Genomic DNA, 113,219 nt, shown 5'->3' with positions numbered 1-113,219 from the left:
CCTTCAAACCGTTGAAAAACGGCGAGCCGGGCGGGCTGCTGGTGGAGATCAAGATCGGTGACGTGGTGCTCTCGGGCGGCGGCTAAACGCAGCCCCTCCCGAATGCGACAACAACAGAACTGGGCAAACCAGCAACGCGGAGACATTTCAATGAAACCAGCACGTACCACCCACACAGCCATGCTCCTCCTGGGCGTGGTCCTCGCGACCTTCGCCGGAATGAGCAGCGCTGCCACGGCATCGAACACCCAAACCGACAGGCACAGCGTGGCCACCCGGCCGGACATCAGTGGCACCTGGGAAAGAACCCCGGACGACTGGTTCGGCGAGAACCCGGACGATCCGGTTCACCCCGGCGGGCCGATGGACCTCAAGGCGTCCTACGCCGCCGAGTACGCCGAACTCAAGAAGAAAGAAGCCGTGGCCAACGCCGCCGGCACGCCGATCGCCACCACCAGTTCCAGGTGCCTGCCCGAGGGCATGCCGACAATGATGGCGGCGCTCTTCCCGATCCAGATCATTCGCGATGACAAGCAAGTGATCATCCTCGGCGAGTATCTGCAGCAAGTGCGGCGGATTCTCTTGAACCAGGCCATGCCGCCCACAGACGAACTCGACCCGAAGTACCAAGGCCATTCACGCGGTCACTGGGAGGGCGACACGCTCGTGGTCGAGACCCAACGCGTGCGAACGGACGTGCGCTTCTACGACGTGCCCCACGGGCCGGCGATGAAGATCACCGAACGCATCCGGCTGCGCGGGCCGGATCACCTGGAAAACCAGGTCCTGATCGAAGACCCGCAGGTACTCAACACCCCCTATCGCTTTACGTTTGAGTACAAGCGCTCCAACTACGCCATCCAAGAGTACGTGTGCGAGAACAACCAGATCGTGATCGACAGCGAGGGCAAGGCATCTCTGAGCCTTGAGTGAATCTGCCCATCCCCCCTGCTGGAGCTTTACGAATGGAACGCCTGACCCCCATCAGCCTCAGCGTCGTGCTGTCGCTGTGCATCGCGTCGAACACCTTCGCCGAGGTGCCGCGCATGCCCACGGCCATCGAGGTACCGCCCTCGGACAAACCGCCGCTGTCGTCGGCAAAACGCCCGGGCACCGAATACAGCGACCTCGACCGGTACGGCTACATTGAGCAAGAGTACTACCTGCAAGGCGTCGCCCCGGCCATTACCGCCGCCGGCAAAACCCTGTTGGAAGCGCCTTACACCACGCGCATTCTGGTGCGTAAACCGGCGGACCCAGCGCACTTCAATGGCACGGTGGTGATCGAGCCATTCAGTTGGTTCGGCGAGCGTGGCGCAGGCTGGATCCTGACCCGCGACTATCTGCTGCGGCGCGGCTACGCATACGTCGGGTACACATTGAATGTGAACAAGCCGGCGGTAGATCCCAAGTTCATCTCCGACACCCCGGCGGCTGAGGCCGAACAGATCGCCCAATACGGACAGATCGTGAACTTCGAGTTCATGCGCCGCTTCGACTTCGCCCGCTACGCACCGCTGGGCACCTATTACGACCCGGCGCACTTTACGCGGGGCGAAGCACCCGACCCGTTTGCGCCCCAGTCACAAGGGATCGGCGCGCAACTGGCGTTGCTGCTTAAAACCAACGGAGCACAGGGCCCGTTGGCGGGTCTGGATGTGCAGCGCGTCTATGTGAATAGCTGGGCCATCACCGCGCAAGTGTGGATGGACTATCTCGACCAGGGCCGTCACCAGCAATGGCGCATGCCCGACGAAACGCCGCTGATCGACGCCTATATGACCGGCCGCATGGCCTATGGAGAAGTGGGCGGCGAGGTGATCCGGGTGCCACGCCAGATGCCCGCAGGCGTGCCGTTCGTGACCGTCTACAGCCAGTCCGAACTGATGCACGACGTGATCGAAGGCATCCCCCTGCCCGCGGACACCGACGCCCCGCAGTTGCGCTACTACGAAGTCACCGGCATGCCCCATCTGCGCCTGGCCGACCTGGGCACGGAGCACACCGAAAAGCTCGCTGCCGACATCGGCAAGGGCGACGACCCGCGCTGCCGGACGCTGTACGACGAACCGGTTGAACTGGTGGTCTCGGCGTTGCTCGATGGCATGGACCAGTGGGTACGCGACGGCAAACCGATGCCCAACGCCCCCCGGGTGGTACGCGACGGCAAGGCCGCTGCCCGCACGCCCGCCACCGGCAACCTGCAAGGCGGCGTGCGCCCGCCGTGGATCCAGGTGCCCAGCGCCAGCTACCTCACCGATCAAGAGAGCGGCTGCGGGCTGATCTACGACACCAAGGTGCCGTACTCCAAAGAAGAGCTGGGCCAGCGCTATGGAGATTTCAGCCGCTACGCACAGAAATTCGAAGACGCCAAAGCCGTTTCGATCCAGCAAGGGTACTTGCTGCCGGAGGATGCGGCGCGATTGCATCCGATCGCAACCCCTCAAGATTTCTAACCCACTGCGGGAGAAAAAGCCGATGTCCTCTTCACTCATCATTGCCTGGATCTACGCGTCACCGTTGAGCACTGCCATCCGCGACATCCTGTGGGTCATCCCCACCGTGCAGAGCATTCATATCATCGCCATCACCGTGCTGTTTGGTTCGGCGATGATTTCCGATCTGCGACTGGCGGGCGTGTTCGCCAGCGATGAGCCCTTGCGCGGCATCGTATGCCGTTACTACCCATGGATGCGCAATGCACTGATCGTGCTGTTGTGCACCGGGTTACTGATGATCATCGCCGAGCCTGATCGGGTGCTCGTCAACTCGACGTTCTGGCTGAAGATGGTCCTGGTGGTGACCGCGTTCAGCTTGACCTGGTTGCTTCGCCGCCCGCTGCTGCGCTCTGCCGGCAGTGACGTCGCGTCGGGTTCCGTCAAGGCGTTTGCGTGGCTGTCGATCGGTTTGTGGTGCGTCGTGATCATCTGCGGCCGCTGGATCGCCTACACGATCTAAGCGTTTTCAACCCAAGTTCTCAGGTATTCGCCATGAATATTCAACCTCTGCTGCAAGCCGTCCAGGACACTCCAGTCGCAACGTTCATTCGCGAGTCAGGCTCGGCGTTCCCGATGCTGGAGTCGGTACATGTGATCGGCATCGCCATCGTCTACGGCAGCATCGCGGTGGTCGACCTGCGTCTGCTGGGCGTGGCCGCCCACCGGCGCGGCGCGCTGAAGCTGACCCAGGATTTGCTGCCGTACACCTGGGTCGCGTTCGTGACCTGTGTCATCACTGGCCTGCTGATGTTCTGCGCCAATGGCACGACCTATGTGCAGAACACCGCGTTCCTTTTCAAGATGGGCCTGTTGATGCTGGCCGGGATCAACATGGCGATTTTCCACCTGGGCGCCTTTCGCCGGATTGCCGAATGGGACACGACGCTGCCGCCTCCCCGTCAGGCGCGTATCGCCGGCTTCAGCTCGTTGCTGTTGTGGGCGGGAGTGGTCTTTCTGGGCCGCTGGATCGCGTTTCTCTGATGGCGCGCCCGACCATTGCCGTCACGCGGGTGCGCCCACGCTCCAGCGGATGGGAGTCGCTGGCGTTGATGCTGGCGACTCTGACCGTCATCGCCGGCGTGGCCGGTTATGTGCTGCTGCGCCCCGAAAGAGTTGGCCCGCCTACCCCGTTGAGCTGGCAGGTGCGTTCCTTCGATGGCTTGGGCGCGGTCGATCAGGCCATCCACAGCGCGTTGTTACCGGCCGGTGAAGAAATCATCTGGACCAACAACGATACCGGCGGCTGGATCACCCTAGAGCGTGCGCAGGAGCTGTTGCTGCCGCCCTTCTACCGGGATGCCTTCTGGAAAGCCAATGGCGAGGTGCACTGGCAATTGATCCTGCCTGGCTCCCACCTGGCTCATAAGGGTGGCGACGACGATGCCACTGCGGCGGACCAGACCGTCAACGCCGTGTCCCAGGCCACCCTGGGGCAAGGTGCAACGGTGTACTACGGCTCTGGCGGCCATGCACCGGGCCAGAGCGCCTATTTGCTGATCATCGGTCACGCCCATGCCGGGGTGATGTGGGCCAACCAAGCGACGATTTGGGTCCACCGAGACCCGAACGCGCCCTACCCCGCCATCGTCAAGCCCGAATCCCTGGTCGGCGAGGGTTGGCGCCAAGTCATCCCTTACGACGGCGCCAGCGAAATCGAACGCGTAAAAGGAACCCAGCAATGACTGTTTCTATGAAACAACGCGCCTTGTGGCACCGTTGTATCGCGCTGTTGGTGCTGATATTCGCCATCACGCTCGCCGGCCCGGCCTTCGCCTCGGCAAAGAAACTCAGGATCGGCATCACCCTGCATCCCTACTACAGCTTCGTGGCCAATATCGTGGGTGATCGGGCAGAGGTCATTGCGCTGATCCCGGCAGAGGCCAACCCGCACAACTACCAGCCGCAGCCCGATGACATCACCCGCGCGATGAATATCGATGTGCTGGTGGTCAACGGCATCGGCCACGATGAATGGGCCTTCCAGATCATCAAGGCCGCCGGCCGCACGCAAACACTGCCGATTATCCAGGCGAATGCCACGGTGGCGCTGATTCCCATCGGTGGCGACCAGAAAGGGGTCAAGGTGGTCAACCCGCACACCTTCGTGTCCACCACGGCGGCGATCCAGCAGGTGTTCGAGATCGCTCGCCGGCTGGGAGAGCTGGACCCGGACAACGCTGCTGCGTATCGAAAAAACGCCCTGGCGTATGCCGGCCGTATCCGCGAGCTACGCGCAGGCTTCATGACGCGCTTCGCCGCGCTGGACCTGTCTTCGTTCCGCTGTGCGACGACCCATGCGGGCTACGACTACATGATGCAGGAGTTCGGCCTGTTCGTAAGCGCCGTGATCGAGCCGCGCCACGGCGTCGCCCCGACAGCACGCCAACTGGCCAACACCATCGAGGCGATCAGGAAGGCCAACGTCAAAGTGCTGTTCGCCGAGAAAAACTTCTCCCTCGACCTGGCCAAACCCATCGAAGCCGCCACCGGCGTGAAGGTGTTCGCCCTGTCCCATATCACCGGCGATACCTACAGCGCCGACGAGTTCGAGGTGGCGATGCGCGAGAACCTCAAAACCCTGGCACAAGCCGTTGAGTACACCCAGCAATGAATGCGCTAAAGGAGGAACACGCGATGCGCGGCCCCGCCATTGTGTTCGACAACGTCTCCCTGCGGCTGGGAGGTACGCAGGTACTCGATCAGGTGAACGTGCACATAGAAGCCGGCGCCTTGCACTGCCTGGTCGGCCCCAACGGCGGCGGCAAGACCTCACTGGTGCGCGCGCTGCTGGGCCAGATGCCGCATTCGGGGACGATCCGCTTCGAGGGTGAATTCACCACGCCCATAGGGTATGTCCCGCAATTGCCGGACTTCGACCGCAACGTGCCGATGACGGTCAACGATCTCATGGCTTTGCTGGGTCAACGCCGGCCCGCATTTCTGGGCGCAAGCCGCGCCGCCAAGGCGGCCAATGCCGAAGCCCTGGCGCGTACCGGCATGGCGGGGATGGGTAAAAAACCCTTTGGCAGCCTGTCCGGCGGCCAGCGTCAGCGCGTGCTGCTGGCCCAGGCGATCAGCCCGATGCCTTCGCTGCTGATCCTCGATGAACCGACCGCAGGGATCGACGAGGCCGGTGTGCGCCTGGTGGAGGCGCTGGTGGCCGAGCTGAACAGCCGTGGGGTGACCATCCTGTGGATCAACCACGACCTCGAACAGGTCAAGCGTATCGCGCAGTCAGTGACCGTTATCAACCAGCGGGTGCTGTTTCACGGCCCCGCCGATCAGCTCGACAGCCGAGTGGAGGCCATTCGATGAATGCCTTGTACGACTTCATTCGCGACCACCTCCAGGCGCTCGCCGCGAGTCATGTGTTACCGCAACCGTTCGAATACGAGTTCGTGATCAATGCGCTGATGTGCTCAGTGCTGATCGGGCCGTTGCTGGGCGTGCTGGGCTCAATGGTGATGATCAAGCGGATGGCGTTCTTCAGCCAGTCCGTGGGCAATGCGGCAATGACCGGCGTGGCCATTGGCGTGCTGCTCGGCGAGTCTTATACCTCGCCGTACTTTTCGATGTTCGGCTTCTGTCTGCTGTTCGCCCTGACCCTCAAATACACCCAGCACCGCACCACTCTGGCCAATGACACGCTGATCGGCGTGTTCCTCTCCATCTCGCTGGCGGTCGGGGCTTCATTGCTGCTGTTCGTGTCAGCGAAAATCAACACGCACGTGATGGAAGGTGTGCTGTTCGGCTCGATCCTGGCCGTCGACCACACCGACATGAACGTACTGCTGGGCGTGACGGTGATTTGCACGCTGATCGGGCTACCCCTGTACAACGGCATGTTGCTCTCCAGCCTCAACCCGAGCCTGGCCCATGCGCGCGGTGTGAAGGTGCGCAGCGTCGAGTACCTGTTCGTGGTGCTGGTCACCCTGGTAACGGTCGCCTGCTTGAAAATCATCGGCGCCGTTCTGGTCGAGGCCTTGTTGCTGATACCGGCAGCCGCGGCCCGCAACATCAGCCGCTCACTCTCGGGCCTGGTCGCGTGGGCGGTCGTGATCGCGGCCTTTTCCTGTGTGGTCGGCATCCTGGCACCGATGCAGTTCCATATTCCAGTCCCCACGGGCGGCGCCATCGTGATCGTCGCGGCCTTGGTGTTTGCGTTAACCACCCTCATCCGCGGCACCGCGCCGCAGTTCAGAGGGGCCAGCGTATGACACGGTTCACCCCATCCATGTCCCCCTGGCTAGCCCTGCTGGTACTGCTGCTGGGCGGCACGCCGTCAGCGTTTGCGGATGCAGGACAGCAACAAGTTCTGGTCGCTCTGCCGGCGCTGTATGCACTCACCTCGGCGCTCGGCGAAGGCACCCACATAGAGGTAGTCCGTGTGCCGCTGGACGCCGAAGTGCCCATGGAAAGCCAGGCCAACGCTCTGTCACGCCTGGAGCCGGCCGTGTTCCAGAAAGCCGCCGCCGTGGTCACCGTGAGCAGCCTGTGGCGCGCAGACCCGCTGTATGCGACGGCCCGGCGCCACAACCTGCGGATCGTCGAGATCGATGCGTCGCACTCATGGGACAGCTTCAAGCCCGGCGTAGCCGTGACCCGCGAACCCTCGAACGATGTTCCCTGGGCTGGCGCCCGCAACGGCGAAGGCGGCCTGTCGCCCTACGCCTGGCTTGGCCCGGTCAATGCCATGCGTATGTCGGCACTGATCGCGGCCGACCTGGCACGCCTGTCCCCGGCCGACGCGCCCCGGATCGAGCGCAACCTCGCCGCACTCGACGGCCGACTGCGCCAACTGAAGGCCGACTACGGTGACCGGCTGCTGAAGGTGCCGGACCTGCGCGTGCTGTCGCTGGCCAGCGAGCCGATCTACCTGTTCGGCGAGTTCGGCGTGTATGTGGACGGTTGGTTTGTGCGTCAGGACATCGACTGGACTGACGCCGACCGCGCCGCCCTGACCCGCTACCTGCGCGAGCGTGATATCCGCGTGGTGGTCCATAAGTGGGCACCTGACGCCAAGACTGCACAGGCCATAGAGGAAGGGGGCGCACGCCTGCTGATCCTGGATATCGGCAACCCTGGCCTGCTCGCCAACAACGCTAACTACGAGGCGCTGCTGAGTTTCAACCTGGACGCCTTGCTGGCGGCCTTCGCGCCGGCCGGTTCCCCTGAGGCTGGCGTTCAAGCAGCAACGCCCCAGTGATCGACTTCGACCATGGAGACTGAAACCAGATGAAATCGCTAGATCTAGTCCACCCGATACTGCTGGCAACTGCACTGCTGTTCTGCCAGGCCGCCTCGGCCCACGGCCCCGTTTTCGACTGCTATATCGAGAACGATGACTGGGTGAAGTGTGAGGCGGGTTACACCGACGGCAGTTCCGCCGCGGGTCGAAAAATCCATGTCCAGGACACCAGCAACAAGGTGTTGCTCGAAGGCACTGTCGACAAAGACAACAGCTTTACGTTCCGAGCCCCGGCTGGCGCCTACTCCGTGGTGTTCCTCGGCGGAGAGAACCATGGCGCCACGATCCAATCCTCCGACATTACAAAGTGAAAATGACCATGGCGATCAAACGACGACTGCTTCAAGCCCTTGCCGCCGTGACCTTCGGTTGCATGGCGTGCGCCGCACAGGCCCATTTCCAGCTGCTGTATGTGGAAGAAACAGCGCTGCCGCGCGCGGACAACCTGGAATTCGCGATGGTGTTCACCCACCCGTTCTCCGCCGGGCCGACGATGGTCATGGGGCACCCCCTCGCCTTCAACCACGTCAGCTCCCATGGCGGGGAGAAAATCGACCTGCGCAAATATCTGCGGCCTGTGCAGTGGCAGAGTCGGGATAACCAGGCGACCGCTTATCGTGCGTCGATCCCGCGGGAATTGGTGCGCTCGCTAGGTGACCATGTCTTCGTACTCGAACCCGAGCCCTACCTGGAAACTGAGGAAGACGTCTACATCCAGCAGTTCACCAAGCTGATCGTCAATGTGGGTGGCGTACCCGGCAACTGGTCGGAACCGCAAGGCGCGCCGGTGGAAATCCAACCCCTGAACAAACCCTATGCCAACTGGACAGGCGGCGTGTTCCGCGCCGTAGTGCTTGCCAACGGCAAACCCGTTCCGTTCGCTGAGGTCGAAATCGAATACCTCAACCATTCCGTCGACATCAAATACAACGCCTTCGGCCAGAAGGACTATGTCACGCCCCCCCAAGCCTCCTTCAAATCCATGAGCACGTATTCGGATGCCCAAGGTATCGTCACCATCGGCCTGCCCCGTGCCGGCTGGTGGGGCATTGCGGCGCTCAACATCGGCACAACGAAAACCTATAAAGGCAAACCCCTGTCGCAAGACGCCGTACTGTGGGTGCAGGCCAGAGATATGAAATGACAACAGGCCATCGGGGGGCTGTGCTGGTCTACGGCAAACCTGCCCCTCGATGAGGCCTGCATTCATTCAGTGACACCGGTTACGGTCACATCATGCTGGCCATTACTCTATATCCGAACGCTGGCAGAAGCTGATTCGTTGCGAGCCGGGCCGAGCGCTGACAACGGGCCAGACAACGAGGACAGCACCAACGCTTGCCGCATCGGAATCGTTTGCGTATGGCAAGCCCACTCCTACACGTTCATCCAGACTTGCTCTTCAGGCCTTGAATTTGGCCTAAATTCTAAAGCAAATGTCCCCCCTGATAATTCCTTAAAGCCCCCCATTGTTCCTATCCTCTATCCCATCCGAGGCCGCCCTATCTACCAGGCGGTTCGACGTTTGAAAGCGGCCGTATTCGATCCAGATTGCCTAAGGATCGGACTGGCGCTCAGCCCATAACAATAATTCGCGGGTGGTGATGTCATAGCCATGAACACCGAAGATATTTTGCCTCTGCTTGATGAAGTAGGTCGTTTCGCAAAAGAACGTGTTTGGGTCTCAGCGGAGCGACCCGAACATCCCGTCTCCACCCAGTGCCTTGAGACGCTGACAAAAGAAGCTGTCGAACTTGGCATTATTTCCCTGTCCACCAGTGAGGATGGATTTGGGATCTGGGATCACACCGATACCGCCGAAACCATGTTCTTCAACATAGGGGGGCTCAGGCATCTGGGCCGCGCCAACCCTGGCATTGCCTTCTCCTGGCATCGCAGTGGCTTGGCCCATGGCTTAGCAAAACAGCTCGGCTTCACGCTCAACCAAGAGCATCTCCTCGCCTCCACACTATCTATCGTCGGACACTACGGCCTTGGTCGCTACAGCCTGGCGCGTTGGATCAAGGGTTCGGTAATGCCGCCGGAAGACCAAAACACACTCAGTGACTGGTTGTGTCGGCAGCGACACGTCAGCCCTATTGTCGCGGCAGAGGGTTGGCAGTCTCTGATTTGGCCCGAGTGGTGTGACGGACAAATCGTCTGGCGCCTGAGTACCAGCGCTGAGGCGGTTGTCACTCGATGTGAGGCTCAACATGGTTTCGACGAGTTATCGAGTTACCTCGTGCAGGGGGGCGCGTATGCGCAAACCCGCAGTCTTGATGCAGCAGGATCCCGAAACATATATGAGCGCCTACTTAAGGCTGAATGCATTGGATTGATGGCAATTGCGGTGGGGGCTTTGGAGCGAGGGCAAACCCTCGCCGTCGAGTATGCCGCCATTCGCAAGCAAGGAAGCAAGCGTATCGATCACCACCCAGCCGTACAGTTCATGCTCGGTGAGGTGGAGATGACGCTCCAGCACGCAGAAGCAGTGCTCAGCATGTTGACGCGCCCGCTCGATGAGCTGGATTTAGGCGTGGTGTTGTCCATGCGAGCGAGGCTGCATGAAAGCCTCTGCCAGGCAGCCAACCATGTCGTACAGGTGCACGGAGGCATTGGATACATGCGCGAGTGTGGGGCAGAAAAGATTGTCCGCGATCTGAACATGCTCAAGTTGCAAAGCGGTGGCACGAGAGAGATCCCCTTATTCCTTGCTGCATGGATGGAGAAGTAACCATGTCCCTGAATATGCACCTTGATGGGCATCTGCCATCCAATCATCAACTCTCGCCACACTGGCAGTATGGCGAGTTTTCAGCCCTCGCTCGACCGTTCACCCACTACGTTCGTGGGGATTTGTGGGAAACCGATACAGCTCGGCTGCCAAAGGCGCTGGCCAAGATTCGTCGCTCCGCGCGCCTCTTCGCCGATCAGCATATTGCTCCCCTGGCCAGCGAAGTGGATTTAGCAGCACACCTGCCGGTCGGTGAATGCCTACCCGTAGTCCAACGACTTCTGGTTGAGGCGGGAAAAGCCGGATGGTTGAGCTACTTTATGCCGGCACCGCTCGGAACCATGCCGTGGGGGGCCGTCACTCAACCGCCGATTTGGCAGTGCGCGCTAGTCGTTGAGGAGTTCAGCCGCGCTTGCGGCGGCCTGATGTTATTGCTGTCAGCGCATCACCTCGGCTGCATGCCATTGCTTCTTTCCGGCAGCCTGGGAACTATCACGCGGCACCTGGCCCCGGTATACCGCAGCTGCCTGAGCGGTGACCCGCATCTGGTGGCATTTGCGATCACCGAACCCGGTGCAGGGTCAGATGCAGAGGAAGGTCATGGCGCAGAAAGCTATCGCCCCGGCGTAATAGCGACGCCGACACAAGGCGGCTTCCTCCTCAATGGCCGAAAGTGCTTCATCAGCGGCGGAGATCTTGCAAAGAGTACAACCGTGTTTGCGGCGCTCGACGGCGAAGGAATGGACTCGTGGACGTGCTTCTACGTCGATGCTGATAGCCCAGGTTACAGCGTTCCACGTATCGAACTTAAGATGGGGATGCGAGCTTCCGGCGCCGCCGAGCTTGAATTTAATGACGTCTTCGTTCCCCACAGCCGGGTCATCGGTGGATTGCGCAAAGGATGGGCACTCAACAGAGCAACCCTCAACGCCTCCCGAATGCCTGTTGCCTCCATGGGTGTTGGCTTAGCGCGTGCAGCCACAGAGATCGCCGTTGACTTCGCACGCACGTACAAGCTTGGCGGTAAAGAACTCATTCACTACCAAGACGTGCAACTGCACCTTGCAACGATGGTGGCGGAAACCCGTGCCATACGCAGCTTGGTTTGGCAGGAGGCAAAGAGCGCCTGGAAACCTCGTCAGTTGCATGCATCCCTTTGCAAGTTCCACGCTACTGACCGGGCGCAGCATGTCGTCGAAATGGCGATGGATCTCTTGGCTGATCATGGTGGTCTTCATGAACAAAAGATCGAAAAGATTTTCCGGGACATACGTCTGACACGGATTTTCGAAGGCACCAACCAGATAAATCGCTTATCGCTCATAGAGGATTGGCAGGAGCAGATTCTGCCGCTCAATCCACATAACCCTATTGTTGGAGTTTGAGTCATGACTACCTTGCTCCAGGATCCATTCTTTCAGTACCCCTTGACGCCGTTCGAAAGCTCGGAAGGTCATGTTGACCTACCCATACTTTATTTCGACAACTCCAATTTCATGGCCATGTTTGAGGTCGAGTTCGAAATCGCAAATGCCTTCCTCAAGGATGCGGGTGTAACTGCCGTTCAATTCGCCAAGGGGAAAGCATTGGTGGTTGTCGGCTTCTACGAATACAGGAAAACAGCAATCTCTGCCTACAACGAGGTCGGTGTAGCCATAGCCTGTGTTCCCAACGGCGTACAGACGCCGCACTGTCCACTGCTTTCGCTTTATAAGTCCTTGGACAAACAACAGATTGGATTCCATGTGATCGATTTGCCCGTCACCACTCAAGCAGCGTGCGCAGCGGGAAAAGAGATCTGGGGATACCCTAAATTCGTTACTCCCATCGGATTTTCGTTGGAGGCGAAGCGCTTTAAAGGAACGGTAAGCGATCCCGAATCCGGGGACACTATGGTGGAGCTATCTGGAGATCTAGGTATAGGCCTGCCAGCCCCGCAGCTGGACTTGGTTCTGTACTCCCACCACAACGGATCGCTGCTGCGCACGCTGATCAACACCCGCGGTGGCGGCAGAAGCTGTCTTCCAGGATCGCTTCGTCTGAAGCTCTCAAACAGTACGCATCCAATGGCGCAGCGGCTTGCCCAACTGGGACTGGCCAATGCTGCGCCAAAAATGGTTTTCCATAGCCATGGGCTGCAACTTCGCCTGAATGCTGGGGCGGACATTACGCATGCTAGAGGCATTCACACGTGAACGTGCGGAGGCTGAGACTGCTAACACATACGCCAGTGCCTTGTTACAAGGACCTTGATTCATGACAGCGGCTCTTATCGAGAAGCGCCAGAGCATTCTCATTACGGGTGCTGCAAGCGGAATCGGCCGAGCAGCCGCGCGATTGTTTGTAGAGCGCGGTTGGTTTGTCGGGCTGGGTGATATTAATAACGCGGCGCTTGCGGAACTGAAAGCTGAGTTAGGTGCACAGAATGTGCTTTCGATGCAATTCGACGTCGCCAGCCCGGAAGAATGGAGTCAAGCCCTTAGTGAGTTCCATCGACGCACGGGGCGACTGGATGTGTTGCTTAACAATGCCGGCATTTTGATTTCAGGCCCTTTTGAGTCCAGTCCGCTTGAACGCCACCACACGGTGATCGATATCAATATCAAGGGACTGCTTAATGGTTGCTATCTGTCCTTGCCGTATTTAATTGGCACCCCAGGCGCTTGTGTTATCAATCTATCTTCGACCGCAGCAATCTATGGCCAGGCGTCATTGGCTACTTACTCAAGCACAAAATTTGCCGTGCGCGGATTAACCGAAGCGTTGAACATTGAATGGCAACGTCATGGGATTCGCGTGATCGACATCATGCCGCCCTTCGTGCAAACCGACATGATAAAGGGTATGAATGCCCGCAGCATTGAGCGTCTTGGTGTTCAATTAACCCCCGAGAATGTTGCCGAATCGATCTGGGCGGCAGCCAATGACCAAGGAGATTTTAGCAAGCCTCATCGTCCGGTTGGTTTCATCGCGGCGTGGCTTTTTCGCTTGACGAACCTGGCGCCGAGCAGACTTCGTCGGTATATCGCAATGAGGATAGCTACCTAGTAACGAATAATCTGGTAGCCATCCAATTAGTTAACAAACTTATCACCACAGAAGTTTTCGCCATCACCACCAATACCAAAACACAACTTCACTAATGCAGTCTTCTGTTTCATGTTTCATCAGGACAGGCTGGTTTGTTATTAATAGCATCCAGTATCATTTCGCACCTGAGACTGTCAGGATGGCATTGACACCGCAATGACAGGACAAGTATTAACGCCATTTAAAGGAATGACACGTAGTGGCAATTGCTTTAGTATTTAGGCCATTACGCTATCTAAAAAAGAGCCTGCCTGATGAGCTTCTGGGACTTCACCCGCGACGTCGGTAGTGTGCGACTTCTCGTCGAGATCGGACATAACCTAGGTATGAGTGCAGCCACATTGTTAAGAGGAACAGGCCTCTCATTCAATCAGCTAAGGGACCCTAACGTGCAGGTATCCGCTTCGGCTGAGCTTCGCGTGATATCCAACTTGTGTCAGTCTTCGTTGTTACCGGAGACGCTGGGATTCCAGGCCGGTTTGCGTTACAGCTTTTCCACCTATGGTCTGTGGGGATTTGGTCTTATCAGCAGCGCGACCTTAGGCGATGCGATGACTCTGGCGTTGCGCTTTTTACCACTGACTTATGCCTTCACGTTGATCTCCTTTCACCGAGATGGAGAGCTCGGTGTACTGAGTTTCGGAGAGCCCGAATTGAAGGATGAGCTTAAGCGCTTTCTGGTAGCGCGAGACATGGCAGCAGCGTATGTACTCATGCGAGAGCTCGCCGGAAGCGGTTTCTTGCTAGAGCGATTAACACTGCGCAACCCTCTTCCCAGGCATGCAAAACTGGAAATCAGTCCAGAGAGCTTCGGAGGGGCTCATCCACGATTTGGAACAGGCATAAATAGCCTCGCGTTCGGATTGAGGTTTCTCGAACATCAGCTCCCTCAAGCCAATCCTGTGACTGCTTTGATGTGTGCTCAACAATGTAGCGAGCTATTGGAAAAACGCCGTGTGAAGGCAGGTACAGCGGGCATTGTCCGTCAGTATCTCAGCATTGCCGGAAGTATGCCGCCGGATCAAGTATCCATGGCCAAACTGATGAACACCAGTGAGAGAACCTTCAAGCGTCGTCTCAGCGAGGAAGGTACTTCATTTCGCTCGTTGCTCATGGAGGTCCGCTATGCAATGGCCAAGGAACTTCTGGAAAGTCACTCGCTATCAATGAGAGATATTGCGGAGCGGTTGGGATTCAGCGACGCCTCAAGCTTTTCTCAGGCATTCAAGCGTTGGCATGGCTGTGCGCCCCAGAATTACCAAAAAAATCGCTGAACTGGGGACGTCTGCGTTGCTTCTGACTACACCTACTCCAATCGAAAGGTTCGGAGCATTTTTCTGGATCAATCGAGCGCCATTTTTTTCAAGCGTGATGCCAAGGTCGTCGGCTTGATCCCCAGCAACTGCGCGGCACCGTCCTTGCCGAACATCTTGCCGCCGCAGGCCGCCATTGCGGCGCTCAAATTATCCCGCTCAAGTGTGCGCAACTCCTGCTCGGTCATGATCCGTACATTGTCCTGCGCCGCGGCCACCTGCGTGGACGTCGCGGTATTGGGCAGGTCGATGTTCAGTTCCGCTCCGGTCGCGGTAATCAACGCGCGCTCGATGACGTTTTGCAGTTCGCGGATATTGCCTGGCCATTCGTAAGCCTGCAGGCGCGCCATGTCGCCCTTGTTCAAGCGATGACCGGGCATGTTCAAGCGGGCACCAATGAGCTGGAGAAAATGCGAGGCCAATAATGGCACATCGGCACGACGCTCACGCAGGCTCGGGGAGTGAACGGGGAATACATTGAGCCGGAAAAACAGGTCTTCGCGAAAGCGCTTGGCCTGCACTTCCGCACGTAAATCGCGGTTGGTGGCGGCAATGATCCGTACATCCACACTGCGGGTTCGTTCCTCACCGACCCGTTCGAACTGCCCTTCCTGCAACACACGCAAGAGTTTGCTCTGCAACTCCAGGGGAATCTCGCCAATCTCATCCAGAAACAAGGTGCCGCCGTTGGCCAGTTCGAAGCGGCCGACACGATCACGTACCGCCCCGGTGAACGCGCCACGCAAATGGCCAAAGAATTCGCTTTCAAACAGCTCTGCCGGAATCGCCGCACAGTTGACCCGGATCAGCGGCTGATCCCGACGCTTGCTGGCCTGGTGAATGGCCCGGGCAATCAGTTCTTTACCTGTGCCTGATTCACCGTGGATCAGTACGTTGGCATCGGTCGGGCCAACCACATCTATCTGCTGGACGATCTTCAGAATCGGCTCGCTCTGCCCGACGATATCGCGGTAATTGTGCTCAATATGAATTTCCTCCTGCAGGTACGCGTTCTGCTCTTCGAGTCGCTGCTTCAGGGTCTTCAATTCAACCAGCGCGTTCTGCAACTGCAACTCGGTGGTGCGCCGCTCGGTGATATCACGAAACACCACCACCGCCCCGATGATGCGGCCGTCACTGATTACCGGCGTGCTGGTGAACTCCACGGCAAACGATGTGCCATCGCGCCGCCAGAACACCTCTTGCCGGCCCTCGTGCACCATGCCGTCATGTACGGCCTTGTAGATCGGACAGTCCTCCACCGGATAGTGGGCGCCATCGGCATGCGTGTGGTGATGGATACGATGGATATTCTTGCCGATCATTTCTTCGGGCGCCCAGCCCAACATGCGGGCGCCGGCTGGATTGACGAAGGTCGCCAGCCCATCGCTGTCGATGCTGTAGATACCATCGCCCACCGAACTGAGCAGTAGTTGCTTGTCACGCTCGGTCTCCTGAAACAGGTTCAGGATATTGCGCCACTCGATAAGGCCACCACGCATGGTGCGCTCGGTTTCAGCCTGATCGCGCTGGTAGCGCTGCTGACTCTTTTCACGCAGCACCAGGATCAGTTGCTGTACGCCCTTGACCAGCAGGCGGGTGGCGGAGATTTCCAGCTCGATCCGCTCGCCACTCTTGCAATTGCAACTGAGTTCATCGGTCCAGCCCCGCCCTTTGTCCATGACCGCCTGGGTAAACACGATCAAGTCCGCCAATTGGTGGCCGAACAGCTTGCTCACGGGAAACTCCAGCAGCTCCTGGCGCGGGTAGCTGAGCAACTGGCAGGCCGCGATGTTCAAGTCCACGAAGCGGTCGTTATAAGGGTCGAGTAACGCAATGGCTTCGGCACAGTGCTCGAACACCATATGACGTGAGGGGTAGGCCAGGTCGGTCCAGCCGTCGAGGGAGTCAGTGTCACGCATGCTACGAAGTCCCGTAATTACCAGGTTTGGCCAACCTCACTTATACGGAATTTCGTAACCCACCGACAGTCCCAGTTCACCCTGAAAAAGCCGGTTCAGACCTCCGTTCAGGCGCGGCCAAAAACTACGAATATTCGTTAAAACCAGTACGAATATTCGTACATCTACGTAATTAAGTAGTGTTCCGCGCAACCTCAATTGATCCTTTTCCCATCGTATAAAAAATAAATATCGATATTTATCAGTTAGATAAGCAATAACTCAGTAGGTCACGCACAACCTGGCACGCCCTTCGCTCTCTGTCTCTCGACGACTCGCCGATTCCGGCCGTCGATGCCAGCCATTCAGCACTGCGGAGTAAGACATGCCAAATGTAGAAATTGCCCACTATCAGGACGGTGACTTTCTGGTCAATTACGAGGAGAAAGTCTTCGAGGACGTCAAAGCCGAACCGGGCGAAAAAGCCTTGCTGACATTCCACACCATTGCCTTTGAAGGCTCCATTGGCCTGGTCAACATGCTGCAAGCCAAACGCCTTCTGCGCAAAGGCTTCGAAACCAAGATCCTGCTCTACGGGCCTGGCGTACAACTGGGCGTGCAACGCGGTTTTCCGACCCTGGGCGCCGAAGCCTTCCCTGGGCATCTGGCCGTCAACAACCAGATCAAGGCATTCATGGCCGAAGGCGGTGAGGTGTACGCCTGCCGCTTCGCCTTGCAGGCCCTGTATGGCCAAACCGAGAAAGCACTGATCGAAGGTATCCGCCCCATCAACCCGCTGGACGTGATGGACCTGCGCCTGCTGATGCGTCGTGAGGGCGCCATGATCATTGATACCTGGACGGCTTAACGCCCCCCTTCTGAAAGGAGCGTGCGGTGGCAACCTTCCGTGCCATCGCCGACACCGAACGCTCAAGGCCATTGAAACGTCGATCATCCCTGACAGGATCCCATCACATGCCAACTATTCGCGCCGCAGCCGTTCAGTTCAGTCCGGTGCTGTATTCCCGTGAAGCCACGGTCGCCAAACTGTGTGACACGCTCCTGGACTTGGGTCGCAAGGACGTTCAGTTCGCGGTGTTCCCGGAAACTGTGGTGCCTTACTACCCTTACTTTTCTTTTGTGCAACCGCCCTTCGCCATGGGCAAGGAGCATCTGCGCCTGCTTGAGCAAGCAGTCATCGTGCCCTCTGATGTCACTCGGCAAATAGGTGCAGCGTGCCGCGAAGCCGGTATCGTGGCCTGCATCGGCGTCAACGAGCGTGATGGTGGCACGCTTTATAACGCCCAGTTGCTGTTCGACGCTGACGGCACGCTGATCCAGCATCGCCGCAAAATCACCCCCACCTACCACGAGCGCATGGTCTGGGGGCAAGGCGATGGCTCGGGGTTGCGCGCCACCGACAGTGCGGTCGGTCGCATCGGCGCGCTGGCCTGCTGGGAACATTACAACCCGCTGGCGCGTTATGCGCTGATGGCCGACGGCGAGCAAATCCATGCTGCGATGTTCCCAGGCTCACTGGTCGGGCAGATCTTCGCAGACCAGATCGAAGTCACCATCCGCCACCATGCGCTGGAGTCCGGTTGTTTCGTGGTCAACGCCACCGCGTGGCTGGACCCCGAGCAACAGGCGCAGATCATGGCCGACACCGGCTGTGCCGTCGAACCGATTTCCGGTGGCTGCTTCACCGCCATTGTCTCGCCAGAAGGGAAATTGCTTGGCGAACCGCTGTGCACTGGCGAAGGCGCGATCATCGCCGACCTCGACTTCGCGCTGATCAACAAACGCAAACGCATGATGGACTCGGTCGGTCATTACAGCCGCCCCGAGCTGCTCAGCCTATTGATTGACCGGCGCGTCACCGCACATGTGCAAGAGCGGCGCGAAAGCGTCGAGGACGCGCTCCATGAATAATCTGACTGCGTCCTCGCCCGACAGCCTGCTGTTGAACGCATTGCAATGCCACGGTGTGCGCTGGCAAGGTGCCGACGGCCTCACGCGCAAAGGCGGCGCAGGCCCTTCGGACCACAAGGCGCTGACCCTGGGCGAACACACCGCGATGGTGCCGATGCTCAACCATGCGTCGCAAAACTCCCCCTACTCCGCCGTGCCTGATGCGTCGGGAGCTCAAGCGCTGATCTTTCGCGAAGGGCTGCAGGTGGGCCAGGTGCAGTTGCCGGGCATCCCCAACTTCTACGCCCTGAACACCGAAGACGGCACGCCCTACTGGAAAATCGCCACCCTGCACAGCAAGGATGTGCTGGCCACGACCGTTCTACAGCACTGCATTCGCATGAACGAGGCCGCCACGGCCTGCCAGTTCTGCGCCATCGGCCATTCCCTGGCATCGGGCAAAACCATCGCCCGCAAACGCCCGGCGCAATTGGCGCAAGTGGCCAAGGCCGCGGTGGAGCTCGATGGCGTCAAGCATATGGTCATGACCACGGGCACGCCGCTGACATCCGATCGCGGCGCCGCCATTCTGTGCGAGTCGGCGGCGGCCGTCACCGCCGCTGTCGACCTGCCGATCCAGGCCCAGTGCGAACCGCCGGATGACGATGCCTGGTTCATGCGGCTCAAGGACAGTGGCGTGGTATCGCTGGGCATGCATCTGGAGGCGGTCACTGATGCCGTGCGCCAACGCATCATGCCGGGCAAGGCCCAAGTGCCGCTGGAGCGCTATTTCAGCGCCTTCGAAGCCGCCGTCAACGTGTTCGGGCGCGGCCAGGTGAGTACCTACATCCTGGCCGGGCTGGGCGACAGCGAAGAGGCGATTGTGCAGATGAGCGAGCGCCTCGCCCACGCCGGCGTTTACCCGTTCGTTGTGCCGTTCGTGCCCATCGACGGTACCCCGCTGGCCCATCACCCCAAGCCCGACAGCGCCTTCATGCAGCGGCTCTACCCGCGCATCGGTGCCAGCCTGCGCAAGCACGGCCTGCACTCGGAGAACATCAACGCCGGCTGCGCCAAATGCGGCGCGTGCTCGGCCCTGAAACATCACGAGTAACGGGAGCCGTCAGCATGCCAACACAGACCTTTGCCCTGATCGACGATACGTTCGCCGACTTCCTCGCCGATGACCTGCTGGTCAAGCCCGCACTGGCCACATGGGAGCGTCAGGACTACTACACATTACGCCGCGCGGTGTTTTCCGACGAGCAGCAATTACTGGCTCAGGACCGCGACGAAAAAGACTTTCAGGCGATTCCGATCGTTGCCGTGGCGCATCACTGCGGCATGCCCGAACGGGTGGTCGGCGCGGTACGCATCTATGAAACCGAACCGGGCGTCTGGTACGGCGGACGTTTGTGCGTGGAGCGCGCTTACCGACGCCACGGCATGATCGGCAAGGCCCTGATCAATGAGGCGGTGTCGCGTGCGATCGACCTGGGCTGCCACACCTTTCTGGCCACCGTGCAACAGGCCAACGAGGGCTACTTCCTGGGCCTGCACTGGCAAACCTTACAAGCAATCGATGTGTTCGGACACGCGCACTGCCTGATGCAGGCCCAACTGGACTGCTACCCCTTCATGCCTCGCAACGTGGCACTGCCGCCACGCAAGGTGGTGCGGCATGGCTGACCCGCAGACCACCCTGCACGATCTGCTCGCGGCACTGCGCAACTCACCGGCCATGCTGGCCAAGCAAGCCATCGGCCAGGCGGCAGCGGCACAGCCGAGCCAGGGCGCCAGCGGCGACGACCTGTACGCGTTGCCCGGTGATGACACTGCGGCTATCCGCTGCGGCGATCAGTACCAACTGCTGGCCATCGAAGGCATGATCCCGGCGTTTGTCGAACAGGCGCCGTGGTTCGCCGGTTGGTCGGCCGTTATGGCCAATGTCAGCGACATCACGGCCATGGGGGGGCGCGCCACTGCCGTGGTCAATGCCTATTGGCACCATGACCAACAGGCCACCGACAGCCTGTTGGCCGGTATCCGTGACGCCTGCGCGGCCTACGGCCTGATCATGGCCGGCGGTCATACCAGCCTGGCGGCCGGCAATCCTGTGGCGCTGGCAGTCGCCATCACGGGCTGGGCGCGCAATCTGCTCTCGACCCTGCACGTCGCGCCAGGCCAACTCATCGTCATGGCGGTGGACCTGGATGGCCAGTGGCACGGTAACGCGCCCTATTGGAAAGCCTTCGAGAACGTGCCCGCCGCTCGTTTGCGCGAGAAACTCGAGGTGATCCCACGCCTGGCCGAAGCCGGCCTGCTGCTGGCGGCCAAGGACATCAGCAACGCCGGGATTCTAGGCACCCTGCTGATGCTGCTCGAACCCACCCACTGCGGGGCGCGGGTTCACCTTGAAGCGCTGCCCATCCCGGTTGACACGCCGATGGAGCGCTGGCTGCAAGCGTTCCCCAGTTACGGCTTCCTGCTCACGCTTGAGCGCGAAAACCTCGCCGCCGTGGAGGCTGCGTTCGCCGCTCAAGGCATTCACTGCGCCTGCATCGGCGAGGTCGATGACAGCGCCCGGCTGCAAGTGATTCAAGGCCAGGAACAGGTCGAGTTCTGGAACTTGGCCAGCCACGCTTTTACCGGATTCAGCTATCGCGAATTCGCTCACCCCGTTTTGTTAAAGGAGCACTGACATGCCCGCCGTGAACATTCGCCTGCGCTGGCCCGATGGCCAGGAAAGCAACACCTATTCACCGTCAACGACCATCTACGAGCACCTCCAGGAAGGTTGCACGTATCCCATGGCCGAATTTTTACAGCGCGCGGAAACCGGTTTGAACGCGGCCTCGGAGCGCGTCAAACAGGTCAAGGGTTTCTACTGCAGTTCGGCAATGGACAGCCTGGGCGGCCTGCGTATGCGGGCGCGCAACTTCGCCGACCCGCACGCTCAGGTCGAGGTCGTGGAAATCAAACATCAGGGCACCGGCACGGTTCATTACTCAGGCTTCGGCGACATCTGACGGCGCTGTTCATTTTTTCAAGAGGACCTCAACATGACTCACTACACCACCATCGTGGTCGGCGGCGGCCAGGCCGGCCTGTCGGCCAGTTACTACCTGCAACAACAGGACATTGATCACGTAGTCCTGGAAAAACATACCCTGACGCACACCTGGCGCAGCCAGCGCTGGGATGCCTTTTGCCTGGTGACGCCGAACTGGCAGTGCGCCCTTCCAGGCCACCCTTATACGGGTGATGCGCCCCATGGTTTCATGACAAAAGATCAGATCATCGATTACCTCGACGGTTTTATCGCCAAGGTCAACGCCCCGACCAAGGAAGGGGTTACGGTACAGCGCATGACCGCACGCCCTGAAGGCGGCTACCTGCTCAATACGTCCAAGGGCGACTTCACCGCCGACCACGTCATTATCGCCAGCGGCGGCTATCACACGCCGATCATTCCGCGCCTGGCCGAACGGTTGCCGGCGCAGATCACGCAGATTCACTCCGAGCAGTATCGCAACCCGCAGGCCTTGCCCGAGGGCGCCGTGCTGGTGGTGGGTTCCGGGCAGTCCGGTGCGCAAATCGCCGAAGACTTGCATCTGGCCGGGCGCAAGGTGTACCTGGCCGTCGGCGATGCGCCGCGTTGCGCGCGCTTCTACCGTGGCAAAGACGTGGTCGACTGGCTGGCGCAGATGGGTTACTACGACATTGGGGTGGACACTCACCCGCTTCGCGAAGGCGTGCGCGACAACACCAACCACTACGTCACAGGGCGTGATGGCGGACGCGATATCGACCTGCGCCGCTTCGCCCACGAAGGCATGCAATTGTTTGGCAGGCTCGAAAGCCTGGAAGGCACCACGCTGAAATTTGCCTGCGACCTGGGCGCCAACCTGGAGGCCGCCGACGCGGTCTACAATCGCATCAACGCCAGCATTGACAAGTACATTGCCGAGAACGCGATCGATGCACCAATCGGCACGCCCTACACGCCGCTGTGGGCGCCGCAAGAAGAGCGAAGCGAACTGGAGCTCACCGCCAACGCCATCACCAGCATCATCTGGTGCATCGGTTTCCAGCCGGATTTCAGCTGGGTCGATGTGCCCGTCTTCAACGGCCGCAGCTATCCCGGCCATACCCGTGGCGTTACCGCTCGGCAGGGCTTGTACTTCCTCGGCTTGCCGTGGCTGCACACCTGGGGCTCCGGGCGGTTTTCCGGGGTGGCACGCGATGCTCAATACGTGGTGCAACACCTGGCAGCGACAGGCCTGTGCCAGGAACGGCAACAGACAGCCGCGCGCTGAAAGCGCTTTGCCCAATTGGCGCAGCAACATGGGCCTTGGGGGTGGCCCATGTCGGTTGAGTTGAAAACCGGCGCGGTTGATTGGCTCGCATACACGTGCTGCGCAAACTCGGCGATGGCGTCGGCCATTGCACGAGGCTGCTCGGGCGCCATGGCGCGTCCGGCGTTGGCGATTGTTTTGTGTTCGACCTGCCGCAAAGCGGCGCCCTGACGCCGGTGCAGAGCAATGCGGCCAATACGCTGCGCGATCTGGCGCGTGCGGTCGCCGGCAGCTGGAACGTGCGCCTGGTCGACAGCCACCCGGATGCGCGCCTGCAGGCCCCGGACACCGATCAGTTCAGCTTCCAGGCGCGGGTCACCGACCGGGGTGGGCCGCAGACCAGTCGCGAAGTCGCCAGTCTCGGCTTGACGGCACTGAGCGCCGGCGTCGGTCCCGACGGGCAATGGCCGCAGGTCTGGGCATTGACCGCAGCGGGCTCGATCCTGGTCCAGCGCAACCAGAAACTGCTGGGGGCCGACGGGCCCTCGACCAATCCGGCGTTCGTGTTCCAGACCGACCGGGCTGGAGCAACGTTGACGCCGCTCAGAGGATGATGTGCGGCGTGACGGCTGCACATCCGAGGGGGCTCTCACCGTCCTGCCGTTTGTCAGCCTTCCCCCCTGCCGACTTGGCAGGGTTGCGGAACGCATGGCGGCAACTGGAGGATGCCGCCGTTCGCTGCTGACTCAAGGCTTCAGGGCCTCAGCAGATTCTCGGCAGTTGTTCGCCCGACAACCAGTCCACCACCCTGCGCCCGCCGAATCGGGTCTGCATCTGCACGAAACCGTGGGCGTCTTCAAGGACCGTACCGATACGCACCGCATGTTCGCCCAACGGGTTGAGGCGCATACAGTCGAGCAGCGGCTGGGCGTCTTCTTCGGCGCAGATTGCGATCAGCTTACCCTCGTTGGCGATGTACAGCGGGTCCAGGCCCAACAGTTCGCAAGCGGCCTCAACCTGCGGCTGCACGGGAATCGCCGCTTCGTCCAACAGCATGCCGACTCCGGACTGACCGGCAATTTCGTTCAGCGTGGTCGCCAAACCGCCTCGGGTCGGGTCGCGCAGTACGCGCAGGCCGGGAGCGACCGCGAGCATCTGCGCCACCAAGCCATGCAGCGCCGCACTGTCAGACAGGATTTCGGTCTCGAACGTCAGCCCTTCTCGCTTGGACATGATCGCCACACCGTGTTCGCCGATGCTGCCGGACACCAAAATCGCATCACCGGGGCGTGCGCGATGCCCGCCCGTGTCGACCCCGTTGGGGATAATGCCGATGCCGGTGGTGCTGATGAACACGCCGTCGCCACTGCCGCGTTCCACGACTTTGGTGTCGCCGGTGATGATCGGCACCCCGGCATCGCGGGAGGCGCGGCCCATCGACTCAACGATGCGCTTGAGGTCAGCGAGGGCAAAGCCCTCCTCGATGATGAAGCTGGCAGAGAGATAAAGCGGCCGCGCGCCGCCCATGGCGACGTCGTTGAGGGTGCCATGCACAGACAAGCTGCCAATGTCGCCACCGGGGAAAAACAGCGGCGACACCACGTGTGCGTCGGTGGCCATGACCATGCGTTCGCCGGGTTTGAGTTCCGGGCTGAAGGCGGCGCCATCGTTGCCCTGGCGCAACCACGGGTTGTCGAAGGCGGCGACAAATAGCTCTTCGATCAACTGCGCCGAAGCGCGCCCGCCAGCACCGTGGCCCATATCGACCACGCCGTCGCGAAAATTGAGGGGGCGTACATAACCGCGTTTTACGGGGGAACGGCCGGTCATACTGCAACAACCTCGATGTCTTTATAGCGCCCGTAGGCGTAATGAGCGGCGCAAGCGCCTTCGTTGGAGACCATGCACGAGCCCATGGGGTTTTCCGGGGTGCATACGCTGCCAAACAGGCGGCAGTCGGTGGGCTTTTTCTGGCCGCGCAGGATCGGCCCGCATTCGCAGGCTTTGTTATCGGCCACGGCGCGGTAATGCAGGTCGAAGCGTTTTTCTGCATCGAAGGCGGCGAACTCTGCGCGAATGCGCAAGGCGCTGAACGGCACCTCGCCAAGCCCGCGCCATTCGAAGCTCTCACGCAGTTCGAAGATCTCGTCCATCAAGGTCTGGGCGGCGCTGTTGCCGTTGCGGCCGACGGCGCGGACGAATTCGTTTTCGACCTCGGCGCGCCCGTCGTTGACCTGGCGCACCAGCATCAAAATCGCCTGTATCACGTCCAGCGGTTCGAAACCGGCAATCACCACCGGCTTGCGGTATCGGCGGGCGAACTCGGCGTAGGGTTCGGAGCCAATGATGATGCTCACATGCGCCGGGCCGACGAAGCCGTCCAGTTCCACCGCCGCCGGATCTTGCCCGGGGGCGGCAAGGATATGCTCGATGGCCGCCGGGGTCAGGACATGGCAGCACAGCACGCTGAAGTTTCTCAGGCCGCGAGCGGCGGCGTCGCGGATCACCAGGGCGGTCGGCGGCGTGGTGGTTTCGAAGCCAATGGCCAGGAACACCACTTCACGCTCGGGGTTGGCCTCGGCGATTTTCAGCGCATCACTGGGCGAGTAGATCATGCGGATATCCGCGCCTTGTGCCTTGGCGCGCAGCAGCGAGAGGCCACCGGACGCCGGCACGCGCAGGGTGTCGCCATAGCTGCAGAGGATCGCTCCGTCCTCCAGCGCCAGCTTCACCGCCAGGTCAATACGCCCAATCGGCAAGACACACACCGGGCAGCCGGGGCCGTGGATCATGCGGACATTGGCGGGCAGCAAATCGCTCACGCCGTAACGCGATATCGCATGGGTGTGGCCGCCACAGAATTCCATGAAGCGGTATTGGCGTTCCGGCCGGACTTCGTCACGGATGCGCTCGGCAATGCGTTGTGCCAGTTCGCCGTCGCGGTATTCATCGATGTACTTCATAGGGCTTCCGGTTGCAGGCGGTCCAGTTCTTCGAACATGGCCAGGGTCCGCTGGGCTTCTTCGGGGTCGATCAGGCCGAGGGCGTAACCGACGTGGACGATCACGTAGTCGTCGACCTGGGCTTGCGGCACCAGCGCCAGGGAGATTTCCTTGCGGATACCGCCCAAGTCGACGAGTGCGTTATCGCCGGCGCGCAATTCGATCACGCGTGCGGGAATGGCTAGGCACATGCTTGGGATTCCTTCAATGGCAAAGCGGGTTGGCGCTGCGGGTCGCGCCAGTGCGCGGCAACCCAGGCTTGACCCAGGGCCAGCCCGGCATCGCCGCAAGACACAGCCTGCGCGCTGAAAACCGCTAAGCCCCTGGCGCTCAATCGTTGCGTGAGCCGGGCACTGAGCAGGCGATTGGCGAAGCATCCGCCCCCGAGCAGCACCGGCAGCGTGGTGGATTGGTGCTCGACCCAGTCGGCGAGAGCGGCGGCCAGCGTCAGGTGAAACAGCGCCGCGCCTTCTGCGCTGCGTGCGCTGTCGGCGAGTTCGAACAGGCGGGTCAGCAGCGGGAGCAGATCGAGCACGCCGTCAGCGCGGAGATGCCACAGGCCGTCGATGGCGGGCTCGGCGTGGGTTGCCAGGTATTCAGCGGCCAGACGCTCCAGGGCAATGGCGGCCTCGGCCTCGAATTGTTGACGCACGCTGATGCCGAGAATCCCCGCAGCGGCATCGAACCAACGGCCGGCGCCACTGCTCGGCGGGCAGTTGAGATTGCGCGCGAGCATCTGCGCGACAGTGTTCGCGCTTTGTTCGCCGACCAGCGGCCCGAGCCGCCTGAGGATTTCATCGTCGCGCCCCAGCAGGTGCAGCGCCGCGGCGGCCAGGCGCCAGGGTTCGCGGGCGGCCACATCGCCACCGGGCAGCGGCAGTGGCAATAGATAACCGAGTCGGCGCCAGGCATCGCTGGCCACCCAGAGCAACTCGCCGCCCCAGGCTGCGCCATCGCTGCCAAGGCCCACGCCGTCCAGCGCCAGGCCGAGTACCGGGCCGTCGAGGCCATGTTCGGCCATCAGCGCGGCAATGTGCGCGTGGTGATGCTGCACGGCTACGGCGGGCACGTTGAGTTTTTCCGCCAGCGTCACCGCCAGTTGCGAGCTATAGAAATCCGGGTGCAAGTCATGGGCGATGGCTTGCGGCGTGACTTCAGCGCACGCCAACAGAACGTCCAACGACGCCGCCAGGTCCAGGCAGCTTTGCGGGTCGCCCAAGTCACCGTGGAGTGGCGACCACAGCACCTGATCGCCCTGCAACAGGCAGGCGGTGTTCTTCAGCCACGCGCCACAGGCCAGCACCGGCGGCCAGACCTGCGCGCCAGGCAGTTTTTCGCTACGCATGCGGGGCCTCCACCTGAGCTTTGAGGCGGGCCAGTTCAGCTTCCAGTTCGGCGATGCGCGCGGCGCGGCGGTCAACCGCGGGGGCGCCGGCCAGCAACCAGTCGAGCCAGGCATCCAGCCCGGTGCCGTCGCGGGCGCTGAGCTGGATGATCTGGATCTGCGGGTTGACCTGTCGCGCATAGTCCAGGCAGCGCTGCACGTCGAAATCCAGGTGCGGCAACAGGTCGATCTTGTTGAGGATCATCAGGCGCGCTGCGGCGAACATGTCCGGGTACTTGAGGGGTTTGTCTTCGCCCTCGGTCACCGACAGGATCGCCACTTTGCCCGCCTCGCCCAGATCCCAGAGCGCGGGGCAGACCAGATTGCCGACGTTCTCGATGAACAGCATGCCGGCCGGCTCACCGCCGTCATGGGCGTGATGGCTGTGTTGATGCTGTTGAGTCTGTACGTGGGCGTGCGGCTGCTGATCAACGTGGCTATGCACAAACGACTGATGCGTGTGACCGGCGGCGTGCAGCGCGTCGTGCAGCGGCAGGCGGCTATAGGCTTCGGTGATCATCCGGGCATCGAGGTGGCAGCCTTTGCCGGTGTTGATCTGGATCGCGGGTACGCCAGTTTCGCGGATGCGCTCGGCGTCGTGACGGGTTTGCTGATCGCCCTCGATCACCGCCAGCGGCAAGTCGGCGCGGCGCTGGCGCAGGGCCATGAGGGTGCTGCACAACAGGGTGGTCTTGCCGGAACCGGGGCTGGACACCAGATTGAGGGCCAGTACGCCGTGGGCGGTGAAGTTTTCCCGGTTACGCGCGGCGTGCCGGTCGTTTTCGCCGAGGATGTCTTGCTCCAGGCGGATGGTGCGGGCCTGGCTCATGCCGGGCACTGAAACCCGCGCCTGACCCGCGCCGTAATGCAGGTCGCCGGTAGCGTCGACCTGCACATCGCTATCGGTGGCCGGAGCTTCGGTCTTGTCGTGTGAATGTCCGGTTCCGCAACCGCAGACGACGCACATGGTGTACCTCCAAAATCAAACGATTAATGATCCTCGACCTTCAGGTCGAGGATGCGCAATTCAGTCCCACCGGTGGGTTGCAGCCAAAAGCCGCCGCATTGCGGGCAGCCGGCGCCGCGCTCGATCAGCGGCACGCTGATGGCGCAATCCAGGCACCAGGCCTGGCCCGGCGGTTGTTCAATATCGATTTGCGCACCGGCCAGCAAGGTGCCGGGTGCCAGTGCTTCAAGGGCGAAACGCAGCGCCTCGATTTCAACGCCGGCCAGCTTGCCGGCCTCCAGGCGCAGGCGGCTGACCCGCACGAACGGATCGCGCCTGGCCGCCGCCTCGACGGCGCTGAGAATGCCGCCCGCCAGACTCACTTCATGCATGAATAATGTCCTCGCTCGGTACGGCTTCAAGCTCAAGGGTGAAGCCGATGCACGGGTCGAAAGCCGCGATCAACAGCTCAGCGCGACGTCGCGTGGCCGGATCGCCGGCTGACATCGTCGCCAAACCCTGGGCCAGCGCGCCGTGGGGATGAAGGTTCCATTCGGTCGGCGCGATGACCTGATAGTCGCGGATCAACACACCGGCATTCATTCGCTCCAGACAGACCCGGTGCAACAACAGGCCGCGCGACGTTTCGCTCCAGGCCAACGCCTCGTCGGGCCCCAGCGCCAATGCGCCGAGTGCCAAGCCAGCGGGCTGTGGCAGCGAGAGCCGCGCCAGTTCGGCGAGGCGCGCGCCCAGACGCAGCCAGACGCTGGCGTAGCGTTGGGGGTCGGCCTCACGCGCGCGGGTCCAACTGCCCGTCTCACAGGGTAGCCCGAAGGCCACCGGATGCAACGCAAAATCGCTGGCCTCTCGCAGTTGGGCGGCCACCACCTGCAGCGCTTGGGTGTTGCCGGCCAGCGACAGGGCATGCACCGGCAGTTGCAGGGCGTGGGCATCCTCGCGGCAATCGGCCAGGGCGTGCGCCAGCCAATGATCGCTGCGCTGGCTCCACTCATCGAGCGCGCTGAACGGCTCGGCGTCCCACCGTTCAAGCCATTGCGCCACCGATTCGCCCAGCCAGGCGGCCATCGCCTGTTGCGGGGCGTGTTCCCAGGCATGCAGTAGGCTGAGATCGGGGCGCACCGACGGGTTACCCAGCAACCGCGGCCATTCGAGCAGCATACGCCGCACATGCTCGCGGCGGGTTTCGGCCTCCAGCATGCGCTGGGTGTTGGGGTCGATGGGGGTTTCGCCATGCAGTGCGGTGTCGACGGCCAACGCTGCGGTCAAGCGGTGCGCTTGCCCGCACAGGCTATAGAGCAACGGCAAGTGGTGCGCGGCGGTCTGTGGCGGCTGGCCGCGCAACAAGGTGGCGGCCAGCGCCGGACGCCCGCCGACAATCGCGGGCTGCTGGCCGGGACGCACCCGCAATGAGCCGCCGAGCCGCGCCAAGCTTGCCATGGCGGTCATTGCGCGCCCCCGGACACGCGTCCGAACAGCAAGCCACGGCGGCTGATGGCCGGGCGTTCGGGTGCGCGTTCGGGCGCGTCCCGCAACAGCGCCAGCACCTGTTCGGCGGTTTGCCGGGCCGCGTCCTGATCGGCAAATTCAAACATCGGTGAAAACAGCGAACAGCTCTCGTAGCCACCGATGTCTTCGCCGTCTGCGCCAATGAAGGTCAGGCACTGCCCGCCAAATTGATGTTCGCCTGACGCCCCCTGAGCCAGGAGTGTGCCGCGGTTCTCCGGCAGCCAGATCAGGTTCATGAACCAAGGGCTGATCAGAACACCCAGCACCCCGGCTGCGGCGTTTTCCCCGGCGATTTGCGCGCTGAAGCCCACCGCCTCGACCGCCAGCTGTTGATTGAGAAACGGCAACCCGCGCATGCGTGTCTCGGCGATGCCCTGGAAGTGCGCGCACAGGGTTTGTGCCTGTTGCGCCGGGCCGTCTTGGCGCTCAGACAGGTTCATCGATCACCATGAACTGCTCGGCATCGCCATCGCAATTCGGGCAACGCCAATGTTCCGGCAATGCGGAGAACGGCGTACCCGGCTCAATCTGCCAGACCGGGTCGCCGTCGCGCGGGTCATACACCCACCAGCAGATTTTGCATTCCAGGCGGGTGGCGTCGCTGATCCGGGCGTTGTCGCCGCCGTAGCTGCCTTCGAAGCCGGTTTTTTCGTTCATCGTGACCTCACTGCCCTTCGAACCACTGGATAACGTCTTCGAAGCGCTCCAGTGAGTCGGCCAGGTCTTCGGGGGCGGCGCAGATCACTTCCGGCAGGTCGGTGATTTCGATGGTGTCGAGGATCTGCGCATCCTGTGAGTTGAAGTACGTGATGCGCCAGCAGTTCTGGATCCGGGTCGCGCTGATCAGGCAATTGCCATAGCCACGGGCCAAGGCGCGCACCGGGCCGGCGGGCAAGTAGGCGTCGAGGAAGGCGATGTCCTGTTCGGACAACGGCAGCAAGGTCAGGTTGATGACATGCACCTGATCGCCGGGTTGCCAGTGTTGGCTGCGGTCTTGTACCTCGGTCAGGATCGCCGGGGCGTTCATGACGCCCAGCGGCAACGCTGACGACAAGTCGAAATCCGCCGGTCGGGCCGCCGCGCGGGCATTGCCGCGCAGTTGCGAAGGCGCGGCGCCCACTTCGACGTGATCGTAGCCCTGGCCGTAGATGCGCCATACGCCGGCGAAGATCGATTCCTGGATACGCAACGACGGCTGCGCGGCAATGATCGCGCTGACCTCGCCTTCGCCCAGCAATTGGTCGAGCAGCTTGCGGTCGCCTGTTTCCAGGCCACTGAGGTCGACACTTTGCGTGGTCAGGCCGTTATTGCAGTCGCGCAGGCATTGCAGCAACGCTTGCAACGCGTGCCGCGCACCGGGCAGCGCCGCAAGCTCTTCAGGTTCGGGCAGCACCGGAATGCTATGGGTATACATGCCCTGAGGCATGCTGATGTATTCGAGCACGTCCTCATCGTCGGGTTGCGAGCCGGGGCCAATATCCACCACGGGGATGTAGTTCAGCGGATCGAACTCCACGGCGTGGCTTTGTGCATCGCGGTGATTGGCATCGTGGTTCATTGGCAACCTCCGGGGGCGCTGACCGGGGCACCGGCAAGCAATGGAATGCGCGCGTTGCTTTGGCTCACGGCAGCTTCCGCCAGGCGCAGGTATTCGTCCCAGTCGAGCATGCCGCTGAAGGTGCTGACGTAACCCGCATCGCGCAGCCACACCAGCGACGGCCAGCGGCGCACGGCAAAGCGCGCGGCGATGGCTTCTTCATCGGCGCGACCGACCACGCCCAGGCGCAGGCTCAATTGGTGGCGGCGCGCGATTTCCACGCGCAGTTCCGGCAACACCACGGCCACGTCCAGGCATTCGGGATGGCGTACCGGGTCACCGCACAGCAGCAACAGGCAGTCGCCCCCTTCGGCAAGCCAGGCATCGAGGTTGTCGGCGTCGATCCAGGTCGCGTCGAATTGCTCCACCAGCCGGCTGATCAAGGCCGGGATGGCGGGTGTCACGGGAATGGGCGCCATGAAAACAGCGGAGTCGCTCATGTGGGGTCCTTGACTGACGGTTGAGGTGGGGTGAGCGCGGCAGGCGCAAGGGGTGGCGACGCGTGGCCCAACAAGGCCGCCAGTTGCTCGGCGTTCATGGCCGAGGGCAGGCTGAAACCCGGCACGCTGTCGGGCTGCGGGGCCGTGCCGAACAGGGCCGCTTCGAGCAGGCGCAGGGTGGAGTCGATTTCGCTGGCGCGTTGGGCGTCGAGGCGTTCACGGGCGGCGTCGAGAAAGATCAACAGCCAGTCGCCGACCGCACACGGGCCGACCAGTGACAGGTCGATACGGCGTTCTTCGCCGTGGCGGTCGCGGCAGCGGGCGAAGCCCAACTCGGCCGCGATCACTTGCATGGGCAATCCGATGCACATATCAGGCGCGCCTGGCGAGGATGCGTTCGTCGCCGATCCGGCAGGCTTGCTGTTCGGACGGGCGTTCGTTTTCGTAGCGTTGCAGCTCGAGGTGCGGCAGGGTCACCGCCTCTTCACCCGCGAGTGGCGAGGCGCGCTTGTGCGGTGCCGCGCCCCAACCCTCGAGCACGCGCAGCGCCTCATCCAGCGCACCTTCCATGGCGGCCCTGACGCTGGGGCGCAGGCTGCCGCCGTAGTCCATCATGTTTTCCGGCTGGCAACCGATCAGCAGCACGCGTGTCGGGTAATGGCCGGTCAGTTGCGCGAGCATCAGCACCTCCTGAAAGCCGGTCTGGTGCAGGCTGAGCTTTTTGATGCCGAGGAATTTGGGGACATCGTCGTCGGCGATGAACTTCAGTTCGCCAGGCGCGAGGTTGTAATCCACGGCGTCGAAAATCAGCAGGTAATCGGCTTGCTGGACATGCTGGATCAAGTACAGGCCTTGCGTGCCGCCATCGATCAGCGCCACGTTGTCGGCGAACTCATAACGCTGTTGCAAGGCTTCGACGCAACGAACGCCGAAGCCTTCGTCGGCCCACAGGAGATTGCCGATGCCCAGCACAGTGATCTGCGGCAGTGTCGGTTGGAGAGGACTCATGGCGGTTTCTACCATTCTGGTCATTTTTTAAAGGTCTTGTAGCCGGAAATCATTGCCCCGACCAAGCTCAGGCGCCCGTTGATTTCTTCGCGCACGGCGGCATAGATGTGGAACATGACGAATAGCACAATCACCCACATGCCCAAGTGATGCAGGACATGCACATTGTTGGATTGCCCCAGCAGCGGCAGTACCCAACCGAAGGTGCGTTCCTGCCAGGAGCCCATTTGCGCGCCTTCGCCATACAGCGCGAAGCCGGTCAGGATCATGAACAGCGAGGACAGCAAGAAGATGAAAAACATCGCGAAACGCGACAGCGGGTTGTGGCCGAACATCGGTTTTGGCGTCGGCCCGATGAACAGGTAGTAGCGCACCCAAGCGAGCATGTCGGTCCAGTAGACCTTGCTGGTCAGCGGCACCGAGAACAGTTCGCGGGCGTGATGATTGCCCACCAGCGCCCAATAGGCGCGCCCGATCATGGCGATGGTGAAAATGTACGCCGCGCTGAAATGCGCAAAGCGGATGTAGCCCATCACGAAATGGTCGCTGGCTTCGCCCGGTTGGGTCGCCAGCGGCGAACCGATCAGGTAGCCGGTGATGGCCAGCACCACAATGCAGGCGGCATTGATCCAGTGCCACAGGCGCACGGGCGCCTCGTACACGTATTCCGACGCGTCGAGGGGGCTTTGAGTAGGTTGGGTCATAGCGTCACCTTTGGATGGGCAGGCGCCGTGGCGCCTGCCGAATGCAGCGTTGAACAATCGATCAACTGACCTTGACTGTGCTCAGCTCCGCGCCGTCCTCGCTCATCACGTGGGTGGCGCAGGCCATGCAAGGGTCGAAGGAATGCAGCGTGCGCAGGATTTCCACGGGCTGATCGGGGACGGCCACCGGCGTGTTCATCAGCGCGGCCTCGAAAGCACCGATCTGACCCTTGGCGTCACGCGGGCTGCCGTTCCAGGTGCTGGGCACGACGCACTGGTAGTTCTCGATCTTGCCGTTCTTGATCCGGATCCAGTGGCCGAGTGCGCCGCGTGGCGCGGCAACGATGCCGACCCCTTTGGCCTCGGCAGGCCAGGTGGACGGGTCCCATTTTTCGACGTTGGCGGTGGTACGGTCGCCGTTGCGGATGTTGGTCATCAACTCGTTCCAGTCGTCGACCATCATTTCTGCGCAGTACTCGGCTTCCAGGGCGCGGGTCAGCGTTCGGCCGATCGTGCTGGGCAACAGTTGCTTGGCACTGAGGTTGGTTTCCGCCAGGCCCAGGGCTTTTGGCAAGTCGAGGTTGACGGCTCGCAGCGAACCTTCCAGTTGTTCCTTGACCCGCTGGCAATGCGGGTTGCCTTTGAGGGCATGGGCATAGCCCAGGATGTAACGCGCCAACGGCCCGACTTCCATGGCGTGGCCGCGCCAGCGCGGCGATTTGACCCACGAATATTTGGCGCTTTCGTCGACTTCTTCGATGTTGGTGCGGGTGCCCTTGGTCTTGGCGCCCAGCTCGTAGTTCGGCTCGGTGATGCCGTCCCACGGGTGCAGGCCCTTGTCGTTGTCCGGGTAGTTGTACCAGGAGTGGGTCACGAACTCTTGCACTTGCTCGGGATCACGCGCGTCGACAGGCAGGATTTCGTCCCAGTTGCCGTTGAGGATCGCCCCGCCCGGCAATTGGTTGGTGCTGTCGTCGTAATTGACCTTGGCGTAGGTGCCGTAATCCATCACGTTGGTCGCCGACAAACCGCCGCCGTGCAGCCAGCCTTTTTGCTTGTAGATAGTGCCAATGGCCAGCACGTCCGGCACATACACGTTGCGGCAGAAGGTCAGCGCTTCGTCGATGCGCGCCCGCACGAAGTTCAGGCGTTCCATATTCAACGGCGCACCGGCGGCCAGGTCGCCATCGATATTGATCGCGCAGGGCACGCCGCCGACCAGGTAGTTGGGGTGCGGGTTCTTGCCACCGAAGATGGTATGGATCTTCACCCACTCTTTCTGCAGGTCGAGGGCTTCAAGGTAATGGGTCACGGCCATCAGGTTGGCTTCAGGCGGCAGTTGGTAAGCCGGGTTGCCCCAGTAACCATTCATGAACGGCCCGAGCTGACCGCTTTCGACGAACTTCTTCAGACGGTTTTGCACGTCGCGGAAATAACCCGGCGAAGACAACGGGTGAGCCGGCGAAACGGTCTGCTGCAATTCCGAGGTGCGCTTGGGGTCAGCCTTGAGCGCAGACACCACGTCCACCCAGTCCAGTGCATGCAGGTGGTAGAAATGCACGGCGTGGTCATGGACTTGCAGGGTCTTGGCCATCATCTCGCGAATCAAGTGCGCGTTCGGCGGGATGCGAATGCCCAGCGCGTCCTCTACCGAGCGCACCGAGGCCAGCGCGTGGCAACCGGTGCAGACGCCGCAGATGCGTTCCACGAATGCCCAGGCGTCACGTGGGTCGCGGCCCTTGAGGATGACTTCGAGGCCGCGCCACATGGTGCCGGTGGAAACGGCGTTGCGGATAACGTTGTTGGCATCGAGGTTGACCTCGACGCGCATGTGGCCTTCGATACGGGTCACAGGGTCGACAACGATACGTCGGCCTGTGTTGTTGAGGTCGAAACCCTGAGTCGAATAGGTGCTCATTGGTGCTTATTCCTGTCTTGTCGCTGGGGCGTCGGGCGAGGTAGTGGGCGCTTTGCCGTTGCTGGCGCGTTTGAGGGCGGTGACGGCAGCGTGGGCAGTGATCGCTGCGCCGACGGTGACGCCGGCAACCAGGCCGATTTCGTCCGCGTTCGCTTCAACGCCAAACTGGTTGATGCCGCTCAAGTGCTGATAGAACGAGCCCTTGTCCCAGAACCCCTCCTCCGAACAACCGATGCAGCCGTGGCCGGACTGAATCGGGAAGCTGGTGCCGCCATTCCAACGCACGGTCGAGCAGGCGTTGTAGGTGGTCGGGCCTTTGCAGCCGACTTTGTAAAGGCAGTAGCCCTTGCGCGCCGCGTCGTCGTCCCAGGACTCGACGAACTGACCGGCGTCGAAGTTCGGACGGCGGTAGCACTTGTCGTGAATGCGCTGGCTGTAGAACATTTTCGGCCGGCCCTGACGGTCCAGCTCAGGAATGCGGTCGAAGGTCAGCATGTAGGTGATCACCCCGGTCATGACTTCGGCGATCGGCGGGCAGCCCGGCACTTTGATGATCGGTTTGTCGGTGATGACCTTGTGAATCGGCACCGCCTGGGTCGGGTTCGGCTTGGCGGCCTGTACGCAGCCCCAACTGGCGCAGGAGCCCCAGGAAATGATCGCCTTGGCATCGCGTGAAACGCGCTTCAACTGCTCGACGAAGGGCTTGCCGCCAATGATGCAACTCATACCGTCCTGGTTCAGTGGCGGGTTGCCCTCGACGGCCAGAATGTAGTTGCCCTTGTACTTGGTCATGACCTCGTCAAGGATCGCCTCGGCCTGATGCCCGGCGGCGGCCATCAAGGTGTCGTCGTAATCCAGGGAGATCATCGACAGCACCACGTCCTTGGCCAGCGGATGCGCGGAGCGGATGAATGACTCCGAGCAACAGGTGCATTCCAGGCCGTGCAGCCAGAGGACTGGCGTGCGTGGCTTGTTCTCCATGGCCCAGGCGATTTTGGGCATGAATGCCGGGCCCAGCCCCAGCGACGTTGCGGTCAAGGAACAAAACTTGAGAAAGCTGCGGCGCGAGATGCCTTGTCTGCGCATCACCTCGTAAAACGTTTCCATTACTTTATTTCTCCTCCCCGAGAAGGTGCTTCAACGGGGGCTGCACTCGGTGTGTTGGAAATCTGTGCCCGACCAGGTGAGTCAGGCGCCATGCCGTCGGCTACAAAGGCCATCAGTTCTATGGGGTGTTGAGGCTGCAGCCTGGGCATGATTGCGACGGCTGCTGGAAACATGCGGGTAACCCATGACGTTCAGTTATCTGGTAAGTACAAGACCTGTGCCATTTCGCCGCGGTGTAGATAAATTGCTTACTAATTAATTTATCTATCTGTTTTTAAAGGACTTTTACTTTTTTACCGAGCGCATTGAGACACCTTGTAACAAACCTCAGCTGGAATGTTTGTTTCCACTATTTATGCAGCCTGGAAACCATATGTCCGGCTTGGCAAGTGGCTGGCGAGAGAACCTCGCCAGGCGCTGAAAGGAAGAGAAGGCTCAGGCGGGCGTCGCGTCCAGGCGGTCGTAGCCCTTGAAGCGGTAGAACAACACGGAAACGGCCCAGGTCAGGATGAATATCCCGACGATCAGGTAGCCGATCATGCCGAAGTTGTCGGTCAGCGCAGTGATGAAATCCCACACACCGCCGTGCAGATCCCAGCGCGCCGCGATCAGCCCGAGCACTTCCACCCCGCCCACCAGCAATGCCACCAACACCGACATGGACGTGATGGTCAGGTTGTAATAGAGCTTGCGTGCCGGGTTGACCAGTGCCCAGTGGTAAGCACCGGTCATCATCACGCTGTCGGCGGTGTCGACCAGCGCCATGCCGGCCGTGAAGAGCGCCGGGAACACCAGAATCGACCAGATCGGCAGGCTCTGCGAGGCTTGCACCGCAGCGATCCCCAGCAGGCCGATTTCCGTGGCGGTATCAAAACCCAGGCCGAACAGCAGGCCCAGCGGATACAGGTGCCAGGGACGGCTGATCAGGCGGAACAGCGGGCGCAACAGTCGGGCGATGGGGCCACCGCCGGTGAGTATCGCGTTCATTTCTTGCTCGCCGATCCGTTCGCCGCGCCGCACGCGGCCAAACGCCTGGTACACCGAGCGCAGGATGAGCAGGTTGATCAACGCCACCAGCAACAGGAAGGCGGCAGACACCGAGGTGCCAATCAGCCCGCCAAGGCCGTGAAAGGCTTCGATTTCGCTTTTGAACGCCGTGGCCGTCAGTGCGATGCCGAGCGAAGCCAGGATTACCACGGTGCTGTGCCCGAGCGAGAAAAACAGGCCGACACTCGCGGTTTGTCGGCCTTCCTGGATCAGCTTGCGGGTGGCGTTGTCGATGGCGGCGATGTGATCGGCATCCACGGCATGGCGCAGGCCGAAGCTGTAGGCCAGAAAGGCGGTGCCGAGCAACAGCGGATAGTCATGGAAGGCCGTGAAAGCCCAGGCCCAGGCCAGCAGGTTGGCAGCGACCAGGCCGGCAAAAATGGCCAGGACGCGATGTTTGAACGTCAAAGGCGCACGAGTCGGTGAAACAGGATGCAAGGGCATGCGAACTCCAGAAAGATGGGTTCAAGTATGAAGAAACGAAAAAACCTCATACAAACCCTGTGCCAGTTTGCGTGCCGAGTACCATTCAGGCGTGGTCGGGCGCTCGCAGAACATGGCGGCTGGACAGTGACTGTCCAGCCGAGCCGATAACTGGACAATGAGCTTCCAGCGCCGCTGCCGGATTATCGGCTCAGGCGGGCCCGGCTTCGGGCAGCGTCACGGTGAACTGCGCACCGCCCTCGGGGTGATTGGCGGCCACCATCCGACCGCCACAGCGTTCGATGATGCCGTAGCTGATCGACAGGCCCAGGCCCGTGCCTTTGCCCACGGACTTGGTGCTGAAGAACGGGTCGAACACCTGGCTCAGGTGTTTCTCTGCGATGCCCGCACCGTTGTCGCGTAAACGCAGGGTGACCCAGCCCGGCTCCTGGGTCACCTCGATCCAGACTGTCGGCAAGGCCTGGTTGGCCGCTTGCGCGGCATCGTAGGCGTTCTGCATCAGGTTCATCAGCACTTGCAGCAGTTGCCCGGCATTGCCGCGCACCGGCGGCGTGTCAACGGCCTGCCAATGCACCTGCAGATCGGGCGCGACGCCACGGCAGACCCAGTGGATGGCGCGCTCGATGACGTCATTGAGGTCGACCTCGCCCAGCGCTTCACGATCCACCGCCGAGAAGCGCTTCAGGGCGCTGACGATGTCGGCGGTGCGTTGCGCGCCTTCCATGCTGCCCTCGATCAACGACGGCAAATCGCTCAGCAGCGGATCGATGCGTAGCTGTTGGCGCAAGGCTTGAAGACTGGCGTGCGACTCGCCGCCGTGGACCGCTTGCAGGTACTGCTGCAGGCGTTTGCCATAGCTGTCGAGCACATGCGCGTTGGCCAGCACGAAGCTGATGGGGTTGTTCAGTTCGTGGGCGACACCAGCCACCAGGCGCCCCAGCGAGGCCATTTTTTCCGCGTGCAACAGTTGCTGTTGAGTGCGCTTGAGCGCCTCGTGGGCCTCGTGCAGTTGGCGATACGCGTGCTGGAGTTCGCCCAGCGGTCGCCCCACCAGCACGTGCCCGATAAAGCGTCCATTGCCCGTGCTGCGCACGGTGCAACTGACGTCCACGGGCACCGGCGCGCCGTTGACATCCTTGAAGTTGACCTCCAGCGAGGCGCTGGCGTTGGGATGGCGCAGGCTGGCGAGGGTCTGGCGCAACTGGGTTTCACTGTGGGGGTCAGCCAACAAGACATAGGCCGGGCTGCCGGACAATGACTGTTCATCACGGCCGACCAGCGTGCGCAGCGCGCTGTTGCTCTCCTCGATGCGCCCTTGCGGGTCGCAGGCCAGCAACACGTCGGACATCGACGACAGTAACCCGGCGATGAACTGCTGCGACTGCTCCAGTTCGACGTTCTTCTCTTCCAGGGCGATTTCATCTTGCACCAGCTTGGAATAGACCTCGTCCATCCTCGCGATGACTTCGATCCAGGCGTCTTCGTCGAGGCTGCCGGGTGGCGGTTTACGGGCCATGGTCGTCAGCTTTTAGGGTGCAGATGCAGGTGGCTGTGGACTTGCTCGTGGCTCGCGCCCTGCTCCACCGGGATCAGGTTCAGCGAGCCATGACGCACGCCGCGTTCGGCGCACACGCGATGGGCGAAATCGCGCACTTCATCGGATGAGCCCTTGAGCATCAGGCTTTCCAGGCAGTTGTCGTGATCCAGATGCACATGCTGGCTGGCAATGGTCAGGTGATGATGCGCGTGCTGCAGGTCCATCACCCGTTCGGTGAGGGTGCGCGAATGGTGATCGTAAACGAAGCTCAGGTTGGCCACGCAATGCGGCGCCTGGCCTTGCTCCAGGCGCGCCTGTTCGATATGCCGCCGCAAAATGTCGCGCATGGCCTCGGAACGGTTGTGGTAACCCTGGTCGCGAATCAGCGCGTCCAGTTCCTCAGCGAGGCCACGGTCCAGGGAAATGGTCAGGCGTTCCATGGGATTTCCTTTTCAATGCACCGTGCAAACCATGCACGGGTCAAAAGAACGAACGATATGTTGCACCGCTACCGGGCTTTTTTCGCCGGGTAGCACGGGAGCACCCTGCAAGGCTTGTTCCAATGCCCCGGGCTGGCCCTGGGCATCGCGTGGCGAGAAGTTCCAGGTGGTCGGGGCGATGATCTGGTAGCGGGCGATTTTCCCGTGCTCCACCTCCAGCCAATGCCCCAGTGCGCCACGTGCCGCTTCGGTCAGGCCGACCGCGCGGCCTTTGTCGGGTAATGCTGCGGCGCGGTAATACGGCTCGCCGGGGCGCAGGGCGATCAACCAGCTTTCCATCAGCGGCACCACCTGCGCCAACTCCAGCAAACGCGCGAGCAGGCGGGTATAAACCGTTGCCGAACAGCGTGCCACGGCATCGCGCAGCAGCGCTTGGCCGGCAATCAACTGGCGTGCAATGGCGCCGGTTTCCAGCACCGCGCCGGCCAGACGCGGGGCTTTGTTCCAGGTATACGCGTCGGGTTTTTCCATCAACGGCTGGGTTTGCCCGTCGGCCGGGTGGCGCGGGCCGCCAGCGTCGTCGAGCCAGGCATGCGCGCTGTCTTCGCGGATATCGTCCAGGTCCAGCGGTTGTGCACACTGGGTGACGCCATTCCACAGGCCGCGCGGGAACACCATCGAGCCATCGGCTCGCGGATACGCCCCGTAGGAAAGATACAGCCCCGGCCCCGGCCCCAGATGCTCAAGCCCGGTGTCCAGGGCGATTTGCAGAAATTGGCGAAAATCGCCCTGCCCCAGCGCTTCGGCGTGCCATGCCCAGAGCTCGCTTTCGCTGGTGAAACCATTGATACGCTCCAGCGGCGCGGCGAACAGCTCGCTTTCCAGAAACTGCCGGAACTCGCGAACGCGGGTCAGCAGGCGCAGGCGCTCGGCGGCATCAATGGCGCGGGTCGAGCCACCCGGTTGGATCGAGCCGGTGTGCGGCCACTTGCCGCCCAGTGTGCCGATCAAATCCAGCCAGCGTTTACGCGCAGAAATGGCCAGGCGCTGCTGGCTGCCCTGAAGCGGGGTAAAGCGCGCCACCGCGTCTGGATACCAAGGGCGCTCGGCGTACACCGGGCGCACGAAATCCGGCATGAAAAACAGGTAGAAATGACTCAAGTGATCGGCGAGGTTTTCGGTGGCGGCCATCAGGTTGATTGCCAGCAGGCCGTTGTCCGGCGGCTGTACACCGGCCAGCCCGGCCAGGGCGCGGGCGGCGGCGATCGATTGCGACACCGAGCAGATTCCGCAGATGCGTGGCGCGTAGGTCAGCGCATCGAGCGGTGCGTGTTGCAGCAGGATTTGCTCGAAGCCACGGTACATGGTGGCGTTGACCCGTGCCGAACGCACATGACCATCTTCCACGTCCAGTTGTACTTCCAGATCGCCTTCAACCCGATTGAATGGGCCGACCACCAAACGTGACATGCAAACTCCTAACGGCGGGGGGTGCGTACCGACGGCGCGATCAGCGGGTGATCGGACGTCGCATTCTGTTTGACGCGCTTGGGGGTGGCTGACTTGGACAGCGCCGACAGGGCGACGAACCAGGCCTTGGGCATGTCGATGGGCAAACCGATGGGAATGCCCGCCAGCTTCGGCGTGCGCTGAAACGCGTGCCCCGGTTCTTCGAAGCCCGGGGCGGTGCAGTTGATGCAGGCAAACCCGCCACGGGTACACGAGCCCTCGCCGTTCCACAGGCGAGTATTGCAGTCGCCGTGGGCCTGGGTGCCTTTGCAGCCGAGGTTTTCCATCATGCAGCCCAGGTCCGAGGGCTTTTCCGCACTGGCTTTGTATTCGTAGAACTCATTGCGCGTGCAGCCCTGATGCACCAGTTGGTCGGCGTAGAAACGCGGGCGCCCGATGACGTCCAGATCGGCCTCGGCGAACAGCCCGGCGGCCAGCGCCATCAAGGTGTCGGTCACCCAGCCGGGGTGCGTCGGGCAACCGGCCACGTTGATCACCGGCAAGCCGCGCAACGACCGATAATCGGCACCCAGCAGGCCGCCGCGATGCTCACCGTCAAATTGCAGGCCGCAGGCGTCGGTCGGGTTGCTGCCCGCAGCGGTGATGCCTCCGTAGGCAGCACAAGTGCCGATGCCCAAGGTGTATTCGGCCACCGCCGCGAGTTTGCGCACCCAGTCGATCATCGGCGCATCGGTGCCCGCCAGCATGTGAAAGCGCCCGGTGCCGTGCGGGCCGCGCAGCAATGAGCCTTCGATGCACAAGGCATCGAGCCGGGTACGACCTTGCAGGCAGTCCTCCAGGATATCCAGCACCTGATCACCGCTTTCAAGGGACAGCGATGGATGCCAGAGCAACTCAATCCCCGCACTGCGCCACATCGCGGAAAAATCCTGGGTATCGGCGCACAGCAAGGACATGTTGCAACCGCCGCAACCGCCCGATTGCAGCCACAGCACTCGGAATGGGGTGTTCATCGGGCTTCCTCCAGGCCAAGACGGCGCAATTTCTGGCGCAGGCCCACGCGCGACAAGCCCAGTTCACGGGCCGCATGGGTTTTGTTCCAGCGGTGACGCAGCAGCGATTCCTTGAGTATGGTCGCTTCGATAGCGTCCAGTTGTTCTTGCAACGTGCCCGTGGGGGGCGACAGGCGTATGTCGTTGGTGTTGCGTCCCTGGCCCTGCATGACGCGCCAGGAAAACGAATGAGCACCGATTTGCGAGCCTTCCGACAACGCAGCGGCGCGGTAGATTTCGTTGCGCAACTCGCGAATATTACCGGGCCACGGGTAACCGATCAGGCTCGCCAGGGCGTCGTCGGCGAAGTGCAGGTTTGGCAGGTCCAGTTCCAGGCGGGCATCGTCGAGCAGCTTTTTGGCGATGGGCATCAGGTCGGCGGTGCGCTCGCGCAACGGCGGCAAGCCCAGGCTGACCGTGGACAGCCGGTAATAAAGGTCGCTGCGAAAACGTCCGGTGGCGACATCCTGCTCCAGATCGCGATGGGTCGCCGCGATCACCCGCACATCGACCCGTACCGTGCTCGAGGCGCCGACCGGGCGCAGTTCGCCCTCTTGCAAGACGCGCAACAACTTGACCTGAAAAGCCGGCGAGGTGTCGCCGATTTCGTCGAGTAGCAAGGTGCCGCCATTGGCACGCTGGAACAGCCCGATGTGATCCTGATGCGCGCCGGTGAAGGCGCCGCGCTTGTGCCCGAACAGCTCGGACTCCAGCAAGGTATCGGGCAGCGCCGCGCAGTTCTCCATGACAAAGGCATTACTCGCACGCGGGCTGGCGTAATGGATGGCGCGGGCCAGCAACTCTTTGCCCGTGCCCGATTCGCCCAGCAGCAGCACCGACAAATCATAGCGGGCGACCCGGGCGGCCAACTCACAGACCGCATCCAGCGGGCCGCCGGGGCTGCGCACGATGCGCGAGAAATCGAAGGTGTCGCGTACCCGCTCCAGGGTTTCGCGGCTGCGGCGACGCAGCGCTGGCGTACCGGCGCGCAGCTCCAGGTCCAGCCGCTGCATATGGTTTTGCAACGATTGGCTCTCGACCGCATTGCGCACGGTGTTGAGCAGGTTTTCAGGCAGCCAGGGCTTGAGCAGGTACTGATAGATACCGGCCTGATTGACGCCCGCGATGATGTCTTCCGAATCGGTGTAGCCCGACAGCACGATGCGGACCACCCCCGGCCAGCGCTCGCGCACTTCCTTGAGAAATTCGATACCGCTGACATGGGGCATGCGCTGGTCGCAGAGGATCACCGCCACCACATGCTGCTCCAGCAGTTCGCGTGCTTGCCCGGCCGACTCGGCCAGCAGCACCTGGAATTCCTGATCGAGTACCCGGCGTAACGATTCGCGCGAACGCAGCTCATCGTCCACTACCAGGATCATGGGCAAGTCGGATTGCGAGTCGAATGGGGAGGTCATGAGTCAGCGAAAGGCCGATTATTGAAGTTCATTGCAACATTATGTTGCTGCAAGTCATGGCGTCGATGGTAGCACGGTGCCAAAAGCAGACGAGGGTTTTCCTTCTGAGGAGGCCGCCCTGTTCAATTGTTTTCTGGTCTGCCTCGTCGCCTTCGTCAGCAAATTCCCAGGAGGCTATGGCGCCGGGCGCAGCGCAGCGACCAGCCGAAGTTCATGCCCACAGCCGCCAGCAGGATGGCGCTGTACAGCAGGGTCGACATGAGATCACACCGATAATGGCAGGTAACTCCAGGCACCCTCCCCGGGTGCCTTAGAGCACGTGGTGCTGTGCAGTGGCGCAAATCCTAGCCCGATTCAGGACACCTTCGGCTGCCCATCAGACGCCGTCACGCCCCCATCCACCGGCAAGTTCACCCCATTGACGAAACTCGCATCCGGGCTGGCCAAAAACGCAATCGCTGCCGCCACTTCGCTGGGCAAGGCCTCGCGCTGCATCGGGATGCGCTCGTTGAATTTGTCACGAATAGACTGCTCCCAATCCCAGGTCATCGCCGTACGCGTCAGGCTTGGGCATACCGCGTTGGCACGCACACCCTGGGCGCCGTGATCCAGCGCCAGGGCCCGGGTGAAGTTGACTACCGCGCCCTTGCTCGCGCAGTAGAACGCCGCGCCCCAGTCGCCGCCCAACCCAGAAACAGAGGCGGTGCTGACAATATTGCCCTTGCTTTGAATCAGGTGCGGCAACGCCAGCTTCGAGCAGAAAATCACCCCGTCGATGTTCACCGAGGCGATCTTGCGCCAGTCGGCTTCCGTGGTTTCAAGGGTGGTGCCGGGAATATGTACGCCGGCGTTATTGACCAGCACATCCAGCCGACCGAAACGCTCGATGGTTGCGTCGATCATCTGCTGTACAGAAGCCATGCTCGACACGTCGACCTTCACCGCCAGCACCTTGTCGACTGGTAGCTCGCTGGCCACCGCTTGGGCTTTTTCAAGGTTCCAGTCGGCCAACACCACATTCGCACCCTCATCGGCAAAACGCCTCGCGGTGGCTTCGCCGATGCCGGCTGCGGCGCCGGTGACCAATACGACTTTGTTCTGAAAACGTTGCATCGCTGCTTCCTTCTGCGGATGAACAATCGCGGTTCCAACACTCCGGAACCGCTGTCTTTTACTGATGCAGAGCCTTGCCACTGGCGGCCAACACCGCTTCGTGCATAGCTTCGCTCAATGTCGGGTGGGCGAAGATGACCTGGCTCAAGGCCTGGGCAGTCGCCTCCAGGCTATGGGCGATGCCAAAACCCTGGATCTGCTCGGTCACTTCCGGCCCAACCATATGTGCCCCCAGCAACTCGCCGCTGTCCGCATCGAAAATGGTCTTCACAAACCCCTTGGCCTCGCCCAACGCCAGGGCCTTGCCGTTGGCCTGATAGTCGAATCGGCCAATGTTCAGGTGCTTGCCGCTGGCCCTGGCCGCCGCTTCTGTCAGGCCCAGGCTGGCCACTTGCGGACGGGCGTAGGTGCACCCCGGAATAAAGGCTTTGTCCAGCGGGTGAACCCCGTCCACCCCGGCCAGTTTCTCGACACACAACACCCCTTCATGGCTGGCTTTGTGAGCCAGGCACGGCGCGCCAGCGACATCGCCGATGGCGTAGAGCCCGGCGACATTGGTGCGGCACCAGGGGTCTGTCTTGATAAACCCGCGCTCAATCTCCACCCCCAGCGCCTCCAACCCCAGGTCTTCAGTGTTGGCCTGAATCCCGGCGGCCAGCAGCACACGCTCCACCGCCAGCACCTCTTCGCGACCATCGGCCAGGCGCAAGGTGCAGCGCGCCTGATCGGCCTCACTGAATACTTCGGTCACAGTGGCCTGGGTCAGCACCCGGATACCGCGCTGTTCGAACTCGCGCTGCACCAGGCTGGCCACTTCCTGGTCTTCGACCGGCATGATCTGGCGCGCCACTTCCACCAGGGTCACGGCGCAGCCCAGGTCGTGGTAGAGGCTGGCAAACTCCACGCCAATGGCTCCCGAACCCACAATCAGCAAGGACGCCGGTACGGTCTGCGGCACCAGCGCCTCGAAGTAGCTCCAGATGCGTTGCCCGTCCGGCACTATCGCCGGCAGCGAGCGCGGCCGGGCGCCGGTGGCGAGGATGATGTGCTTGGCCCCAAGGGCCCGCTCACCCTCGGCCGAGGTGACACTGACACGCCCCTTGGCAGTCACGCGGGCACGGCCGTCAACCACCGTCACACCGTTTTTCTTGAGCAAATAGGCAATACCACCGGTGAGCGTTTTCGACACGTCCCGGCTGTGGGCCACCAGTTTCTGGATATCGAACTGAATGTTCTCGGCGCTGAAACCAAAGGCCTCCAGGTGCCGCAAGGTATGGGCCACCTCCGCGCCCTTGAGCATGGCCTTGGTAGGAATGCAGCCCCAGTTCAGGCAGATACCGCCCAAGTGCTGTTTTTCCACCAGGGCGGTATTGAGCCCCAGTTGCGCGGCACGAATCGCCGCCACATATCCGCCAGGGCCACCGCCGATAATCAGCACATCAAATTGATCGCTCATGGCAACTCCTAGACCAGCATCAGGGTGGGGTTTTCCACCAGGCGCTTGAGTTCCTTGAGGAAGGTAGCCCCCAACGCACCGTCGATAACCCGGTGGTCGCAAGACAACGACACGCTCATTTGCGTGCGTACCGCAGGTTGTCCTTCATGGGCCACCACGCGCTTTTCTCCGGCGCCGATGGCCAGGATTGCCCCTTGGGGTGGGTTGATAATCGCGTCGAACTGGCGCACACCGAGCATGCCCAGGTTGGAGATGCTGAAGGTGCCACCCTGGAACTCCTCGGGTTTCAAGGTACCGGCCTTGGCCCTGGTCGCCAGGCTGAGCATTTCCCCGGAGACTTCGGCCAGGCTCTTGCGGTTGGCCTGGCGGATGATCGGCGTGATCAGGCCACCGGGCAGCGCCACGGCAATGGAAATGTCTGCATCGCGGTAACGCCGTACTTCCTGGCGCTCGTCGTCGTATTGCACATTGACGTCGGGCACCTTGACCAGCGCCTGGGCGCAAGCCTTGATCAGCAGATCGTTGACCGAGATTTTCACCCCCGGCACCGAGGCGTTGATCTCAGCGCGCAATGCAAGCAAGCGCTCCAGATCAAAATCCGCATGCAGGCGAAAGTGCGGCGCATCACGTTTGGAGACTTGCAGGCGCGCGGCAATGGCCTTGCGCATGCCGTTCATGGGCAGGGTTTCAAACGCCTCGCGACTATCAACCGTCGGCGCAGCCTGGGCCTGTGGCACCGCATCGGCGCCCCGGGCTTGGAGCACATCGGCCTTGCACACCCGACCGCGAGTGCCTGTAACGCGGCAGTCGTGGAGGTTGATGCCCCACTGCTGCGCCAGACGCCGGGCCACCGGTGTGGCGAGAACCTGGCTGTCATCGAGGCGCGAAGGTGCGGCCTGATTGGCTTTTTGCGCAGCCGCTCGGCTGGCGACTTGCCCGCCCTCGGCGCGCACTGCGGCTTCAATATCCGCCACGCTGATGCGCCCTTCACGGCCCGAACCAGGCACCCGGCTCAGGTTGATATTGAGCTGCGCCGCCAGTTTCAATGCATGGGGCGTGGCGAACAACGCTTCGTCACTGGCGCCCAGCAACGCCTGTGGCACCTGCCAGGCGCCCGGCGTCTTGACCGACGGTTGCGACGCAGCGGCCGGCGCGCTGGCGGCCAACTTGACCAGCGGTTGTGCCGTGGTCTCAGCGGGTACAGATTCAGAAACTGGCGCCGGCTCAGCGACGCCACGCTGCGCCAGATACGCATCGATCTCGGCATCGCTGACCGAAGCGTCGGCGACAATCCCCAGCACACCGCCCACGGGAATGGTTTGCCCCGGTTGCGCCACTTTGCGCCGCAACACACCGGCAAAGGGCGCCTGCATCACGTTGGAAATCTTGCTGGTTTCAATCTCGCAGACTTCCTGCTGCGCGGCGAAGCTGTCGCCTTCCTCGATCAGCCAGTCAGTCAGCGTGCCCTCTTCCATCGACAGTCCCCATTTGGGCACTTCGATTGCGCGGATATCACTCATGGTCAGCCCTCCATCACTTTGCGAACGGCGGCTTCGATGCGTTGTACGCTAGGGATCCACGCTTGCTCCAGCACCGGTGAGAACGGAACCGGGGTGTGCGGCGGCGTGACCATGATGATCGGCGCCTTGAGGTGGTAAAACGCCTGGGACACGATCAGCGCGGCAATGTCATGGGCAAAGCCGATGCGCGCGGCCGACTCGTCGACAATCACCACGCGCCCGGTAGAGGCCACGGATTCGAGAATGCCCTCTTCGTCCAACGGCGACACGGTGCGCGGATCCACTACCTCCACAGAGATCCCTTCAGCCGCCAGTTTGTCCGCCACCTCATTGGCTTTGTGCACCATGGCTGCCAGGGCAATGATGGTGACGTCGGTGCCTTCGCGGGTGTAGTTGGCGACGCCAAAAGGGATGGTGTAGGCGTGCTCGGGCACTTCGCCCTTGATGTCGTAGAGGATCTTGTGTTCACAGAACACCACCGGGTCGTCATCGCGGATCGCCTGGATCAGCAGGCCTTTGACGTCGTAAGGGCTGGACGGCACCACCACCTTGAGGCCCGGGGTGGTCGCGAAGATGTTGTAGGGCGACTGCGAGTGCTGGGCGGCCGCGGAGAACCCGGCGCCAATCATGCCGCGAATCACCAGCGGGGCCTTGGCCTTGCCGCCGAACATGTAACGGAACTTCGCCGCCTGGTTGTAGAGCATGTCGTGGCACACGCCGAAGAAATCCATGAACATCAACTCGGCCACCGGCCGCAGACCGGTCACCGCTGCGCCTGCGGCCATGCCGACGATCGCCGACTCGGTGATCGGTGTGTCGATCACCCGGGACGAGCCGAACTGGGTCCACAAGCCTTTGGTCACCCCCAGCACGCCACCGAAGGCTTCGCCCTTGCTGCCGACCTCGGCGGTACCGGCCTGGCCGCCGCAAACGTCTTCCCCGATCAACACGACGCGCGGATCGAGTTCCATCTCCTGGGCCAGGGCTTCTTTGACTGCTTCACGAAAAGTACGAATTGCCATATTCCAAATCCTCAGTAAGAGACGTAAACGTCGGTCAGCAGGTTGTCCACCGATGGGTAATCGGCGATGCGAGCCTTGGCCACCGCGTCATCGACCTGGGCCTGGACCTCGTCATCGATGGCTTGCAGTTCCTCTGCGGATATTTGCCCCTCGACTTGCTTACTGAAAATTTGCAGCGGGTCGTTGTCTCGGCGCAGGCGCTCCACTTCGCCGTCGGCGCGATACAGCATCGGGTCGCCTTCGAAATGCCCGTGCCAGCGGTGGGCAACAGCCTCGATGGCACTCGGGCCTTCACCATTGCGTGCCCGCTCCACCGCGACGGCTACGGCTTCGTAGACGGCAAAGAAGTCGGTACCGTCGACCTTCACCGCAGGCATGCCGAAGCTGGCGGCGCGGTTGGCGATATCCCGGCCACCGACCGCGTAATCGTGGCCGGTGGCTTCGCCGAAACCGTTGTTCTCGAACACGAATACCGTTGGCAACTTGAGCACCACGGCCATGTTCATGGCTTCAAATACCAGGCCTTGGTTGGAGCCACCGTCGCCGGTGAACGACACCGCCACATTGCGCGTGCCCAGGGTTTTCGCCGTGAGTGCGGCGCCAATGGCCAGAGGCGGTGCGCCGCCGACGATGGCGTTGGCGCCCAGCATGCCCTTGCTCAGGTCGGCAATGTGCATGGAGCCGCCCTTACCCCGGCACAGGCCCGACTCCTTGCCAAAGATCTCCGCCATCATGCCGTGCAGGTCACAGCCCTTGGCGATGCAGTGGCCGTGACCACGGTGAGTCGAGCCGATATAGTCAGCGTCTGTCAGGTTCTCGCAGACGCCAACGGCGATTGCTTCCTCGCCGCTGTACAAGTGGATGAAGCCGGGGATATCCCCAGTGGTGTTTTCCTGGTGCAGCCGCTCCTCGAACACGCGAATCTCGCGCATCTTGCGATAGGCCTGAAGCAGTTTTGACTTGCTAAGCGACATGGGCTCGCCCTCATCTCTGGTTTTTTATAGGGGGGTCGATGACCTGAATCAGGCGACCGACGATGGCGTGGCGGTACGGTAAGAGGCTCTGGCCGATGCCATAACTACCCGGATGGGGGGGCGGTAATTGCCGCTTGAGGGGATTAACCTTGCAAAACGAGGGTCTACAAAAATAATGATCGATACTCGACCACACCAAGACGACCATCCATGGATCACCTGACATTGCCTGCCTACAGCCAGGGCGCGTTCAGCCTCCGTCATGGCTTGCCGCTGATCAGCACCAAGCTCGGCCCGCCCCGCGCGGCCGGCACCCTGCTGAGCCGCTCGCGCCTGCTGGAAAAACTCGACCTATTGCACGAACGCAGTCTGGCACTGGTGTGCGGCGCGGCCGGTTTCGGCAAGACCACCCTGCTCAGCCAATGGCGCCAGTGCCTGCTCGACCAGGGCCACAGCGTGGCGTGGTTGAGCCTGGACGAGCAGGACGATAGTCCCGAATACTTTCGTCGTTATCTGCTGGCCGCCCTGCGCAGCGCCGACCCGGCCTTGGCCGATTTGACCGGCGACCTGCAGCCGTCCGCACAAGGCTTTATGCGCGCCTTGATCAACCAGCTCAACCTGCGCCAACAGCCGCTGTATTGGGTGCTAGACGATGTGCATCTGGTCCGCCATCAGTTGATAGAGCAAGACCTGCTGGAACTGGTGCTGCACGCCCCCGCTTGCCTGCACCTGTTGATTGGCAGCCGTAACGCCGCGCAATTGCCCTTGAGCCGCCTGCGCGCACGCAACCAACTGGTGGAAATCGACGCCAACGCGTTGCGCTTCAACCTCGACGAAGCAGCGGGCTATTTTTCCCGCACCACCGATCTCAAGCTGGACACCGCCGACCTGCAACGCCTGCTGAGCCTGACCGAAGGCTGGATCACCGGGATCCAGATGGCATCCTTGGCACCGCCCACCGGCAGTGACCCGGTGCGCCGCTGGGCACATCTGGAACGCGGATCGCGGGTGATCGGTGGTTATCTGCAAGACGTGGTGCTGGAGCCTCTGCCGCCCCGGGTGCAGAGCTTCCTGCTGCACACCTCGATCCTCAATCGCTTCACCGCGTCTTTGTGCAACGCCATTACCGGGCGCGAGGACGGCGAACAGATGCTAGGGTTCATCGAACAGCACAACCTGTTCATTTGCTCCCTCGATCCCCAGGGGCATTGGTTCCGCTACCACGCGCTGTTTGCCGAGACCCTTCACCAGCGCCTGTCCGCCAGCAACACCGATGTTGCCCAACTGCATCAACGCGCCAGCAACTGGCTGGCCGCCCATCAATACTGGGCTGAAGCCATCCGCCATGCCTTGGCCGCCGGACAACTGGCCAACAGCACCACCTGTGCCGACAAGGGTGCCCAGTCCCTCGCCGAAGAAGGCGATATCGACACCCTGGTGCGCTGGCTGCAAAACCTGCCGCTGAGCGCCTTGTCGCCCCTGGACGAGCAACGCATCGACCTGCAACTGAACCTGAGCTGGGCCCTGGCCCACCACTTTCGTTTCGACGAATCACGGCAGTTGCTGCTCGACCTGCACCCGTTGCTGGAACAGCCCGGCGTCAGCCCGCGCCTGCTGATCAAACGCCAGGTGATCTGCGCGATCAACGAGTCCTTCGCCGAACGCATCAGCCAGGGCCTGGAGCATGTGGAACCGCTACTGGCGCAGTTGCCCAGCGGGGATCGCTGGGTCGATGGCCTGGTGTGCAACATCCTCAGTTACGACTATCTGGTGCGCGGGCGTTATCAGGATGCGCAAGCCGTGCAACGGCACATGCCATGCCCGGCGACGCCTTCGGAGAACCTGTTTGTCAGTGTCTACCGCGCTTTTATTCTGGGCCTGAGCCATGTCCGCCAGGCGGACCTGGAGAGCGGCGAGCACTATTACCGCCAGGCCCTGGTACACGCCGAGCAACTGACAGGGGCGCAATCGAGCGGCAGCGCCACCCTCACCGCGCTGCTCGCCGAACTGTGGTACGAACGCGGTGACTGGCAGGCCTTGCACCGCGAACTGCAGCCGCGGCTGCGTCAGGTGGACGCGATTGCGCCGCTCGATGCCCTGTTCAGCGCCTACCGCGCCCTGGCCCGCAGTGCGTTACACGCAGGCGACTACAGCCAGGCGCATCGTTTGCTGGAGCACGCCCAACAACTGGCAACGCTACGGCGCTGGCCACGCCTGCAAGGGTTGCTGCTGGCCGAACAGATTCAGGCGCACCTTCACAGCAACGCCCCGTCCCAGGCCCGCCACTTGCTCCAGCAACTGGCCGACTTGAGCAGCTACCACCGGGCCGAGGCACCTTTGCACCAGGCCCTTGAGCGCAACCATCGAGTCAGCCATGCGTGTGTATTGGCCAATGACGGCAAACATGGCGAAGCCGCCCGCACCTGGGCACTGCAAGTGGATGAGGATGAGCGCGGCGGGCAAGTCCTCGATGGCTTGCGCGCACGTACGCACTGGGCGCTGAGCCTGTGGCGCGATGGCCAGGGCAAACAGGCGATGGAGGTGTTGCTGCCGGTGCTGGATACCGCACGCCGCCAACATATGAAACAGACATTACTCGACAGCGGCGCCGAGCTGACGGACCTGCTCAGCGCCCTCAAGGATCTCAAGGCACCGTTCAAAGACTACATACAACGCCTGCTGGACTCGACGCCCATCACCGAGCCTGACCTGGGCTGTGCCCTGAGCGAGCGCGAAAGCCAGACGCTGTTGCTGGTGGCTCAAGGGCAATCGAACAAGGAGATCGCCCGCAGCCTGGACATCTCCAGCGAGACCGTGAAATGGCATTTGAAGAATCTCTACGCCAAGCTCCAGGTCACCAGTCGCATCCAGGCCATGAGCCGGGCCCGGGAGCTTAGTCTGCTCGATTAGGCGCCGGGCGCTGGCCTAGAAGTTCGCCGGCGTATTCGCGCTGATGATTTCCGCCTCATCCTGCCCGATATTGCGGAACCTGTGGGGCAAGGTGGTGGGGAAGTAATACCCATCCCCTGGGTTCAATATGCTGACCTGGCCATCGACAGTGAGTTCGACGGTGCCACGGGTGACGAGGCCGCACTCCTCGCCTTCGACATGCACGATCGGCTCTTCGCCGGAACTGGCGCCGGGTGCGTACTGCTCGCGCAGAAAGCGCATCTGGCGGCTGGGGATCGGCGCGCCCACCAGCAGCAGGCGCAGGCCGTCGCGACCCAGGTCGGGCTGTTCGTTGGCGCGGAAGACGTATTGGTGTTCGCGTGGCGGCTGGTCGAAGGTGAAAAAGTCCGCCAGGGACATGGGGATGCTTTCCAGCAGCTTTTTCAGGGAACTGACAGAGGGACTGACGCGATTCTGTTCGATCAGGGAAATGGTGGCGTTGGTCACGCCGCTACGACGGGCCAGCTCGCGCTGGGAGAGTTTGTAGCTTTCGCGAACGAGTTTGAGTCGGGTGCCCGTGTCCATAGCTGCCTTATATAAGGGGTGAGTGTCGTGATGTTTATTGGTTGCGATAGCGCTGCAGGAGCTGGGGCGAGCGCGGGCAGGCAATGTTGCGAAATTCGCCGATTACCCGACCCGGAAACCTGAAAGGCGGCTATTAAATCACGTTTGCGGGTGGAGCTGTAGCGCTGCTGAATATGCCTGCATGCGCAAAAAAAGCAAGCCCGCGGCCGCAGCCGAAGGCGGCGTGGGCCGGGGGCTCGCGGCGCGTGTGTGGCTGACCGGTCAAATACCGAGTCGGTCGCGCAGGGCGTAGTAGGCGGCGCCCATGGCCGTCAGCGGGGCCTGGAAGGTGCGGCCGCCGAACATCGGCATGTGCGGCAGCGAGGCGAAGGCGTCGAAGCGTTCGGCGTCACCGCGGATCACTTCGCTGATCAGCTTGCCCGCGAGGTGCGAACAGGTGACGCCGTGGCCGCTATACCCTTGCATGTAGTAGGCGTTCTTTTCGATACGGCCGAATTGCGGCATGCGCGACATGGTCAGCAGGAAGTTGCCGGTCCAGCGGTAGTCGATCTTGACGTTTTTCAACTGCGGGAAGGTCTTGAGGATCTTCGGCCGGATCAGTTGTTCGATGTCGTCCGGCTCGCGGGCGCCGTAGACCACGCCGCCGCCGTACAGCAGGCGGTTGTCAGCGGTCAGACGGTAATAGTCGAGCAGGTAGTTGCAGTCTTCGACGCAGTAATTGTGGGTAATCAGGCTGCGTGCCACTTCCTCCGACAGCGGCTCGGTGACCACGATCTGCGAGCCGCAGGGCATGCTTTTGCGCGTCACCCGTGGGTCGAGATTCTGCGGCAGGTAGGCGTTGCCGGCGATCAGCAGGTACTTGGCGCGAACCACCCCCTTGGCCGTGCGTACCACGTTGGGTTCGCCGTAGGTGATTTCCTCGGCCGCCGATTGTTCGAAGATCTTGCCGCCCAGGCCGATAATCGCGCTGGCTTCGCCCAGAGCCAGGTTCAGCGGATGGACGTGGCCGCCCTGCTTGTCCAGCAGGCCGCCGATGTAATTTTCACAGCCCACTTCGTTTGCCATGTCTTTGGCGTCGAGCAGTTGCAGGTTGCGGTTGCCATAGCGCTCCCAACTGCTTTTCTGTTCGACCAGGCCTTTGAGCTGTTTTTTGTTCAACGCGGCGAAGACCCCGCCCGGGCGGTAGTCGCACTGGATGTCGTAGTGCTGGATGCGCTGGCGAATGATCTCGGCGCCTTCGAACATCATGCTGCCGAGGATTTCGGCGCTCTTTTCGCCGTAGCGCTGCTCGATGACATCCACGTCACGGCTGTAGGAATTGACCAGTTGCCCGCCGTTGCGCCCGCTGGCGCCAAAGCCGACCTTGGCCGCTTCGAGCACGGTGACGCTGTAGCCGGCTTCCGCCAGGAACAGCGCCGACGACAGGCCGGTGTAGCCGGCGCCGATGACACAGACATCACACTCGACCAACTCTTCAAGCACAGGGAAGTCGCCGGTGTGGTTGCGGGTCGCGGCGTAATAGCTGTTTACATGGGGTTGCATGGTTAGGACTCCCTGGCGACTGGCCGGCACGCGCCGGCAATCGCCGTTGTTATTTGGGCTTAGAGCTTGATCCAGGTGGCTTTGAGCTCGGTGTACTTGTCAAAGGCGTGCAGCGACTTGTCGCGGCCATTGCCCGACTGTTTAAAGCCGCCGAACGGCGCGGTCATGTCGCCGCCGTCGTACTGGTTGACCCACACGCTGCCGGCACGCAGGCCCCGGGCAAAGCGGTGGGCGCGGCTGAGGTCGGCGGTCCACACTGCGGCGGCCAGGCCGAAGATGCTGTCGTTGGCGATCGACAGCGCTTCTTCTTCGGTGTCGAAGCTGATCAGCGACAACACCGGGCCGAAGATTTCTTCGCGGGCGATGGTCATGGCATTGGTCACGCCGTCGAAAACCGTCGGCTCCACGTACTGGCCACCGGTGTCTTGCAGGGTGCGCTGGCCGCCAACCAAGAGTTGGGCGCCCTGCTCTTTGCCGATCTCGATGTAGCGCAACACGTTGTCCAGTTGCCGCTGATCGACCACTGCACCGACCTTGGTCGCCGGGTCCAGTGGGTGCCCCGGCTTCCAGGCCTGGAACGCCTCCACCAGCAGCGCAATGAAGGGCTCGCGGATCGACCGCTGCACCAGCAGGCGCGAACCGGCCACGCAGACTTCACCCTGGTTGAAGGCAATCGCTGCAGCCGCAGCGGCGGCGGCAGCGCGCAAGTCCGGGGCATCGGCGAACACCACATTGGGGCTCTTGCCACCGGCCTCCAGCCACACCCGTTTCATATTGCTCTGGCCGGAATACACCAGCAGTTGCTTGGCCACCGCGGTGGAGCCGGTAAAGGCCAGCACATCCACATCCCTATGCAAGGCCAGCGCCTTGCCGACGGTGTGACCGTAGCCCGGCAGCACGTTGAACACGCCTGGGGGAATGCCGGCCTCAAGCGCCAGTTGGGCCAGGCAAATGGCGGTCAGCGGCGACTTTTCCGAAGGTTTGAGGATGAATGAGTTACCCGCCGCCAGGGCCGGCGCGAACTTCCAACTGGCCATGATCATCGGGAAGTTCCACGGCACGATGGCCGCGACCACGCCGCAGGGTTCGCGGGTGATCAGGCCCAACTGGTCGTGGGGCGTGGGCGCCACTTCGTCGTAGAGCTTGTCGATGGCCTCGGCGCTCCAGCGGATCGCGTTGGCGGTGGCCGGTACGTCGATGGCCATGGAGTCGCCAATCGGCTTGCCCATGTCGAGAGTTTCCAGGAGCGCCAGTTCTTCCTGGTGTTCGAGGACCAGATCGGCGAAACGGATCAGCACGCGCTTGCGCGCCGCCGGGGCCTGCAAGCGCCAGATCCCGGATTCGAACGCCTGGCGTGCAGCGATTACCGCGGCGTCGGCGTCGGCCTCATCGGTGCTGGCGACCGTGGCCAGAAAACGCCCGTCCACCGGGCTGATGCTGTCAAAGGTTTCGCCGCTGGCGGCCCAACGGTATTCGCCGCCGATAAAGGCCCGGCCTTCAAGGTTCAGGGACTGGAAGTACTGCTCCCAGTCGTTGCGATGCTTGGTCATAGGGTGTGCTCAACGCAAAAAGTGGGAGGGCCGTCAGACCGTGTGCAGGTACCAGTTGTACTCAAGGTCGGAGATCGAGTTTTCGAACTCGGCCAGTTCGCTTTCCTTGCACGCGACAAACACGTCGATGTACAGCGGGTCGATGTACCGGGCCATGACCTCGCTGTCGTCCAGCTCGCGCAGGGCGTCGCGCAGGTTGTTGGGCAGGCTCTGCTCGTTCTGCTCGTAGGAGTTGCCTTCGACCGGCGCCCCCGGCTCGATCTTGTTGGTCAGGCCGTGGTGGATACCGGCCAATACCGAGGCCATCAGCAGATAAGGGTTGGCGTCGGCGCCGGCCACCCGGTGCTCGATACGCACGGCATCCGCCGCGCCGGTCGGCACGCGCACGGCAACGGTGCGGTTGTCGATGCCCCAGCTCGGCGAGTTCGGCACATAGAACTGCGCACCGAAGCGGCGGTAGGAGTTGACGTTCGGGCAGAGAAACGCCATCTGCGCCGGCAGGGTTTCCAGCACGCCGCCGATGGCGTGACGCAGGGCGTCGTTGGTCTCGGGGTCTTCGCTGGCGAAGATGTTGTTGCCCTGTTTGTCGAGGATCGAGATGTGTACATGCAAGCCATTACCGGCCTGGCCCGGGTAGGGCTTGGCCATAAAGGTGGTGTCCATCTCGTGGTCGTAGGCGATGTTTTTCACCAGGCGCTTGAGCAGTACCGCGTAGTCGCAGGCTTTGATCGGGTCGCTGACGTGGTGCAGGTTGACCTCGAACTGCGCCGGGGCGCTTTCCTTGACGATGGCGTCGGCAGGGATGCCCTGCTCTTTCGCGCCTTCGAGGATGTCCTGCAGGCAATCGACGTATTCGTCGAGGTCATCGATCAGGTAGACCTGGGTCGAATGCGGGCGCTTGCCGGAGATTGGCGAGCGCGGCGCTTGCGGACGGCCGTTCACGTTGTCCTGGTCGATCAGGTAGAACTCCAGCTCGAACGCGGCGCAAATGGTCAGGCCCAGTTCGTCGAACTTGCTCACCACCTGGCGCAGCACTTCCCGTGGGTCGGCGAAGAACGGCTGGCCCTCGAGTTCATGCATGGTCATCAACAGCTGCGCGGTGGGACGCTTCTGCCAGGGCTCGATGCTCAGGGTGTCGGGGATCGGGTAGCAGATGCGGTCAGAGTCGCCGATATCCAGGCCCAGGCCAGTGCTTTCCACGGTGGAGCCATTGATGTCCAGGGCAAACAACGACGCGGGGAGGTTGATGCCTTTTTCATACACCTTATGCAAGGCGGTGCGTTCGATACGCTTGCCGCGCACCACGCCATTCATGTCTGCAATCAGCAGATCGACGTACAGGACCTCCGGGTGTTTTTTCAGAAAGGCGTTGGCTTCGTTGAGCTGAACGGTACGCAGTGGGACCGACATGATGCACCTATGTGTTAATTATTATGTTCAAAGCTGTTTCGTGGCAGCAGTCAATCCGAAAGCCAAAGTGAAGTCAATAGCCAGAACGGGCACCACACGTTAATTATATTGGTAGCTATAGCACCAAAATTGGGCGCCAACCCAACCAATCAACACAAACACACTCGCAAGCGTTTAGAATTTTTTACATTGAAGTTGTTAATTAAAATCAACGGAGATAAGCTCTGGAAAAACTCGTTCCAGCGTGAATTTCGAGGTGATAAAAATGGCACTCAAGCCATTGATCGGTGTTACAGCGTGCGTCAAAGAGATTGGCTTGCACCCCTACCATGTCAGCGGCGACAAGTATTTGCGTGCTGTCAGCGTCGCGGCCCTCGGGCTGCCGGTGATCATTCCTTCCCTGGCGGACCTCTGCGAGATCAAGGACCTGCTGCACTACGTCGACGGCCTGCTGTTCACCGGCTCGCCGTCCAATGTCGAACCCTTCCACTATCAAGGCGCTCCCAGCGCGCCGGGCACCGCCCATGACCCGCAACGCGACGCCACCACCCTGCCCCTGTTGCGGGCTGCGGTGGCGGCCGGCGTGCCAGTCCTCGGCATCTGCCGCGGCTTCCAGGAAATGAACGTGGCCTTTGGCGGCAGCCTGCACCAGAAGGTGCATGAACTGCCGGGCTTTATGGACCACCGCGAAGCCGACGACCCGCGCCTCGACGTCCAGTACGCCCCGGCGCACCCGGTGGCGATCCAGCCCGGCGGCGTGTTCGAGGCCATGGGCCTGGCCGGCGAGATCCAGGTCAACTCGATCCACAGTCAGGGCATCGACCGCCTGGGTGACGGCCTGCGGGTCGAGGCCCTGGCCCCGGATGGCCTGATCGAAGCCGTTTCCGTGGAGCACAGCCAGGCGTTTGCCTTTGGCGTGCAGTGGCACCCGGAATGGCAGGTCCTGTCGAACCCGGCCTACCTGAGTATTTTCCAGGCCTTTGGCGATGCCTGCCGGCAACGTGCCGCGCAGCGTCAGCGCCTTTGACACCAGGCGGCCCGCACCGGGCCGCCAGCACTCGCTTTACCGATTGACACGCCCTGCCCACGCGGCGCGCGCACCTGTGTGCGCCTGCCGTGCGGCGTGAACGGCAATACCCGAACAACAACAAGCAAGGCCAGGCAGCCAGGACGGCGGTGCCGAATAAACCTGCATTGCACTGAGGGTGCAGGTTTGCAATCAACCTTATTACGTCAGGCCGCATTGGCCCGACGACCTGTTGGGAGTTTCACATGGCAAACGCCTCCAGCATTTATCGCAAGGCACTGGAAGGTCATCAGCAACCGCAAAAGGTGCTGGTGAAGATCGACCGCGTGACCAAGAAGTTCGACGAAACCGTGGCCGTGGACGATGTGTCCCTGGAGATCCACCAGGGCGAGATCTTCGCCCTGCTCGGCGGTTCGGGTTCGGGCAAATCCACCCTGCTGCGCATGCTCGCCGGTTTCGAACGGCCCACCGAAGGCCGCATCCTGCTGGATGGCGTGGACATCACCGAGATGCCGCCCTATGAGCGGCCGATCAACATGATGTTCCAGTCCTATGCCCTGTTCCCGCACATGACCGTGGCCCAGAACATCGCCTTCGGCCTCAAGCAGGACCGCCTGCCAGCCGGCGAGATCGAGGCGCGGGTCGAGGAAATGCTCAAGCTGGTCCACATGACCCAATACGCCCGGCGCAAACCCCACCAGCTCTCCGGCGGCCAGCGCCAGCGCGTGGCCCTCGCCCGCTCCCTGGCCAAACGCCCGAAATTGCTGCTGCTCGACGAACCCATGGGCGCCCTGGATAAAAAGCTGCGCTCGCAGATGCAACTGGAACTGGTGGAAATCATCGAACGCGTCGGCGTGACCTGCGTGATGGTGACCCACGACCAGGAAGAAGCCATGACCATGGCCCAGCGCATCGCCATCATGCACTTGGGCTGGATCGCCCAGATCGGTAGCCCGGTGGATGTTTACGAAGCGCCGGTGAGCCGCCTGGTCTGCGAGTTCGTCGGCAACGTCAACATCTTCGACACCCAGGTGGTCGACGACGCCGAAGGCCACGCGGTGCTCAAGTGCGCGGACCTGGACCGCAACATCTACGTCGGCTACGGCATCGCCACCTCGGTGGAAGACAAGTCGGTGACCTACGCCATCCGCCCGGAAAAGCTGTTGGTCACCACCCAAATGCCGACCTGCGCGCACAACTGGTCCAGCGGCAAGGTCCACGACATCGCCTACCTCGGCGGGCACTCGGTGTTTTACGTCGAGCTGCCCAGCGGCAAGATCGTCCAGTCGTTCATGGCCAACGCCGAACGCCGTGGCTCCCGACCGTCCTGGGGCGACACTGTGTACGTGTGGTGGGAAGACGACAGCGGCGTGGTACTGCGGGCATGAGTACATCGACCATGAGCACTTTCCATCAAGCGTTGATCCGTGTGCTGCCCAGCGGTCGCAAGCTGGTGATCGGCATTCCCTTCCTCTGGCTGTTCCTGTTTTTCATGCTGCCGTTTTTCCTGGTGATGAAGATCAGCTTCTCCGAAGCGACCGTCTCGATTCCGCCGTATTCGCAGATCTACGGCTTCGTCGACCAGAAACTCCAGGTGCTGCTGAACCTGGGTAACTACAGCCTGCTGGGCGCCGACGAGTTGTACATCTCGGCCTACCTGGGCTCGCTGAAGATCGCCCTGCTCAGCACGCTGATGTGCCTGCTGATCGGTTTTCCCATGGCCTATGGGATTTCCAAGACCCGCAAGGAAATGCAAAACGTATTACTGCTGCTGATCATGATGCCGACCTGGACCGCGATCCTGATCCGCGTCTATGCCTGGATGGGCATCCTCAGCAATAACGGCCTGCTCAATGCGTTCCTGATGGGGTGCGGCCTGATATCGAGCCCGATTGAAATCCTCAACACCAACACGGCGGTCTACATCGGCGTGGTCTACGCCTACCTGCCGTTCATGGTGCTGCCGCTCTACGCCAACCTGGTCAAGCACGACCAGAGCCTGCTGGAAGCCGCCTCGGACCTGGGTTCGAGCAACTTCAACAACTTCTGGAAAATCACCGTGCCGCTGGCCAAGAACGGCATCGTCGCCGGCTGCATGCTGGTGTTCATTCCGGTGGTCGGCGAGTTCGTGATCCCGGAACTGCTGGGCGGCCCGGAGACCCTGATGATCGGCCGCGTGCTGTGGCAGGAGTTCTTCAACAACCGCGACTGGCCGGTGGCGTCCGCCCTGGCGGTGGTGATGCTGGCGATCCTGATTATTCCCATCGTGCTGTTCAACCGCAGCCAGGCCAAAGAAATGGAGGCACGGGCATGAAGCGTTTCAGTTTTTCGACCCTGATGCTGGTGCTCGGCTTGTTGTTCATCTACCTGCCGATGCTGATTCTGGTGATCTATTCGTTCAACGCCTCCAAGCTGGTGACGGTCTGGGGCGGCTGGTCGCTCAAGTGGTACCTGGGGCTGTTGGACAACACCCAACTGATGGGTTCGGTGGCCCGCTCCCTGGAGATTGCCTGCTACACCGCCGTCGCCGCCGTCGCCCTGGGCACCCTGGCCGCGTTCGTGCTGACCCGGGTCACCCGCTTCAAGGGCCGGACCCTGTTCGGTGGCCTGGTGACCGCGCCCCTGGTGATGCCGGAAGTGATCACCGGGCTGTCGCTGCTGCTGCTGTTCGTGGCGATGGCGCAGATGATCGGCTGGCCCATGGAACGCGGCCTGGTGACGATCTGGATCGCCCACACCACGTTCTGCGCCGCGTATGTCGCGGTGGTCGTCTCGGCACGCCTGCGCGAGCTGGACCTGTCCATCGAAGAAGCCGCCATGGACCTCGGCGCGCGGCCACTCAAGGTGTTTTTCCTGATCACCATCCCGATGATCGCGCCGTCGTTGGCAGCGGGCGGCATGATGTCGTTCGCCTTGTCCCTGGATGACTTGGTGCTCGCCAGTTTCGTCTCCGGGCCCGGCTCCACCACCCTGCCGATGGAGGTGTTCTCTGCCGTGCGCCTGGGGGTCAAGCCGGAGATCAACGCCGTGGCCAGCCTGATCCTGATGGCGGTGTCGCTGATGACGTTCATGGTCTGGTATTTCAGCCGCAAGGCCGAAGCCAACCGCAAGCGAGCGATCCAGGAAGCCATGGACCAGACCGCCAGCGAAACCTGGCAGCCGCAACGCACACCCGCGACGGCCTAGGCCGTCGTGTGTTACCCCAAATGAACCCCTGCGCACCTTCACTCGGCGCGCCCCGCTTCCGTTCCCGTCGCGCCTTACCACCGCGACCATTGCTGTGAACGGCTTCACCCGGCTCCCTCGGTCAGGGTGAACCCCTTGGCGCCTTCGGGCGCCTTTTTTGCGTTCAGTGGGCCGACAAAGCGCCTGGCCCCCTGGGTTTTTCATTGGTGCGCGACACTGAGCAATTAAAAAGCTTGAGGATGCCCTGCACTTTCTGGCCCACTTGATCCTGCGCTCGTGCGAACCCGGCACCTCGTGGAACCCAAAATGACAACGCCCTACCCACCCTACATGGCCTTCGGACACCCCTTATGAACGCCAGCGTCAGCCACTGCGCTCTTCCGCTCGACTCAAGTATTGCCCGCCATGCCACGGGTGCCAGTTTCATCGATTGCCAGAGCACCTTCGCCGATGACCGCGAGCGCAGCGCGTTGCGGCATGGGCTGCGGCTGATGGCCCGGACACCGGTCTGGATCGACCGATTGATGGCGCTGCGCAATCGACTGGTGCAGGTGTTTGGCCTCAAAGACCTCGGCAGGCTGACACGCATCGACCTTGAGCGTGCGGACGCCGACTATCGGCCCGGCGACCGAGTGGGGATTTTCACGCTGGTGTCGCAAACCCCCGACGAAGTGCTGCTGGTCGACCAGGATCGGCACCTGGATGTGTACCTGGCCATCAACCTTATGCCACTCGACGCGCAAGGGGCGCGCCGGGTGGTGCTCTCCACCGTGGTCCGGCCGCACAACTGGCTGGGCCGCCTGTATATGCTGCCGGTGGCGCCGTTCCATCGCTTTATCGCGCCACGCATGCTGGCCATGCTCAATCAGCGCTAGCGTGGCGTTCGGCGCGGGGCAGCCTCAACGAGGGAGATCGGTCCAGCCGGGAAATCCCTCTGCCAGGTTGCGACCAGTCACCGTGAAAAAACCGAAAGCCGCCGCAGGCGTCGGCAGCGGCTCGGACAGTTCAATCCGTTCGACCTCCCTGGCGCCTTCCAGGGACTGGGTTTTCCAGGCACAGACCAGGTCGGGCAGATCCGCGCCGGCCAGGATGATGCCGTTGCACTCGGAGCGATCACCGGTGGCCCAGCGCGCGGCCGAGGCCCCCATCAGGTTGTAGCGCAGGGTCGGCGTCAGTTGCTGCCGGAACGGCGATTGTTGCAGCCAGACATCGACCCACAGGTAATACGTCCAGTCGAGCGACAAGCGCTGCTCGGCGGCCCAGCTCATGAACGGACGGAATATCGCCAGCCCATCGGGCCCCGAGAGTTCCAGCAGGCCCGGGCAGATATCGAACAATGCGTGCCAATAGACCCGCAGGCTGCTGTCGATACGCACGAATGCGCGCGAGTCGCGAGGGTAGTCACCCTGGCGTTCAGGCACGCTCAAGGCGTCCAGCAGGTCCGAGTCGGTGCGGGCGAATAAACCCAGAGCGCTCATGACTGAAGCGCCTGTGCCGACGGCGCGAACACACCGCGCAGGCGCTGCAGGTCGGCAACGATCTCGTGCTCGTCAAAGCGCTGGTCTCGCTCGTAAGTCATGGTCGCGTGCGGCGTGTCGAACTGCGTTCGGTAACGCTGGAGAAAGCCCAGGGTGGCGTCGGACAGTGCCTGATCGTGAGTGTCGAGGATCAGGTGGGGTTGCAGGATCGACAGGTTGTAGCCTGCGGTGTGGAAGTGCGAGGACGATTCGATGATGCCCTCCCACGCCTCCAGCGGCACACCGCAGTTGAGGTGCGCGCAGACCGCGTTGGACGCGTCGAAGAGCACCCCGGCGCCAGTATCGCGGTAAAGCCGTTCATGAAAGGCCGGCGCATCGTGGCCGCCATCCATGATCGAGGGGTAGTTCTCCAGCAACAATTGGCAGCCCAGTGCCTGTTGCCACCAGTCGACCCGTTCGCGGACTCGCGAGTAATCGTTGATGTAGTCGATCTCTGCCAGGTGGTAGAGCTGGCGCCCATTGTGGCTGAAACGCGCCACATGGTCGGAGACATACAACGGCCGCAGTCGGTCGATCAGTCCACGCAAGCGATGGGCCAGGCGTTCAAGCGCCGGCGTGTCGTTTTCAATGAACTTGGAAAACATGATGTGAAAACCCACGGGGGCGGCAAAACCGTCCATGAGTGCTTCGATGGGTACGGCCAGGAAATTGTCGATCAGCAGCTCGACGTAGTCGATGTGCCTGCCGGCCAGCAGTTTTCGCACCAGCGGCGCGGTGTCGCCCAGGGTGTAGTTGAAGCCTATCAGCATGGTCTTGCACCTCCTTGATCAAGGCCCCCCACGGAGGCGCTGGCCCCCGTGGAGGGGATGCTTCAGTTCACGCCAACAGGGGCGCAGCACGAGGCACAGCAGGCACCGGCACGGCCGGCGATTTGCAGGGTGTGTTTCTTGGCGATTTTGATGCTCATGGGGTGTTGCTCCTTTTCAATGCGCGGACATCCGCGGTTTGGCGAATTCGCCGTTTATGTACAGCAGGGTTGTCGCCGCTTCGGTTTGACGGCGGGCAGCCTCCTTGCTCCCGAAGGGAACGTCCGTGGTTGGGCTCGGATCAATGCTTGTGCTTCCAGGGATCGCTGAAACGCGGGTCCTTGAGCAACGACTCATCGGTCAAGGACTTGAGGAATGCCAGCAAGTCCTGCTTTTCCTGCGAGCTGAGGTCGATCCTGGCAATCAACCCGCTCTTGTACGGATTCAGTCGCCCATCCCCCCGATTCGGGCCGCTCTCGATCACTCGACCACCGTCGGAGTACGCGTCGATCACCTGCTCCAGGGTGGCGATACTGCCGTCATGCATATACGGCCCGGTGACCTCGACATTGCGCAGGCTCGGCGCGCGAAACGCCCCCATGTCCTGGGGCTTGCCGCTGCTCTCGTAGAGCCCGCGATTGGGAAAGGGAAAACCGCCGGCACCGTCGATGTTGTAGAGCCCGGTGTTGTGAAACAGGGTGTCCACCACCCGGCTCTTGGCATGCACCACCTGATCGTTGAAGTTGAAACTGCCGTGACAGTGGTGACACTCGGCCCGCTCGCCAAAGAACAGCGTCATGCCGCGTTGCTCGGCCGCACTCAGGGCCGCCCTGCCCTGCAAGTAGCGGTCATAACGACTGTCCACTGACACGATGGAGCGCTGGAAGGCCGCGATGGCCTTGATCACCGTGGCCATGTTCAGTGGCTGCGCCTGGTCCGCGAAGGCTTCGCGGAAGAGCGGCGGGTACAACGGCTCGGCCCGCAAGCGATCAAGGATCTGCTGGCGATTGCCATCGTTAACGCCCATTTCGATCGGGTCATCGCCGAACAGCGGGATCTCCATCTGCCGCTCCAACGTCACCACCGCCGGCGCCGCCCAGTTGTAGGTGGCGTTCCAGGCGCTGTTGGCCAGCCCCGGCGCATTGCGGTGGGTCAACTGCCCGGTACCGCCCTCGGAAAGCGCCTTTACGTCAGTGAAGGCACGCTCCTGCTGGTGGCAGGAGGCGCAGGAGCGGTTACCGCCCGCGGACAACCGTGGGTCATAAAACAAGCGCCGGCCCAACTCGACTTTGACCGCCGACATCGGGTTGTCCTCTGGCACCCGCGGCGCCGGTACATGGGACGGCAACCCCCATGCCCAGTCCTGGGCCGCCACGGGCCACGCCAGCGCCCAGCTCAACAGCAGCCCCCCGGTCAGGCGCAAGGCCGTTCGCTTCATGGCCTGGCCCGCACTGAAAACGCGGGGGAATAACCGGGTTCAAGGGGTGAGCCGCTGCTCAACGACACGCCCAGGCGCTTGAACACCGCGACGCACTCAGGGTCGGTCGGCCCGCTCATGCAGCCCACAGCGGCGCCCTCGTCCACGGCCAGGCGACTGTCGCGCAACAACGCGGCCACATCCAGCACCACTGCTTGCGTCACCGGGTCAAACCCTTCGAAGCGCAAAGGAATACGGTTAGCCCGCTGACACGCCACCGTCTCGCCGGTCACCGGGTTGCCGCTACAGCCGGTGGAGCCAAGGTGCAGGTACCAGGTGTTGGCCCTTGAACCATCGGCTTTGCTGACCCCGCCTTCGGGGTCGACTTCAAGCTTGATGAACTTGCGCCCGGCCTGCCAGCTCCAGCCCATGGCCGCCAGGTCCAGCGGCGCGCCTTGCAACTCGGTGCTGGTGTGATTCAGGGACTGCGGAACGCCGAGGGTCACGCTCACGCCGCGGTAACGTCCGGCCGGTATGCTGCCGATGACCTGGGTGTTGGTCGCTGGCGTGCCGCCGACGCAATGAGCGCTACCGTCCTCAAAGTCGAGCAGCGCGACCTGGGTGTCCTGCCAGTCATTGACCTGCAAGCGCAGGGGTACCGGCTTGCCGGTGTCGTCGATCAAGGCGACGTCCTGCACATAGAACCGCGCATCGCGCAGCGACACGCGTTTCTGGTCGCGGCCCACAGGCCCAAAGACAGTGCCGCAGCGCACCGGCTGCTCGCCGGCCACCAGCGCAAAGTTCAGGCTCACCGGTTGTTCCGCGGGCGATTGAGTCGCACAGCCCGCCAGGCACGCCACAGTGGTCAGGCTTATGGATAATGAACGCATGATGAGGCTCCAGGGGATCAGAAACGTGCAGTCAAGGCGAGGTTCACGCTGCGGCCTTCCTCATAGGTGAACGTATTGGCCAAGGACTGCTGGTAGGTGCTGTAGACCTTGTCGAACAGGTTGCTAACCCCCAGGTCGACGCGGTACTGCTTGTACTCATAGGCCGCGCCGATGTCGTGGATCACATAGCCCTTGCGCCGCCGCAGTTCGGTGGCGTCATAGTCCTGGGCCCACACGTATTGGCCCTGGTAACTCAGCGACCAGTTGTCATCCACGCGGTACTGGCTGCCCAACACAAACTTGTCCGGCGGCGCATACAACTGGGCACCGGTCTCGGCGTTCCTGGAGCGCAACCGCGAATAGCCAGCGCCCAACGACAGGCGCTGCCAGCGATAGGTCAATTCAAACTCACCGCCATGGCGCTCGGCCTGCGCCACGTTGACTCGCTGAAAGACCATGCCGGTTCCGGCAAACGGCGCCTGACGGCTGTAAAAGCCGACCACTTGCTGATCGATCAGGTCGTCAACATCCTCGGTAAAGTAGGTGACCTTCGCCCGCAGGCTGTCGCCACCGGCCACAAGGTCGTCGAAGGCCAACGTCGCGCCCACTTCCTTTGTCTTACTGGTTTCCGGCTTGAGCCCAGGGTTCGGGCGGAAGTTGAACAGCGCACGCCGGGTGTTCAGGTTGCCGAACATCTCGGTCATGGTCGGCGCGCGGAAGGCCTCGCCATAGCTGACAAATACTCCCAGGAACTCCCAGGGCTGGTACTTCAAGGCGACTTTGGGCGAGAGCCGGTGGTGGCTGGAGTCCTCCTGGCCAGGAGACGTGAGGCGGTAGTCGTCGTGGCGCAGCGCCGCAATCAGGCTCCAGTCGTCCAGGAACGCCATTTCGTCCTGCAGAAAGCCGCCCAGGGCGCGCATCTGCCCATTGGGCAGGACGCTGTTGGACTGACCGTCGGAGGCGTTTTCATTGGTGTCGCGGTAGCCATCCACCCCATAGGTCAAACGATGGGACGACCAGGCCCCCGCATCGAAGCGACTGCTGTTCTGCAGGCTGGCCCCCAGAGTCTTGGTCCGGGTCGACGTGGTGGGTTGAGCGGGCACCGAGCGGCTGACGCCATCCAGAGTGAAGCGGGTCTGATAGAGCGCCAGTTTGCCGTCCAGCAGTCGCTGCTCGGCGTCCTGGAACGCCCAACTGGCGTTGTACTGCTCCTGCTCGCGCTGGAGCTTCTGCGAAAACGGAAACAGCAGGTTGCCACCAGGGTTGGTGGGGCCGACCATCTCATCCGAGAAGCGCTGGTAGCCCAGCTCGAAACGGTTCAATTCATTCGGCGAAAAGCTGGTTTTGAACAGGCCGCTCTTGAGTTGCCCATCGTTCGGATACTTCGCGTCATCGCCGCTCGCCCCGGTGTGAATCGTCCCGTAGTCGCGGTACGTGGCGCTGGCAAGCACATCGGCGCGCTCGCCGCGAGCAGCCACGGTCAGATTATTGGACAGTTCTTCGTTGGCACTGTGATAGCCGGCCTTGATCCGGCCTCCCAGGGTTTTGCCCGGTTCCAGAATATCCTCGACGCCCAGCGTCTCGATCGCCATCACCCCGCCCAGCCCGCCACTGCCGTAGGCGGCAGACATCGGGCCGCGCACCACGTCGATCTGCTTGATCAAGTCAGGATCGATCAGTAAGGGCGTATTCACGCCGCCATCATTGTTACGCCGTGCGCCATCTACCGTCAGGATGATCCTCGGCCCCTGCAGGCCACGGATCGCCGGGCTTTGCGCCGCCGCCCGGGGACCACCGCCGTAATTCACGTTGGGCAAGGCCCGCAACACCGTGGACAGCGTATTGGCTTGGGCATCCTCCAGTTGCTGGCGATCAATGGTCGACACCGACGCAGGTAGAGCAAAGCGACTGTTGGGGGTGCGGGTTGCGGTAATCGTCGTGCTATCGAGCTCGTAGGGCAGCGACGCGTCGTCATCGGTAATGGGCTGCGCATAAGCACCCGTGACAGACAAGGCGCATGCAACGGCCAATAGCGACAGCGCTAACCGATCGACGTCCGGCCCGCCCTTGATGCAAGGCAGGGTCTGAGGAAAACGGCGCGCAGTGTTCGGTTCGGCAACGCGCAAGGCGGCCGCGACCTGGGTCATAGCAGGCATGACAGGACTTCCAGAAATAATCAGGCAAAGCGCCGGGCCCCGAACACTCAGAGACGGCGTGGAAAGCGCAACTCAAGCGATGCTGGGAGGGGCCCGGGCCTGAGAAATCTCGAAAGTGGTGACAACAACCGGGTTGGTGTTCGCGATCGCGGCATAAAGGTATTGGCCGAGCACAAGCGCCGGCAGAACGGGAACCGCAGGCGTCAGGGCCAGTCCGCCGACAAAGGCACACAGAGCACAGCCGGGTGATGCGTCCGGGGCTTCCCTGTCATCCTGGCGCTGCCCGGTACGGGCCTTGAAGTCGGCAAGAGACAGGCTCTGCATGCCGTTGGCAGTGCAAAAGACTACCCGCTCGCCCGTTGAAACGGCGATTGGCACGGGCATGCTGGCCCAGGCCAGGGCTTGAAACAGGCACGCGAACAGGCAGACCAGAAGGCCGAGGGTGGGCCGAGCGTGCGGTGGGTGCCTGTTGGAAAGCATGCAAGAATCCCTGCAATTGTTATGTCGTCAGCAATGCCCGTGGACAGGACATATTCCGTGCTTCAACCGTTAATCTGCAGAGCCCGCAACCGTTGGTTGAGGCTCGAACGCACATTGAAGGAGCGCCAGGAACCTTGCGATTCCCGGCGCTCAGTAACGCGACCAAAACCCTGCCAAGGGAAAATGTCGTGTCGACGCAGAATCTAGCATGCCCGTGCGCGCCACCTGACCTGCGACAAACCACCACAGGCAGCGCCTCATTGCACAATCAAGAACCACGCCTTGGCGCTCTGCCCTCCTGACTGTGGCGGGCTGTCGCACCGGGCCTCCTCGCTCAACGCCAACAACCGCAGTGCCGAGCCCCATGAACCTGGCTCATGAACGCCAAACCGGCACGCGGGCGAGTGAGGACCGGATTTATCAGGCAAAAAAAAGCCCTCTGGGAAGAGGGCCTGGCAACCGGCACATGAACGGGTTCAAATGCCGCGCTTCGAGCTACCGTGGAAGTGTCTGCCTCCGCTCAAAGCCTGCACACTTTATGAGCACAGTCTCAGGGTAACAACTGCGACAATCGGCCACACCTCGTGCGCTGATCGGCACGATCCGCGGTGCTGGCGGCGCGACTGATCAATGCTGATCAGGCGTGGTGTTTTGTCGCAGCCCACTGGCGCCCTCCTGGGTCAACAGTGCGTCAAGGAATCGGCAGCCAGCGGCGAAATCCCACACCGCCCTTGCCGGTCAACGGGCACCAGGCAAAGTCCCAGGGCACGGGCGGAAACTCCTCCAGATCAGCTTCAAGCCCGGGCACCGGACGGGGTGCCTGCTTCCAATCGAACACCATTTGCGGCGCGCCCTGCCAGGCCAACACCAGCCCCCGAGCCTGGCTGTCATCGCTATTGATCCAGCGTGCCGCCGCAGCGCACATAAACGACTCGATGTGCTCTTCGTTGATCCGCGCCTGATACTTGGAGCCCAGGAGCCAGCGGCATACGCTCAGGTAATAGGTCCAGTTCAACGGCGGATGATTGCGATAGGCCCAGGTCATGAAACCACGAAATATATTCAGGCCATCGGGCGGATCGAGCTTGAGCAAGCCGGGACACACATCGAACAAGGTGTGCCAGTACGGCAGCAGTCGGGCATCCAGGTGTACGAAACTGCGCGCATTACCTGGGTAATCCGGAAACGGCAGCAAAAAGTCCGCTTGATTACGCAGACGCGAGGCTTTGCTGACCAACCGCGAAGCCCCCGATGGAACGGCTAGCGCGCACATGGCGACCTCCGGCCGATTGGCGCAGTCGCGAACTTTGCGTGTTTTTTTGCGTAAACGGCCGCAGCCAATCCTGGCAGTAGCCGGCGATTGAGACGTGCCAATACATGAGCCATTGTGTGCTCCTTCCCGTGTCACCTTTAACCGTGGAGCCCCCCGCAACGCCTGGCTGACCGGGGTCGACAGGCACAAGGGGGCTTAGACAAACGCGGTCATGCGCAAAGTGCGGGGGAGGCTCTGGGATTGGCCGAGGGCCAGGAATAACGCGGGGGTGCCTTGCAGCGCTGTTCGCGGTCAGGCCGGCGTACCTGCCCGATCCGCAGCATCCAGCTCAAACAAAACAGTAAGGCGATGCTCAAGGTCACAGCCGAGCAGATCGGACACGAAAAACTCCCGGCCCAGCCACTGGCGGACAGATCGGCGGGATCCGCTTTCGAAGCCGGTGCAGGGCTGCTCTGGGACGAGCAGAACTGCCCGCCTACGCCATTGAGCGCCAAGCCCATCGTCTGTCCGTGCGCCAAACCGCAGGCAAACACATTGAACAGGACGCAGAAATACAACGTCCAGGCAATGAGCGAGCGGTCTGAGCGGGTCAGTTTCATGGCGGCGACTTTACCACCGAACGGCCGGTCGATTGAAGCGCAACCCGGGACGGCAGTACATCGCCCCCATGCCTTCCAGGGCGTTATCGATTGGCGAAGTACATTGTCACTTCAAAACCAATGCGTACATCGGTATAGCTCGGTTTGGTCCACATGGGCACCTCCTCTTGGGGTCTATTGGGGTTTAACGCTGCGCTGCGCCATTACAGGCGAACGTCACCCGCCCCGCTTGACTGAGCGTGACAACGCTGCTTGTCATTTCGTGCCAATCAGGCCCGCTGAAAAATCATTAACTTCGAAACAAATTGGTAAAACCTGCGAATCGCGCTATCCGGATTAAAAATAACATGTTAACTATATTCTAGCCCCTGACCTAGCAGAGGGCCATACCAACAAAAACAACATAAGGAACGCCCCTCATGCATTCGTGCCTCTTTCGCACGGCGGCAAGCGCTGGCCTGTGCGCCGCGTTTACCCCTCTGGTTGCCCACGCCGATTTTTTCCAGGACAGCAAAGCCAATCTGGATCTGCGCAATTTCTACATGAACCGCGACTTTCGCCAGAGCAATGCACCGCAGAACAAGGCGGACGAATGGGCGCAGGGTTTTGTATTGCGCATGGAGTCGGGCTACACCGACGGCGTGGTCGGATTCGGCGTGGATGCCTTGGGAGAACTGGGGTTGAAACTCGACTCCAGCCGAGACCGGCGCGGCACCGGGCTGCTGCCGTCCGGCGCAGACGGCGAACCGGCTGATAGCTACAGCGAACTGGGCCTGACCGCCAAACTGCGGGTGTCAAAAACCGTGCTCAAACTGGGTACCTTGCAGCCGCTGTTACCCGTGGCTGCCTACAACGATACCCGGCTGCTGCCGTCGACCTATAACGGTGAACTGGTTACGTCGCAGGACATCGATGGGCTGACCCTGAACGTCGGTCGCCTGGAAAAACAGAACCTGCGCGACTCCTCCAACAACGAGTCAATGAGTTACGGCGGCGTCACCAGCAGCCACCTGGACCTGGCCGGGGGCACCTACGCGATCAATCCGCACCTGGCGGCGACGTATTACTACGCGCAAATGCAGGACATCTACCGTCAGAACTTCATCGGCCTGGTGCATGACCTGCCCCTTGCCGAAGGCGTGAACCTGCGCAGCGACCTGCGCTATTTCGACACTCGCGAGCAAGGCAGCGCGCGGCTGCGCAGCCCTTCGAGGGTTGACGGCGGGCGGATCGACAACCGCTTTTTCAACGGCATGTTCAGCCTGTCGGTGGGCGCGCACAAATTCGGCCTGGGCTATCAAAACCTCTCCGGCGACGGCGACTTTGCCTTCCCGGGCCAAGACCCGTATTCAGTCAATCTGGTGACCATCAATATCTTCACCAAGGCCAACACCGATGCCTGGCAGGCGCGCTACGACTATAACTTCGCAGCCCTCGGCGTACCCGGGCTGACGTTCATGACCCGCTATGTGGACGGCAGCCACGCGCAAACCGCCACCGTGCGTAATGGCCGCGAATGGGAGCGCGATACCGATCTGGTCTACACCGTTCAAAGCGGCCCGCTGAAGAACGTCAACGTGCGTCTGCGCAACGCCAGCCTGCGCTCAAGTAACGGCCTGACCAGCGACATTGACGAAAGCCGGATCATCGTCGGCTACAGCCTGGCCTTGTGGTGACCGCTGCGGTGTGAAATGTGCAATCGCTTCCCCGTAAAAGCCATTTTTCGGGGAAGTGACTGCAACCATCATGAGCGCACCGACGCCCATCGAGAACACACTATGGCGGCTTCACCGCAACCCCGATTGCCGCTGGCGGTATTCCCCCGGCGTCATCTGCGCGTAACGCTGGAAGAACCGGCTGAAATAGGCCGGGTCCTTGAAACCCAACTGGTAGCAGATTTCGTTGGCCGAACTGCCGGTGAACAACAACAGCCGCTTGGCCTCCTGCATGACCCGCTCGAGAATCAGCCGCTTCGACGGCAGATCGGCAATGCGTCGGCAGACGTCATTGAGCCGCGCCTCGGTGACGCCTACACCGTCGGCATAGCGCGACAGCGGCCAGTGCTGCAGGTAATGGTCCTCGATCAACGCGTTGAAGCGATGGAAGATCCGCAGGTCTTCATGGCGCGCCGGCCGGGCTTGCAGGGAGTTGGAGCAGAGCCGCAGCAAGCTGATCATGATCAAGCGGGTCAGGCTGTCCAGCGCCGCACTGCGCCCGGCCCCGGCGGCGTTGATTTCGTCGCTCAGCGCTTCGAACATAAACTCCAGCCGCCTGATTTCCCGTGGAAACTGCGCCAGTGCGACACAGGCCGCCGGCAACTGCGAACCGGGCACCAAGGTCGGATCGGCATCGATCAACCCCCAGACAAGCTGTTGACGCACCGTCAGCACATGCCCATCGGCGTCTGCCTCCGTGACAAAGGCGTGGGGCACCGTCGGCGGCGTCAGAAAGAACATCGGTCCCGACTCCAGATACTGCTGGTCATCCAGGTAAACACGCACCGCGCCGCTCTTCACGTAATGCACCTGGAAGAACCGGTCGTGCCGATGCACCGGCATGTTGCGGCCGAAAAACTCCGCCAGATTGCCGAGTTTGTCGTAGTGCACTTCGGCATCACTGTAGCGCTGGTCGTAGACCTGACCGATGTTGATATTGGGGATCGGTTTACGATCGATCATCGCGGATTTCTCTTTTTTATTGGGCTATCAACCAACCTGCAGAGGCCATCCTGCGCCGGATTTCAGCGGCTCGCCAGGCTCGAAAGAGTTTGCCACGCTTGACGATAGTTAACATCTTAATTATAACGTTAATAGGTTAACGAATATTCCTCGGAGCAGTCTCTGCCCCGCCACTGCCAGGAGAAAAGCATGAGCCGTGCTCTGCATGATGTTGCGAACGGCACCCTGTTCGGCGTTGCGCTGAACTATCAGGGGTTGCTGAACCAACGTATCGCCGAATTCGAGCAAGCGCCTTACCAGAAGCCGCCGCTCAAACCGGTGCTGTTCATCAAGACCCCCAACACCCGCAATGGCCATGACGGCAGCGTCGTGCAGCCCACCGGCGAACGCCTTCAGCCCGGCCCGGCGCTGGGCGTGGTGATCGGTAAAAGCGCCAGCCGCGTCAGCGTCGAGGACGCCATGGCGCATGTGGCCGGCTACACCATCGTCAATGAGTTCAGCCTGCCGGAAGACAGCTACTACCGCCCGGCGGTGAAAGCCAAATGTCGCGACGGGTTCTGCGCGCTGGGCCCGGAACTGGTGGGGCGCGACCAGATCGACAACCCCAACCAATTGAGCCTGAAACTGTTCGTCAACGGTGAGCTTCGCCAACAAAACTCGACCGCCAATTGGGTGCGCGATATTCCTCAACTGATCGCCGAAATCAGCGAGTTCATGACCCTGCACGAAGGCGATGTACTGATCACCGGCACGCCCGAAGGCCGTGTGGACGTGCAACCCGGCGATACCGTTGAAGTCGAGATCAGCGGCCTGGGCCGTCTGGTCAACCACATCAAGGCAGAGGAGCTGTCATGAAACACGCCCGTATTCGCTTTGAAGGCGCCGTGCATCAGGTTCTGGTCGAAGCCCAAAACGCCGTGCGCCTGGCCGACGGTCGCCTGCTCGCCGAAGACCAGGTCGAGTGGCTGCCACCGGCCACCGGCAGCATGTTCGCCCTCGGCCTGAACTACGCCGACCATGCCGCCGAACTGGCCTTCACGCCACCGACCGAGCCGCTGGCCTTCATCAAGTCGCGCGGCACCTACACCGGCCACAACCAAGTGACCTGGCGCCCGGACAATGTCGCCTACATGCACTACGAGTGCGAACTGGTCGCGGTGATCGGCAAGCCGGCGCGCAACGTCAAGCGCGCAGACGCCCTGGACTACTTGGCCGGTTACACGGTGTGCAACGACTACGCGATCCGCGACTACCTGGAAAACTACTACCGCCCCAACCTGCGGGTGAAGAACCGCGACGCGACCACGCCGGTAGGCCCGTGGATCGTCGACGTCGCCGATGTGCCGGACCCGAGCAACCTGAAACTGCGCACCTGGATCAACGGCGAGCTGCGCCAGGAAGGCAGCACAAAAGACATGATTTTCGACATCCCGTACCTGATCGAATACCTGTCCAGCTTCATGACCCTGCAACCCGGCGACATGATCGCCACCGGCACGCCGGAAGGCCTGGCCGACGTGGTGCCGGGCGATGAAGTCATCGTGGAAGTCGAAGGCGTGGGGCGCCTGGTCAATCGAATTGTCAGCGAGGCGCAATTCTTCAGCGCCGGTAAAGAGGCTTGAGCAGCATGATCAAACACTGGATCAACGGCCGTGAGGTCGAAAGCAAAGACACCTTCATCAACTACAACCCGGCCACCGGCGAAGCCATCGGTGAAGTTGCCAGCGGCGGCGCCGAAGAAGTCGCGCAAGCGGTTGCAGCGGCCAAGGAAGCCTTTCCGAAGTGGGCAGGCACACCGGCCAAGGAACGAGCCCGCTTGATGCGCAAGCTCGGTGAGCTGATCGAACACAACGTGCCCCGCCTGGCCGAACTGGAAACCCTCGACACCGGCCTGCCGATCCACCAGACCAAGAACGTGTTGATTCCACGGGCCTCGCACAACTTCGATTTCTTCGCCGAAGTCTGCACCCGCATGGACGGCCACACCTACCCGGTGGACGACCAGATGCTCAACTACACCCTGTACCAACCGGTGGGCGTCTGCGCGTTGGTATCGCCGTGGAACGTGCCGTTCATGACGGCCACCTGGAAGACCGCGCCATGCCTGGCACTGGGCAACACCGCCGTGCTGAAAATGTCCGAGCTGTCGCCGCTGACCGCCAATGAACTCGGGCGCCTGGCCGTCGAGGCCGGCATTCCCAAAGGCGTGTTGAACGTGATCCAGGGCTACGGCGCCACCGCCGGTGATGCGCTGGTGCGCCACCCGGACGTGCGTGCGATTTCGTTCACCGGCGGCACCGCCACCGGCAAGAAAATCATGCAGACCGCCGGGCTGAAAAAGTACTCCATGGAGCTGGGCGGCAAGTCGCCGGTACTGATCTTCGAGGATGCCGACCTGGAACGCGCCCTCGACGCCGCGCTGTTCACCATCTTTTCGCTCAACGGTGAACGCTGCACCGCCGGCAGCCGGGTGTTCATTCAGGAGAGTGTCTACCCGCAGTTCGTCGCCGAGTTTGCCGCCCGCGCCAAACGCCTGATCGTCGGCGACCCGCAAGACCTGAAAACCCAGGTCGGCTCGATGATCACCCAGGCGCACTACGACAAGGTCACCGGCTACATCAAGATTGGTATAGAAGAAGGCGCCACCCTGCTCGCCGGCGGCCTGGAACGTCCGGCCAACCTGCCGGCGCACTTGAGTCGCGGGCAGTTTATCCAGCCCACGGTGTTTGCCGATGTGAACAACACGATGCGCATCGCCCAGGAAGAAATCTTCGGCCCGGTGGTGTGCCTGATCCCGTTCAAGGATGAAGCCGAAGCGCTGCAACTGGCCAACGATACCGAGTACGGCCTGGCGTCCTATATCTGGACCCAGGACATCGGCAAGGCGCATCGCCTGGCCTACGGCATCGAAGCCGGCATGGTGTTCATCAACAGCCAGAACGTGCGCGACTTGCGTCAGCCGTTCGGTGGGGTGAAAGGCTCAGGTACCGGACGCGAAGGCGGCCAGTACAGCTTTGAAGTGTTCGCCGAAATCAAAAACGTGTGTATCTCCATGGGCAGTCATCACATTCCGCGCTGGGGCGTGTGAGTCAGGCCGCTGGCGAGGGCCCTTGCGCCCTCGCCACACAATGCTTCCAAGACAAAAACAATTATTCAGGAGAATCATCATGGGCGAAGTCGTCCTGGCTGCAAAGATCTGCCACGTACCCTCGATGTACCTGTCGGAACTGCCCGGCAAGCACCATGGTTGTCGCGAAGCCGCCATTGCCGGGCACAAGGAAATCGGGCGTCGCGCCCGCGAGCTGGGCGCCGACACAGTGGTGGTTTTCGACGTGCATTGGCTGGTCAACAGCGGCTACCACGTCAACTGCGGTGAGCATTTCAAGGGCACCTATACCAGCAATGAGTTGCCGCACTTCATCAAGAACATGGAGTACGACTACCCCGGTTGCCCGGAACTGGGGGAACTGATCGCGGCTGAAGCCAACCTGGCCGATGTACGCACGATGGCTCACAACATCCCGAGCCTGGAGCTGGAATACGGCACCCTAGTGCCGATGCGCTACATGCACATGGGCGTGCCGGACGAGCAAAAATTCGACGTGATCTCGATTGCCGCCTGGTGCGCCTGGCACCGCCTCGAAGACAGCTTCACGTTTGGCGCCGCCGTGCGCCGGGCGATCGAGAAGAGCGACCGCAAAGTCCTGGTGCTGGCCTCGGGCTCCCTCTCCCACCGTTTCTCCGACGACCGCGAAGCCGAAGCCAACATCCACAACTGGACCCGTGAATTCGACAAGCAGATGGACATGCATGTGGTGGACATGTGGAAGCAAGGCCGCTTCAAGGAGTTCTGCGCAATGCTGCCGGACTACGCCGAGCACTGCTTCGGCGAAGGCAAGATGCACGACACCGCGATGCTCCTCGGCCTGCTGGGCGGCCCGGACTACAACAAACCGGCCGAGATCATCACCGCACCGTTCGGCAGCTCCGGCACCGGCCAGATCAACGCCATTTTCCCCCTCTGACCCAGGGCGAAGACACCCTGTGGGGCCGACAGCGCCCACAGGACACATCCGCGTCACCGATCAAGGGAGGAGACACCCATGCCGCACTTCATTGCTGAATACACCGACAACATCGAGCAGCAGGCCGACTTGCCCGCGCTGTTCGAGAAGGTCCACACCGTGCTGGGCGACAGCGGTGTGTTCCCCCTGGGCGGCATCCGCAGCCGCGGCGTGCGCCTGGACACCTGGCGCATGGCCGACGGCAAGCACGATTACGCGTTCGTCCACATGACCCTCAAGGTCGGCCATGGACGCGACCTGGACACGCGCAAAACCGTCGCCCAACGCCTGTTCAACGTGATCACCGAACACTTCGCCGAACTGCAATCGCAGCGTCTGCTGGCGCTGTCGTTCGAGATGATCGAGCTGCACCCCGAACTCAACTTCAAGCAAAACAACGTGCATGCCTTCTTGAAAAACCAGGCGAGCTGAACACTGCCCGCCTTCCGCCAACGGCCACTCAAAAAAAAGTACAACATCATGAGCACAGCCAATACCGCCGACAGCACCACCCTGCTCGAACACCAGCGTACCCATAGCGTCGTTACCTGGCGCCTGATGCCCTTGCTGCTGATCTGTTATCTGTTTGCCCACCTGGACCGCATCAACATCGGCTTCGCCAAGATGCAGATGAGTACCGACCTGCACTTCAGCGACACCGTTTACGGCTTCGGGGCCGGACTGTTTTTCATCGCCTACGCGCTGTTCGGCGTACCGAGCAACATCGCCCTCGACCGTGTTGGGCCACGGCGCTGGATCGCCTGCCTGATGGTGGTCTGGGGCGTGCTGTCCGCTAGCATGTTGTGGATCGAAAGCTCCACCGGTTTCTACGTGCTGCGCTTTTTGCTGGGGGTGGCCGAAGCCGGCTTCTTTCCGGGGATCCTGGTGTTTCTCAACCGCTGGTACCCGGCCCGTCGCCGCGCGCAAGTCACCGCGCTGTTTGCCATTGCGGTGCCGATGGCCGGCGTGATCGGCGGGCCGTTGTCCGGCGCGATCCTGGAACACTTCCATGACTTTGGCGGCCTGCGCGGCTGGCAGTGGATGTTCCTGATCGAAGGCGCCCCGGTGATCCTGCTGGGCCTAGTGGTGCTCAAATGCCTGCCGGACAGCTACGAGACGGTGAACTGGCTCAGCGCGCTGCAGAAACAGCAACTGCGTACACAACTAAGCAGTGAGGAGCAGCGCAAATCCATCACCTCGTTCGGCGGCATCCTGCGTGACCCGCAGGTCTGGCTGCTGGTGGCGATCTATTTCGCGGTGATGCTCGCGGTCAACACCCTGGCGTTTTGGATGCCCACCCTGATCCACGGCGCCGGCATCGGCCGTGACAGTCAGGTCGGCCTGCTCAGTGCGGTGCCTTACCTGGCCGGATGTTTCTTCATGATCGGTTGCGGGCGCTCATCCGATCGCAACCGTGAGCGACGCTGGCACTTGTGCGTGCCGCTGCTGATGTCCGCCGTCGGTATCGCGGTGGCCGGGCTGTCGCCCACCAACCCGACCCTGGTGTTGTGCGGCCTGGTGATCGCCGGCATGGGGGCCAGCGCCGCGCTGCCGATGTTCTGGCAACTGCCTCCGGCCTTCCTGTCCAACAGCACCCAGGCGGCCGGCATTGCCCTGATCAGCTCGTTCGGCAGTATCGCCTCGTTCCTCGCGCCCTACCTGATCGGCTGGATGCGTGACACCACCCAAAGCGCCAGCCTGGCCTTGTATGTGCTGGCGCTGTTTATCGCCCTTGGCGGCTTTTTGGTCCTGCGTACCCCGGCGGCCATCGTCAACCCACAGTAAGAGAACTTCGTCATGCTCGATCAACAGCAGATTCTGCAAGCCGCCGCACACCTGGACCGAGCCGAGCGCTCACGCGAACAGGTCCGGCAATTCTCGCTGGACTACCCGGCGATCACCATTGACGACGCCTACGCGATCCAACGCGCCTGGGTCGCACAGAAAATCAAGGACGGGCGCAAGCTGGTCGGGCACAAGATCGGCCTGACCTCGCGTGCCATGCAGGTGTCGTCGAACATCAGCGAACCGGACTACGGCGCGTTGCTCGATGACATGTTCTTCGACGAAGGCACCGACATTCCGTTTGAGCGCTTCATCGTGCCACGGGTCGAGGTGGAGCTGGCGTTCATCCTGGGCAAACCGCTGAAGGGGCCGAACTGCACGATTTTCGACGTGCTCGACGCCACGGAGTGGGTCATCCCGGCGTTGGAAATCATCGACGCGCGCATCCAACAGATCGACCCGCAGACCCACGCCACCCGTAAGGTGTTCGACACCATCTCCGATAACGCCGCCAACGCGGGCGTGGTCATGGGTGGGCGGGCCGTGCGGCCGACCGAAATCGACCTGCGCAAAGTGCCTGCCGTGTTGTACCGCAACGGGGTGATCGAAGAGTCCGGCGTGTCGGCCGCCGTGCTCAACCACCCGGCCAAAGGCGTGGCCTGGCTGGCGAACAAACTGGCGCCCTACGACGTGACGTTGCAGCCCGGGCAGATCATCCTCGGCGGCTCCTTCACCCGCCCGGTGGCGGCCAATCCCGGCGACACCTTCCACGTCGACTACGACATGCTGGGCTCGATCTCCTGCCGCTTTGTCTGACCCTGGAGGACCGTTCCATGGATATGCCCATCAACCGCTTCAAGCAGCGCCTGTGCCGCGGCGAGACGCAGATCGGCCTGTGGCTCGGCCTGGCCGATGCCTACTGCACCGAGCTGGCGGCCAATGCCGGGTTTGACTGGCTGCTGATCGACGGCGAACACGCGCCCAATGACCTGTGCGGGATGCTCGGCCAGTTGCAAGCCATCGCGCCCTATGCGAGCCAAGCGATCATTCGTCCGGTGGTCGGCGATAGCGCACTGATCAAGCAATTGCTGGATATCGGCGCGCAAACGCTGCTGGTGCCGATGGTCGAAAGCGCACAGCAGGCGCGGGAACTGGTGCGCGCGATGCATTATCCGCCCCAGGGCATTCGCGGCGTCGGCAGCGCCCTCGCCCGTGCGTCGCGCTGGAACAGCATTGCCGGCTACCTGGATCAGGCCGACGCACAGATGTGCCTGCTGGTACAAATCGAGAACCTCGAAGGCCTGGCCAATCTGGAGGCGATTGCGCAGGTTGAAGGCGTCGACGGAGTGTTCATTGGCCCGGCGGATTTGAGTGCTTCGATGGGCTACCGCGGTAACCCAGGGCATCCTGCCGTGCAGGCGGCGATCGAAGACGCGATTGCGCGAGTTCGCCAGGCCGGCAAGGCAGCGGGGATTCTCAGCGCAGACCAGGCCCTGGCCAGGCGCTATATCGAATTGGGCGCCGCGTTTGTCGCCGTCGGGGTCGATACGACCGTGCTGATGCGCGGCCTGCAAAGCCTCGCGGCAACGTTCAAGGACGGCGTCGCGCCACTCAGGCCCGGCTGTGTGTACTAACCCCCTGCACGCAGCACCACCAGCCCATTCGCCTGTTCGCGATGGGCTGGCACTCAGCGCTTGATAGCCTTCAACTCATCCAACAGCCCCAGCAGCGTCTGCAGCTTCTCTTCGCCGAACTGCGCCTGCAACTTCTGGTAGTTCTCCTCCATGCACTGGCTCATGGAGTCGAAGCTGGCCTTGCCCTTATCCGCCAGGGTCACTAGTACGCGCCGCTGGTCCTGCTCAGCCTTGCGCCGATGCACCAGGCCGGCAGTCTCCATGCGCACCAGCACGCCGGTCATACTCGGTTTGAGAATGCAGGCCAATTCGGCCAGTTGATAGATTTCCAGCTCATCGTGCTGGCTGAGAATGCGGATAACCCGCCATTGCTGCTCGGTCAGGCCGTGCTCATTGAGCGAGGGGCGGAAAAAACTCATGGCCGCTTCGCGGGCCTGCAACAGGGTCAATGTAAGGGATTGTCGGAGTTTACGCATGGGTCTGGGCATCACAACTCAGTTAGTTAATATTTTAACGAAACTCTACCACTGTCCTCTTCACTGCGCGCTATAACTTGCGGCAGCGGCCAGGTCGCTGGCGCGCAGGATCAAAGCGGCGGCACACAGAATCAAGACAAGTGCGACGCCATGGCCCTTAATAAACACCATCACATCGTCACTTTCAGGCTGCGCCATGATCACTATCGAAACACCCACCTATTACACGGCCACCAAGAAATACAACCTCAGTTTCCCGTGCCTCGAACAGGACATAGACGCCGACGTGGTGATCATCGGCGGCGGCTTTTCCGGCATCAACACAGCCCTTGAACTGGCGGAAAAAGGCATCACCAACATCGTCGTGCTGGAAGCGCGCTACCTGGGTTTTGGCGGCACCGGACGCAACGGCGGGCAGATCATGGCCGGGATCGGCCACGACCTGGAAAAGATCAAAAAGGAAGTGGGCGAGGACGGACTGCGCCGGATCTTCGAGATCAGCGACCTGGGGGCCGGCATCATCAAGGACCGCATCGCCAAGTACGATATCGATGCCGACTTCTGCCACGGCTATGGCTACATGGGCTTCAACGCGCGTCAGGCCAAGACCCTGCAGGCCTGGGAAAAAGACTTCCAGTCGATCGGTACTGCCCACGAAATTCGTTTTCTCGGCGGCTCGGACGTCAAGCAAATCATTGGTTCCAATGCCTACAGCAGCGCCTTGCTGCACATGGGCGGCGGTCACGTTCACTCACTGAACCTGCTGCTCGGCGAAGCCAAGGCCCTGGCGGGGCACGGCGTGCGGATTTTCGAGAATAGCCCGGCCCTGGAAGTCAGCTATGGCGAACGCATCAGCGTGCGTACCGGGCGCGGCTCGGTCAGGGCCAGCAAGCTGCTGTGGGCCTGTGACAGCTTCCTCAACAAACTGGAGCCCGAGCTGCACCGATCGACCATCAATACCTATGCGTTCCAGATGATGACCGAGCCGTTGCCGGAACAGTTGATCCAGCGGATCAGCCCGATTCGCGGGGCCTACAGCGATATACGCCCGGTGATCGACTACTACCGTGTCACCAACGAAAACCGCCTGCTGTTCGGCGCTGCCACACCGCTGGTGGAGCATATCCCCCGCGACCTGAAAGCCTGGAACCGCCACCTGATGCTGAAGATTTTCCCGTACCTCAAGGACGTGAAGATCGACCTGGCCTGGGGCGGCCCGATGGCGTGCAGCCCGAACCTATTCCCCCAGGTCGGCACCCTGCCCGGCCGTAGCAACGCTTTCTATGTGCAAGGTTATTCCGGCTTCGGCGTGACCCCCAGCCACATCATTTGCAAGGTGCTGGCCGAAGGCATGAGCGAAGGTTCGGCGCGCTACGACCTGCTCAGTTCGATCCGCCGCCCGACCATCCTCGGCAAAGACGCGATCCGCCCGCTGTTGCTGACCGCCGGCAAGTCCTGGCACCAACTGTCGGGCTATTGGAACGGTCGCCGCTAATTTTTCCCATCAGGAGTACCTGCCATGACCCTCACCCCCCTCAAACACGACATCCAGCTCTCGGAACTCGACGCCTGGGGCACCGTGACCGACCTCGGCTCGCAGTTGCTCGAAGGCGATGGCAAAGCCTTCGGCAAGATGACCTTCGGCACGCCGACGGACCCGGTCAGCAGCGCCTATTTCGGTACCACCCAGGGCAAGTTCCGCATGGTCTACCCGTTTACCGAACAAGCCACGGTGGTCACCGGCGAAGTGCTGCTGACCGACGAAACCAGCGGCCAACAGACACATTTCAAGGCCGGCGACAGCTGGTTCGTGACCAAAGGCACCGCAGTGCTGTGGGAAATCGTCAGCCCCAGCTTCGTCAAACACTACTTCGCCGTCGCGTAATGACCTCGGCTGCCGGCGCTCGCCGGCAGCTTCTTCGCTTCATCTTCGTTGAACGCTCACACCCCCTGCGCCACCTGCTGCACGTGGCTGGAGCGAAACTCCTTGGGCGAGACCTCGAACTGCTTCTTGAACGAGCGGCTGAAGTGCGCTGAATCGGTGAAGCCCCACTTGTAGGCAATCGCGGTGATCGACTCGCCGCGCAGGAGCGGATTGGCGAGGTCATCGGCACTGCGCTTGAGCCTCGCCCGCTGGATGTAGCGGCATACACTGTCGTCCTGCGCTTCAAACAGCCGGTACAAATGCCGCACCGAGATATTCAGGCGATTGGCCAGGCCCAGCGGGCTCAATCCCGGCTGGCTGAGCGACTCATCAATGACTTTTTGCACATAACTGCGCAGATTGACGCCCGGCAGCGCCGCGCAGTCGTCGGTCGCCTCCTCCCGCTGCGCAAAGGCCGAGCCGAGCAGCGAGACCAACGCCGACTGCAACGCCAGGCCCTCCGCCACCGCCGCGTCGCCATCCAGAGCATCCGTGCACAATTGATCCATCAACACATGCAGCATGCGTCCGCAGGCTTTGCTTGAAGAAATTTTGCCGAAGGTACGTGGCCGGGTGCCGAGTTGTTTGCACACTTCATGACGAGACAGACACAGGGAGGCGTGCTCGATCAACCCGAACGGGGTGATCTCGATGGAACCTACCGAGTCCATCAGCAACAGTTCGCCGGGGCCCAGCCGAATGGCCTGACCGTCCTGGGCAATCTGGCTGTAGCCACTGCGTTGGCTGACCAGGAAACACTGCTGGTCGTCATCGTGGTCGGTGCGGGCGTTGGGGCGCTTGATCAGGCCGGCGTTGGTGCGCAGGTTGGCCAGGGGCAGCCCGCCACGGGAACAGGTCGAGATGTCACCGATAAACAGCGAGCGATTGAACGCCAGTTCTGTGTGGAAGTGCCCACAGATCGAGCGCAGATCGCGGGTCCAACTGTCGAGCCCATCTTGTCCAACCGCTTGCATGCTCATGGTTGTGTCCACCTTGGTTTTTTTGTTGTTGTCGGGCAATAGTTAACATGTTATCTAAGTACCCGCAACACATCCGTCTCAACCAAAGCGATTGCACTAATGGTGCCAAAACCCGTGATCAGAGTGCCGCCAGCAGGCGCTGGAAATGGAGCAAGGTCACCAGCAACCCGCTGCGTTGATCGGGGCTCAGCGGGATATAGCGGCGAAACGCGGGCATGCGGTTAATCACCTCGCTACCGCCCATATGCTCCAGGCGCACACACCACTGGCGGGCCTGCAGATCGATGCGCAGACGCTTGAAATCCAGCGGCATCAACGCTTGGAGCAACTCCCCATGGGGCTGCAACAACGCCAGCAGCGCCGGGTCGCCGCTGCGTTGCCGGCAACGAATACCGGTGCGCCAAATGGCTCCGGTGTGGTGCAGTTCAAAACTTGCGGTGCCCTCTCGCGAAGCAGGCAGACGCAGCACGAACTCAGTCATCACCAGGTGCATCAGCAACTGCGACTCGGCGCGTTCGACTATCTCCACGCGCAAGCGACCATCGAGCAGAACCGCCTCGGCCGTGGTCGGAGCGGTGCACTGAAACTGCACCAGGTCAAGGTTACGGCGCAGGTGTTCCAGGGTCACTCCAGGGCGATAACCAGCCGGCGTGCGCCGGGCACTGAACAGCTCAAACAGGCTTCGCAGCATGGCGCTGATACTCGGTGTGAGGCTGGCTCGGTGCATGGGCGAATTCGTTGGCCAACACCGCTTCCACTGACGCCGGCTTGAACGGATTGACCTTCTGCACCACCAAAGTCCAGAACAACGCATACGCCGCCGTGCCGGCCAGCATCACGCTAAACGGAATGTAGATGTCCGCCGGGTTCATCCCCGGCGGCGTGATAAACCAGATGCCCAGCAGGATGCCGATACTGGACAGGATCTGCGGCAACGGAAACCATGGCGAACGATAGGCGCGCGGCAGGTCCGGGCGGCGGATGCGCAGGCTCACCACCGAGATTGTCACCAACAGGTAGGCGAAACTCCAGGCACACACCGCCGCCAGCACCAGGTGCATGATGTTGTCGGTGTTGCCACCCAGGTACAGCGCGTGCAGGCACGGAATCAGCATCGCCACCAGGATGCACAGCAGCGGGGTCTTGAAACGCGGGTGCAGGTAGGTGAAGACCTTGGGCAACGCGCCATCGACCGCCATCCCGTAGAGGATGCGCGGCACCCCCGCCATCAAGGTGTTGATGGTCGCGGCTCCGGCAAACAGGAAGCCGATCCCCAGCCACAGCGGGCCGATGCTGCCCATCACCTGTTCGGCGAATTTCGGAATCGCCATCGGTGTATCCAGCAGGTGTACGCCACTGCCGGCATCGAGCAGCACGTTTTCCACCTGACGCTTCATCGCCGCGCCGTAGATGAACATGCAACTGGCGACGCCGAGCAGCCCCAGCATCATGGCCTTGGGCATGACCTTGGCCGAGTTGCGCAAGTCCGGTGCCAACGGCGTGACGAATTCGCAACCGACGAACATGAACATGGCCATGCCCACCAGCGACAGGATGGTGATCAGGTCGGTGCCCACCAGTGATGCGCCGAACCAGCCCTCCAGTTGCACCGCTGGTGCCGCGATCAGCCCCAGTACGCCGAACACCGTCAAGGTGGTCCACATGCCGAAGGTGAGGATGATCTCGGCCTTGCCGAATGCGCTGACGCCAAAAGCATTGAGGATGCCGAACACAATTACGAAACCCACCCCCAGCAACCACGAACCGCCTGCCGACTCCGCCAGGGTATTGAGGTGTTCGAAGTTCACCAGCGCCATGACCCCGGAGAGGATGGTTTCCGCCGTACCGGCAAAGACATGCACGATCAGGTAGGCCGACAAGGTGCCGGTGATGGCGAAGAACCGGCCCATGCCGCAATTGATGTAGTCGTAGACCGAGCCGGTGGTGGGCAGGATCGCGGCCGCCTCGGCAAAGGTGGTCGCCTGGGCCAGCATCATCACCACCGCGATCAGCATGGCCACCGCAAAGGCACTGCCGCCGATGCCGAAGCCCATCGTCGCGGTGAGGATCACCGGGCTGGCCATGATCAGGCCAATGGTGCTGGCGAGCGCCGTGGGAAAGCCCACCGTGCCCTGTTTCAAATGTGCGCTAAGCCGGTCGTTGATCAACATGGTGCAGCCCCTCAAGCAGCGGATTTTTAGACGTTGAGCCACTGTGCGCCCTGCCTCGATTGAGCGTCTTGCCCCTGGCTGCCTTGGGTTTTGTTGCTCCCTGCCACCGCCGGCCGGCTGGCGGCCTGGGTCAATTGCCTGGCACGCAGATGAAAGACGCCGTCCGGCCCCGCTCGCCTTAATGCGCCTCCACTCATCCAGTTGGGGACACTGACCATGGAGCACACACACAACACGCGCCGACTGTACCAGGCCGTCGGCATGGGCCTTGCGCTGTTGATCGGCGAATCGTCGGTCCAGGCCTTCGAGCTGTATGCAGACGACGACACGCGACTAAGCGGCAACTTCCTGGCCGTCTACGGGATGTTCAACAGTCGCAAGAACTACGACGGCACCCCGGGCGGTTCCACCTGGCGCGAAGGTTTCATCAAGTATGGCGTCAGCCTGGACCAGCGCTTGGGCGGCCTGGGCAGCGTCTACGGCACGGCCAACCAGGTCAGTTCCGGCACCTGGGGCGATGGCGATGCCTCCGGCGTGACCACGGGCAGCGAACGCACCAGCAAATTTGACGAAGCCTTCGCCGGCTGGCGTTCTGGCGAACTATTCCCGGTGTTGGGCACGGACGGCATGGACCTGTCCTTCGGGCGCCAGGTGATCATGCTCGGGGATGGTTTCATCATCAACGATGACGGCACCAACCTCGGCAAGGGCGTGGCAGACGGCGAATTCAATCGGGGCGGCGCCTACTACCTCGCGGCCCGCCATGCCTTCGATCAAACCGCGCTGCTGCGCCTGGGCGGCAAGGAGGGCGTGCATGGCAGCCTGATGTGGATACAGTCGGACAATCGCGCCCAGGCCAACACCGAAATGGCCGCCGGCACCCTGGAATACAGCGCCGCCCCGGGCACCCTGGGGTTGACCTATATCCACGGCATCAGCGTCGACGAGCGCTACGCCAATGACCTGCAAAAACAACGGGCCGGCATGAACCTCTATAGCCTGCGCGGCGCCGGGAATGCCGGCATCGAAAACGCGCACTTCGCCGCCGAATATGCCTGGCAGGACACGCACATCGGTGCGCAAAACGCCTGGTACAGCGAGGCCGGCTACACCTTCGCCAGCCTGCCGTGGTCGCCGGACCTGACCTATCGCTACACACGCTATTCGAAAAACTGGGACGCGATGTTCTCGGGCTTCAATCGCGGCTTCGGCACCTGGGTGCAGGGCGAAGTCGCCGGCAATTACGCGGGGCCATTCAATACCAACGCGGTGATCCAACATGTCGCGCTCAAGGTCAAGCCGGCCCAAGCCGTGACCCTTGGCGCCTTGTTCTTCGATTACCAGACCGTCAGCACGCACGGCATGCCAAACCTGAACGGCCGCGAGCTTGACCTGTACGCCGAATGGGCGGTGAACGAGCACCTGATCGTCACCCCGCTACTGGGCCTGTACAAACCCGAGCGGGACCAGCACAACGATGGCAACCAAGTAGGAGGGAATGGCACCAACGTGTACAGCCAACTGACAGTGGCGGTGCCGTTTTGATCGAATCAGGAGCCGCCTTGCGCCGCTCCTGAGCCTTTTCGGGGCTAGCCGGCGTGGCTAATCAGTTGCTTCAACACGGTTTTGAAGGTGTCGATCTGCTCCGCGCTGAATGCACTGAACACCTTATCCTGCTGCTCCTGGGCAATCGACCAGAGGTCTTCAGCCTGTTCGAGGCCAGCGGCGGTCAGGCGCACACGGCCGTCATGGTCACTGACCAGCGCCTTGCGCTTGAGGTTGGCCACGGCTTCGTCGATCTCGCGCACCGGCATTGCAACCTCACGCAGCAATTCAGGCGTGCTCAGGCCAGCATCACTTTCCAGCACCATCAGCATGCGCGCTTCACTGGTGCGCAAGCCCGTGGACAATTGCCGAGGCTGGTAGCCGGATTGATAAGCCCGCACGGCCTGGGTCATCAGGTAATACAGGTTGTGGCTGAGACGCCCTTGAAAATGACTGCTGGGCGGCTGGCTGTCGTCGCGCCGGGTCATGCGTGAGTGTGGCAGGACCATCGAATAGGCGCCCTGGTGATACAGCAACGGCGAGCGGCCGAAATCGTCGAACGCTACCACCTTGCCGATCATGATCCAGTGATCGCCACCGTCGACTTGCTGGTATTTTTCGCAGTGAAAACGCGCCGAGCAGTCGGCGAATACCGGTGATCCGCCCTCGCCCGGTTCAAACTCGATTTCGGCGAAGCGGTCTTCCTTGGGTCGCGCGAAATTATTCGATAGGTCGATCTGGTCGGCGGCCAGCACGTTGACCGCAAAGTGGCTGGCCTGCTCGAACACCTCGTGGCTGTTGGAACGTTTGTCGATGCTCCACAGCACCAGCGGTGGGTCCAGGGACACCGAGTTGAAACTGTTGGCCGTCACGCCGACCTTGCGCCCGCTGGCGTCGGCGGCGGTCACCACGGTGACGCCGGTGGCAAAATTACCCAGGGCGCGGCGGAAGGCGCGTGGGTCGAAGGGGGTTGGGCTGTTATCGGACATGCAAGACTCCCGGACTGCTTGCACAAGCAGTCCTGATTATTGTTATGGGGCGTGGGGCGAGCGACTCAGATCATGCTGGGATCGGGTTCGAGGCCCATCAACTCGCGGCCAAGGATCTGCGCGCAGACGTCGTAATCGGTGTACGCGTGGGCGCCGGTCATGTGCGAGTCACGGAACAGGCGCTGCAGTTCGTTGTGCTCGAACCAGGCATTACCACCGGCAGCTTCGAACAGACGGTCGACGGCCTGGATGCACATCTTGGTCGCATAGGCCTGGTTGGTGCGCCAGAACGCCAGGGTTTCGCGGGTCGGATAGCGATGCTGCTCGCTGTGCTCGGCATGCTCCTGCCAGGTCTTCTCGAGAAAGGCCCGGGCGGCGGCCACCTGGTGCGTCGACTCGGCCAGGCGCATCAACGCCGGCGTCGCCGCGCCCACGGCCGCCCCGGTGTAGGCCCGCACGCGGGTTTTGGTCTTCTCGCGGAAGACGTCGAGCATGCGCTCGGCGACCCCCAGGCTTACGGTGGAAAACCCACTGGCGAAGTACGGACGGTACGGCGAGTAGAAAATCTTGCTGTCCGGGTACAGACCGAAGCCTGCGGACTTGCCTTCCATCATGTCCTTGGCTTTCTGGATGCGGTGTTCCGGCACAAGCACGTTATCGATGATCAAGGTCTTGGTGCCGCTGCCTTTCATGCCGGCGGCAAACCAGTCATCGCGAATCTCATAGTCGCTGCGCGGCAGCACCGCGAAGCAATAGTCCTGGGTGCCTTCGGCGTTCTTGCGCCGGAAGCCGACAATCGCCCACTCGGCATGATCACAGCCGCTGCTCCAGCCCATCTCGCCACTGAACAACACGCCACCGTGAACCTCTTCGGTGCGGCCAAACGGCGCGATACTGCTGCTGGCGGTGGCGTCGGGATTATCGCCCCAGACTTCCTGCTGCAACTGGGCGCAAAACATCGCCAATTGATGACTGTGGGTGCACAGCAGGCTCATCGCCCAGGCCGTGCTGGCGCAGGCGCCGGCGAGCACGGCGATGCAATCGGCAAATTGCGGGAGGGAGAGTTCCATGCCGCCGAACTTCCTGGGCTGAAAAGCACGGTGCAGGCCGATGCTTTTGAGCAGCGCAATGTTTTCGTCGGGGACCTTGCGGTCTTGCTCCGCCTGGAACGCATTGGCGGCAATGGTCGGCAGAATGGACTTGAGGTCTTCGAGGAGCGGGTTTGGCTTTTTCATGGACGGCCCTGCTTATTATTGGATGTCCGGCTGCCGTCCATTATTGAGGAGCGGCACCGGCTGCAGGCCCAGTATGGGGTGAGCGGCACGCTGCGAAAATGTACCTTCCAGATGCAAAATTGTACTTTCCATGGATATTGATCCTGCCCGTCAGCCGCAATAGACGCGGCGTTGGCAGACACAGACATGGCGCCGGGCAGTCACAGTCAAGCCGCCGTGACAGCCCTTGCTTAACCTCAGGGTTTTCTCTTGTTCACCACCAGGAAAACCCCATGACCGACATCACCCTGTTGCCCCAAGTCGAAGCGTTTTTGCGTCGAAGCCATGCCCTGTTTATCCACGGCGGTTACGTGCAGAGTCAGTCCGGCCAGACCCTCGAAGTGATCAACCCCGCCACCGACCACGTGATTGCCCACGTCGCCGATGCAAACGCGGCCGACGTCGATGCGGCGGTGGAATCCGCCCGCCGTGGCTTCCAGCACTGGTCCCAGGTCGCCCCGGCAGTGCGCGGCAACGTGCTGCTCAAACTCGCCGACCTGCTGGAACAACACCGCGAGGAACTGGCTCAGATCGAGACGTGCCAATCGGGCAAGATCATCCAGATTTCCCGCGCTTTCGAAGTGGACCAGGCCGCGCACTTTCTGCGCTACTACGCCGGCTGGGCGACCAAGATCAGCGGCCAGACCATCACGCCGTCCCTGCCCTCCTTCGCCGGCGAACGCTACACCGCGTTCACCCTGCGCGAACCGGTGGGCGTGGTGGTGGGCATCGTGCCGTGGAATTTCTCGACCATGATCGCCATCTGGAAACTCGCCTCGGCGCTGGTCACCGGCTGCAGCATCATCATCAAGCCCAGTGAGTTCACCCCGCTGACGATCCTGCGGGTCGCCGAGCTGGCGGTCGACGCAGGCCTGCCCGCCGGCGTCCTGAACGTGTTGACCGGCGGCGGCCCGGTGGGTCAGGCGCTGATCGAGCATCCCGGCACCGATAAGGTCTCGTTCACCGGCTCGGTGCCGACCGGCATCGCCGTAGGCCGCGCGGCCACGGGCGCCGGGCTGACCCGCGCGACCCTGGAACTGGGCGGGAAAAACTCGGCGGGGTTCCTGCGTGATGTCGACCTCGACAAGGCGGTCAACGGCATCATCGAAGCGGGCTTCCTGCACTCGGGGCAGATCTGCGCCGCCGCTGAACGTTTTTTCGCCCATCGCTCGCAGATCGAGCCGATCATGAGCCGCCTGGCCGAGCGTCTGGGCAAACTGAACATCGGTTCGCCGCTGGATGAGCGCACCGAATTCGGCCCGGTCACCCACCGCCAGCACCAATTGAAGCTCGAAGGTTTTTTTGCCAAGGCGCGTGCCGAAAACAACACGATTATCCACGGCGGCCGGTGCATCGATCGCCCTGGGTGTTATGTCGAACCCACAGTGATCCTCGCCAACAGCATCAACGACAGCTTGCTCAACGAGGAAACCTTCGGCCCGATCGCCACGTTCTTGCCCTATGACAGCGAAGACGAGCTGCTGGAGCTGATGAACAACACACCGTATGGCCTCAGCGCCAGCCTCTGGACCAACGACCTGAGCAAAGCCCTGCGAATGGTGCCCGCCATCCACGCCGGCACGGTGTGGGTGAACATGCACACGCTGCTCGACCCGGCGGTGCCGTTTGGCGGGGTTAAATCATCGGGCATCGGTCGGGAATTCGGGTCAGCGTTTATCGAGGATTACACCGAACTCAAATCGGTGATGATTCGCTATTGATCCAGCGCCGGCATGGACCGTGTCCATGCCGGACAGCCGTTGATTCAGTAGAAGTACGCCAGGCGAAACTGCAGCGAATTATCAATCTTCACGCCCTCACGCACCGACGTGTCATGCATCAACTGCCCCATGACCTGCACCTGTTTGCCCAGCATGGTCGCAACGGTAAAACCGAGCGTGCCATTGCTGCGGCTGGTGGCCAGGGTTTCATGGTCGAGTGTCTCGCGCGCGCCCCAGTTGTGACGATAAGAGATCGCGGCGTAAGTGTCGGGGGTGAAGTTGTAGCGCAGGTGGTTGTGCAGTTGCAGCAACGGGTCTTTTTTGGCATCGGTGGAGCGCTGTTCGTCGTAAAACTCGGTTTCGGCGATCACGTCCCAGGTGATTTTATCGGTAAGGCCCTTGATGTAACCGACCTGAAAGTCCAGCGCCCAGCGATTGCTGCTCAAGGCAAAGCCTTGGTTCTTCTCGCTGCCGGTCGGCGCGGTGACAAACACCGACCAGCCCAGGTGTTCGTTTTTGGCCAGGTCAGCGATGGTCCACACCGTCCCACCGAAGGTGATATCACCCAGACCCGAGTTCTTGCTGTCGGTGGCGCCGGTCTTCTGGTAGCCGAAGGGGATGACGATTTGCGGGTCCCAGGTCAGCCCGGTGTTGAAGAACTCGGTGAAGTGGATCAGACGCAACACCCCGACGGTCATGTCGAGGTCGAGGTTGTCGGCGACTTTCTTGCCGCCCGAGTACACCTTATCCCCGCGTGGGTTCTGCTGGTACAACACCACCACATCGGTGCCTTTGGGCAGCGCGGTGTAGTCGCCCGGATCAGGTTTTACATCGGCCTGGGCCAAAGGGGCCAGGCCGGCGAAGAGTGCGCTGAGGGTCAGAGTGCTAAGTGTTTTCATGGCGTGTCCCGTTATTTTTATTGGAGGCAGAGCTTCGCCATGACGACGCCGTGGGGCGTCGTCATGCATGGGTGAAACGGTAGGGAGTCAGGGGGTGTCGACGTGCCCGGCGGCCTTGAGGTCGGCCTGCAGATCCTGGTTGCGCTTGACCAGGTATTGACGGATCAATTCCATGTCGTCGCGCTGGAGAATGTCGGAGAAATTCGGCATGCCCTTGGTGATCAGCGCTCCGCTGACAAAGGCCGGGAACGCCGCGTGTTTGTCGTCACTCAGGTAGCGCAGGTCCGGCACCACGCCGCCGCTGATGGCATTGAGGCCGTGACAACCGGCGCACAGGCCATTGAACAGACCGCGCGCCTGTACCAGTTGCTCAGGGGTTGCCGTGAGTGTCTGGTGGGTGGTCGGTAGCACTGGCGCGACTTTGGGCGGCGGCAGTTCGCCGTGGGCGCCGAGCTTGAAGGCAATCACCCGCGACTCGGCGCGCACCTTGCCCTTGTTGGTCAACGGCCCGGTCAGCAGCGGAATGATCCCGCCCCAACCCACTGAGAACGCCACGTATTGCTCGCCATTGACGGTGTAGGTGACGGGCCCGGCCATGACCCCGGAGTTGGCCCGATGCTCCCATAGCTGCTCGCCGGTGTCGGCGCGATAGGCGACCACGCGCCCGTCGGCGGTGCCCTGGAACACCAGATTGCCCGCCGTGGCCAGCGTGCCGCCGTTGCCGGCGCTGATGTATGGCTGTTTCCAGGCCGCTTTCTGTTGGACCGGGTCCCAGGCGATCAGCTCACCACTCCAGGCGTCACGGATTTTATTGAGGATTTTCGGGTCTTCAGGCAAGTCCGGCACATCCAGCCCGAAGTTCACCACCGACTTGTTCGCCAGGAACATCGGCGCCTTGGCCGCCTTCAACTCGGCCAAGGTGTACTGGGCCGGAATATAGACGTAGCCGGTCTTCGGGCTGAAGGACATGGGGTGCCAGTTGTGCCCGCCGAGAAAGCTCGGCTGCACCACTTTCGGCTCCTTGGAATAGTCGGCCGCGCCGGTCAGGATCGGGCGGCCGGTTTTCATGTCGATGCCGCTGGCCCAGTTCACCGGCACGAAATTCTTCGCCGAGAGCAACTGGCCGTTGGTGCGGTCGAGGACGTAGAAGAAGCCATTCTTCGGCGCCTGCATGATCACCTTGCGCACCTTGCCGTCCACCTTGATGTCGGCGAGGATCATGTGTTGGGTCGCGGTGAAATCCCACTGGTCTTGCGGCGTGATCTGGTAATGCCAGACGTATTCACCGGTGTCTGGCCGCAGCGCCAGGATCGACGACACGTAGAGGTTGTCGCCCTTGCCATTGGTGCGGAACTGATAGTTCCAGGGCGAGCCGTTGCCCGTGCCCACATACAGGAGATCCAGTTGCGGGTCGTAGGCCATGGAGTCCCAGACGGTGCCGCCGCCACCCCATTTGACCCAGCCGTCGCCGTCCCAGGTTTTCATCGCCTTGGCCATCGCCGCATTTTCCGGCGGCAGTTTCGGGTCGCCTGGCACGGTATAGAAACGCCACACCTGTTTGCCGGTCTCGGCATCGTAAGCCGTCACGTAACCGCGCACGCCGAATTCAGCGCCGCCGTTGCCGATCAGCACCTTGCCTTTGACGACGCGCGGGGCGCCCGTGATCGAATAGCTCTTGGTACGATCGATGATCGTGTCGACGCTCCAGACCGGCTGACCACTGGCCGCATCGAGGGCAATCAAGCGTCCGTCAAAACTGCCCACGTAGACCTTGCCCTGCCAGACCGCCACGCCCCGGTTTACCGGCCCGCAGCAGCCTTGGCTGAGGTTTTCGGGCGGCACCTTCGGGTCGTATTTCCAGAGCAACTCGCCGGTAGCGGCATTGATCGCATAGACAATGCTGAAGGCCCCGGTGGTGTACATCACCCCATCGACCACCAGCGGCGTGGCTTCGGTGCCGCTGTCGATATCCAGTTTCGTCGTCCAGGCCATGCCCAACTGGCCGACGTTGCTCGCATTGACGCTGTCCAACGGGCTGTAGCGCTGCTCGTCGTAGGTGCGGCCGTGGCTCATCCAGTTGCCCGGCTCCTGGTCAGCGGCGATGATGCGCCGACCATCGACCTGAGCCGGACCGGCCAACACCACCGAGCACAACGCGGCCATCAGTAAAGGGCTGCCTATCAGCAAGCTCCGTGTTTTCATTTTTATTTTTCTCCAGCAATAAGCGGCTCGGTATCAACCCCAGCCCAGGCCACCTTATTAGAGTGCCTGCCACGCCCTGCGACTTGACTGAGTCTGCCAAACCGCTTGGCATTCCCTGCCAGGGCTGCACTTAGGAGGCGTGTTGGCGAAAGTCCCGAGGGGCGTACTGGAAATGGCGCTTGAAGGCCCGGCTGAAATGCGCGGCGTCGACAAACCCCCATTTGAAGGCGATTTGCGTAATCGACTCATGCCGCAGGTCTTGGGCGCGCAGGTCCTGGGCTACCCGCTCCAAGCGACGTTGCTGGATGTAGCGCGCAATACTCTCGTGACGCTGCTCAAACAGCCGATAGAGCTGGCGCACCGAGACGTTCAAGCGTCGGGCCAAATATTCAGGGCCCAGTTCAGTCTCTTGCAACGAGGCTTCGACCAGCCGCGTGGCCAACCCGTAGATATCATCATGGCCCACGCAGGCGAAACCGGGCTGGCCCTCGGCACGCTCGTCCAGACCGGCGGCGGCCAAGCCGATCAGCGCTTGCTCCAAGGCCGGGCCATCGCTTTGGCCGCCATAGCCCTCACTCAACTCCACGTCAGCCAGCGAGCGCACCAAGGTGCGAATCATATGAGTGGCCACACTGTTGCGCGCCAGCTTGCCAAACAGCGCTTGCTGGCTCAGTTGCAGGCTGACTTCCTGGCGTGACAAATGAATCGAGATGTTTTGCACCAAGCCTTGAGGTTCGATCTCGAAGGCCTGCGCCGAGTCCACCAGGGCGATGTCTTCAGGCCCCAGTTCGAGCACCCGGTGATTTTGGCGAATGCGCTGATGGCCGCTGCTCTGGAGGATCAGAAAGCAGTGTCGATCGTCGGCGCCATCGCCGTGAGTGCGGTGGCGGCTGATCAACCCTGCGTTGGTGCGGATATGCGCCACTTCGAGGCCACAGACATCCTGGCCGTGGACGCTGCCGATAAACAGACGGTGCTGATCGGACATCGTCGTGCTGAAGTTACCGCACACCGCACGCAAGTCGCGGTTCCAGTTGGCGAACTCAGCGCCAGCGTGAAATAAGGCAGGCATACCCCCTCCACCGATTATTTTTAGTTATACCGTTAACATATTATCTATCTTGCTCAGGCGCAAGCGACTCGCCCCCCAGTTTTTCTCGAAACGCTTGCGAAGCTGCACGCATACCTAGGGCCAGTGCCAGGCCTAATGGATGATTGCTGACATGTCCGAGCCGCCCCCCATCAAAACGTTCCCCCTGTCGCTGTTGACCGGTTCTCTGCTGCTTGCGGGCGCACCCGCGTTTGCCGAAACGGCGACGGACGATACCCCGCTCAATACCGTGACCGTGATTTCAACCGTCTTGCGCGGCCACCGTCGCCTGACCAGGCGCTACTCGGCCGCGCAGTCGCGCGCCGCGATGCCCTTCTCCTGGGCATACGCGGCAGACTTGGCCTCGATCAACGGGCGCAAGGTGGCGCGGTCGGCCTGGACCCAATCGGCCACCAGCACCCATTTTTGCCCGTCCCACTGCTGCACCCGGGCTGAACCGCCGCCTTCGTGGTCGGCGCAGGACAGTTTCAACGGCGCGAGCAAGCCTTCGAGACCCAACGCCTTGATGCGAGCGGCGTCGATGTCCAAATGCTCGAACGCCCAGCGCGTTTCCTCACCGTTCAGCCCACGATTGCCGAACTTGGCCTGGCCGGTGCGCAAGGCTTCGACTGCAATGGCCGCGTTGATCAGGCCGATGTTGTAGTAGACCTTGCCGAAGTAACTCGGGTCTTTGAGGTTGCTCTTGCCCGGGTCCAGGATGAACTGCTTGAGTTTGCGGTGGATCTCGAAGCTGTCGCCACCGGGGAACGGCGCCAGCGCCTGGTAGCCTTTGGCGGCGGTGCCCGCGGGGATCACATCGGCTTCGGAGCCGGCCCACACGTCTCCGATCAGGCGGTCCACCGGGATGCCAAAACGCACGGCGGTCTTGATGCCGACCGGGGTGGACACGCCCCAGGTGCGCAGGAACACCCAGTCCGGGTTGATCTGACGGACCTGCCGCCATTGGGTCGACTGCTCGTTGCCGGGGTCCGCCACCGGGATCTGGATATTCTCGAAACCGTACTTTTGCGCGAGCAATTGCATCGCCGCCTGGGTTTCGCGGCCATAGGCGGAGTCGTGGTAGACCGTGACGATCTTCTTGCCCTTGAGTTTGTCCAGGCCGCCTTCGCGCTGGGCGATGTAGTTGATCCCCACCGACGCCTGGCCGTAGTAGTTGAGCAACAGCGGGAAGGCGTAAGGGAACACGCGGCCATCGGTCGATTCGGTACGCCCGCCGGCACCGTCGATCAGCGGGATATGGTCGACGGCGGCGCGGTCCATCAGCGCATAGGACGCCGGCGTGCTGTGGGTGAAGAAGAAGCCGGTCGGCGCGCCGTCGAGGCCGGCCTTGTAGCGTTCGTAGCATTCGATGATACGGTCGGTCTTCCACTCGGTCTCGCACTCTTGCCAGACCAGTTTGACCCCGTTCACGCCGCCTTCGACCTCATTGATATAGCGGAAGTAGTCGATCTCCCCCGCCCACCACGGGATGCCGCTGGAGGCGTAGGCGCCGACCCGGTAGGTCGCCAGCGGGATGAACTGTTGATCATTGGCCGCCTGGGCCGCGGCCGGCAGCAGCCCGCCCAAGGTGCCGATTGCCAGCAGGCCGGCAATAAACGTGCGTTGCAAGGTGTTGTGCATGGGTGTGGTTTCTTTTGAAAAGTGGGGGTTATCCCTCCCGTTGTCGGGTCAGTGCCTATCGACTGACAACACAATTCATGCCAAACCCATAAGCCTTTAAATTCAGCACCTTACGCAGAACCTAAGCCTGCGCGATCGCACAGTTTATTGAACTGCTGTTGCCCCATCAACAGCCTGAGCACGTCCCGTCAGCCGATAAACCGCTGCAGCGCAAACGGCGCCATCGCCGCCGACATCTCCCCCGTCAACACCCACTGCGCAATCGCCTGTCCGAACAACGGCGCGAACTTGAAACCATGCCCGCTCAACCCTGCCGCGACCATCAACCCCGGCACGCGCGGGTCCGGGCCGAGCAGCGGATTACCGTCCGGCGTGTCATCGAAGAACGACACGCGGCGCCCGATCGGCTGTGCGCCCAGTAGACGTTGCACGCGTTGCGCGGCGCGGTCACGGTAGGCCAACACCTGAGTGTCGCTGAAGGTGCCGTCGAAGGCATCCGGGTCGATGGGCGCCCCTTCGGCGCCGCCCAGCGCGCCGATCACGTAGCTGCCGGGGCGATCCGGGCGCAGGTAGAAGCCGACGTCGCGGTCGCAGTAGCCCGGCATCGGCTTATCCGCGCCGCAGACCTCGAGAATGCCCACGCATTGCCGTGTGGCGTGAATCGGCAGCGGCGCGCCGCACTCGGCGGCCAGTGCGGCGGCCCATGGCCCGGCGGCGTTGATCACATGGCTGCTGGCGATAAACCCGCAGTCGGTCTGCACGCCGATGACGCGGCCGGCCTGGCGCACAATCCGCCGCGCCGCCCGGCCCTCTTCGATCACCGCGCCCAGGGCGCTCGCACCGGCGGCAAAGCTGCGCGCGGTAAGACGCGGGTCGCAATAACCGGCGTCCGGTTCGTAGACCGCGCCCGCCAGGCCATCGGTGTACAGGTCCGGCACCCGTTCCCGTATCTGCTCGGGGCAGAGCCATTCAAGCGGCGCGCCCGCTGCCCGCAGACGCGCGACATTGGCCTGAGTGGTCGCTTGCGCGTGCCCGGCAATACCGGTCAGGAACCCCGTGCGCTGGTAGCCGCATGCGCCGGGATAGTGCTGCGGCCACTCGCGATAGGCCCGCACACCTTGCGTCGCCAGGTAGCTGAGGGCGGGGTCGGCATAATACGCCCGCACGATCCCCGGCGATGCGCCCGACGAACCGCTGGCAATCGCGCCTTTATCGAGCAGCCTGACCGACGCCCCGGCCCGCGCCAGGTGCCAGGCTGCGGCGGTGCCGGTGGTGCCGGCGCCGATCACGATAACGTCGGCGTATTCATGCATCGCTGGTGGCCCCGGCAAGCACCACGCTGGCCGGCAGGCACGGCGCCAATGCGGCCGGCGACAGCGGCGCAAAGCGCGGGCGCGCCGAGGTCTGCGGACGTGGCTGCGAGGCAGCGTGCAGCGCCTGGATCAGCGGCAAACCGTCATGCCCCAGGCGCTGCCACAGGTACTCGGCCAGGCGCGGCATGATCGGCGCGGCCAGGTACGCCAGGCCCTTGAGCCACAGGTAGGCGTGGGCGGGCTGGGTGACGTCCAGGTCGGGGCGTTGCATCCATTGATGCAGCACGTCCCAGGCTTCGCGCACCGACACCGCGTCCAACCGGAAGGCCTGCCCCAACCGCGTAACGGCCAGCTCCAGGGCCGGCCACAGCGCCGGGTCGATGGACTGCGGCCGCGTGTGATCGAGGGCGGCCAGCGCCAGGTCGATGCGGCCGTCGAGCGCACCGGCCAGGTCCACATTGACCACCTCGACAAACTCCTCCACGGCGAAGTTGGTTTCGCCCTGTTCGGGGCTTTCGCGGCTCAGGAAGTAACGCACCGCGTCGCTGGTCGCCGGGGTCTTTTCGACGATATCGGCGGCCCACACCACATGCAGGCGGCTGGTGGAAAACTTCGCGCCTTGCAGGTTGTAGAAGTAATTGGTCAACACGTAATCGAATGAGCGGTGATCCTGCAACGCATCCATCACCGCGACACTGCCGGCCAACAGCAGCACCGCGTTGTCGATGCCAAAACTGACCAGCGTCGTCACCTCGCTGCTGCGCAGCATGGCATGGCCGTGCTCGGGCGCCTGTTCCTGGGATCGGTCGGCGCAGGTCAGCGCATACTCCCAGCCCGACTCGAACAACACGCGCGGGTTGCCGAAGCGGTCCGCGCTCCAGGCAACGCCCCATTCGCCCGGCGCGGTCAGCCGCACCCGGCCATTTTCCCGTTCCAGGAAGCGCGCAATCACCTCGACGATCGACGCCGGCGCACCGGAGGTCGCCATGCGCTGCAGCAACTGCTCGGGGTGGGCGACGGTCAGAAACAGGCTTTCGACCTCAACCCAGTGCAGGGGGCTGTCGCCCATGCGCGGTTGCGGGTCAAGCATGGCTTCCGGGCGAAACAGTGCGCCGCAGGCTTCGCAAAAATAGCCGCCCGCCCCCGCCCGGCAATACGGGCATTGCCCCAGCAGCCAGGCCCCCGCCATGTAGCGCCGGGTGTCCGGGCAATACAGCACACGTTCGACCACGCTTTGCGTCACCCCGAGCGCCACCAGGCGCTCCACCGTGCGCTGGGCATTGCGCGCATGCTGCTGCGCATAGGGGCCTTGCACCAGGTCGAGGAAGTCATCCACCTCGACATCCAACGCGCGCAGGTCATGGGCGATTTGCCCGTGATAGTCGCGCACCACGGCTTCGGGCGTGCGCTGCTCTTGCAGGGCCTTCCACAGCACATAGGAGTCGAAGCCGTCGACCGCCGAGACCACGTCGACACGATGGCCCTGGCTACGCAGGTAGCGCCCCAGCATGTCCATGCGCAAGTACGGCCCGGCGATATGCCCCAGGTGCAGCCTGCCGTTCGGAGTCGGCGGGATGGGCATCAGGAAGAAGGTTTGCGCGGCGATAGCGGTCATCTTTTCAATCCATCGAAACAGTAGAAAGAGTGGGTTTGGCGGTAGCGGGCGCATCGGGCCACTGGGCGACGAGCAGGTCCACGGCTTCGCGGGCAATGCCCGGTGCCAGGCGGAAACCGGCGCCGCTGCCGGCGCCGGCAAACACCAGGTTCTGCCCGGCGTCGAAGCTCACCTGCGACTCTCCACCGGGACTGTAGCTGTCGCAGAACACCCGGCCGCCGCGACAGCGGGCCACCAGCTCGGGCAGGTAGTGCGCCAGCGTGCGGGTGGCCACCTGCACATCGTGGCGGTTGATTTCCAGTGCATGTTTGCGCGGCGCAACGTCCCATTCATCGCACCGGAAGCTGAACAACCACTGATTACGCGCCGCCAATGGCATCAGGTAAGCGTCGGATTGCGGCAGGAACAGCGCCGCGGCGTTGCTCGGCGGTACGCCGTCGATATGCAGGGCCACCACCTTCTTCACCCGCAGCCCATGGCGCGCGGCAAGCGCGTCAAACGGCGGCTCGCTGACCCACGGCCCCGTGGCAACCAGGGTGCGGCGGGCACGCAGCGTGGCGCCGTCGGCCAGGGTGATGCGCGTGCCGCTGCCCAGCGCATCGATCTGCTGCACGCCTACGCCTTCGATGCAGCGCACATGGGCACTGTCCAGGCTGTGGCCGATCAGCAATCGCGCCACCAGCGGCGGCTCATAACTTTCGGCGGTGCCGCCACGCAACAGGCTTTCGTTCGCGCCAACGTTGAGTGGGGCGCCCAGGCGTGAGCCCAGGTCCGCCACGCACAGGTCGGCGGGCTGAACCGGCGCATCGACCAGGGCCTGCTCGATGTCTGCGCTAAAGCTGCGTTCGGCCAGCCAGTACACCGGCGCCTGGGTGGTGCGGATGCCCAGGCGATCACGCAGGGCCCGATACAGCTCGGCGCTCTCCCCGGCCAGGCGCCGTTCGCGCGGCGAGCGGCCGGTGGCCAGCAGCACACCCGCCGAATGGGCGGTGGCCCCGTCGCCGATGCGGTAGCGGTCGATCAGCAGAATCTGCCAGTGGGGATAGCGTTGCGTCGCATGATGCAACGCCCAGGCGCCGATAATGCCGCCTCCGACAATCACCAGGTCGAAGTGCTGCGCCATGCTCATGCCCACCACACCGAAAACACCTGGACCTGGGTCATGCCGTTGTTGCGCGCGAAATGCGGCCGCCAGGGCGCGAAATACAGGCTTTCGCCATTTCTGACCGCGTGCCAGGTGCCGTCGTAGAAGACGTCCAGTTCCCCGCCGCTGATAAACCAGATTTCGTTCACGGCGTGCTTGTCTTCGTCGGTCGCGCTGTGTGGCTCGAGGGTGAAACGCGATGACTGGATCGGCGCATTGGCCAGTTTGCCGGCAAAGTGGTGCAGGTACAGGCGCACGCCTTCCGGCGCCACGGGCTCCTCGGTTTCTCGAATCACCGGGGCATTGCCGTTGGGGGCAAGTGTGATGGGTTCCATGACCGGGCTCCTGGGTCTAGTTGGCGAGAGCGGTCAGGCGATCGAAACGCGCATCGCCGACCTCGTCGAATACTTCGTTGGCGCCCCATTGGACGAACGCCTCGGGCTCATCCAAGTCGTACAGGGCTTGCCCGCTGACGCTGTTGATGATGTTCGCGCAACGCCAGGGGATCAGGCCCAGGTTCGGGTCGGCGATGCCTTTCTGGCTGCGCGCGGCGTTTTGAACATAGATGGCCGAGCCCTGCGGCCCATCCCAGGCGACGGAATAGTCATCGTTGAAGACATACTCGCCGTTGCATCGGGTAATCCGTGATTCGAGCGCCGCCAGGCACGCCGGCATCTGGTAGGCATAGCCTGTACACAGCACCGCGGTGTCGGCACTCAGTTCCTCCTGCACCTGGCTGTGCCCGTGCGCCATCGACAGGCTCCAGTGATGGGGGCGCTGCTGAATCGCGGTCAACTCACGCCCGGGCAGCAGGCGAATGTGACAGGGGTGCTGCAAGACGTGCTTGAGCTCGTACAGGCGGCGATAAATCGACTGCAACAACGCTTGGGAAATGCCGTCGCTCGCCAGTTTCTGCTCGACCAGCAATGGCCGGCGCACGACCTCGGGCTGGGCGAAAAAGTGGTCACTGTACTGCGGGGTGTAGAGCTCGTTGGTAAACGGTGACTCATCCAGCGGCGAAAAATTCCAGCGCCGCGAGACCCAGGTCACGCTGGCGGGCAAGGCGGCGGTGTCGGACAGCAGGTGCTGGATGATTTCGGCCCCGGTCTGGCCGCCACCGATCACCACCACGCGCTGGTCTTTGAAGCTGCGCTTGCGGGTCATGTACTGCGAGGAGTGAAACAGCGTATCGCCCAGATGCGCCTGCGCGCACGCCGGGATCGACGGTTGCTGCCCGGTGCCCAACACCAGGTGGCGCGCCGGTTGCGCCCAGGTATCGCCCTGGAGCAGGAACAGGCCGTTATCGAACGTCACCGAACGCACTTCGCTGTTGAAATGCAGATTCGGCAGCTGGCTGCACGCCCAGCGGTAGTACTGGTTGAACTCGCGGCGCAGCACCTGCTCGAAATGCGCGTTGATAAAACTGAGCAGCTGTTTTTTCTGCGCCAGGTAAGCGAGGAATGACAGCGGGTTGGACGGGTCCACCAGGCTGACCAGGTCCTTGAGGTAATGCACCTGCAGTTTGGCCTCGGGAACCATCATCCCCGCATGCCATTGAAATTCGCTGCTGCGCTCGAAGAACGCTGCGCTAATGCTCGGTTTGGGCTGGGCCAGCGCCGCCAGGCTAAGGTTGGCCGGACCGATGCCGATCCCCGCCATATCGACAACTGCAGGTGCAGAACGCAGATTCATGATCATTATCCCTATTGATGATGTTTTTCAGGTGCAGCGACGCCTCGCGAATGTCACGAAAACGTGCCGGGCAATTGCCTTTACAGGTGCAGGTCCATCAACTTTCCACGGGTTGCGCCGCCGGCGCTTTCAACACCAGGGCGGCCATCAGCATGGCGAGCAACGACAAACCGATGGCGACGCTGACGGCGACGTCGATGGCATCGCCCAGGGGCTGAATCGAGGTGAGCAAGGCGCCGAAGATCGCCACACCGAAGGCGGAGCCGCTTTGGCGGCTGGCATTGAGCGTGCCCGCCGCCACCCCGGCCTTGGCGCGGTCGACCACACTCATCAGCACGGAGGTGGCGGCCGGGGTGATGATCCCGGCACCGAACCCCACGGCCGGGTAGCACACTGCGATACGCCAGTACGGTGCGTCACTGGCCAGGGCGAACAGGCCGATAAACCCCACGGTGTACAGGCCGAACCCCGCACACAGCACGGCGCGCGCGCCATACGCACGGGTCAGCCGGCCGCAGGTGAAGCTGCCCAGGGTGACCATGGCGGTCAATGGCAGGAAAGCCAGCCCGGTGTCCAGCGGCGACCAGCCACGCTCGCTCTGGAAGTACACGCTGAGCAGGAAAAACAGGCCATAGAACACCAGGGCCGACGCCAGCGACAGCAGCGTCGCCCCCGAGAACACCGGGTTGCGGAAATACTGCAGCGGCAGCATCGGGTCCTTGTGGCGGCTTTCGGTCACAAAGAACACGCACCAGGCGATACAGGCAACGAACACGCAGGCGTACACCCATTCGGAGTTCCACCCCAGCTTCGCCCCTTCAATCAGCACCGCCACCGAGGTCGCCAGCGCGATAATCGCGGCGACTTGCCCAGTGACGTCCAAGTGCCGGTTTGGCGCCAACGGTGCCGAAGACGGGATGCGCGAGGTCAGCCACACGCCCACCAGGGCGATCGGCACGTTGATCAAGAAGATGCTGCGCCAGCCGAACAGCTCGATCAGTACGCCGCCCACCAGCGGTCCGGCCGCCATGGCGATGCCGCCGCACCCGGCCCACACGCCAATGGCGCCGGCGCGCTGGTGGGTCTGCGGGTAAGCGCTGTTGATCAACATCAAGGAACACGGCACCAGCAACGCGGCGCCCAGCCCCTGCAGGACCCGCGCACCGACCAACTCCGGCAGGTCGGTGGCCAGGCCGCACAACGCCGAGGCCAGGGCAAACAGGCCGAGGCCGACGGCGTAGATTTTCTTCGCGCCGAAACGATCGCCCAGCAGGCCGCCCGTCAGCAGCAGGCTGGCGAAGGTCAGGGTATATGCGTTGATCACCCACTGCAGCCCGGTGATACCCGAGCCAAAGGTGCGGGAAATCGATTCCACTGCCACGTTGACAATCGAAGTGTCGAGGATAACGACCACATAGCTCAGACTCGTCGCAATCAGTACTTGTCGTTGGTAGCGGGTGTTGGAGGTCATGACCGCGAGCGTCCTTTAAGGGGGCGGCTCGACTATATGCAGCTTTCTGGGATAAACGCTTCGAGCTGTGTCGAAGTGTTTATGTTTATGTCATCCTGAAATCCGATTTCACCTGGCACAGCACGGAGTTCGACGGAATGACCCAGCCAAAAATCTCATCCATCGCCTACCTGATCGCCGAACCCGTGCGCGCAGTGATCCTGATCACCCTGGCAGATGGCAGTTCGATGTCTGCCAGCGCCTTGGCCGATGCCGCTGGCGTGACGCCGCAGACGGCCAGTTCGCACCTGGCGAAGCTGCTCGACGGCGGCTTGCTCACCGTGGAGATCAAGGGCCGCAACCGCTTCTATCAATTGGCCGGCCCCGATGTGTCCCATGTGCTGGAAAGCCTGGCGGCGGTCGCACCGCAAACCAGTTCGTGGCGTAGCCTGCCCAACCGTTCGGCCCATGAATTGCGTTTTGCCCGTTGCTGCTACGACCACCTGGCCGGCCAGGTCGGCGTAGCGGTGACCCAAGGCCTGCTGGAGCAGGGTTTTCTCCTTGAAAGCGACGAGCGCGAATACGTGCTCACCCGGCGTGGTACCGAGTGGCTGCAGTCACTCAACCCGCAGGCCGGCGAGCCATGCTTGCACGACCACCTCCAGGCCCGCCGCTGCCTGGATTGGACCGAACGGCAACACCACATCGCCGGGCCGCTCGGCACCCACCTGCTGGAGACTTTTTGCCAGTTGGGTTGGCTGCGCCGAACCGCCGGCTCGCGCGCGGTACATGTGACCGGCTCGGGCTGGCGGGCATTCAAGCTGCATCTGGGGATTGAGCACCTGCGCCATCTCGAAGCACCGCTGCATGCCGTGACCCCGGCCAGGAAAACCCTTATGCCGGCACCTGTTGCGAGCTGAACAAGCGCTCGATTTCGGCGATGCGGCGCTCCTGGGCCACCCCGCTCTGCTGCCAGGCGAGCAGCGCATTGATCCGCGCGTACCAGGCCGCCACATGGGGATACTCCAGAAACGGCGCCTGGGTCCGCGGGATATGACTCAGCGGGGCCGCCAGGTCGATGTCCGCCAGGCTCAACGCGTCGCCCACCACAAAGCGCCGGGTGCGCAAGTGCCCGTCGAGCACCGCCGTGTAGCGGTGGATCGCCTGCAGCGCTTCGGCCACCAGGGTCGGGTTCTCGGCGCGGCCTTTGAGGCGGTCCATGAACCGCTGCTCGATCAGCACCGTGGGCCCGCGACGAAAATGCTCGGCGGCCCAGAACATCCATTTGAGCGTTTCGTACTTGGCATTGCCCGCGGGCAGCAATGACGAGCCGGCCCGTTCCGCCAGGTAAATCATGATCGCCGAGGCTTCGAACAGCACCACGTCGCCGTCGACCAAGGTCGGGATCGTGCCGTTGGGGTTGAGCGCCAGGTACTCCGGCGTGCGGTTCTCGCCACTGAACAGGTCGAGGAAGACGAATTCGACCTCAAGCCCCAGGTAAGCGGCGGTCGTCAGTACGCGCCGGGTATTGCTCGAACCTCTGTCGCCATACACTTTCATGCCACTGCCTCGGTTGCGTGTTTGTCCATGAATGAAGGGTGCTCGGCGAGCAGCATCACCACCTCGCGGGCCTGGCGCACCGATTGGTACACCGAATTGACCATCGGCGCCGCCAGGTACGAGGCCATGCCCAGCAGCCAGATGTCTTCCGGCGCTTCGGCGCCGGGCAGGCTGACCTGCAACTGCGCTGACACATAAGGCGGCGTACACGGCGTTGCCGGCGGCACCTGCAGCTCAAGGCCGTTGCGCGAGGCATGGAAAAACTGTTTATGAAAACCGCTGGCGCACACCACCGCATCCACCGCCTCGATACGCCCCTGGGCATCGTGGACCCGCCATTGACCTTGCCACTCAAGCTGTGTCGGCAAGTGCGCGGCCAGCTGCAGGCGCCCTTCGTCGATCAGGCGCAGCAGCGTGGTTGCGGTCTGCAAAGGCACCGCGAACAGGTAACGCCCGACCGCTTCCCAGCAGTTTTGCAGCGCCGCCACGCGCACCGAGGGCGGCGCCGCGCGCAACTTCACGTCGGCCAGGTCCATGCACTGCACCAACAGGTTCTGCCAGTCCGTCGCGCCCCGTCGGGCCAAGGCGACCTCGCCGCGCAGGCGCTGGGTGGGCTCCGCGCTGCGATCGACTTGTTCGCGCAGCGAGCGGCCATTGATCGCCTTGGTCGCCCGCGCAACGATGCGCAGTAAGTGCCAGTACAGCTTGGGGTTTTCCAGGTCCAGCCGGGCGAATCGCGCTTCATCCAGGGCCACCGCGCCACGCCGGGGGGTGGCGGTACGCACGCCCGGCAAACGCCCGGAAGGCGACGCCATCAGCACCTGGTGCCCCGCGCCGCAGAGCAGCAACACACTGTCGACCGCCGACAGGCGACTGCCCAGCACCAAGACCCGTGACGGTTTATCCAGGCTGTCCAGCCAGGCCTTGGCCGGGTATGGCGTGGAGAAAATGCCCGGCGCGCCGACATGCGGGCTGACCAGCGGCGGCACGAACGGCGCGGCACTGCCGGTGCAGACCAACACGGCACAGGCGCGCAGGTCGCCGCCGTCATCCAGCACCAGGCGATAGTCGCCGCGAGCGACCGGCTGGATATGCCGCACCGTCGCCCGCACGATCCGATGTGCAATGCCCCGGGCCTCGGCCACATCGCGGTACTCGGCATAGCGTTGCTTGAGATAGCCCGCCACCCAGGTCCGTGGCACAAACGCGTCTTCGCCGACGTCGATGCCCTGCGCCTGGAGGTAACGCTGAAAGTCGTGCGGTTCATCGTCCAGTATCGACAGGGTCTGCACCGAGGTATTGCATAACAGCACGTCCTCGCAGACACCGAAGGCAATCGAGTCCGCCAGCCCCTCGGGATCGATGATGTCGATACGCTTGGCGTTGCCGGCGCGCACCAGTTGGATAAACGCCGCGACACCGGTCACCGACCCACCAATGATGGCAACCGCCGCACGCGGGTTCACAGCGCTTGCGCCTTCGCCAGCACTGGCGCCAGCAAGCGCACGCCATACCAGCCCCAATACACGCGGTGGCAGGTGATCAAGCCGTTTTCTATCTCCATCATTTCCATCAGGTCGACCTGCTCCCCCGTCGGCGTCTTGCGCGGGTATTCCCACGTCAGGTTGCGGCCGTTGATGAAGGCTTTATCGCTGCGATACCACTCAGCCAGGTCATTGGGAAAGCGGCGCTTGCTGTCCTCCATGAACCGCTGGATCGTCTCCCGGCCGACCAGCACGCCGCTGCCGTGGTCGGGGTAGATCGCCAGCACCAGCGGCGTTTCGAACACCGCCTGCTCGGCATACAACGCCGCCGTCGCGGCCAGGTCGCCGGCACAGACGCTGGCGTGCCAGGCTTCATAGATAGCCAGCAGGCCGGGATCGATGGACGCAGTCATGAGGTTTCCTCGCGTGGCAGCACCGCTGCTAATAGAAGCCGCAATTGTAAAAAATTGCCACCCCAGCATGCTTCGACCTGGCCCGAAGTGTCAGGCACGCGATGCCTCTCAAGGATTACAGGGCGCCCAACTGTTTCATCAAGGTGAGGTTGTCTTCGATGTGCCAGTTGGCGGCGATCTTGCCGTTGTCGATCTGATAGATATCGGTGGCGATAAAGTCCACGGGCTGCCCACCGCCCTTGATCTGGCCGAAGGTGCCGGTGAAGTGCCCGCGAAAATGCAGGTGAACCACCACGCGGTCGCCGGCGATGAGCATGTGTTCGACCTCGCAACGCAGGTCCGGCACCGCTTCACGAAACGCCCGGGAGGCGAGCAACGGGCCTTCGGGGCCTTGTTTACGTCCGGCCGGTGGGGTTTTGTCGATGAAATCTGCGGCCAGCGCCTCACGGGCCAGGCTTTCGTCGCCGGTATCCCAGAAGGTGTCATAACGGCGGGCGGCGGTTTCCATGAGCGCCAGTTGCGCAGGCGGGAGGCTCTTGTCCACCACCAGCACACCCGGCTTGACCAGTTCAGTGCTGGCCGCCAGGACGGCGCCGGAAAAGGTCGAGGTCAAGAGTGTGGCGATGAGGCAAACGCGCGCTATAGGTGAGGGTTTCATTGAAAAATCTCCTTGGGTGATGGGCTCAGAGGGTCTCGTGTTCGCGCAGGCTAAGCGGGCTTTTAAGGGTGTACTGCGCGATAGCGTCCTTGCGCATGAAGGCCACGCCGGGGTGGCTGTTGGCATAGCGCAAAAACTCATCCCAGACCCGGACCATTTGCGGCGTACCGCTGATGCGGTCGTGGGCGCTGATCGACATCATGCGGCGCCGGCTGCCGGCCTCTTCGTACAGCTGGTCGAAGTCCAGCTTCACCTGTTCCAGGAACTGCGACGGTGAGTAGTTGCGGCCTTCGATCAAGACGATGTCGTTGTTGCGCAAGGTGTACGGAACCACCACGAAATCCTGGCCGTTGACCTGCTCGATAAACGGCTCGTCGCGACTCACATCGTCGATGTGATAGACGTAGCCAAGCTCTTGCAGCAGCGCCAGGGTGTTGGGGCCACGGCGCAGCCAATTGCAGTTGTAGCCGCTGACCGGCTGGCCGGTGACGTCCTGCACCATGCTCGCGGCCTGGCGCAGGAACGTGCGTTCTTCATCGCGGCTCATGGCAAATTGCGAACTCCAGCGCGGGCCATGGCCCGCCGCCTCGTGTCCGCGCGCGACGATTTCCCGGGCCAACTGCGGATGCCGCTTCACCGCATCGCCGATCATGTGGCTGGTGACCTTCACCCCATGCCGGTCCCAGAGGTCGAGCAGCCTGGGAATGCCTTCGCGGTAGCCATAGGCGAACCAGGTATTGGTGGCCGGGTCAGCGGGCACGCTGTCGGGGAAGTCCACCTTGGGAAACGGGCTGTCGGTGCCCTTCAGCGGTTGCCCACCGGCCTCGAACTGCATCGAGATCGAGACCACAAGCCGTGTGTCGCCGGGCCAGAAACCACCCTTGGCCTGGCGCGCAGCCGGTGCCGCCCCACTCTGCCCGGCCTGCGCCGCGCTCGCGTTGGCGCTGCCGAGCAGCGATCCGGCGGTCAACACCGCGGCGCCCGCGCCCGCCTGGGCCAGGAAGGTACGCCGTTGCAGGTTCACAGATGACATGACGGTAACTCCGTTGAATAAACACGGATGCAACGTTAGTCCTTTAGGTTTATTTTGATAATTGAGCTGAAATCAAAAATCACTTTCGGAAAAACCGAATAATGCTACTGAAGAACCTTGAGCTGTTTTTGCTGATCGTCGAGAAAGGCGGGCTGTCTGCCGCCGGCCGGGAACTGGGCTTATCGCCGGCTTCGGTGTCGGAACGGCTGGCGCAGTTGGAGAGCTTTTACGGTGCCAGCCTGCTCAAACGCACCACCCGCGCGATCAACCTCACGGATGAAGGTCGCCTGCTGGTCGATGGCGCGCATCGCCTGTTGGCAGACGCCGACGAGTTGCACACCAGCATTCGCCTGGGCGCCGACACCCTTTGCGGGCCGATCCGCCTCAGCGCCCCGCAAGACTTCGGTCGCCAATACATCGAGCCGATCCTCGCGCAGTTCATGCAGGAGCACCCGCAGGTCAGCATCGACCTGAACCTCAGCGATGGCTATGTCGACCCCGTCGGCCAGGGGATCGACTTCGCCGTGCGCTTCGGCGCGCTGGCCGACAGCACCCTGCATGCCCGTCTGATTGGCGAAAACCGCCGAGTGGTGTGTGCATCACCGCTGTACCTGGCGCGCCACGGCACCCCGCAACACCCCGAGGACCTGGCCGCGCACGAGTGCCTGGTGATGCGCTTCGGCGTCAATATTTCGCGGGAGTGGGCGTTCACGCAGCACGGGCAGACCCACCGGATCATGGTGCGTGGCCGCCGCGTGGCGAACGACGGCGCGCTGGTCCGCCAATGGTGCCTGGCCGGCCACGGGATTTGCTTGAAATCGGTGTGGGACGTGCGTGCCGATCTCGACGCCGGCCGCTTGGTCGAGGTGCTCGAGGATTACGACCTGGGCCGCACAGCGCTGAACATCGTCTACCCGCCCACGCGCATTCAGCCCAGACGGGTGAGAATGTTGATAGAACGCATCGTTGCGCAGCTAGCGAGCGACAGTGCCAGGTAGGCATTGCGGCGTTCCTTGCAGCGCGCGCAACATGCCTTTGTCATCAAGCATATTGATAGCTGCCTAATGAAACCCGCAGACTAGAGGGCTCAATCCGCGCTTATATCATTCCGAATGATAGTTATCTTTGCTTCATTCGATTCGTGACCTAGCAGCTCCCCGCGCATGATCCGCCCATCTCAAATACATTGGCGGATACACCTCATGGAACAGACACTCAAACACTTACGCTTGCCCCTGGCGATTCTGGCCGTGGCGGTGATGAGCGCGTGCGGCAAAACCCCGGAACAAGCGGCCGCCATGCCTCCTGCAAAAATCAGCGTGGCCAAGGTGCTTGAGCAACCGGTCAACGAGTGGGACGAATTCACCGGACGCCTGGAAGCACCGGAAACCGTGCAGATCCGTCCACGGGTGTCCGGCCAGATCGATCAGGTGGCCTTCACCGAAGGCGCCCTCGTGAAGAAAGGCGACCTGCTGTTCCAGATCGACCCACGCCCGTTCCAGGCCGAGGTGCGCCGCCTCGAAGCCCAACTGCAACAGACCAAAGCCGCCGCCACCCGCAGCGATAACGAAGCGCAACGGGGCGAACGCCTGCGTCAGAGCAACGCGATCTCCGCCGAACTGGCCGACTCGCGCACCACCGCCGCCCAGGAAGCCCGCGCCGCTGTCGCCGGCATCCAGGCGCAGTTGGACCTGGCCAAGCTGAACCTGAGCTTCACCCGCGTCATCGCGCCGATCAGCGGCCGTGTCAGCCGTGCCGAGATCACCGCTGGCAACCTGGTCACCGCCGACGTCACCGCGCTGACCAGCGTGGTCTCCACCGACAAGGTCTACGCCTACTTCGACGCCGATGAGCGCGTGTACCTCAAGTACACCGAACTCGCCCGCCAGGGTCGCCGTGGCGCGACCACCCCGGTGTACCTGGGCCTGTCGAATGAAACCGGCAACCCGCACCTGGGCCAGATGAACTTCGTCGACAACCAGGTCAACCCGGCCACCGGCACCATCCGTGGCCGCGCGGTATTCGACAACAGCAAAGGCGAATACACCCCTGGCTTGTACGCCCGCCTGAAACTGGTCGGCAGCGGCACTTACTCCGCCGTGCTGATCAACGATGAAGCGGTCGGCACCGACCTGGGCAAGAAGTTCGTGCTGGTGATGGAAGGCGACAAGCCGGCCTACCGCTCGGTGGAACTGGGGCCAAAGATCGAAGGTTTGCGCATCGTGCGCAGCGGCCTGAACAAGGACGACACCATTATCGTCAAGGGCCTGCAGCGTGTGCGCCCGGGCGCGCCGGTCGCCCCGGAAACCATCCCGATGGCCAGCAAGGAAACCCTCGCCGCCTTGGCCCAACAACGACAAGCGCTTGAAGCCAGCAA

The 113,219-nt window shown here is 62.3% G+C and carries 112 protein-coding genes (2 of these 112 cut by a window edge); 47 read left to right on the top strand and 65 right to left on the bottom strand.

Going from position 1 to position 113,219, the window contains the following annotated elements; all coding sequences use genetic code 11:
* From C8K66_RS00810 to C8K66_RS00730, 17 genes are all read left to right on the top strand, one after another.
* Positions 1–86, top strand: partial view of a DUF6152 family protein gene (locus tag C8K66_RS00810; protein WP_046383311.1) — the 3' end only. The gene continues 307 nt to the left of window position 1, outside the view; the window shows 86 of its 393 coding nt (coding positions 308–393); its start codon lies beyond the left edge, outside the window; the stop codon is at positions 84–86.
* 64 nt (positions 87–150) lie between these two features.
* The gene (locus tag C8K66_RS00805; protein ID WP_108524040.1) at positions 151–933 is read left to right on the top strand and encodes a hypothetical protein; all 783 of its coding nucleotides are present in this window, start codon (positions 151–153) and stop codon (positions 931–933) included.
* A 32-nt stretch (positions 934–965) separates the two neighbouring features.
* Positions 966–2,456, top strand: coding sequence for an alpha/beta hydrolase domain-containing protein (locus C8K66_RS00800; protein WP_108524039.1), 1,491 nt, complete (start codon positions 966–968; stop codon positions 2,454–2,456).
* A gap of 22 nt (positions 2,457–2,478) precedes the next feature.
* Positions 2,479–2,958: a DUF6644 family protein gene (locus C8K66_RS00795; RefSeq protein WP_108524038.1), complete on the top strand. Its 480-nt coding sequence runs from the start codon at positions 2,479–2,481 to the stop codon at positions 2,956–2,958.
* Positions 2,959–2,990: 32 nt separating this feature from the next.
* On the top strand, positions 2,991–3,479 hold the full coding sequence (locus C8K66_RS00790; protein WP_108524037.1) for a DUF6644 family protein: 489 nt from the start codon (positions 2,991–2,993) through the stop codon (positions 3,477–3,479).
* Positions 3,479–4,180, top strand: coding sequence for a DUF6162 family protein (locus C8K66_RS00785; protein WP_108524036.1), 702 nt, complete (start codon positions 3,479–3,481; stop codon positions 4,178–4,180). Before C8K66_RS00790 ends, C8K66_RS00785 begins: the two co-directional genes overlap by 1 nt.
* A complete protein-coding gene (locus C8K66_RS00780; RefSeq protein WP_108524035.1) occupies positions 4,177–5,109 on the top strand; it encodes a metal ABC transporter solute-binding protein, Zn/Mn family in 933 nt (310 codons plus the stop codon). Before C8K66_RS00785 ends, C8K66_RS00780 begins: the two co-directional genes overlap by 4 nt.
* Before the next feature lie 23 nt (positions 5,110–5,132).
* Complete coding sequence (locus tag C8K66_RS00775; protein ID WP_052735786.1) at positions 5,133–5,813, top strand: metal ABC transporter ATP-binding protein; 681 nt, start codon at positions 5,133–5,135, stop codon at positions 5,811–5,813.
* On the top strand, positions 5,810–6,715 hold the full coding sequence (locus C8K66_RS00770; protein WP_046383304.1) for a metal ABC transporter permease: 906 nt from the start codon (positions 5,810–5,812) through the stop codon (positions 6,713–6,715). Before C8K66_RS00775 ends, C8K66_RS00770 begins: the two co-directional genes overlap by 4 nt.
* Before the next feature lie 17 nt (positions 6,716–6,732).
* Positions 6,733–7,704 (top strand): metal ABC transporter substrate-binding protein, encoded by a 972-nt coding sequence (locus C8K66_RS00765; RefSeq protein ID WP_236255114.1) that lies wholly within the window; start codon positions 6,733–6,735, stop codon positions 7,702–7,704.
* 29 nt (positions 7,705–7,733) lie between these two features.
* The gene (locus tag C8K66_RS00760) at positions 7,734–8,057 is read left to right on the top strand and encodes a hypothetical protein (protein ID WP_046383303.1); all 324 of its coding nucleotides are present in this window, start codon (positions 7,734–7,736) and stop codon (positions 8,055–8,057) included.
* A 2-nt stretch (positions 8,058–8,059) separates the two neighbouring features.
* Entirely contained in the window at positions 8,060–8,890 is an 831-nt protein-coding gene (locus C8K66_RS00755) for a DUF4198 domain-containing protein (RefSeq protein WP_241561577.1), read from the top strand.
* A 471-nt stretch (positions 8,891–9,361) separates the two neighbouring features.
* Positions 9,362–10,480 (top strand): acyl-CoA dehydrogenase family protein, encoded by a 1,119-nt coding sequence (locus tag C8K66_RS00750; RefSeq protein WP_108524034.1) that lies wholly within the window; start codon positions 9,362–9,364, stop codon positions 10,478–10,480.
* 2 nt (positions 10,481–10,482) lie between these two features.
* On the top strand, positions 10,483–11,865 hold the full coding sequence (locus C8K66_RS00745; protein ID WP_108524033.1) for an acyl-CoA dehydrogenase family protein: 1,383 nt from the start codon (positions 10,483–10,485) through the stop codon (positions 11,863–11,865).
* A gap of 3 nt (positions 11,866–11,868) precedes the next feature.
* Positions 11,869–12,675: an acetoacetate decarboxylase family protein gene (locus C8K66_RS00740; RefSeq protein WP_046383300.1), complete on the top strand. Its 807-nt coding sequence runs from the start codon at positions 11,869–11,871 to the stop codon at positions 12,673–12,675.
* Between the two features lie 61 nt (positions 12,676–12,736).
* Positions 12,737–13,528 (top strand): SDR family oxidoreductase, encoded by a 792-nt coding sequence (locus tag C8K66_RS00735; protein WP_046383299.1) that lies wholly within the window; start codon positions 12,737–12,739, stop codon positions 13,526–13,528.
* Positions 13,529–13,824: 296 nt separating this feature from the next.
* A complete protein-coding gene (locus C8K66_RS00730) occupies positions 13,825–14,844 on the top strand; it encodes an AraC family transcriptional regulator (RefSeq protein WP_108524032.1) in 1,020 nt (339 codons plus the stop codon).
* A 68-nt stretch (positions 14,845–14,912) separates the two neighbouring features.
* Here C8K66_RS00730 and C8K66_RS00725 read toward each other — a convergent pair whose 3' ends face one another.
* Entirely contained in the window at positions 14,913–16,805 is a 1,893-nt protein-coding gene (locus C8K66_RS00725; protein WP_108524031.1) for a sigma 54-interacting transcriptional regulator, read from the bottom strand.
* A gap of 364 nt (positions 16,806–17,169) precedes the next feature.
* Here C8K66_RS00725 and C8K66_RS00720 point away from each other — a divergent pair, with 364 nt between their 5' ends.
* The 8 genes from C8K66_RS00720 (at position 17,170) to C8K66_RS00680 (ending at position 23,607) form a co-directional block, all read left to right on the top strand.
* Positions 17,170–17,652: an MSMEG_0572/Sll0783 family nitrogen starvation response protein gene (locus C8K66_RS00720; protein WP_039012830.1), complete on the top strand. Its 483-nt coding sequence runs from the start codon at positions 17,170–17,172 to the stop codon at positions 17,650–17,652.
* Between the two features lie 107 nt (positions 17,653–17,759).
* Complete coding sequence (locus C8K66_RS00715; RefSeq protein ID WP_046383296.1) at positions 17,760–18,716, top strand: Nit6803 family nitrilase; 957 nt, start codon at positions 17,760–17,762, stop codon at positions 18,714–18,716.
* Positions 18,709–19,809: an MSMEG_0568 family radical SAM protein gene (locus C8K66_RS00710; RefSeq protein WP_046383295.1), complete on the top strand. Its 1,101-nt coding sequence runs from the start codon at positions 18,709–18,711 to the stop codon at positions 19,807–19,809. The genes C8K66_RS00715 and C8K66_RS00710 overlap by 8 nt, the downstream gene beginning before the upstream one ends.
* Before the next feature lie 14 nt (positions 19,810–19,823).
* Complete coding sequence (locus C8K66_RS00705) at positions 19,824–20,384, top strand: MSMEG_0567/Sll0786 family nitrogen starvation N-acetyltransferase (protein ID WP_046383294.1); 561 nt, start codon at positions 19,824–19,826, stop codon at positions 20,382–20,384.
* The gene (locus C8K66_RS00700) at positions 20,377–21,396 is read left to right on the top strand and encodes a sll0787 family AIR synthase-like protein (protein ID WP_046383293.1); all 1,020 of its coding nucleotides are present in this window, start codon (positions 20,377–20,379) and stop codon (positions 21,394–21,396) included. The genes C8K66_RS00705 and C8K66_RS00700 overlap by 8 nt, the downstream gene beginning before the upstream one ends.
* Before the next feature lies 1 nt (position 21,397).
* Positions 21,398–21,724 (top strand): MSMEG_0570 family nitrogen starvation response protein, encoded by a 327-nt coding sequence (locus C8K66_RS00695; RefSeq protein WP_046383292.1) that lies wholly within the window; start codon positions 21,398–21,400, stop codon positions 21,722–21,724.
* Between the two features lie 33 nt (positions 21,725–21,757).
* Entirely contained in the window at positions 21,758–23,014 is a 1,257-nt protein-coding gene (locus C8K66_RS00690) for an MSMEG_0569 family flavin-dependent oxidoreductase (protein ID WP_108524030.1), read from the top strand.
* Positions 23,015–23,094: 80 nt separating this feature from the next.
* The gene (locus tag C8K66_RS00680; protein WP_158276036.1) at positions 23,095–23,607 is read left to right on the top strand and encodes a hypothetical protein; all 513 of its coding nucleotides are present in this window, start codon (positions 23,095–23,097) and stop codon (positions 23,605–23,607) included.
* Between the two features lie 148 nt (positions 23,608–23,755).
* Here C8K66_RS00680 and hypE read toward each other — a convergent pair whose 3' ends face one another.
* From hypE to C8K66_RS00545, 27 genes are all read right to left on the bottom strand, one after another.
* Complete coding sequence (gene hypE, locus C8K66_RS00675) at positions 23,756–24,823, bottom strand: hydrogenase expression/formation protein HypE (protein ID WP_108524028.1); 1,068 nt, start codon at positions 24,821–24,823, stop codon at positions 23,756–23,758.
* Positions 24,820–25,956, bottom strand: a complete 1,137-nt coding sequence (hypD, locus tag C8K66_RS00670; RefSeq protein ID WP_108524027.1) for a hydrogenase formation protein HypD — start codon at positions 25,954–25,956, stop codon at positions 24,820–24,822. Before hypD ends, hypE begins: the two co-directional genes overlap by 4 nt.
* On the bottom strand, positions 25,953–26,186 hold the full coding sequence (locus tag C8K66_RS00665) for a HypC/HybG/HupF family hydrogenase formation chaperone (protein ID WP_017845603.1): 234 nt from the start codon (positions 26,184–26,186) through the stop codon (positions 25,953–25,955). The genes hypD and C8K66_RS00665 overlap by 4 nt, the downstream gene beginning before the upstream one ends.
* Entirely contained in the window at positions 26,177–27,340 is a 1,164-nt protein-coding gene (locus C8K66_RS00660; protein ID WP_108524026.1) for a hydrogenase maturation protein HypF, read from the bottom strand. The genes C8K66_RS00665 and C8K66_RS00660 overlap by 10 nt, the downstream gene beginning before the upstream one ends.
* On the bottom strand, positions 27,333–28,346 hold the full coding sequence (hypB, locus tag C8K66_RS00655) for a hydrogenase nickel incorporation protein HypB (protein WP_108524025.1): 1,014 nt from the start codon (positions 28,344–28,346) through the stop codon (positions 27,333–27,335). Before hypB ends, C8K66_RS00660 begins: the two co-directional genes overlap by 8 nt.
* 23 nt (positions 28,347–28,369) lie before the next feature.
* Positions 28,370–28,717 carry a hydrogenase maturation nickel metallochaperone HypA gene (locus C8K66_RS00650; protein ID WP_108524024.1) on the bottom strand — a complete coding sequence of 116 codons (348 nt, stop codon included), beginning with the start codon at positions 28,715–28,717 and terminating at the stop codon, positions 28,370–28,372.
* Positions 28,710–29,792: a HoxV gene (locus C8K66_RS00645; protein ID WP_046383284.1), complete on the bottom strand. Its 1,083-nt coding sequence runs from the start codon at positions 29,790–29,792 to the stop codon at positions 28,710–28,712. The genes C8K66_RS00650 and C8K66_RS00645 overlap by 8 nt, the downstream gene beginning before the upstream one ends.
* The gene (hybE, locus tag C8K66_RS00640; protein ID WP_108524023.1) at positions 29,789–30,292 is read right to left on the bottom strand and encodes a [NiFe]-hydrogenase assembly chaperone HybE; all 504 of its coding nucleotides are present in this window, start codon (positions 30,290–30,292) and stop codon (positions 29,789–29,791) included. The genes C8K66_RS00645 and hybE overlap by 4 nt, the downstream gene beginning before the upstream one ends.
* Positions 30,279–30,509 carry a rubredoxin gene (locus C8K66_RS00635; protein ID WP_017845597.1) on the bottom strand — a complete coding sequence of 77 codons (231 nt, stop codon included), beginning with the start codon at positions 30,507–30,509 and terminating at the stop codon, positions 30,279–30,281. Before C8K66_RS00635 ends, hybE begins: the two co-directional genes overlap by 14 nt.
* 7 nt (positions 30,510–30,516) lie before the next feature.
* Positions 30,517–31,410, bottom strand: coding sequence for a hydrogenase expression/formation protein (locus C8K66_RS00630; RefSeq protein WP_052743351.1), 894 nt, complete (start codon positions 31,408–31,410; stop codon positions 30,517–30,519).
* Positions 31,407–31,889: a hydrogenase gene (locus tag C8K66_RS00625; RefSeq protein ID WP_017845595.1), complete on the bottom strand. Its 483-nt coding sequence runs from the start codon at positions 31,887–31,889 to the stop codon at positions 31,407–31,409. The genes C8K66_RS00630 and C8K66_RS00625 overlap by 4 nt, the downstream gene beginning before the upstream one ends.
* Positions 31,886–32,260, bottom strand: coding sequence for a HypC/HybG/HupF family hydrogenase formation chaperone (locus tag C8K66_RS00620; protein WP_017845594.1), 375 nt, complete (start codon positions 32,258–32,260; stop codon positions 31,886–31,888). The genes C8K66_RS00625 and C8K66_RS00620 overlap by 4 nt, the downstream gene beginning before the upstream one ends.
* A 1-nt stretch (position 32,261) precedes the next feature.
* Positions 32,262–32,897 (bottom strand): HyaD/HybD family hydrogenase maturation endopeptidase, encoded by a 636-nt coding sequence (locus C8K66_RS00615; protein WP_046484246.1) that lies wholly within the window; start codon positions 32,895–32,897, stop codon positions 32,262–32,264.
* 20 nt (positions 32,898–32,917) lie between these two features.
* Positions 32,918–33,601, bottom strand: a complete 684-nt coding sequence (cybH, locus tag C8K66_RS00610; RefSeq protein ID WP_046383281.1) for a Ni/Fe-hydrogenase, b-type cytochrome subunit — start codon at positions 33,599–33,601, stop codon at positions 32,918–32,920.
* A gap of 61 nt (positions 33,602–33,662) precedes the next feature.
* Positions 33,663–35,519 (bottom strand): nickel-dependent hydrogenase large subunit, encoded by a 1,857-nt coding sequence (locus C8K66_RS00605; protein WP_108524021.1) that lies wholly within the window; start codon positions 35,517–35,519, stop codon positions 33,663–33,665.
* A gap of 6 nt (positions 35,520–35,525) precedes the next feature.
* Positions 35,526–36,626, bottom strand: coding sequence for a hydrogenase small subunit (locus C8K66_RS00600; protein WP_017845590.1), 1,101 nt, complete (start codon positions 36,624–36,626; stop codon positions 35,526–35,528).
* A gap of 435 nt (positions 36,627–37,061) precedes the next feature.
* Positions 37,062–38,117 (bottom strand): HoxN/HupN/NixA family nickel/cobalt transporter, encoded by a 1,056-nt coding sequence (locus C8K66_RS00595; RefSeq protein ID WP_057004039.1) that lies wholly within the window; start codon positions 38,115–38,117, stop codon positions 37,062–37,064.
* A 190-nt stretch (positions 38,118–38,307) separates the two neighbouring features.
* On the bottom strand, positions 38,308–39,633 hold the full coding sequence (locus tag C8K66_RS00590; RefSeq protein WP_017845588.1) for an ATP-binding protein: 1,326 nt from the start codon (positions 39,631–39,633) through the stop codon (positions 38,308–38,310).
* Positions 39,634–39,638: 5 nt separating this feature from the next.
* Positions 39,639–40,094, bottom strand: a complete 456-nt coding sequence (gene nikR / locus C8K66_RS00585; RefSeq protein ID WP_017845587.1) for a nickel-responsive transcriptional regulator NikR — start codon at positions 40,092–40,094, stop codon at positions 39,639–39,641.
* A 12-nt stretch (positions 40,095–40,106) separates the two neighbouring features.
* A complete protein-coding gene (locus C8K66_RS00580) occupies positions 40,107–41,564 on the bottom strand; it encodes a nickel-dependent hydrogenase large subunit (protein WP_108524020.1) in 1,458 nt (485 codons plus the stop codon).
* 8 nt (positions 41,565–41,572) lie between these two features.
* Positions 41,573–42,577: a HupU protein gene (locus tag C8K66_RS00575; RefSeq protein WP_046383276.1), complete on the bottom strand. Its 1,005-nt coding sequence runs from the start codon at positions 42,575–42,577 to the stop codon at positions 41,573–41,575.
* Positions 42,574–44,034 carry a sigma-54 dependent transcriptional regulator gene (locus tag C8K66_RS00570; RefSeq protein ID WP_017845584.1) on the bottom strand — a complete coding sequence of 487 codons (1,461 nt, stop codon included), beginning with the start codon at positions 44,032–44,034 and terminating at the stop codon, positions 42,574–42,576. The genes C8K66_RS00575 and C8K66_RS00570 overlap by 4 nt, the downstream gene beginning before the upstream one ends.
* A 354-nt stretch (positions 44,035–44,388) precedes the next feature.
* Positions 44,389–45,147, bottom strand: coding sequence for an SDR family NAD(P)-dependent oxidoreductase (locus C8K66_RS00565; protein WP_046487322.1), 759 nt, complete (start codon positions 45,145–45,147; stop codon positions 44,389–44,391).
* Positions 45,148–45,205: 58 nt separating this feature from the next.
* Positions 45,206–46,603 carry a dihydrolipoyl dehydrogenase gene (lpdA, locus tag C8K66_RS00560; RefSeq protein ID WP_079443702.1) on the bottom strand — a complete coding sequence of 466 codons (1,398 nt, stop codon included), beginning with the start codon at positions 46,601–46,603 and terminating at the stop codon, positions 45,206–45,208.
* Positions 46,604–46,611: 8 nt separating this feature from the next.
* A complete protein-coding gene (locus tag C8K66_RS00555) occupies positions 46,612–48,123 on the bottom strand; it encodes a 2-oxo acid dehydrogenase subunit E2 (protein WP_108524019.1) in 1,512 nt (503 codons plus the stop codon).
* Positions 48,124–48,125: 2 nt separating this feature from the next.
* Positions 48,126–49,145, bottom strand: coding sequence for an alpha-ketoacid dehydrogenase subunit beta (locus tag C8K66_RS00550; RefSeq protein ID WP_046383272.1), 1,020 nt, complete (start codon positions 49,143–49,145; stop codon positions 48,126–48,128).
* Positions 49,146–49,156: 11 nt separating this feature from the next.
* Entirely contained in the window at positions 49,157–50,119 is a 963-nt protein-coding gene (locus C8K66_RS00545; protein ID WP_046383271.1) for a thiamine pyrophosphate-dependent dehydrogenase E1 component subunit alpha, read from the bottom strand.
* A gap of 210 nt (positions 50,120–50,329) precedes the next feature.
* Here C8K66_RS00545 and C8K66_RS31460 point away from each other — a divergent pair, with 210 nt between their 5' ends.
* Positions 50,330–53,029, top strand: coding sequence for a LuxR C-terminal-related transcriptional regulator (locus C8K66_RS31460; RefSeq protein WP_108524018.1), 2,700 nt, complete (start codon positions 50,330–50,332; stop codon positions 53,027–53,029).
* A 15-nt stretch (positions 53,030–53,044) separates the two neighbouring features.
* Here C8K66_RS31460 and C8K66_RS00535 read toward each other — a convergent pair whose 3' ends face one another.
* The 4 genes from C8K66_RS00535 to C8K66_RS00520 all read right to left on the bottom strand — a co-directional run bounded on the left by C8K66_RS00535 (position 53,045) and on the right by C8K66_RS00520 (position 58,095).
* Complete coding sequence (locus tag C8K66_RS00535) at positions 53,045–53,593, bottom strand: cupin domain-containing protein (protein WP_010563061.1); 549 nt, start codon at positions 53,591–53,593, stop codon at positions 53,045–53,047.
* Between the two features lie 261 nt (positions 53,594–53,854).
* Positions 53,855–55,135 (bottom strand): FAD-binding oxidoreductase, encoded by a 1,281-nt coding sequence (locus C8K66_RS00530; RefSeq protein WP_108524017.1) that lies wholly within the window; start codon positions 55,133–55,135, stop codon positions 53,855–53,857.
* Between the two features lie 59 nt (positions 55,136–55,194).
* Complete coding sequence (locus C8K66_RS00525) at positions 55,195–56,685, bottom strand: aldehyde dehydrogenase (protein WP_108524016.1); 1,491 nt, start codon at positions 56,683–56,685, stop codon at positions 55,195–55,197.
* Positions 56,686–56,718: 33 nt separating this feature from the next.
* Positions 56,719–58,095 carry a glutamine synthetase family protein gene (locus C8K66_RS00520; RefSeq protein ID WP_017845581.1) on the bottom strand — a complete coding sequence of 459 codons (1,377 nt, stop codon included), beginning with the start codon at positions 58,093–58,095 and terminating at the stop codon, positions 56,719–56,721.
* A 265-nt stretch (positions 58,096–58,360) separates the two neighbouring features.
* On the opposite strand from C8K66_RS00520, the gene C8K66_RS00515 reads away from it, so the two are divergent.
* The 5 genes from C8K66_RS00515 to C8K66_RS00495 all read left to right on the top strand — a co-directional run bounded on the left by C8K66_RS00515 (position 58,361) and on the right by C8K66_RS00495 (position 63,183).
* Positions 58,361–59,122 (top strand): gamma-glutamyl-gamma-aminobutyrate hydrolase family protein, encoded by a 762-nt coding sequence (locus C8K66_RS00515; protein WP_017845580.1) that lies wholly within the window; start codon positions 58,361–58,363, stop codon positions 59,120–59,122.
* Between the two features lie 245 nt (positions 59,123–59,367).
* Positions 59,368–60,510, top strand: a complete 1,143-nt coding sequence (locus tag C8K66_RS00510; RefSeq protein ID WP_046383267.1) for an ABC transporter ATP-binding protein — start codon at positions 59,368–59,370, stop codon at positions 60,508–60,510.
* Between the two features lie 44 nt (positions 60,511–60,554).
* On the top strand, positions 60,555–61,436 hold the full coding sequence (locus C8K66_RS00505; protein WP_162231507.1) for an ABC transporter permease subunit: 882 nt from the start codon (positions 60,555–60,557) through the stop codon (positions 61,434–61,436).
* Entirely contained in the window at positions 61,433–62,308 is an 876-nt protein-coding gene (locus tag C8K66_RS00500) for an ABC transporter permease subunit (protein ID WP_046383265.1), read from the top strand. Before C8K66_RS00505 ends, C8K66_RS00500 begins: the two co-directional genes overlap by 4 nt.
* Positions 62,309–62,658: 350 nt before the next feature.
* Positions 62,659–63,183, top strand: a complete 525-nt coding sequence (locus C8K66_RS00495; RefSeq protein WP_057004031.1) for a DUF2867 domain-containing protein — start codon at positions 62,659–62,661, stop codon at positions 63,181–63,183.
* Between the two features lie 24 nt (positions 63,184–63,207).
* Here the strand turns inward: C8K66_RS00495 and mbnC are convergent, their stop codons facing one another.
* From mbnC to pqqA, 10 genes are all read right to left on the bottom strand, one after another.
* The gene (mbnC, locus tag C8K66_RS00490) at positions 63,208–63,786 is read right to left on the bottom strand and encodes a methanobactin biosynthesis protein MbnC (protein WP_108524015.1); all 579 of its coding nucleotides are present in this window, start codon (positions 63,784–63,786) and stop codon (positions 63,208–63,210) included.
* Positions 63,783–64,595, bottom strand: coding sequence for a methanobactin biosynthesis protein MbnB (gene mbnB, locus C8K66_RS00485; protein ID WP_108524014.1), 813 nt, complete (start codon positions 64,593–64,595; stop codon positions 63,783–63,785). Before mbnB ends, mbnC begins: the two co-directional genes overlap by 4 nt.
* A gap of 62 nt (positions 64,596–64,657) precedes the next feature.
* Positions 64,658–64,753, bottom strand: a complete 96-nt coding sequence (gene mbnA / locus C8K66_RS00480; RefSeq protein ID WP_108524013.1) for a methanobactin — start codon at positions 64,751–64,753, stop codon at positions 64,658–64,660.
* A 140-nt stretch (positions 64,754–64,893) separates the two neighbouring features.
* Complete coding sequence (locus C8K66_RS00475) at positions 64,894–66,030, bottom strand: methanobactin export MATE transporter MbnM (RefSeq protein WP_256590875.1); 1,137 nt, start codon at positions 66,028–66,030, stop codon at positions 64,894–64,896.
* Complete coding sequence (locus tag C8K66_RS00470; RefSeq protein ID WP_108524012.1) at positions 66,027–66,899, bottom strand: MbnP family copper-binding protein; 873 nt, start codon at positions 66,897–66,899, stop codon at positions 66,027–66,029. Before C8K66_RS00470 ends, C8K66_RS00475 begins: the two co-directional genes overlap by 4 nt.
* A gap of 17 nt (positions 66,900–66,916) precedes the next feature.
* Entirely contained in the window at positions 66,917–69,055 is a 2,139-nt protein-coding gene (locus C8K66_RS00465) for a TonB-dependent hemoglobin/transferrin/lactoferrin family receptor (RefSeq protein ID WP_108524011.1), read from the bottom strand.
* A gap of 72 nt (positions 69,056–69,127) precedes the next feature.
* The gene (locus C8K66_RS00460) at positions 69,128–69,535 is read right to left on the bottom strand and encodes a DUF2946 family protein (RefSeq protein ID WP_108524010.1); all 408 of its coding nucleotides are present in this window, start codon (positions 69,533–69,535) and stop codon (positions 69,128–69,130) included.
* A 691-nt stretch (positions 69,536–70,226) separates the two neighbouring features.
* Positions 70,227–70,808, bottom strand: coding sequence for a putative natural product biosynthesis protein (locus C8K66_RS00455; protein ID WP_108524009.1), 582 nt, complete (start codon positions 70,806–70,808; stop codon positions 70,227–70,229).
* 209 nt (positions 70,809–71,017) lie between these two features.
* Positions 71,018–71,407, bottom strand: a complete 390-nt coding sequence (locus tag C8K66_RS00450) for a DUF2946 domain-containing protein (RefSeq protein WP_108524008.1) — start codon at positions 71,405–71,407, stop codon at positions 71,018–71,020.
* A gap of 83 nt (positions 71,408–71,490) precedes the next feature.
* Complete coding sequence (gene pqqA / locus C8K66_RS00445) at positions 71,491–71,562, bottom strand: pyrroloquinoline quinone precursor peptide PqqA (protein ID WP_108524256.1); 72 nt, start codon at positions 71,560–71,562, stop codon at positions 71,491–71,493.
* Between the two features lie 264 nt (positions 71,563–71,826).
* Here pqqA and C8K66_RS00440 point away from each other — a divergent pair, with 264 nt between their 5' ends.
* Positions 71,827–73,083, top strand: coding sequence for an OprD family porin (locus C8K66_RS00440; protein WP_108524007.1), 1,257 nt, complete (start codon positions 71,827–71,829; stop codon positions 73,081–73,083).
* Between the two features lie 111 nt (positions 73,084–73,194).
* Here the strand turns inward: C8K66_RS00440 and hpaA are convergent, their stop codons facing one another.
* The gene (gene hpaA, locus C8K66_RS00435; RefSeq protein WP_108524006.1) at positions 73,195–74,085 is read right to left on the bottom strand and encodes a 4-hydroxyphenylacetate catabolism regulatory protein HpaA; all 891 of its coding nucleotides are present in this window, start codon (positions 74,083–74,085) and stop codon (positions 73,195–73,197) included.
* 189 nt (positions 74,086–74,274) lie between these two features.
* Here hpaA and C8K66_RS00430 point away from each other — a divergent pair, with 189 nt between their 5' ends.
* The 8 genes from C8K66_RS00430 to hpaI all read left to right on the top strand — a co-directional run bounded on the left by C8K66_RS00430 (position 74,275) and on the right by hpaI (position 81,568).
* Entirely contained in the window at positions 74,275–74,940 is a 666-nt protein-coding gene (locus C8K66_RS00430; protein ID WP_108524005.1) for a fumarylacetoacetate hydrolase family protein, read from the top strand.
* Positions 74,937–75,707: a fumarylacetoacetate hydrolase family protein gene (locus C8K66_RS00425; protein WP_108524004.1), complete on the top strand. Its 771-nt coding sequence runs from the start codon at positions 74,937–74,939 to the stop codon at positions 75,705–75,707. Before C8K66_RS00430 ends, C8K66_RS00425 begins: the two co-directional genes overlap by 4 nt.
* Before the next feature lie 5 nt (positions 75,708–75,712).
* Complete coding sequence (gene hpaE, locus C8K66_RS00420) at positions 75,713–77,173, top strand: 5-carboxymethyl-2-hydroxymuconate semialdehyde dehydrogenase (protein ID WP_108524003.1); 1,461 nt, start codon at positions 75,713–75,715, stop codon at positions 77,171–77,173.
* Positions 77,174–77,252: 79 nt separating this feature from the next.
* Positions 77,253–78,110: a 3,4-dihydroxyphenylacetate 2,3-dioxygenase gene (gene hpaD / locus C8K66_RS00415; RefSeq protein ID WP_108524002.1), complete on the top strand. Its 858-nt coding sequence runs from the start codon at positions 77,253–77,255 to the stop codon at positions 78,108–78,110.
* Positions 78,111–78,188: 78 nt separating this feature from the next.
* On the top strand, positions 78,189–78,581 hold the full coding sequence (locus C8K66_RS00410; protein ID WP_108524001.1) for a 5-carboxymethyl-2-hydroxymuconate Delta-isomerase: 393 nt from the start codon (positions 78,189–78,191) through the stop codon (positions 78,579–78,581).
* A 48-nt stretch (positions 78,582–78,629) separates the two neighbouring features.
* Entirely contained in the window at positions 78,630–79,934 is a 1,305-nt protein-coding gene (locus C8K66_RS00405; RefSeq protein ID WP_108524000.1) for an MFS transporter, read from the top strand.
* A gap of 12 nt (positions 79,935–79,946) precedes the next feature.
* Positions 79,947–80,750, top strand: a complete 804-nt coding sequence (gene hpaH, locus C8K66_RS00400) for a 2-oxo-hept-4-ene-1,7-dioate hydratase (protein WP_108523999.1) — start codon at positions 79,947–79,949, stop codon at positions 80,748–80,750.
* 17 nt (positions 80,751–80,767) lie between these two features.
* Positions 80,768–81,568 carry a 4-hydroxy-2-oxoheptanedioate aldolase gene (hpaI, locus tag C8K66_RS00395; protein WP_108523998.1) on the top strand — a complete coding sequence of 267 codons (801 nt, stop codon included), beginning with the start codon at positions 80,768–80,770 and terminating at the stop codon, positions 81,566–81,568.
* A 53-nt stretch (positions 81,569–81,621) separates the two neighbouring features.
* On the opposite strand, the gene hpaR is transcribed toward hpaI, so the two are convergent.
* Positions 81,622–82,044, bottom strand: a complete 423-nt coding sequence (gene hpaR / locus C8K66_RS00390) for a homoprotocatechuate degradation operon regulator HpaR (protein WP_108523997.1) — start codon at positions 82,042–82,044, stop codon at positions 81,622–81,624.
* A 60-nt stretch (positions 82,045–82,104) separates the two neighbouring features.
* Positions 82,105–82,242 carry a hypothetical protein gene (locus C8K66_RS30840; RefSeq protein WP_158276035.1) on the bottom strand — a complete coding sequence of 46 codons (138 nt, stop codon included), beginning with the start codon at positions 82,240–82,242 and terminating at the stop codon, positions 82,105–82,107.
* Here C8K66_RS30840 and C8K66_RS00385 point away from each other — a divergent pair.
* Entirely contained in the window at positions 82,241–83,539 is a 1,299-nt protein-coding gene (locus tag C8K66_RS00385) for an FAD-binding oxidoreductase (protein ID WP_108523996.1), read from the top strand. The genes C8K66_RS30840 and C8K66_RS00385 overlap by 2 nt on opposite strands.
* Positions 83,540–83,563: 24 nt before the next feature.
* Positions 83,564–83,929: a cupin domain-containing protein gene (locus C8K66_RS00380; RefSeq protein WP_108523995.1), complete on the top strand. Its 366-nt coding sequence runs from the start codon at positions 83,564–83,566 to the stop codon at positions 83,927–83,929.
* Positions 83,930–83,985: 56 nt separating this feature from the next.
* Here the strand turns inward: C8K66_RS00380 and feaR (C8K66_RS00375) are convergent, their stop codons facing one another.
* The 3 genes from feaR (C8K66_RS00375) to C8K66_RS00365 all read right to left on the bottom strand — a co-directional run bounded on the left by feaR (C8K66_RS00375) (position 83,986) and on the right by C8K66_RS00365 (position 87,119).
* Entirely contained in the window at positions 83,986–84,948 is a 963-nt protein-coding gene (gene feaR, locus C8K66_RS00375) for a transcriptional regulator FeaR (RefSeq protein ID WP_108524255.1), read from the bottom strand.
* 118 nt (positions 84,949–85,066) lie between these two features.
* The gene (locus C8K66_RS00370; RefSeq protein ID WP_108523994.1) at positions 85,067–85,639 is read right to left on the bottom strand and encodes a DUF3156 family protein; all 573 of its coding nucleotides are present in this window, start codon (positions 85,637–85,639) and stop codon (positions 85,067–85,069) included.
* Positions 85,620–87,119, bottom strand: coding sequence for an APC family permease (locus C8K66_RS00365; protein WP_108523993.1), 1,500 nt, complete (start codon positions 87,117–87,119; stop codon positions 85,620–85,622). Before C8K66_RS00365 ends, C8K66_RS00370 begins: the two co-directional genes overlap by 20 nt.
* Positions 87,120–87,335: 216 nt before the next feature.
* On the opposite strand from C8K66_RS00365, the gene C8K66_RS00355 reads away from it, so the two are divergent.
* Positions 87,336–88,664: an alginate export family protein gene (locus C8K66_RS00355; RefSeq protein ID WP_108523992.1), complete on the top strand. Its 1,329-nt coding sequence runs from the start codon at positions 87,336–87,338 to the stop codon at positions 88,662–88,664.
* A gap of 44 nt (positions 88,665–88,708) precedes the next feature.
* On the opposite strand, the gene C8K66_RS00350 is transcribed toward C8K66_RS00355, so the two are convergent.
* Both C8K66_RS00350 and C8K66_RS00345 read right to left on the bottom strand, forming a co-directional pair.
* On the bottom strand, positions 88,709–89,653 hold the full coding sequence (locus C8K66_RS00350) for a p-hydroxyphenylacetate 3-hydroxylase reductase component (protein WP_108523991.1): 945 nt from the start codon (positions 89,651–89,653) through the stop codon (positions 88,709–88,711).
* Positions 89,654–89,718: 65 nt separating this feature from the next.
* On the bottom strand, positions 89,719–90,888 hold the full coding sequence (locus C8K66_RS00345; protein ID WP_108523990.1) for a p-hydroxyphenylacetate 3-hydroxylase oxygenase component: 1,170 nt from the start codon (positions 90,886–90,888) through the stop codon (positions 89,719–89,721).
* 272 nt (positions 90,889–91,160) lie between these two features.
* Here C8K66_RS00345 and C8K66_RS00340 point away from each other — a divergent pair, with 272 nt between their 5' ends.
* Complete coding sequence (locus C8K66_RS00340) at positions 91,161–92,648, top strand: aldehyde dehydrogenase family protein (RefSeq protein ID WP_108523989.1); 1,488 nt, start codon at positions 91,161–91,163, stop codon at positions 92,646–92,648.
* 44 nt (positions 92,649–92,692) lie between these two features.
* On the opposite strand, the gene C8K66_RS00335 is transcribed toward C8K66_RS00340, so the two are convergent.
* The 10 genes from C8K66_RS00335 to C8K66_RS00290 form a co-directional block, all read right to left on the bottom strand.
* The gene (locus C8K66_RS00335) at positions 92,693–93,547 is read right to left on the bottom strand and encodes a transporter (protein ID WP_108523988.1); all 855 of its coding nucleotides are present in this window, start codon (positions 93,545–93,547) and stop codon (positions 92,693–92,695) included.
* Positions 93,548–93,634: 87 nt separating this feature from the next.
* The gene (locus tag C8K66_RS00330; RefSeq protein WP_108523987.1) at positions 93,635–95,749 is read right to left on the bottom strand and encodes a PQQ-dependent dehydrogenase, methanol/ethanol family; all 2,115 of its coding nucleotides are present in this window, start codon (positions 95,747–95,749) and stop codon (positions 93,635–93,637) included.
* 130 nt (positions 95,750–95,879) lie between these two features.
* On the bottom strand, positions 95,880–96,821 hold the full coding sequence (gene feaR / locus C8K66_RS00325; RefSeq protein WP_108523986.1) for a transcriptional regulator FeaR: 942 nt from the start codon (positions 96,819–96,821) through the stop codon (positions 95,880–95,882).
* Between the two features lie 318 nt (positions 96,822–97,139).
* Positions 97,140–98,480 carry an ABC transporter substrate-binding protein gene (locus C8K66_RS00320; protein ID WP_108523985.1) on the bottom strand — a complete coding sequence of 447 codons (1,341 nt, stop codon included), beginning with the start codon at positions 98,478–98,480 and terminating at the stop codon, positions 97,140–97,142.
* A gap of 188 nt (positions 98,481–98,668) precedes the next feature.
* Positions 98,669–99,793 (bottom strand): FAD-binding oxidoreductase, encoded by a 1,125-nt coding sequence (locus C8K66_RS00315; RefSeq protein WP_057005525.1) that lies wholly within the window; start codon positions 99,791–99,793, stop codon positions 98,669–98,671.
* Entirely contained in the window at positions 99,786–101,408 is a 1,623-nt protein-coding gene (locus tag C8K66_RS00310) for a methionine--tRNA ligase (protein WP_108523984.1), read from the bottom strand. The genes C8K66_RS00315 and C8K66_RS00310 overlap by 8 nt, the downstream gene beginning before the upstream one ends.
* A gap of 4 nt (positions 101,409–101,412) precedes the next feature.
* Complete coding sequence (locus C8K66_RS00305) at positions 101,413–102,537, bottom strand: FAD-binding oxidoreductase (RefSeq protein WP_256590873.1); 1,125 nt, start codon at positions 102,535–102,537, stop codon at positions 101,413–101,415.
* A complete protein-coding gene (locus tag C8K66_RS00300) occupies positions 102,534–102,887 on the bottom strand; it encodes a cupin domain-containing protein (protein ID WP_108523982.1) in 354 nt (117 codons plus the stop codon). Before C8K66_RS00300 ends, C8K66_RS00305 begins: the two co-directional genes overlap by 4 nt.
* Before the next feature lie 16 nt (positions 102,888–102,903).
* Positions 102,904–104,244: a lysine N(6)-hydroxylase/L-ornithine N(5)-oxygenase family protein gene (locus C8K66_RS00295; protein ID WP_256590872.1), complete on the bottom strand. Its 1,341-nt coding sequence runs from the start codon at positions 104,242–104,244 to the stop codon at positions 102,904–102,906.
* A 97-nt stretch (positions 104,245–104,341) separates the two neighbouring features.
* The gene (locus C8K66_RS00290; protein WP_046383245.1) at positions 104,342–105,715 is read right to left on the bottom strand and encodes an MFS transporter; all 1,374 of its coding nucleotides are present in this window, start codon (positions 105,713–105,715) and stop codon (positions 104,342–104,344) included.
* Between the two features lie 137 nt (positions 105,716–105,852).
* Between C8K66_RS00290 and C8K66_RS00285 the strand changes: the two genes are divergently transcribed.
* Complete coding sequence (locus C8K66_RS00285) at positions 105,853–106,614, top strand: helix-turn-helix transcriptional regulator (protein WP_057005527.1); 762 nt, start codon at positions 105,853–105,855, stop codon at positions 106,612–106,614.
* Here the strand turns inward: C8K66_RS00285 and C8K66_RS00280 are convergent.
* The 5 genes from C8K66_RS00280 to C8K66_RS00260 all read right to left on the bottom strand — a co-directional run bounded on the left by C8K66_RS00280 (position 106,589) and on the right by C8K66_RS00260 (position 110,842).
* Positions 106,589–107,254 carry a glutathione S-transferase family protein gene (locus C8K66_RS00280; protein WP_017847290.1) on the bottom strand — a complete coding sequence of 222 codons (666 nt, stop codon included), beginning with the start codon at positions 107,252–107,254 and terminating at the stop codon, positions 106,589–106,591. The two genes, C8K66_RS00285 and C8K66_RS00280, sit on opposite strands and share 26 nt — an antisense overlap.
* Entirely contained in the window at positions 107,251–108,720 is a 1,470-nt protein-coding gene (locus tag C8K66_RS00275; RefSeq protein WP_108523980.1) for an FAD/NAD(P)-binding protein, read from the bottom strand. Before C8K66_RS00275 ends, C8K66_RS00280 begins: the two co-directional genes overlap by 4 nt.
* Positions 108,717–109,151 (bottom strand): nuclear transport factor 2 family protein, encoded by a 435-nt coding sequence (locus tag C8K66_RS00270; RefSeq protein ID WP_108523979.1) that lies wholly within the window; start codon positions 109,149–109,151, stop codon positions 108,717–108,719. The genes C8K66_RS00275 and C8K66_RS00270 overlap by 4 nt, the downstream gene beginning before the upstream one ends.
* A 115-nt stretch (positions 109,152–109,266) precedes the next feature.
* Positions 109,267–109,809: an ester cyclase gene (locus tag C8K66_RS00265; protein ID WP_046383241.1), complete on the bottom strand. Its 543-nt coding sequence runs from the start codon at positions 109,807–109,809 to the stop codon at positions 109,267–109,269.
* A 25-nt stretch (positions 109,810–109,834) separates the two neighbouring features.
* Positions 109,835–110,842 (bottom strand): polysaccharide deacetylase family protein, encoded by a 1,008-nt coding sequence (locus tag C8K66_RS00260; RefSeq protein ID WP_057005529.1) that lies wholly within the window; start codon positions 110,840–110,842, stop codon positions 109,835–109,837.
* A 101-nt stretch (positions 110,843–110,943) separates the two neighbouring features.
* Between C8K66_RS00260 and C8K66_RS00255 the strand changes: the two genes are divergently transcribed.
* Both C8K66_RS00255 and mexE read left to right on the top strand, forming a co-directional pair.
* On the top strand, positions 110,944–111,840 hold the full coding sequence (locus C8K66_RS00255; RefSeq protein ID WP_046383239.1) for a LysR family transcriptional regulator: 897 nt from the start codon (positions 110,944–110,946) through the stop codon (positions 111,838–111,840).
* A gap of 204 nt (positions 111,841–112,044) precedes the next feature.
* A protein-coding gene (gene mexE, locus C8K66_RS00250) for a multidrug efflux RND transporter periplasmic adaptor subunit MexE (RefSeq protein ID WP_046383238.1) crosses the window boundary here: on the top strand, positions 112,045–113,219 show its 5' portion. 67 nt of this gene lie beyond the right edge of the window; the window shows 1,175 of its 1,242 coding nt (coding positions 1–1,175); its start codon is at positions 112,045–112,047; its stop codon lies off the right edge, out of view.

This window comes from Pseudomonas sp. GV105 (assembly GCF_003058185.1).
Classification (GTDB): Bacteria; Pseudomonadota; Gammaproteobacteria; order Pseudomonadales; family Pseudomonadaceae; genus Aquipseudomonas; species Aquipseudomonas veronii.
Note: the sequence above shows the minus strand (reverse complement) of the source record. Positions and strands in the feature narration are given on the sequence as shown.

Bases quoted from the DNA above. Each gene is read 5' to 3' on its own strand.
- hybE (WP_108524023.1), bottom strand. From the start codon at position 30,292: ATGAACCTGTCTGAGCGCCAAGACGGCCCGGCGCAACAGGCACAAACC.
- C8K66_RS00795 (WP_108524038.1), top strand. From the start codon at position 2,479: ATGTCCTCTTCACTCATCATTGCCTGGATCTACGCGTCACCGTTGAGC.
- C8K66_RS00465 (WP_108524011.1), bottom strand. From the start codon at position 69,055: ATGCCTGCTATGACCCAGGTCGCGGCCGCCTTGCGCGTTGCCGAACCG.
- C8K66_RS00535 (WP_010563061.1), bottom strand. From the start codon at position 53,593: ATGGACACGGGCACCCGACTCAAACTCGTTCGCGAAAGCTACAAACTC.
- C8K66_RS00285 (WP_057005527.1), top strand. From the start codon at position 105,853: ATGACCCAGCCAAAAATCTCATCCATCGCCTACCTGATCGCCGAACCC.
- C8K66_RS00305 (WP_256590873.1), bottom strand. From the start codon at position 102,537: ATGAGCATGGCGCAGCACTTCGACCTGGTGATTGTCGGAGGCGGCATT.
- hpaA (WP_108524006.1), bottom strand. From the start codon at position 74,085: ATGATCGATCGTAAACCGATCCCCAATATCAACATCGGTCAGGTCTAC.
- C8K66_RS00565 (WP_046487322.1), bottom strand. From the start codon at position 45,147: ATGCAACGTTTTCAGAACAAAGTCGTATTGGTCACCGGCGCCGCAGCC.
- C8K66_RS00700 (WP_046383293.1), top strand. From the start codon at position 20,377: ATGGCTGACCCGCAGACCACCCTGCACGATCTGCTCGCGGCACTGCGC.
- C8K66_RS00635 (WP_017845597.1), bottom strand. From the start codon at position 30,509: ATGAACGAAAAAACCGGCTTCGAAGGCAGCTACGGCGGCGACAACGCC.
- C8K66_RS00270 (WP_108523979.1), bottom strand. From the start codon at position 109,151: ATGACTGCGTCCATCGATCCCGGCCTGCTGGCTATCTATGAAGCCTGG.
- C8K66_RS00315 (WP_057005525.1), bottom strand. From the start codon at position 99,793: ATGCATGAATACGCCGACGTTATCGTGATCGGCGCCGGCACCACCGGC.
- C8K66_RS00455 (WP_108524009.1), bottom strand. From the start codon at position 70,808: ATGTGCGCGCTAGCCGTTCCATCGGGGGCTTCGCGGTTGGTCAGCAAA.
- mbnC (WP_108524015.1), bottom strand. From the start codon at position 63,786: ATGAGCGCTCTGGGTTTATTCGCCCGCACCGACTCGGACCTGCTGGAC.
- C8K66_RS00310 (WP_108523984.1), bottom strand. From the start codon at position 101,408: ATGACCGCTATCGCCGCGCAAACCTTCTTCCTGATGCCCATCCCGCCG.
- C8K66_RS00545 (WP_046383271.1), bottom strand. From the start codon at position 50,119: ATGTCGCTTAGCAAGTCAAAACTGCTTCAGGCCTATCGCAAGATGCGC.
- C8K66_RS00570 (WP_017845584.1), bottom strand. From the start codon at position 44,034: ATGACCTCCCCATTCGACTCGCAATCCGACTTGCCCATGATCCTGGTA.
- C8K66_RS00575 (WP_046383276.1), bottom strand. From the start codon at position 42,577: ATGAACACCCCATTCCGAGTGCTGTGGCTGCAATCGGGCGGTTGCGGC.
- C8K66_RS00500 (WP_046383265.1), top strand. From the start codon at position 61,433: ATGAAGCGTTTCAGTTTTTCGACCCTGATGCTGGTGCTCGGCTTGTTG.
- C8K66_RS00775 (WP_052735786.1), top strand. From the start codon at position 5,133: ATGCGCGGCCCCGCCATTGTGTTCGACAACGTCTCCCTGCGGCTGGGA.
- C8K66_RS00630 (WP_052743351.1), bottom strand. From the start codon at position 31,410: ATGAACCACGATGCCAATCACCGCGATGCACAAAGCCACGCCGTGGAG.
- C8K66_RS00760 (WP_046383303.1), top strand. From the start codon at position 7,734: ATGAAATCGCTAGATCTAGTCCACCCGATACTGCTGGCAACTGCACTG.
- C8K66_RS00355 (WP_108523992.1), top strand. From the start codon at position 87,336: ATGGAGCACACACACAACACGCGCCGACTGTACCAGGCCGTCGGCATG.
- C8K66_RS00745 (WP_108524033.1), top strand. From the start codon at position 10,483: ATGTCCCTGAATATGCACCTTGATGGGCATCTGCCATCCAATCATCAA.
- C8K66_RS00590 (WP_017845588.1), bottom strand. From the start codon at position 39,633: ATGGCCCGTAAACCGCCACCCGGCAGCCTCGACGAAGACGCCTGGATC.
- C8K66_RS00495 (WP_057004031.1), top strand. From the start codon at position 62,659: ATGAACGCCAGCGTCAGCCACTGCGCTCTTCCGCTCGACTCAAGTATT.
- C8K66_RS00520 (WP_017845581.1), bottom strand. From the start codon at position 58,095: ATGTCGGTCCCACTGCGTACCGTTCAGCTCAACGAAGCCAACGCCTTT.
- C8K66_RS00470 (WP_108524012.1), bottom strand. From the start codon at position 66,899: ATGCGTTCATTATCCATAAGCCTGACCACTGTGGCGTGCCTGGCGGGC.
- C8K66_RS00365 (WP_108523993.1), bottom strand. From the start codon at position 87,119: ATGTTGATCAACGACCGGCTTAGCGCACATTTGAAACAGGGCACGGTG.
- C8K66_RS00460 (WP_108524010.1), bottom strand. From the start codon at position 69,535: ATGCTTTCCAACAGGCACCCACCGCACGCTCGGCCCACCCTCGGCCTT.
- hpaI (WP_108523998.1), top strand. From the start codon at position 80,768: ATGGATATGCCCATCAACCGCTTCAAGCAGCGCCTGTGCCGCGGCGAG.
- C8K66_RS00690 (WP_108524030.1), top strand. From the start codon at position 21,758: ATGACTCACTACACCACCATCGTGGTCGGCGGCGGCCAGGCCGGCCTG.
- C8K66_RS00380 (WP_108523995.1), top strand. From the start codon at position 83,564: ATGACCCTCACCCCCCTCAAACACGACATCCAGCTCTCGGAACTCGAC.
- mbnB (WP_108524014.1), bottom strand. From the start codon at position 64,595: ATGCTGATAGGCTTCAACTACACCCTGGGCGACACCGCGCCGCTGGTG.
- hypE (WP_108524028.1), bottom strand. From the start codon at position 24,823: ATGACCGGCCGTTCCCCCGTAAAACGCGGTTATGTACGCCCCCTCAAT.
- hypB (WP_108524025.1), bottom strand. From the start codon at position 28,346: ATGTGCGTCGTCTGCGGTTGCGGAACCGGACATTCACACGACAAGACC.
- C8K66_RS00255 (WP_046383239.1), top strand. From the start codon at position 110,944: ATGCTACTGAAGAACCTTGAGCTGTTTTTGCTGATCGTCGAGAAAGGC.
- C8K66_RS00770 (WP_046383304.1), top strand. From the start codon at position 5,810: ATGAATGCCTTGTACGACTTCATTCGCGACCACCTCCAGGCGCTCGCC.
- C8K66_RS00695 (WP_046383292.1), top strand. From the start codon at position 21,398: ATGCCCGCCGTGAACATTCGCCTGCGCTGGCCCGATGGCCAGGAAAGC.
- C8K66_RS00665 (WP_017845603.1), bottom strand. From the start codon at position 26,186: ATGTGCCTAGCCATTCCCGCACGCGTGATCGAATTGCGCGCCGGCGAT.
- lpdA (WP_079443702.1), bottom strand. From the start codon at position 46,603: ATGAGCGATCAATTTGATGTGCTGATTATCGGCGGTGGCCCTGGCGGA.
- C8K66_RS00260 (WP_057005529.1), bottom strand. From the start codon at position 110,842: ATGTCATCTGTGAACCTGCAACGGCGTACCTTCCTGGCCCAGGCGGGC.
- C8K66_RS00620 (WP_017845594.1), bottom strand. From the start codon at position 32,260: ATGTGCATCGGATTGCCCATGCAAGTGATCGCGGCCGAGTTGGGCTTC.
- C8K66_RS00450 (WP_108524008.1), bottom strand. From the start codon at position 71,407: ATGAAACTGACCCGCTCAGACCGCTCGCTCATTGCCTGGACGTTGTAT.
- C8K66_RS00300 (WP_108523982.1), bottom strand. From the start codon at position 102,887: ATGGAACCCATCACACTTGCCCCCAACGGCAATGCCCCGGTGATTCGA.
- hpaH (WP_108523999.1), top strand. From the start codon at position 79,947: ATGCTCGATCAACAGCAGATTCTGCAAGCCGCCGCACACCTGGACCGA.
- C8K66_RS00725 (WP_108524031.1), bottom strand. From the start codon at position 16,805: ATGCGTGACACTGACTCCCTCGACGGCTGGACCGACCTGGCCTACCCC.
- C8K66_RS00750 (WP_108524034.1), top strand. From the start codon at position 9,362: ATGAACACCGAAGATATTTTGCCTCTGCTTGATGAAGTAGGTCGTTTC.
- C8K66_RS00755 (WP_241561577.1), top strand. From the start codon at position 8,060: ATGACCATGGCGATCAAACGACGACTGCTTCAAGCCCTTGCCGCCGTG.
- nikR (WP_017845587.1), bottom strand. From the start codon at position 40,094: ATGGAACGCCTGACCATTTCCCTGGACCGTGGCCTCGCTGAGGAACTG.
- C8K66_RS31460 (WP_108524018.1), top strand. From the start codon at position 50,330: ATGGATCACCTGACATTGCCTGCCTACAGCCAGGGCGCGTTCAGCCTC.
- C8K66_RS00790 (WP_108524037.1), top strand. From the start codon at position 2,991: ATGAATATTCAACCTCTGCTGCAAGCCGTCCAGGACACTCCAGTCGCA.
- C8K66_RS00555 (WP_108524019.1), bottom strand. From the start codon at position 48,123: ATGAGTGATATCCGCGCAATCGAAGTGCCCAAATGGGGACTGTCGATG.
- C8K66_RS00515 (WP_017845580.1), top strand. From the start codon at position 58,361: ATGGCACTCAAGCCATTGATCGGTGTTACAGCGTGCGTCAAAGAGATT.
- mbnA (WP_108524013.1), bottom strand. From the start codon at position 64,753: ATGAGCATCAAAATCGCCAAGAAACACACCCTGCAAATCGCCGGCCGT.
- C8K66_RS00340 (WP_108523989.1), top strand. From the start codon at position 91,161: ATGACCGACATCACCCTGTTGCCCCAAGTCGAAGCGTTTTTGCGTCGA.
- C8K66_RS00785 (WP_108524036.1), top strand. From the start codon at position 3,479: ATGGCGCGCCCGACCATTGCCGTCACGCGGGTGCGCCCACGCTCCAGC.
- C8K66_RS00615 (WP_046484246.1), bottom strand. From the start codon at position 32,897: ATGAGTCCTCTCCAACCGACACTGCCGCAGATCACTGTGCTGGGCATC.
- hpaR (WP_108523997.1), bottom strand. From the start codon at position 82,044: ATGCGTAAACTCCGACAATCCCTTACATTGACCCTGTTGCAGGCCCGC.
- C8K66_RS00510 (WP_046383267.1), top strand. From the start codon at position 59,368: ATGGCAAACGCCTCCAGCATTTATCGCAAGGCACTGGAAGGTCATCAG.
- feaR (WP_108524255.1), bottom strand. From the start codon at position 84,948: ATGAGCATGCAAGCGGTTGGACAAGATGGGCTCGACAGTTGGACCCGC.
- hpaD (WP_108524002.1), top strand. From the start codon at position 77,253: ATGGGCGAAGTCGTCCTGGCTGCAAAGATCTGCCACGTACCCTCGATG.
- C8K66_RS00350 (WP_108523991.1), bottom strand. From the start codon at position 89,653: ATGTCCGATAACAGCCCAACCCCCTTCGACCCACGCGCCTTCCGCCGC.
- C8K66_RS00370 (WP_108523994.1), bottom strand. From the start codon at position 85,639: ATGCTGCGAAGCCTGTTTGAGCTGTTCAGTGCCCGGCGCACGCCGGCT.
- C8K66_RS00475 (WP_256590875.1), bottom strand. From the start codon at position 66,030: ATGAAGCGAACGGCCTTGCGCCTGACCGGGGGGCTGCTGTTGAGCTGG.
- C8K66_RS00625 (WP_017845595.1), bottom strand. From the start codon at position 31,889: ATGAGCGACTCCGCTGTTTTCATGGCGCCCATTCCCGTGACACCCGCC.
- C8K66_RS00290 (WP_046383245.1), bottom strand. From the start codon at position 105,715: ATGACCTCCAACACCCGCTACCAACGACAAGTACTGATTGCGACGAGT.
- C8K66_RS00580 (WP_108524020.1), bottom strand. From the start codon at position 41,564: ATGTCACGTTTGGTGGTCGGCCCATTCAATCGGGTTGAAGGCGATCTG.
- C8K66_RS00525 (WP_108524016.1), bottom strand. From the start codon at position 56,685: ATGACCAAGCATCGCAACGACTGGGAGCAGTACTTCCAGTCCCTGAAC.
- hypD (WP_108524027.1), bottom strand. From the start codon at position 25,956: ATGAAGTACATCGATGAATACCGCGACGGCGAACTGGCACAACGCATT.
- C8K66_RS00765 (WP_236255114.1), top strand. From the start codon at position 6,733: ATGTCCCCCTGGCTAGCCCTGCTGGTACTGCTGCTGGGCGGCACGCCG.
- C8K66_RS00805 (WP_108524040.1), top strand. From the start codon at position 151: ATGAAACCAGCACGTACCACCCACACAGCCATGCTCCTCCTGGGCGTG.
- C8K66_RS00720 (WP_039012830.1), top strand. From the start codon at position 17,170: ATGCCAAATGTAGAAATTGCCCACTATCAGGACGGTGACTTTCTGGTC.
- C8K66_RS00650 (WP_108524024.1), bottom strand. From the start codon at position 28,717: ATGCATGAAGTGAGTCTGGCGGGCGGCATTCTCAGCGCCGTCGAGGCG.
- C8K66_RS00740 (WP_046383300.1), top strand. From the start codon at position 11,869: ATGACTACCTTGCTCCAGGATCCATTCTTTCAGTACCCCTTGACGCCG.
- C8K66_RS00730 (WP_108524032.1), top strand. From the start codon at position 13,825: ATGAGCTTCTGGGACTTCACCCGCGACGTCGGTAGTGTGCGACTTCTC.
- C8K66_RS00335 (WP_108523988.1), bottom strand. From the start codon at position 93,547: ATGAAAACACTTAGCACTCTGACCCTCAGCGCACTCTTCGCCGGCCTG.
- C8K66_RS00430 (WP_108524005.1), top strand. From the start codon at position 74,275: ATGAGCCGTGCTCTGCATGATGTTGCGAACGGCACCCTGTTCGGCGTT.
- C8K66_RS00345 (WP_108523990.1), bottom strand. From the start codon at position 90,888: ATGAAAAAGCCAAACCCGCTCCTCGAAGACCTCAAGTCCATTCTGCCG.
- C8K66_RS00295 (WP_256590872.1), bottom strand. From the start codon at position 104,244: ATGAATCTGCGTTCTGCACCTGCAGTTGTCGATATGGCGGGGATCGGC.
- C8K66_RS00780 (WP_108524035.1), top strand. From the start codon at position 4,177: ATGACTGTTTCTATGAAACAACGCGCCTTGTGGCACCGTTGTATCGCG.
- C8K66_RS00320 (WP_108523985.1), bottom strand. From the start codon at position 98,480: ATGCACAACACCTTGCAACGCACGTTTATTGCCGGCCTGCTGGCAATC.
- C8K66_RS00265 (WP_046383241.1), bottom strand. From the start codon at position 109,809: ATGAAACCCTCACCTATAGCGCGCGTTTGCCTCATCGCCACACTCTTG.
- C8K66_RS00715 (WP_046383296.1), top strand. From the start codon at position 17,760: ATGCCAACTATTCGCGCCGCAGCCGTTCAGTTCAGTCCGGTGCTGTAT.
- cybH (WP_046383281.1), bottom strand. From the start codon at position 33,601: ATGACCCAACCTACTCAAAGCCCCCTCGACGCGTCGGAATACGTGTAC.
- C8K66_RS00440 (WP_108524007.1), top strand. From the start codon at position 71,827: ATGCATTCGTGCCTCTTTCGCACGGCGGCAAGCGCTGGCCTGTGCGCC.
- C8K66_RS00405 (WP_108524000.1), top strand. From the start codon at position 78,630: ATGAGCACAGCCAATACCGCCGACAGCACCACCCTGCTCGAACACCAG.
- C8K66_RS00735 (WP_046383299.1), top strand. From the start codon at position 12,737: ATGACAGCGGCTCTTATCGAGAAGCGCCAGAGCATTCTCATTACGGGT.
- C8K66_RS00710 (WP_046383295.1), top strand. From the start codon at position 18,709: ATGAATAATCTGACTGCGTCCTCGCCCGACAGCCTGCTGTTGAACGCA.
- C8K66_RS00385 (WP_108523996.1), top strand. From the start codon at position 82,241: ATGATCACTATCGAAACACCCACCTATTACACGGCCACCAAGAAATAC.
- feaR (WP_108523986.1), bottom strand. From the start codon at position 96,821: ATGCCTGCCTTATTTCACGCTGGCGCTGAGTTCGCCAACTGGAACCGC.
- C8K66_RS00425 (WP_108524004.1), top strand. From the start codon at position 74,937: ATGAAACACGCCCGTATTCGCTTTGAAGGCGCCGTGCATCAGGTTCTG.
- C8K66_RS00530 (WP_108524017.1), bottom strand. From the start codon at position 55,135: ATGCAACCCCATGTAAACAGCTATTACGCCGCGACCCGCAACCACACC.
- C8K66_RS00660 (WP_108524026.1), bottom strand. From the start codon at position 27,340: ATGCGTAGCGAAAAACTGCCTGGCGCGCAGGTCTGGCCGCCGGTGCTG.
- C8K66_RS00550 (WP_046383272.1), bottom strand. From the start codon at position 49,145: ATGGCAATTCGTACTTTTCGTGAAGCAGTCAAAGAAGCCCTGGCCCAG.
- hpaE (WP_108524003.1), top strand. From the start codon at position 75,713: ATGATCAAACACTGGATCAACGGCCGTGAGGTCGAAAGCAAAGACACC.
- C8K66_RS00330 (WP_108523987.1), bottom strand. From the start codon at position 95,749: ATGAAAACACGGAGCTTGCTGATAGGCAGCCCTTTACTGATGGCCGCG.
- C8K66_RS00410 (WP_108524001.1), top strand. From the start codon at position 78,189: ATGCCGCACTTCATTGCTGAATACACCGACAACATCGAGCAGCAGGCC.
- C8K66_RS00605 (WP_108524021.1), bottom strand. From the start codon at position 35,519: ATGAGCACCTATTCGACTCAGGGTTTCGACCTCAACAACACAGGCCGA.
- C8K66_RS00280 (WP_017847290.1), bottom strand. From the start codon at position 107,254: ATGAAAGTGTATGGCGACAGAGGTTCGAGCAATACCCGGCGCGTACTG.
- C8K66_RS00600 (WP_017845590.1), bottom strand. From the start codon at position 36,626: ATGGAAACGTTTTACGAGGTGATGCGCAGACAAGGCATCTCGCGCCGC.
- C8K66_RS00645 (WP_046383284.1), bottom strand. From the start codon at position 29,792: ATGACCGCCATGGCAAGCTTGGCGCGGCTCGGCGGCTCATTGCGGGTG.
- C8K66_RS30840 (WP_158276035.1), bottom strand. From the start codon at position 82,242: ATGGCGCAGCCTGAAAGTGACGATGTGATGGTGTTTATTAAGGGCCAT.
- C8K66_RS00595 (WP_057004039.1), bottom strand. From the start codon at position 38,117: ATGCCCTTGCATCCTGTTTCACCGACTCGTGCGCCTTTGACGTTCAAA.
- C8K66_RS00800 (WP_108524039.1), top strand. From the start codon at position 966: ATGGAACGCCTGACCCCCATCAGCCTCAGCGTCGTGCTGTCGCTGTGC.
- C8K66_RS00705 (WP_046383294.1), top strand. From the start codon at position 19,824: ATGCCAACACAGACCTTTGCCCTGATCGACGATACGTTCGCCGACTTC.